We start from the raw sequence: 109,301 nt of genomic DNA on the forward strand, positions 1-109,301 counted from the left end.
ACGGTGGTGCTGGCGCGGTTCCTCCTGCCGCTGCTCATCCCGCGCTACCCGCTGCCCGCGATCGTCGCCTGCTTGTTGCTGGACGGCGTCGACCAGACCATCTTCCAGACCTTCGGCTTCGACCCGCCGAACTACCAGAGCTACGACAAGGCGATGGACGTGTTCTATCTGGCCGTCGCCTATCTGGCCAGCCTGCGCAACTGGACCAACCATGCGGCGGTCAAGGTCAGCCGGTTCCTGTTCTTCTACCGGCAGGTCGGCGTGGTGGCCTTTGAACTCAGCGGCGCCCGATTCCTGCTGATGGTGTTCCCGAACACGTTCGAGTACTTCTTCATCGCCTACGAGATGGTCCGCGCCCGGCGCAATCCGCTGCGCTACTCGTTCCGGTTCTGGGTGCTGGTGGCCGGTGGGATCTGGATCTTCATCAAGCTGCCGCAGGAGTACTGGATCCACATCGCCCAGCTGGACCTGACCGACACCATCCGGGACGTCCCATGGTTCCTGCCGGTCCTGGTGGTGGCGATCCTCGCCCTCGCCGCGGTCCTGTGGTTCGTGGTCCGGCCCCGGCTCAGTCCGGCCGACTGGCCACTGCGACTGGCGGCCGACCCGCTGCCGGTCGAGATCGACGAGGCCGGCGAGCGGGCCGCGTACCAGGCCGCGCACCGCAAGGTGTTCGACCTGGCGTCGGTCGAGAAGATCTTCCTGATCGGCCTGATCAGCGTCATCTACGGACGGGTCCTGCCGGGCGTCGAGACGAGCGATTTCCGGCTGTTCTCCGGCATCGCCGTCTTCGTCATCCTGAACTCCGCGATCGGGCTCTGGTCGGCCCAGCGGGGCTACGGGTGGGACTCCGCGGTGATCTCCTTCGCCGTCGTCTTCGCGGTCAACGTCGGACTGGTCGTCGTCGCCGAAGTGCTGCTGCGGCGCGGGAACGGCGATCTGCGGCTGAGCGACACCCTCTTCTTCGTCTTCCTGGTGAGCATCCTGACCATGCTCTACGACCGGTACCACCCGGTCGCCGACTACCGCGCCGCCCATCCGGAGGCCGTGGAGCCCCCACCACCACGAGTAGGAGGTCACGATGTCGGAGACTGATGCCAACCCCACCTCGGCGAGGCACCGGCAACCGCCGGCGCCGGGTGAGGTCGAGGTTCCGGAATGGCCGAGCCGGTGGGTCGGCTGGATCCTGTTCGCCGGCGTGATGATGATCGTGCTCGGCATGTTCCACGCGTTCCAGGGTTTCATCGCGCTGTTCGAGGACGACTACTTCCTGGTCGGTAGACGCGGTCTCACCATCCACCTCAACTACACGGGCTGGGGCTGGATCCACCTGTTCCTGGGGCTGGTCGTCATCGCAGCCGGGATCGGGCTGCTGAACGGCCGGTTGTGGGGACGTATCGTCGGCGTGGTCGTGGCGGTGGTCAGCGTCATGGTCAACGTGGCGTTCCTCGCGGCGTACCCGATCTGGTCGATGATCATGATCGCGGTCGACATCCTGGTCATCTGGGCGCTGACCGTCCACGGCGACGAGATGCGCGTCATCCGGGAGAGCGGGCCGGAGGTCAGCCCTTGAGCCCGGACATCGCGATGCTGTCGGTCAGGTAGCGCTGCAGCAGGCCGAACACGAGCAGGCTCGGTACGACGGTGATGGTCGCGCCGGCCATCACCTGGTTGATCGGCACCGCCTGCGTCTGCAGTGTCGCCAGGCCGACGGTGAGTGTCTGCATCTCCGCGGACTGACCGATCACCAGCGGCCAGAGGAAGTCGTTCCAGTGCCACAGGAACACGAAGATGCCGAGCGTCGCCAGCGCGGGCCGGATCAGCGGCAGCACGATCTGGGTGAAGATCCGCCACTCCGGCGCACCGTCGATCTCGGCCGCCTCGAACAGTTCGTCCGGCAACTGGCTGATGAACTGCCGCAGCAGGAACACCGCCTGCGAGTTCGCCAGCGTGGGCACGATCAGACCCCAGAAGCTGTCCACCCAGTCCAGTCGCGAGACCAGGATGTACGACGGGATCAGCGTCGCCTGGAACGGCACCATCAGGGTGGCCAGGAAGGCCCAGAACATGATGTCCCGGCCGGGGAACCGCTTCTTCGCGAAGGCGTAGCCGGCCATCGAGGCGAACAGCAGCACGCAGACCACCGACACCAGCGAGTACAGCAGCGAGTTGACCGTCCAGCGCGGGATGTCCGAGCTGGACAGCACCCGCTCGAAGTTCTCGAACGTGAAGTTGGCCGGGTTGAGCGCGTCCGGGAACGTCCGGCCGCTCGGCGGCGCGAACGCGACCAGGACCATGGCCGCGAACGGCACGACGGTGACGATCGCGGTCAGTGCCAGCAGGGTCGGCAGGGTGAGCCGGGCGACCGGGCGACGGTCGACCCGCGGCGACTCGGTCCGGTCCTGGACCTTGGGTCGTTCGAGCAGGTTCACCATCAGTCGTCCCTCCCGACGAGCCGTCGCTGTACGAGCGAGACGATGAGCACGATCAGGAACAGCACCAGTCCGATCGCACTGGCGTAGCCGAAGTCGAAGTACTTGAATCCGCTGTCGTAGAGCAGGTAGACGAGCGAGTAGCTGGAGCGGACCGGTCCACCGCCGGTCATCACGTACATCGCGTCGAAGACCTGGAACGCGCCGATGGTCTCGATCACCAGCACGAAGAACAGCACCGGGCGCAGCTGCGGCAGCGTGATGTAGCGGAACCGCTGCCAGCTGCCGGCGCCATCGATCATGGCTGCCTCGAGGTACGACTTCGGCACCGCCTGGAGCCCGGCCAGCAGGATCAGCATCGAGTAGCCGAAGCCCTTCCAGGCCGACGTCACCGCGATGGACGGCAGTACCGATCCGGACTGGCCGAGGAAGTCCACCGGCCCGACCGACACCAGCCCGAGGACCGCGTTCAGCAGGCCGTCCTGGGCGTCGTAGATCCACTTCCAGATCACCGCGGCCAGCACGATGCTGGTCACGTACGGCAGGAAGAACACGCTGCGGAAGAAGCCGCGGTTCCAGACCACCTGCTGCAACATGATCGCGGTGCCCAGCGACAGCAGCACGGTGAGCGGGACGAAGATCACCGTGTAGGTGAGTGTGACCACCAGGCTCTGCCGGAACAGGTCGTCCTGGAGCAGCCGCGTGTAGTTGTCCACGGCAACGAAAGTCCAGCGGCCGCTGAGCCGGTAGTCGGTGAGCGAGAGCAGGAAAGCGCCGACCACCGGCAGGAACCGGAACACCAGGAACAACGCCAGCATCGGGGCCACGAACAGCAGTCCGACCCAAGGGCGCCGCCCCGGTCCGCGCCGCCCTGCGGGCGGCCCGGACCGGGAGAAGACGGAGCGGCGGCGGGAGCCGTCCCGTACCTGCTGGGTGACGGTCAACGCTGTCTCGACAGGAGGTCGTTGGCCTGCTTGGCGGCGTCGTCGAGCGCCTGCTGCGGCTGCTTCTTGCCGGTCAGTACGGCCTGGATCTCGACGCCGAGCAGCGAGTTCACCTGCCGGGCGGCCGGGTTCGGTTCACCCGGGAAGGCGTACTGTAGCGCGTCGGCGAACTTCGCCGCGGTCGCGTCCGCGGCCGGCGCCTTCACATCGGTGCGCGGGGTGTAGAACCCGGACGCCTTGCTGAGCGCCTCCAGTTGCGGCGGCTGGATCATGAACGACATGAACTTCTTCGCGGCGTCCTTGTTCTCCGAGGCGGCGTTCAGTACGAGCCCGCCGGGCAGACCGAAGCCGACCTGCTTCTGACCGGTCAGCGGCGTACCGATCTCGATGTTCGCCGCACCCCACGTCTTCGCCACGGTGCCCGCGTCGGCCGGCGTGCTGGTGAAGGCCATCGCCACCTGGCCCTTGCCCAGCGGTGAGTCGGCGACGATGTTCCCGTTGCTCAGGGCGCTCTTCGGGATGCCGCCCTCGTCCCACAGGGACTTCAGGAAGGTCAGCGCCTCCAGGCCCGGAGCCTGGTTGAAGGCGACGGACTTGCCGTCGTCGGCGAACACCTTGCCGCCGGCCTGCCACAGCAGCGGGTAGAAGTTCAGGTTCAGCGACGCCTCCGGCGAGGCGGAGTAGTCCAGCGTGGAGAACCCGGCCGCCTTGATCTTCGGCGCCGCGGCCTTGATCTCGTCCCAGGTCTCCGGCGGCGTGGTGATCCCGGCCTTGGTCAGGATCGTCTTGTTGTACATCGTCGAGGTGACGGTGTGGTAGATCGGTGCGCCGTACACCTTGCCCTCGACGCTCAGGCCCGGGATCGCGGCCGGCAGGAACTTGTCCTTGTCCGGCGTCACCACGTCGTCGACCGGCTCGAGCGAGCCGTTGGTGACGTACTGCGGGATCTGGTCGGGGATCATCAGCAGGACGTCCGGGCCCTTCTTGCCGGAGAACGCCGCCGCGAGCTTCTCCTCCCGGTTCGCCCACGGCTGCATCTCCAGCTTCAGGTCGATGCCGGAGTTGGCGGCCTCGAAGTCCTTCTCGACCTTCTGCCAGTAGGCGTCGCTGGCCGCCTGGTCGCCGATCACCGGGTACATCCAGAGCGTGATGCTCTTGGTCTCGGTCGACGACGAGCCCGAGTCGCCGCCGCACGAGGAGAGTGCGGCGGCGAGTACGAGCGCCGTGAGTGGTGCCGCGATGCGGCGGACGGTCGTGTGAAGCATGGAAGACATCGCACCCCCAGGGTGTCCGGAAGTCAGGGCCGGAAAGTAGATCGCCGAATAACGGTCAGGACCGAAAGTAGCTGGGTCGAATTTCGGCTGTCAACGGCTGATATCAACTCGGAACAGCTCGGAGCCGCTGGTGAGCAGCAGCTGGTGATCTCCCCGGACCCCGAGCCGCCGGTGGGCGTGCTCGACGAACAGCGTCGGGGTCTGCTTGTTCCCCGGCGCGATCCGGTAGACCTTGTTGAGGTCGATGCTCACGTACACCGCCTCGTTGGTGGCGACGATGTCGCCGCTGGACGTGGTGGTCCCGAGCGTGAAGGACCTGACCAGCTTGCCGTCTCGGGGGTCCACCGCGAACGCGGTCTTGCCGGCCACGCCGTACAGCAGCCCGTCCGGGCCGATGGTGACCGACGAGACCGTGGCCGCACCGGGCACCGGCACGGTCTCCCACAGCTTGCGGGACCTGGCCGCGTCCCAGGCGAACACGGTGCCCGCGTCGCGGGTGGGCGGGGTGGTGGACAGTCCGCCGACGATCGACGTACCGCCGTAGACGATGCCGCGGCGGGCGGTCAGGCCGAAGATGCTCTCGTCCTGGACCACGTTGCGGAAGGACTGGGTGGTCCCGGTCTTCGGGTCGAAGATGGCCAGCACGCCACCGAGCCGGTCACCGTCGGGGACGGTGCCGACCGCGATCTTGCCGTTCACCTCGGCCAGGGCGCGGGCGCGAGTCTGCAGCTCGGAGTGCAGATTGACCGCCAACGTCGGGTTGTCCGGCGTACCGGGCGGTCCGGGGGAGTACTCCGGGCTGCTCCAGGGCTGCGTCTGGTCGTACGAGTACAGCCGGGCCTCCGGGTAGGCGCCGATCCACAGCTTGCCGTCGGAGCCCTCCATCAGCGCCTCGGTCTGGGAGAACCTGTTGTACGCCGCTTCGCCGGTGGCCGGGTCGACGACGGAGACGCCGCCGTTCAGGAACCCACCGGCGTACACCTTGGACTCGCCGCCGGCGACGGACAGGATCTCGATCGGCTCGCGGCGGACCTTGGTCTCGAAGATCTCCGACTTGCCGGTCTGCGGGTTGTACCGGAACTCCTCGCCGCGCCAGAGCGTGCCGACGACGCTCGTGCCCGGGTAGTCGGGCAGGTCGAGGTCGGCGTACCCGATCGCGCGGGCGTTCTGGATCCGGCCGGTGAAGGTCAGGCCGGTCCCGGTCAGTGTCTTGGTCGCCGGGTCGTACTTCTTCAGCTCACTGGCCTGGATCAGGTAGATCTCGCCGTTCGCGCCGACGGGGGAGATGTCCAGGCCGTGCGCGTTCGGGATCTCGTCCACCCAGGTGCGGGAGGCGATGTCCCAGACGTACAGCGGGCCGGGGAAGGCGGTACTGATCCGGGCGTACACGCGGCCCCCGCGGGCGTTCAGGTCGTACACGACCTTGTCGGCCGGGTCGCCGAGCCCCGGCGGCGACGGCAGTTCGGTGATCGCTCCGCTGGCGACGTCGAGCTCCATGATGTGCGCGTCGGGCAGCGAGCCGGTGTAGATCTTGCCGTCGGCGTAGTCGATGCTCTTGACGTACGGCTGGCCGGCCTTCAGCTGGCCGTAGTCGCGGACGGCGCCGGTCTGGTCGTCGTACCGGAACACCTTGCCGTTCGGGAACGTGCCGCCGTACACATTGCCCTGCTCGTCAGTGGTGATCCGCCAGATGAACGTCTCGGAGGCGATCGGGCGGCCGAGGTCCTCGACCGTGCTCCCGGAGCCGGGACGCAGACGATAGAGGTGGCCGTTGTTGTACGTGCCGACATAGATCGTCCCGTCCGGGGTCGCGGCGACCGCGTAGCTGCCGTCGGCGCCGGGCAGTGCCGCGGACAGCAGGCTCTCGCCGGTGGCCGGGTCGACGGCGTTCAGGTACGCCGGACTGCCGGTGGACACGTTCCAGATCGCGGTCTTGCCGTTCGGGCCGGGGGCGACGGTGCCCCCGATCAGGAGTACGTCGGACAGCGGGATACCGAGTGACACAAGCTTGCCTGTCGGTGGTGTGTGGTTCGCCTGGGCGGGAGTGGTCAGGGTCGTCACGAGTACGGCGGCAAGTGCCACCGCGATGAGCGAGCGGGCTGATCGCATGCGAGGGGCCTCCGGGGTGCCGTATTTACGGTCCTGTCCGAAAGTGAAGCCCTGGGAATGTGGCCAAGTCAACCGCTCGGGCCAAATGCGGACGGTCTGTTTACGGCCTCGGCCGTTAAGAGGCGGGCAGCCGGGTGAGCAGGGTCTCGAGCTTCTCCCGAGTGGCGGCGAAGTAGCTGTTCTCCCTGTGCAGGGCCCGATGGAAGGCGGCCAGTTCCTCGGACGAGATGCTGTTCGAGAACGTGCTGATCTCGGTGAGATCGAGCCGCCGGTTGAACAGGTTCACGGTGTCGCGCCACCGGTGCAGCAGGCCGACCAGCTCCGAGTCGCGGTGCAACCCGAGAGCTCCCGAGACGAGCGCGAGGTCCACGGCGGACACCACGAGCCGCGGGTACACCTGCCGGGTCGTCGGCGTCGCCGGCGAGAACCGCTCGTCGTTCAGGAGCCGCGTGTTCTCCTCCAGTTCGTCCGCGACAGCCCGGAGTACTTCGGTACGACGTTCAGCCTCGGCGGTCAGGCGCTCGACGAAGATACCGGTCAGCCCGGCGACCAGGGTCAGCGAGTTCACCGCCGGCTCCCACCGGGAGTTCTCCGGCCAGAAGAACCAGATCACCCCAAGGGAGAACGCGAGGCCCAGCAGTCCGTAGCTCAGTGCGGTGACCGCCGTCCGCCGCGCACTGGCAGAGATCATGTCGACCAGATGTCGTCGGCGAGGGTGGTGACGGCCGGGCCTTCGACGGTGCCCGGAGCGAGCAGCAGCAGATCGAGGCCGAACGGGCTCGGCCGGCGGGTGTGCCGGAAACCGGAGTGCGCGTGCTCCATCGGCGTCAGGTCACAGGCGGCGGTGAGTCGCTTCAGCCGCTCGGTGGAGAACTTGCGGGTGGTGTACAGCAGGATCGTGTCCTCGGGGTCCAGCACCACCTCGGTGTGGTCGGGCAGACCCATCACGATCGGTTCGCCGGTGTTGTTCTGCCAGACGATCTTCACCCGCAGGGCGTCGTCGGTCTCCACCTCACCGCGGAAGTCGATCCGGTCGTTGTCGATCTTCAGGTCGGTGTTGTACCGCAGGGCGCTGGTGACGAACTCGGCGAACGCCCGGGTCTGGTGGTACTCGTCGGCTGCCGCCTTGGCGGCGTCCTGATCCAGGCTGCTCGTGCTGGCCACCTCGAGCAGCAGCCGGTCCTGCGGGCGCAGGCCCCGGGTGATGGTGCGGAGCAGGTCCTCGTCGCTCTCGAAGTTCGCCAGCGTGTTGCCGGTCAGCGTGTACAGCAGCGGGTCCTTGCCGACCAGCCGCGCCAGCATCTGGGCCAGCTCGCTCATGTTGTCGTCGATCGAGAAGTCGAGCTGCACCGGCAGCACCTGCGACATCGGGAAGCGGACGCCGCGGACCGACTCCAGCGTGCCCATCCGGAGCATCTCCGAGCTCATGTCGACCGGGATGTAGTACATGCCCCGGTTCTGCCGGCGCATGTCGCCGAGGATCGTGCGGTCCTTCACACCGGTGCCGACGCCGAGGCTGACCAGATGGAAGCCGCCGTTCTCGACGTGCGGGCGGACCTTGCGCCAGTGCCGCAGGAACGACTCCGCGCCGGCCTTCATCACCAGGTAGAACGGGTCGTTGGTCGCGTTCGCCCACGCGATCGTCGGACCGATACCCCAGTAGGAGAAGCCCGAGGTGATCTGCTTGCCGTCGCCCGTCGTCGAGTACGGTCCGCGCAGGTCGCCGGTCAGCGTGGCCAGCTTGTCGGTCTGGTCCTCGCCGACCAGCAGCAGCGACCAGGCGAAGTCGTCGTCGGCCAGCGCCTGCTCGAGCCTGCGGATGACGGGTACCGGCTCTGTCACGTCTCTGACCCTCCCAAGGTGAGGTGGTCAGGTTATCGGTTGACGACTCCCGGTGCAGTCCGGAAACCGGGGAACGGCGTGGCCGGGGGCAACAGCTTTGCGCGGTCGGTCCTTCGCGTGGTCAGACCGGAGTGACCGTGTCGGCCTCGCGACCCTTCGGCCCGTCGACGATCTGGAAGTCGACCTGCTGACCGTCCTCCAGCGTCTTGTAGCCGTCGGAGACGATCTTGCTCCAGTGGACGAAGACGTCGTCCTGTCCGTCGACGGCAAGGAAGCCATAACCCTTGTCGGCGTTGAACCACTTCACGGTGCCGCGCACCATCGGAACTCCTTGACAACGGGGCCCGCTTCACCCAGGCCCCTCGGGTACTCGCCCCGGCCGAAGCCGATGAGCGGTCCACAAGCCTAACCGAGCCCCCGGCCCCGGGGGGGACGCGGTCAGGGCGAACACGCACCATCCGGCCAGCAAGATGCCACCGGCAACGAACACCATCCGGTTGCCGCGTCGGTCGGCGTACCGTCCCGCGGTGGGGGACCGTCGCGACGGCGGTCGATCGAATTCAGCCGCGGTGGGAGGCGGCGAGGCCGATGACGCCGGCGGCGACGAGCAGGAGGGCCGCGGTCAGGCCGAGGTCGTCGGTCTGCAGGACGCCGTTGTCGGTCAGCATCCAGACGGTGGCGCCGCCGGACAGAATGGTGCCCGCGATGACGCCCGGGACATCCGGCTTCGTCTTCCTCATCCGCGCTCCACTGTGATGCTGCCGACCTTGAGGTCGAGGTCGAGGGTGACCTGCTGCGGCCCGGCCTTGTCGTCGGGTCCCAGGTCCCTGATGTTCAGCTCCGCGTTCCGGCCGCCGTGGTGCTCGTTCAGCCAGGTCACGTCACCCATCTTGGCGGCCAGGTTGCCGTCGATGTCAACGGTCTCGGGCAGTTTCACCACAACCTCGCCGACGCCACCGTGCACCTCTACCTTCGCACCCGGTGCGAAGGTGGCCTTGGTCAGGTCCAGGTGCACCGATCCGGCGTCGAAGGTGTACGACTGCCCGGTCGCCCCGATCTTCTCACCGGTCGGCGCGACGTAGTTGGTGTCGGCGAAGTTGCGCGGCACCTCCGTGAACACGGTGCTGACGATCGCGCCGACGGCGAGCAGGATGCCCAGCGGCAGCAGCGCGACGGTCTTGCCGACGAAGCCACCGACCAGCATGCCGCCGCCCAGCGTGATCAGGCCGATGATCAGCATCGTGGCGGTCGAGGCACCGGCGGCCGCGGCGATCGCGATCGCGATACCGGTCAGCACGACGATGATCGACTTGACCCCGCGCATTCCCTTGGCGGGTGGCTCGGCCTTCGCGGACCGGGCCGGCTCCGACGGCGGTCCGGCCGGCGGCTCGTCGACGTACAGGCCGAGGGGGTCGTCCTCGGTCCACACAGCCTGGACCGGTTCGACGGTGCGGTCCTGGGGTCTCTGTGTGGCCGAGGACGACGGACCCGTCGGGGGAGCTGACGGGCCGTTCTGGGGTGCCATGTACGCCGAGGTGCCGGTCGGCTGCTGGTTCGCCGCAGTGGAGTCCTGCGGACGCGGTGCGGCGGGCTGGCCGCCCTGCCACTGCGTTCCGGGACCGGCCCAGCCTGCGCGCCGGCCACGCCGATCCCTCCGGCGGTGCCGCGCGACCAGCCAGATCACGGCGAGCACGATCAGCGGCCCGGGGACGAACCGGCCGATGTTGAACGACGACATCATCGCGATGGCGACGAACACACAGACGCCGATGATGACAGGCCACAGCCACGGGTGGTCCGGCCGGATCCGGTCGCCGAGCAGGCCCTGGGCCGCGGAGCGCTGGCTGCCCTCGTCGGGCATCAGCACCCAGGCGGCGATGTAGAAGATGATCCCCGGTCCGCTGATGATGAGCACCGCCATCACCACGCGGATCAGCACCGGGTCGATGTTCAGCGCGCGGCCGATCCCGCCGCAGACACCGGCCACCATCCGGTCCGACCGGCTACGCTGCCACGTCTGCACGTCCTGCAGGCGGCTGCGGTCGAACCCACCGGGCCCGCTCGAGTTCTGCTCCATGTCATCGATACTGGCTCGCTCGGCGGCGGTACAACATCGGGGATACCCCCTGAGCACCCCCGGAGTCGCCAGGAGTCGAGCACCGGTTCGGGGTTCTCCCCGAGCCGACCCTGAGCCTGGCGGACCGCCTCTGAGGAGCCGGCCCGGGACAAGCCTGCTGGTGCCGGCCCTTCCGGCGTGTGACGATCGTGGGGATGAGTCATCCAGCCGCAGCCGCGCCGTCGGGCGGGTCCTCCACTTCCGGGACCCCACCCGAGCCGACGCCTGCGCCGGGACAGGGACAGGGACCGGGACAGGGCCAGCAGAACGACGGCCAGTGGCAGTACAAGGGCTGGGGCCCGCAAGGACCTGGACAGTACCAAGGCCCGTACGCCGCCTACGCCGGACAGATCCCGCCGTACGCCGGCCCGCCGTACTCCGGCCAGGGCCCGTACTCCGGTCCCACGGGAGCCGCGTACGCCGGAGCAGGCCAGCAGACCCGCCCGACGCCGGATGCGCCACCGGTACGCCGGGCCTACCGCCGTACCGAGGGACGGATCATCGCCGGTGTGGCCGGTGGGATCGCGGACCACCTCGGCGTGTCGGACACCGTCGTACGCCTCGTGCTCATCGCCACCACTGTGTTCGGTGGGTTCGGCGTCCTGATCTACGCCGCGCTGTGGTTCCTGATGCCGCTGGCGCCCCCGGGGATGCCGGCGGCGCCGGGGCTGGCCGCGCACACCCGAAGCGGACTGCGGTCCGACGAGGCACCGCCCCCGGTCACCGAGGCCAAGGCGCGGCGGCGGGAGAAGAGCAAGAGCCAGGTGACGGCCCTGGTCGCGATCGGTGTCGGGCTGCTGCTGCTGTTGCAGGTGGCCGGGCTCGGAATCGCCGGGAAGATGTTCTGGCCGCTGGTGTTCGCCGTCACCGGTCTGGCGCTGATCTGGCGGCAGGCCGACGAGAGCCAGAAGGCCGCCTGGACCCGGGACTACGGGCGCTTCTCGTTCCTCGGCATCCTGCTCGGCAAGGGCGGCTGGAAGTCGCTGATCCGGATCGGCATCGGCGTCATCCTGCTCGGGACCGCGGTGACCGTGTTCCTGGTGCAGAACGGCCGGCTCTCGATGGTCGGCGACGTACTGATCGCGTTGCTGCTCGCGGTCGTCGGTATCGGCGTCATCGCCGGGCCGTGGGTGCACCGGCTGACCCGTGACCTGAACACCGAGCGGTCCGAGCGGATCCGCTCCCAGGAACGCGCCGACATGGCCGCGCACCTGCACGACTCGGTGCTGCAGACGCTGGCGCTGATCCAGAAGCAGGCGAACGACCCGCGCGCCGTCGCCACCCTGGCGCGGTCGCAGGAGCGTGAACTGCGGTCCTGGCTGTACGACGAGGACGACAAGACCGACCAGACGCTGGCGGGAGCCGCCAAGCGGGCCGCCGCCGAGGTCGAGGATTCGCACGGGGTTCCGGTCGAGGTGGTCACGGTCGGCGACTGCGACATGACCGAAGGGTTGTCGGCGATGGTCCGGGCCGCCCGGGAGTCGATGGTGAACGCGGCCAAGCACTCCGGTGCGGCCAAGATCGACGTGTTCGTCGAGGTGGACGGCGACCGGGCGGAGATGTTCGTCCGGGACCGCGGCAAAGGGTTCGACGTCGACGGCGTGCCGGACGACCGGCTCGGCCTGCGGCACAGTGTGATGGGCAGGATGGAACGGCACGGCGGCCGCGCAACGGTGCGGTCCGATCCGGAGACAGGCACCGAAGTGCGACTGGAGATGGACAGATGAGCAGCAGGCGCGTTGTCGTCGTCGACGATCACGACATGTTCAGGGCCGGGGTGCGCAGCGAGATCGGCACCTCGGTCGACATCGTCGGGGAGGGATCCGACGTCGACACCGCTGTGAAGGCGATCGTCGGGAACGAGCCGGACGTCGTGCTGCTCGACGTCCACCTGCCCGGTGGCGGTGGCACCGAGGTGATGAAGCAGGTGCACCAGCGGCATCCGGAGGTCAAGTTTCTCGCGCTGTCGGTGTCGGACGCGGCCGAGGACGTGATCGGCGTGATCCGGGCCGGCGCCCGCGGATACGTCACGAAGAACATCAGCGGGACCGAACTGGTCGACGCGATCAACCGGGTCGCCGACGGTGACGCGGTCTTCTCACCGCGGCTGGCCGGCTTCGTCCTGGACGCGTTCTCCGGAGCGATCGACATCGCCTCGGTCGACGAGGACCTGGACCGCCTGTCCCAGCGCGAGCGCGAGGTACTGCGCCTGATCGCCCGCGGCTACGCCTACAAGGAAGTCGCCAAGGAGCTCTTCATCTCGGTGAAGACGGTCGAGACGCACGTCTCCTCGGTCCTGCGCAAGCTGCAGTTGTCCAACCGCCATGAGCTGACCCGCTGGGCCACCGACCGCCGCCTGGTCTGATTGCCGCTGGCAACTGCCCTATCGGTTGGCCGACGTGTAGGGGAGGAGCGCCATCTCCCGGGCGTTCTTGATCGCGCGGGCGACCTGCTTCTGCTGCTGCACCGACAGGCCGGTGACGCGGCGGGAGCGGATCTTGCCGCGGTCGGAGATGAACTTGCGCAGCAGCGCCGTGTCCTTGTAGTCGATGTAGGTGATGCCGTCGCGGTCGAGCGGATTCTGCTTCGGCTTGCGCTTGCCGGTCGGGGCCGGACGTCGGGGCATCTGCTGTCCTCCTTTATTTGAATGTCGTTTTCATTTAGCATAACGCAAGGCCTCGCCGGTGGCGGGTTTTGGACAGGGCATTGATTCGCCACCCCGGCGGAGGCGCTACCGGCTTGGTCGCTGTTATACCGTCGACAACTATGGAGCGGAATCTCACAGCCGAACAGCTCGCGCTCTTCGAGAAGGAGTTCGCATCGAACCCGCAGTACCGGGTGATGCAGAACGCCGTCACGCAGACGCCGGTCAATACCATCGCCCTCGACCGCCAGGTCGTCACCTCGATCGACCATTCGGTGTCGAACCTGCTGGACGACTGGAAGGTGACCAACCAGAAGAAGAGCGGCCGTTGCTGGCTGTTCGCCGGACTCAACCTGCTCCGCGTCGGCGCGGCCGGCAAGCTGGGCGTCAAGGACTTCGAGTTCTCGCAGAACTACGTCCTGTTCTGGGACAAGTTCGAGCGCTCGAACTTCTTCCTCGAGGCGATCATCGAGACCGCCGGGCGGGACGCCGACGACCGGACCGTCGCGCACCTGCTGTCCGACCCGATCGGCGACGGCGGCCAGTGGAACATGTTCGTCGCGCTGGTCCGCAAGCACGGCCTGGTGCCGAAGACGGCGATGCCGGAGACCGAGAGCTCGTCGGCGACCGCGCAGATGAACGACATGCTCCGCAAGCTGCTGCGCCAGGGTGCGCGCGACCTGCGGGCGCTGGACGGCCAGGAGGCGCAGCGGGACCGCAAGCAGGAGATCCTGACCACCGTCCACCGGGTGCTGAGCATCCACCTCGGTACGCCGCCGCAGAAGTTCCTCTGGCAGTGGAAGGACAGCGACAAGGGCTTCCACCGTGACGGCTGGACCACGCCGGCCGAGTTCGCCGCGGCGTACGTGCAACTGCCGGTCGACGACTACGTCTGCCTGGTGCACGACCCGCGCGAGTCCAGCCCGGTCGGCAAGACCTTCACGGTCGACTACCTCGGCAACGTCATCGACGCGCCGCCGGTGGTGTACCTGAACGTCGACATCGACCTGATGAAGCAGCTCACCCAGGACGCGATCGTCGGCGGTGAGCCGGTCTGGTTCGGTTGCGACGTCGGCAAGCAGATGAGCGGCGACCTGGGCTTCTGGGACGCCAAGCTGTACGACTACGGCTCCGTCTACGACACCGAGTTCTCGCTCGACAAGGCCGAGCGGCTGGTGCACCACGAGACGCTGATGACGCACGCGATGCTGTTCACCGGTGTCGACGTGGTCGACGGCAAGCCGCGCCGCTGGCGGGTCGAGAACAGCTGGGGCGACGAGAAGGCCGACAGCGGCTTCTGGACCATGAACGACTCGTGGTACGCCGAGCACGTCTTCGAGATCGCGGTCCGCCGCTCCGCCCTGCCGGCCGAGCTGCAGGCGCGTCTCGACGACGAGCCGATCGTGCTCCCGGCCTGGGACCCGATGGGCGCCCTGGCCGACTGAGGTAGGCCGTCAGCTGATGAGCGCCCCCGGCCTCGCCGGGGCGCTCCAGCGTCGGCAGGTGCCCGGCCCACGGCAGGTCGATCCGCTCGACGTTCGGCAGCCGCTCGGCCAGGTACGTCGCGCAGTCCGCGAAGAACTGGAAGTCGTGCGCACCGGTGATCAACCGCACCGGCATGGCCAGCTTGTCCGGCTCGACGGCGTACTCCTCGTTCTCGACGTCACCCGCCGCGAGCTGAAGCTCGTACGCCCGCTTCTGCATCGCCCGGAGCAGTTCCCGCGCGTCGTCGTCCGCGTCCGGCCCGATCCAGCTCCGCACCATCAGGTCCGTGGCGCCGTCGACGTCGCCGGCCTCGATCAGCTCGTTCTCCTCGGCCCACACCGCGCGCAGGTCGTCCGTCGGCTGCACGTCATCCGTCGGTGCACAGAGCAGCACCAGCCGATTGAACCGCCCCGGCTGCCGGCTCGCCGCCTGCTGCACGACGTACCCGCCGTACGACGATCCGATCGCGGCCACCGACTCGGCGCCGACCTCGTCGAGCACCGCGAGCAGATCCCCGGCGTCGGAGTACTTCGCGCCCACCTCGAGCGGAGTCTCGCCGTACCCGCGCAGATCCACCGTGATCACCCGGTGGTCCTGGCGCAGCTCTTCGACCTGCCGCGCCCACATCCGCGCATCCGCCACGCCCGCGTGCACAAACAGCACCGCGGGCCCCTCTCCAACCACCCAATGATTGATCGTCATGCCCGCACCCTGTCTCCTCGCCGACGTGCCCGCAAAGCAATTAGGTCGTGTCGCCCTAGCGCAGCCGGATGACCGTGAAGTCCTCGGCGTAGTGGTTCGGTGGCATGCCCGCGCCGGTGGCGACCTGGGCGAAGTGCGCCCGGATTCCGGTGCGGAGGCCCTCGGGGTCGCGGTGCTGGCTGGTGTGTGACATCAACGCCGCCAGCTTCTGGTCGAAGGTGTCGGTGATGTCGACGTAGTGGTTGATCTCCGGGTGGTCCATCATCCAGAGCTCGTCGACGTCCCAGGCTTCCTCGGCCACGTCCGCGTACGCGTACGGGTTGCCGGCGGCCGGGTAGAACGCCCGGACCGTGGCCTCCGCCGCGGCCAGGTGGTCGGGGTGCGAGACCTGCAGGCGCGACCACACCCGCTCCGGTGACTGGGTGAGCAGGCGCTGTGGACGGACCTGGCGGATCACCCGGCTGATGTCGCGGACCAGCTCGAGTGTCGGCTCGACCGCGCCGTCGGTGTAGCCGAGGAAGTGCAGGTCCCGGACGCCGACGTGCTGCGCGGCGGCGGTCTGCTCGGCCCGTCGTACGGCGGGAATCTCGGCACGGTCCCGATCCGGTTCGAAGCCGCCCGCCTGGCCGTCGGTGACGATGCAGTACTGCACCTCGATGCCGGCCTTGGTCCACAGCGCCACCGTGCCGGCGCCGCCGAAGTCGATGTCGTCCGGATGGGCGACCACCACCAGCACCCGCTCGATCTCGTTGTCCGGACGCGGATTCCCCTCAGGCACGCTCACCTGATCGACCCTAACTTGTCCTGCGCGGCAAGCTGGTTGACAGGGGGAGGTGAAGGCGATGGATTTCGGCGGCGACTGCGAACCGCGCGACGCCGGTCTGGACGCCGATCGGCTGGGTGAGGCGATCCAGCTGGTCCGGAGCCGTCCCGGGGTCGCGCAGCTGTGTGTGGTCAGGGACGGCCGGGTGGCCGTCGACCTGTCGTTCGGCTGTCCACCCGACGCGCTGTTCTGGCTGTTCTCGGCCGGCAAGCCGTACATCGCCGTCGTGATCCACCAGCTGGTCGAGTCCCGGCGTCTCCACCTGGACGATGCGGTGGCGGCGTACTGGCCCGGGTTCGCGCACAACGGCAAGCGCGACATCACGGTCCGCCAGGTGCTGCAGCACCGCTCCGGCCTGACCGTGGGCAAGTCGTACCTCGGAGACGTGCGCTCGATGGCGGACTGGGACCGCTCGCTGGAGCGGATCGAGGAAGCCGGACCCCGCTGGCCGCTCGGCACCGTCGCCTACAGTCCGCTGGCCTTCGGCTTCATCCTCGGCGAGGTCGCACACCGGTGCAGCGGTCTCCCCATCGACGAGCTGGTACGGCGCTTCGTCCTCGAACCACTGGGCGTCACCGACACCTATTTCGGGCTGCCCGCCGACCAGTGGCACCGGCACGTCCCGGTCCGGGTGTCCGGACCGGCCGGTCCGTTCATCCAGTCGGTCCTGAACCGGCGCAGTACCCGTGAGGCCGTCGTACCGGCGGCGGGGATCTCCACCACCGCACGGGATCTGACTGTGTTCTACCGGGCCCTGTTGAACGGCGGAGTCGGTCCGGCCGGGCGGGTGCTGCGGCCCGAGTCACTGGCCGTGGCCGTGGAGCCGACCAGCGAGGGTGAGCTGGACCGGACCGTGCGGGCGCCGATCCGGTGGTCGCAGGGTTTCCAGCTCGGCGGTCCGCGGTTCCTGCCGGACGCCATCTCGTCGCTCGGCACGACGAGCAGCCCGCGTGCGTTCGGGCACAACGGCAGCAACTGCTGTGTCGGCTGGGCGGACCCGGACCGGCGGATCGCTTACGCGTACCTGACCGACCGGCTCGGGCGCCCGAAGGTCGACATGGCTCACCATGCCGCTGTCGCCGACGCGGTCCTCGCCGCCGCTGACCTCACCTCGCGCGGGACCGCAGCCTCAGGCGAAGGCGGCCAGTGACACCCGGTGCTGGATCACCTGGTCGACGATGCCGTACTCCTTGGCCTCCTGGGCCGTCAGCACGTGGTCCCGGTCGGTGTCGTGCCGCAGCCGCTCGATCGATTGACCGGTGTGCTCGGCCAGGATCGACTCCACCTGTCCGCGGACCCGGACCACCTCGTCAGCCTGCAGGATCAGGTCCGGGATGGTGCCCTGACCGCGGGCGGCCGGCTGATGCAGGACCACGCGGGCGTGCGGCAGGAGAGCCCGGCGCCCCTGCTCGCCGGCGGCCAGCAGGACCGCGCCGGCCGCGATCGCCTGCCCGACGCACAATGTCGAGATCGGCGCCTGGATGTACTGCATGGTGTCGTAGATCGCGAGCATCGCGGTCATGTCGCCACCCTCGCAGTTGATGTAGAGGTTGATCTCCTGGTCGGGCTTGTCCGCCTCGAGGTGCAGCAGTTGCGCGATCAGCGCGTTCGCCACGCCCGCGTCGATCGCTGTACCGAGATAGATGATGCGTTCGCTGAGCAGGTGCGAGTAGACGTCCATGATCCGCTCGCCCCGCGGATGCTGAGCGATGACATTGGGAATCGTGTAGGTGCTCATCCACGTCCTCGCTTCGCTCCGGGCGCGGATGAGACACGAGATGCGCTGTGCTTGATGATGAACTCACTCCGTTCGTTCATGCGGCGGCCGCCTTTGCTTGGGGCATGACTTGGTCGAAGGTCTCGACGATGTGGTCGATGAAGCCGTACGTGCGGGCCTGTTCGGCGGTGTACCAGTGGTCGTGCAGCGAGTCCTCGTGCACGGTGTCGAACGACTGCCCGGTGTCCTCGGCGATCAGTGCCAGGACCGTGTCGCGGATGTGCCGCAGGTCGTTGGCCTGGATCTCGATCTCCACCGCGGACCCGCCGATCCCGGCCGAGCCCTGGTGCATCAGGACCCGCGCGTGACGCAGTGCGTAGCGCTTGCCCGGCGTACCGGCCGACAGCAGGAACTGCCCGGCGCTGCAGGCCAGCCCGATCGCCAGCGTCGATACATCGCACGGCACCAGCCGCATCACGTCCCGGATCGCCAGCATCGACGGCACCGAGCCGCCGAGGGAGTGGATCCACAAGGCGATGTCGGTCTTCGGGTCCTCGGCCGCAAGCGTCAGCATCTGGGTCGCCAGCAGCGTCCCGTTGTCGTCGTCGAGCTGCCCGTCCAGGACGACGATCCGCTGCGCGAGCAGCCGTTGCCGCGTGGTCTCGTTGAACAGCGGAGGTTTGTTGTCTTCAGCCATGCCCTCAACACTGACCGGCCGAACCGGCCCACCCCAGTTTTTCTGCTGACGGCAAGTCTGCTCAGAGCAAAGCTGTTCCTGTGGCAGGCTCCTGCGGGTGAATCTGGGCGACAACGCGATCCTGGTGGCCGACGACCTGTCCGATCAGGAACGCCTCCTGCTGGAACTGATGGCCACCCCGTCCGCCACCTTGCTCGGCGCGGTCTCGGACATCCTGCGTACGACGCTGTTCGGCGAGGATCCGGCCGGTTGGGTCGACATGTGGCAGGCGCGCCACAACCTGGCCCGGGTCGAGTGGCTGGACGGCCCCGAGCTCGCCCACGTCGTCGCCCACCTCGCCGCCAAGGACTACGAGGGCACGATCGAAGGCGTCCCCGGCCTGCGCGTCACCTCGTGCGACGACCACACCGCCAAGATGCTGTGGCTGGGCGCTGCCATCCCGGTGGAACTCCACCTGACCCGCCAGCTGTCCTGACCGTCAGCTGAGAATCTTCTCCAACCGGCTCGAGAAGTCGATGGGGACGGTGTGAGCCAGGCCGGGTAAGCGCTCGATCGTGAAGCCGAACGAGGTCAGCCGCACGGCGGCCCCGTCGACCACCTCGAGCAGGTCGTCGTCGGTGCCGATCAGAATCGTTGCCGGAGACAACGTCCCGGCCGAAGTGGCCGGGAGCTCGCGAATGGCGGGAGCCACCAGGACCGCACCGGAGACCTTGACCGGGTGTGCGGTCAGCGCCCAGTCGAGGGCAGCGCGCCCGCCGGCGGAGAAGCCCGCCGCGATCACCGGTACGCCGTTCAGCTCGGCAGGCAACTGGTCGAGCGCTCGGGCGATGTCGTCGGCGGCATGCTCCCGATCGGGCCAGGTCCGGTACATCGGCGACATCCGCTGCGACGACTCCACGCACACCAGCCCGTAGCCGAGCTCGAGCACTCCAGCCCAGTCCTGCGCCGAGTGCGTCGCCCGCAGTCCCGCACCGTGCAACGCCACCACCACACCAACAGCCGGCCCGGCGGGCAGCACGACGAGAGGAGGTAGCGGGTCGTCCGCGACCCGCTCACTCGACACCGCGACCAACTCCTGGAACTCAGGTCGCTCCTGAAGCGCGGTCAGATCGTCGTCATCGGTCAGGATCGACGGCTGCCACCATGCCCCTGCGGCGCTCGCCGCCTGGAGAGTCCGCAGTGCCGAGTCCGCATCTCCGGAAGCGCCGTACAGACAGGCTTTGAGGTGGGCCAGCTCTGCGGTCCACTCGTCCAGTCCGCCGCTCTCGGCCTCCATCAGGCCGAGCGCCGTACTGAACTGCTCGTCGTTGTAGAGCACCTCGACCTGATCGACCAGTGCGGTGTACCGGGCTTCAGCGCTCTGCATCAGGAGTCCTCCGGGCGGACGGCGCGGCCGAGGATGTGCGGGGCGGCCGGGTTGGAACCTGTGGGCGGGAACTTGAAGTGGTCGAGCTCGGTGATGGTGAAGCCTGCGGTGGCGATGGCGGCAGCCGTGTCCCGATGCAGATGGCAGCCGCCCGACACCCGCGGATAGATGGTCGCGTCGAGGACCTTCTGGACGGTCTCCATCCGGCCGGGTGCGGCGGCGACGTGCTCGTAGAAGCGGAGTTCGCCGCCCGGACGCAGCGCGCGGAAGGCCTCCGCCAGCGCGACCGCCTGGTCCGGGACCGAGCACAACACCAGCGAAGTCACCACGGCGTCGACCGAACCGTCCGCGAGCGGCAGGCGTTCCGCCGTACCGTTCACGACCTCGACGCGGACGCGTGCGAGCGCGGCCTGCCGTTCGGCTTTCGAGCGCAGATACGGCTCCGGCTCGACGGCGATCACGCGCGTCACCTCGGCCGGGTAGTGGGCGAAGTTCCCGCCGTCGCCCGCACCGATCTCGACGATCTCGCCGGCCAGTCCGTCCAGCAGGCGCTTGCGGTGCCCCGCCACGCCGTGCTCGTCGAGGCCCGGACGGACGCGCGCGTAGATCCGCGCGAACACCGGATGCGACCCCCGCTCACTCATCGATGCCACCCAAGGCCCATCCGTGGGGTGCTGTCAACCACAACGCCGACACCCGATTCGAACCGGCGTTCGGTAACTGTCGGCGGGAGCGCCTAAGGTGTTGGTGATGACTACGCTGTTCTCGCCTGATGAGCTGCCGGTGCCGCTGGAGGAGCCCACGACGCACCGGACCGATCCGGAGGCGCTGCTCGAGGGGCTCAATCCGCAGCAGCGTGCCGCCGTCGTGCATGGCGGCAAGCCACTGCTGGTGGTCGCCGGTGCCGGCTCGGGCAAGACCCGGGTGCTGACCCGGCGGATCGCCTACCTGCTGGCGGCCCGCGACGCGCACCCCGGGTCCATCCTGGCGATCACGTTCACCAACAAGGCCGCCGCCGAGATGCGCGAGCGGGTGGTGGACCTGGTCGGTCCGCGGGCGAAGCTGATGTGGGTCTCGACGTTCCACTCGTCCTGCGTGCGGATCCTGCGCCGCGACATCAAGCGGTTCGGCATCAACTCGACGTTCTCGATCTACGACGACACCGACTCGCGCCGGCTGATGACGCTGGTCTGCCGCGAGCTCGACCTGGACGTGAAGCGGTACAACCCGCGCGCCGTGCTGAACTGGATCAGCACCCAGAAGAACGAGTTGATCGACCACGAGACCGCCGCGGCGAAGACCTCCAACCATCTGGAGGAGACCTACGCCGAGTGCTACCGGATCTACCAGGAGCGGCTGGCCCAGGCGAACGCGCTGGACTTCGACGACCTGCTGATGACCACGGTCAACCTCCTGCAGGCCTTCCCGGAGGTCCGGGAGTACTACCGCCGCCGGTTCCGCCACGTCCTCGTCGACGAGTACCAGGACACCAACCACGCGCAGTACACGCTGATCCGCGAGCTCTGTGGCGAGGACGAGCCGGGCCGGATGGGCCCGACCGCGCCGCCGGCGGAGCTGATGGTGGTCGGCGACGCGGACCAGTCGATCTACGCGTTCCGTGGCGCGACGATCCGCAACATCCTCGCCTTCGAGGAGGACTTCACCAACGCCGAGACGATCCTGCTGGAGCAGAACTACCGCTCCACCCAGACGATCCTGTCCGCGGCGAACGCGGTGATCAGCCGCAACGAGGGCCGCAAGGCGAAGAACCTGTGGTCCGACCAGGGCCAGGGCGAGCAGATCGCGGTGTACGTCGCCGACAACGAGCACGACGAGGCACAGTTCGTCGCCGACGAGATCGACCGGCTCACCGACGCCGACGGGGTGAAGCCGTCCGACGTGGCGGTGTTCTACCGGACCAACGCACAGTCCCGGGTCTTCGAAGAGGTCTTCATCCGCACCGGCCATCCGTACAAGGTGGTCGGCGGCGTCCGGTTCTACGAGCGCAAGGAGGTCCGCGACGCGCTCGCGTACCTGCGCGTGCTGGTGAACCCGGAGGACACCGTCTCGCTGCGCCGGATCATGAACGTGCCCAAGCGCGGCATCGGCGACCGGGCCGAGGCGGCGATCGAGTCGCTGGCGGCGCGGGACCGGACCTCGTTCGCGCAGGCGATGCGCCGGGCCCACGACGCGCCGGCGATGGCTTCCCGGTCCGTGAACGCTGTGCAGGCCTTCGTCGACATCCTCGATGAGCTGACCGCGATGGTCGACTCGGGCGCACCGCCGGACGACATCCTGGACGTCGCACTGCACCGCTCCGGGTACTACGAGGAGCTGCAGAAGTCGACGGATCCGCAGGACGAGACCCGGCTGGAGAACCTGGACGAGTTCATCTCGGTGGCCCGTGAGTTCGTCGAGGAGCGCACCGCTGCCGGCGAGGCGGCCGACCTGCAGGCGTTCCTGGAGCGGGTCGCCCTGGTCGCCGACGCGGACCAGATCCCGGACGCGGCCGACGACGGTGGCGTGGTCACGCTGATGACCCTGCACACCGCGAAGGGCCTGGAGTTCCCGGTGGTGTTCCTGACCGGCATGGAGGACGGCGTCTTCCCGCACTCCCGGTCGCTGACCGACATGAAAGAGCTTGAGGAGGAGCGCCGGCTCGCGTACGTCGGCATCACCCGGGCCCGCCAGCGACTGGCGATCTCCCGCGCCGCGGTCCGTTCGGCGTACGGCGCGCCGCAGCACAACCCGCCGTCGCGGTTCCTGGAGGAGATCCCGGCCGAACTGCTCGACTGGCGCCGGGACGAGTCGGCCATCACCCGCTGGTCCGGCACCGGTACGTCGACCGGCAGCGGCATCCCCAGCCGCTACGAGCCGGCCCGTCGTACCGCGTCCGACAAGCCCGTGATCAGCCTGAACCCGGGGGACCGGGTGGTTCACGACACCTTCGGGATGGGCACCGTCGTGGTGGTCCGCGGCGACGGCCAGCAGGCGCAGGCAGACATCGACTTCGGGTCCGAAGGTGTCAAGCGCCTCCTGCTGCGCTACGCGCCGGTAGAGAAGATCTAAAGACGCCCCGGGCATATCCCCGTCAAGCTTTTGGACGTTTACATTGCGTCCCAGCCGGAGATTGAGACAATCAAGGCTTCTTCGGCCCCCTCCCGGAAGCGTCCTCCCATGTCCAAGTCGTCGGCTGGCAGCAACCGCCGGATCATCCTGGCGGGGGCCAACCCTGGGCTGCGGCTGTTCGACGAGAACGGCAAGGTGACCGCGTACGCCTCGATCTGGATGGTCGACTGGTCCATCCGCGGTTCCGGTACGGCAGTCGTGCTCTGGTTCGACGGCATCGTCCGGGTGGTGTCGGAGGACGTCGATCTGGCCTCCTGGCTGGAGCGGTACTTCGTTCGCTCGTTCATCGAGGTGCAGGGCCTGCCGTGGCACGAGCCGGCGGTCGAGCGCGACCTGGTCCAGGTGTCGATGAACCTCGCCGACGGCCTCAGCGCCAAGGCGGCCGACATCCAGATCGAGATGGGCGGCGTACTGGACCGGCGGCTGTTCGCCACCGACGACTTCCCGCTCGCCGAGGGCAGCCACAGCCTGAGCCTGGTGATCGCCCCGGTCCGCTCGGCGACGGTCTCGATCGGCGGCGCGTCCGTTCCCGGCTTCGTCCAGGTCGACGGCTCGCCCGACAAGCCCGGCTCGTCCGCGTTCCTCACCACCGCCGAGGTCTGGCAGCGCTGAACCCTGCCTTACGCTGTACGAATCAAGCGTAGGAAGGGAATCCGCGTGGCAGTGCAGGCGAACTCCGAACCCCGGATCCCGTTGAGCCGGGACCGGGTACTGCGGGCCGCGGTCGCGATCGCCGACTCCGACGGGCTGGAGTCCGTCACGATGCGCCGGATCGGCGAGGCACTCGGAGCCGAGGCGATGTCGCTGTACTACCACGTCGCGAACAAGAACGACCTGCTCGACGGCATCGTCGACGTACTGATGGCCGAGCTCAACGAGACCGTCGACCGCGATGACGATGCGCCGGGCGACTGGAAGGCCGCGATCCGGCGACGGATCCTGACCGCCCGGCAGGTCATGCTGCGGCATACCTGGGCGCCGAGGCTGCTCGAGAGCCGTACGGCGATGCGCCCGGCAGTGGTGCTGTACCACGATCGCCTGGTCGGGCTGATGCGGTCCGGAGGATTCTCGTACGACCTTGCCCACCACGCCCTGCACGCGCTGGGCAGCCGTGCGCTGGGGTTCTCCCAGGAGCTGTTCGATCCGTCCGCCGGCGGTGCGGGCGACCAGTCCGAGCGGATGATCGTGGACTTGGCGGACCAACTGCCGAACCTGGTCGGCATGCTGTCCGAGATCGCCCACGACGACCCGGAGTCCACGCTGGGCTGGTGTGACGACCAGGCCGAGTTCGAGTTCTCCCTCGACCTGATCCTCGACGGTCTGGACCGGCTCAAGTAGATCGCCTCCCCGCGAGCCCTTGTATTTTCTTACGCCGTAAGGCAGCCTTACGACGTAAGAAATTTGGGGGTGGATGCGATGAAAGCCATCGTTCAACGCCGGTACGGATCGCCGGACGTTCTGGAGTTCACCGACGTCGAGCAGCCGGTGCCGGCCGATCGCGAAGTGCTGGTCAGGGTCCGTGCGGCGTCGGTCGATGCCCGCGACTGGCACGTGCTGCGCGGCGATCCGTACGTCGCCCGCCCGTCCGCCGATCTCGGCTGGCGCCGGCCCAACGTCCCGATCCGCGGCACCGACTTCGCCGGCACCGTCGAGGCGCTCGGCCCTGCGGTGACCGGGGTGCAGCTCGGCGACGAGGTGTACGGCGAAGCGCCCGGAGCCTTCGCCGAGTACGTCGCCGTCCGCGCGCAATCGTTCGAGACCAAACCCACCAACCTCAGCCACGAGCAGGCCGCGGCCATCCCGCTGGCCGCGAACACCGCCCTGATCGGCCTGCGCGACACGGCGAAGCTCCAGCCCGGCCAACGCCTGCTGATCAACGGCGCATCGGGCGGCGTGGGGACGTTCGCAGTCCAGATCGGCAAGGCGCTGGGCGCGGAGGTGACCGGCGTGTGCAGCACCGGGAACGTCGACCTGGTCAGGTCACTCGGCGCTGACGACGTCGTCGACTACCGGCAGACCGACTTCAGCCGGACCGGTCAGAAGTACGACGTCGTGCTCGACCTGGTGGGGAATCGGTCCCTGACGGCCCTCCGCCGGGCGCTGGTTCGCCGCGGCACCCTCCTCCTGTCCGGGGGCGGGCTGTTCACCGGTGGCAGCCTCTTCGGTCCGCTCGGGCTGATAGTCAGAGGGAAGTTGTCAGCCCCCTTCGTGCCGCAGCGAGTAGCGCTCTTCAACGCGGTCCCGAGCCGGGGCAATCTGGCGACGCTTCGCGACTTCGCCGAGGCCGGCAAGCTCACGCCGGTGGTCGACCGGACCTACCCGCTCGCAGCCGCCGCCGACGCGATGCGCCATATCGAGACCGGCCACGCCCGGGCCAAGGTGGTCATCACCGTCTGAGCGCCCACCAGTTGTCCATCCGCTCCACCGCGTCCTGACCGCCGCCCAGCACCCGCTCGATCCGGAACAGGTACGCCGCAATCCCGGCCGTACCCTGCATCCAGCCCACGCCCGGTGGCAGCAGCGGATCCTCGTTCTTGTGCTCCACGAACCGCCAGTACGCCGACCCGCCTTCATGGATCGCCCGATCCACCACGGCATCCGCGAGCCGTACGGCGAACTCCAGGTCCCGCGGGTCGCGATCGCGGTGCCACGCGTCCAGGAACGCGTCGCCGGCTCCCGCCGTACCGCAGCAGCGTCCGTCGTTGTCCCAGAAGCCTGGGTGGAGTCGCTCGGGGATCCCGGAGTACCGGACGCTGTCCAGACACCGTCGGCGCCAGATCGTCGGCGACTCACCGGCGACCTGGTCCACGCCGGCGTACTCGAATGCGCTGAACAGCAACGCCGTACCCGCCCCGCCGTGGCACCAGTTGTACGTGTACTCGTCGCCGTGGCGCTCTGCCCACGGGATCACCCGCGGCACCCGGAATCCCTTGCTGTCGTTGATCCCCAGTGTCACGAGATGCTCGGCACCACGCCGTCCCGCATCGATGAACTCCGACCGCTCCAGCTCAACCCCGGCGACTGTCAGCACCGCCGCGATCCCTGCCAGTCCGTGCGAGAAGTTCGGCATCTCGAGCGGTTCCTCGGTTTTGAATCGTCGCGACACGAACTGCCAGTTCGGACCGGTGGGCAACTCCTCCTTCTCGCCCAGCAGCAGGTCCGCGGCCCGGTCGGCCAGGGGGCGGGCGTTCTCGCCGCGGCGGAGGACCCACAGCGCGGCCATCAGTGCGGCTCCGGTCCCGAGCGTGACGTCGTTGGCCACCGCACCCGGGTAGTAGCTGTCCTCCGCCTCCAGGAAGCCTTCGGGCCAGCCGTCCTTCGTAGCGATCTCCAGGGCCCGCCTGACCGCGCCGCCGGAACCAGGCTCGCCGAGCGCGGCGAGGACGCCGATCGAGCTGGCCAGGCCGTCGAAGTACGTGATCGAGGTGTCCGACGGGATCGTCGTGCGGATGCGGTCGGCGAGGGCTGACGCGAGGCGTTGCTCGCCGGCGGTCCACGGTCGGGTGAGTTGGATCTCGGCCAGGGTGTGGGCGAGGCCGCCGATGCCGCTGTGCATGCCGTCGCGGTACTCGGTCGGCTTCTCACCACCGGCTGCCTCCGGAATCCACGGCCCGTCGTCGTCCCATTGGACCTGCTGGAGCACCCAGTTCCAGGCCGCTTCGCCCAGATCGCCGTACTGCGTCACGGGCGGGCGTTGCGGAGCCGGATGCCGCTCCACTCGAGGGTGCTGGTGGTGGTCTCCGCCCAGAAGTCGTGGAGGCGGGGCAGGACACGTAATTGAATGCCGGCTTCGTCGTGCAGCTCGAACAGGTCGCCGACGCGTTCGGGCGGACCGAGTGGCCGGACCTCCGCGGTCGCGACGAACGCCGCGTCGAACTCGTCGAACTGCTTGGCCGGCAGGCGATAGGCGTACAGCTCGACGGAGCGCATCGCATCCAGCCAGCCGTATTCGACCGCGTGCACGCGAGTCCCGGAGCCGACGCCGATGATGCGGTCACGGTCGTCAGGGGTGGTGCCGGGCCCGACCCACGCCATCGCGCGCGGGCACTGCCGGGGGAACCAGTAGTCGGGCGCGCGGTCGTAGCCGACGGCCCAGACATACGGAGTGGCCTCTCGCGTCGTCTTGGCGACGTGCGGCCGGAAGACCTCGATGGTCGGATCTTCGGAGAAGTGCAGGACCTCACCAGCTGCCGGGCGCATGCTCGGCAGCTTAGTCAGATCGCCGGGTGAGGGCCTGAGGATTTACGGGTTCAGGCCGCAGTGGTCGCGCAGCCACGGCATCGGGTCGATCGCCTCGCCGCCGTCCGGGTGGACCTCGAAATGCAGGTGTGGGCCGGTGGTGTTGCCGGTCGAGCCGACCGCGCCGACCTGGTCACCGGCGTACACGGTCTCGCCGACCGAGACGCTGAACTTCGACATGTGGTTGTACCAGGTGACCGTGCCGTCCTCGTGCCGGACCTGGACCTGGCGACCGTACGCGCCGGCCCAGTCGGCGAAGATCACCACGCCCTTCATCACGGAGTGGATCGGGGTGCCGGTGTCGGCGGCGAAGTCGGTGCCGGTGTGGTTGCGGGCCCAGCGGCTGCCGCCCTGACCGAAGGTCGCGGTGATGTGGTAGCCGGTCAGCATGATCTCGCAGCGGGTGGCGGACTCGCGGGCCTTCTTCTCCGCCGCGTCGGCCGCGGCCTTGGCCTTGGCGAGGGCGGAGGCACGCTTGCTGGTCAGCGCCTGGGTTGCGGTGAGCTTCGCGGCCCGGGCCTTGGCCAGCTGAGCGGCCGCGGCCTGCTTCTTGTTCGTGTCGTTGCCGGCCAACTGGACCCGGGAGGAGTCACGGGTGGCGAGCTGGCGGGCCTGGATGCGGGCCGTGGTGATGCCGGACATCGAACCGTTGTCCAGGCTGAGCGCGGCCAGGTTCACCGCCGAGTTGGCCTGCGTCGGCGAGGCAAGGGTGCTGTGGCTGAATCCCACAGCTCCTGCCGCCGCAGCCAGGGCTGCGGTCAGACCGACGATCTGGGTACTGCTGGGGGTGTTACGCCTGGCGACGCGATGCTTGGCACTGTGACGTCCTGCGCCGGGATTTCGCGCAGCGTTGCCGGGCGTGACGCGGTCTCCCGCGGCACGGTGCTGGGACACAACGTGGCCTTTCGGTCACAGGGGAGGGGCTTGAGGAGGAGGGCTAGGGGTGGGAGGGACTAGGAGGGGCTTGAATCTATGCACCCTCCGGAGGATTTATTCCCCCGGCGGGCTCATGCACCATAACGGATGGGTCACGAGGCCACAAACCCCGCCACCCCCTTTTGGCGCCGTCCTTCACGAAACCTTTGCATGAGCGGCTGCACGTGCATTCGCCGTCGGCGCTGGAGAGCTGCCCGGACAGCGGCTTGGAGAGCTGCTTGGTCAGGCGGTTCCCGCGGCGGCGTCCTGCTCGTCCAGGTGGGCCAGCATCTCGGTGATCTGATGCACGACCTCGCCGTGGAACGGCAGGGACAGGTGGCCCACGCCGCGGACCCGCAGGTTACTCGCGACCAGATCGGCGTGCCGGATCCGGGCCCGCCGCTGCGGCACGATCAGTTGGTCGACATCGCTGTAGAACGCGACGAACCTGGTCCGGCACCCGGGCGCCGGCTCGGCCAGTTCGGCCATCAGGTCGCTGTCCGGCCGCACCTGCTTCACCAACGGCCACGGCAGCAGCCGGGCCGCGACCGTGCCCTGGTGCGGCGTCCCGAGCGTGACGCAGGTGTGCACCCGCTGATCACCGCCGAGCCGCTGGACGTAGTACCGAGCGATCAGCCCGCCGAGGCTGTGCCCGATCACGTGGATCTGGTCCGACCCGGACGCCTCGCAGATCGCCTCGATCTCCTCGCCCATCCGTTCCGCGGTACGACGGACGTCCAGCGTCAGCGGTGAGTACGAGAACGTGTGGATGCTGCTGAACCCGCGACGCACCAGCTGGCGGCGCATCAGCGCGAAGATGGTGTGGTTGTCGATGATCCCGTGCGCCAGCAGGATCGGCGTACCGGCGGCTCTGACGTCGCTGACCAGCAGGCTGCGCTGGGCCGGAGTCAGACCGGTCAGGGTGAGCCGCTCGGTGCGGGAGCCCGAGCTGCCGACCAGGCCGAGTGGGTACATCGCCAGGTGGGTCGTGAGCCAGCCGATCTCGACGGCCGCGCCCTGGAGGACCCGCGGTGAGACTGCGGACCGGGCGCCGTACAGGAGTCCGTCCAGCGCGCCGCGTACGCCGTCCTGCCAGGCACTCATCGGCGCCTCCTCACGCAACCAGACCCCCCGATCGGTCCGATCCCTTCCACGGTAACCACTTCCCACCTGGCGTGTCGGGGAACACACGCGTTCGTGTCTTATCCGGGATGAAGGGACCGGATAGCCTGCGAGCATGCCTCCTACGAGTCCTCTCCGGGTCGTTGTCGCCAAGCCTGGCCTGGACGGCCACGACCGTGGCGCGAAGGTCGTCGCGCGGGCGCTGCGAGACGCCGGCATGGAGGTCATCTACACCGGCCTGCACCAGACCCCGGAGCAGATCGTCGAGACCGCAATCGCGGAGGACGCCGACGCGATCGGCCTGTCGGTGCTGTCCGGGGCGCACATGACGCTGTTCAAGCGCGTCCGCGAACTGCTCACCGAGCGGGATGCCGACGACATCGTGGTGTTCGGCGGCGGCATCATCCCGGACGCCGACCTGCAGCCGCTGGCCGAGCTCGGCGTCCACAAGATCTTCACCCCCGGCGCGACCACCACCGAGATCGTCGAGTGGGTCCGCGCGAACGTCGGCGACGCCTCCGCCTCGACGGCCTGACCCGGGCGATTCGCTCCGGAGCGTGATGACGACTGCCCGGAGTCGTTCTGAACAGTCACGGCCTGTTCAGCCAGGTTACTAACCGGTAATACCGAATCGTTAAGAAGCACCTGGTTGTGCGGGCTGTCGAATCGCGGTCGCATACAGCCATGCGGCTGTCCGTTTCACGGCTGATCAGCGGCGGGCTGTGTGGCATAGAACACATAGCCCTCGATGTCGGTTACTGTCCGGACAGGCGGGGACACGGTGCGGTGGGGGACGGTGACCCGTTCTACGCAGGACCAAGCGATATCCCATCGGGAGAGGGCAGGTAGACGATGAGGTTTGAACGATCACATACACGCAGGGCCGCGTTCGTGGCCGTCGCCAGCAGCCTGGTGCTGCTCGCGTCCGCGTGTGGTGGCGGTGACGACGAGAGCAGCGGTGGCAGCGGCTCGTCCGGGGGCGCAGCGCTCGAAGGCCGCGGTCCGATCACGTTTGCCACCGGCAAGGACACCTCCGGGAACCTGACGAACCAGGTCGCGGCGTGGAACTCGCAGCACCCGGACGAGAAGGTCACGGTGTCGGAGTTGCCCGAGTCCGCGGACCAGCAGCGCGCGCAGATGATCTCGAACGCCCAGAACAAGTCCGACGCGTTCAGCGTGCTGAACCTGGACGTGGTCTGGACCGCGGAGTTCGCGGCCAACCGCTGGGTCACCGAGCTGCAGCCGGACCAGTTCCCCGACCTGGGCAAGCTGCTGCCTTCGACGGTCGACACCGCGAAGTACCGCGACAAGCTGTACGCCGTACCGGTGACGTCCGACGGTGGTCTGCTGTACTACCGCAAGGATCTGCTGGACAAGGCCGGTGTGCAGCCGCCGAAGACCTGGGAAGAGATGGTCGCCGCCTGTGCCAAGGTGAAGGCACTGCCGGAGGCCAAGAACATCGGCTGTTACGCCGGGCAGTTCGAGAAGTACGAGGGCCTCACGGTGAACTTCTCCGAGGCCGTCAACGGTGCCGGTGGTGTCGTCGTCGGTGATGACGGCAAGCCGAACGTCGACACCCCGGAGGCGCTTGCGGGTCTGACCGCGCTGACCGAGGGCTTCAAGTCGGGCTTCATCCCGAAGGCCGCCATCACCTACCAGGAGGAGCCGGGCCGGCGGGCGTTCCAGGAGGGCAACCTGCTCTTCCACCGCAACTGGCCGTACGTGTACGCGCTGGCGGGCAAGACCGACGGCTCGTCGAAGATCGCCGGCAAGTTCGCGGTCGCGCCGCTGCCGGGTATGACCGGTCCGGGCGTGTCCACCCTGGGTGGTCACAACTACGCGATCTCGGAGTTCGCCAAGAACAAGGCGACCGCGGCGGACTTCATCAAGTTCATGTCCAGCGAGGAGCGGCAGAAGGCGAACATCGAGAAGACCTCGCAGGCGCCGACCTGGGCCTCGTTGTACGACGACGCGACGCTGAACAAGCAGTTCCCCTACCTGGCTCCGCTGAAGGCCTCCATCGAGGGCGCGAAGTCGCGGCCCAAGGTGGTCAAGTACGGCGACGTCACCACCGCGATCCAGGAAGCGGCGTACGGCGCACTGACCGGCACGATGACGCCGAAGGACGCGTTGTCGGGTCTGCAGACCAAGTTGAGCACGCTCATCACTCAATGACCGAAGCGGCGGGGCCGGTGCGCAGCTTCACAGCTTCGTGCCGGCCCCGACCTGTCGCTGCCCGCTCGAAGCGAGCAGAGAGAAGGAGGCAGAGGTGAGTACATCCGCCCCGGTCGCAAAGCGGCCGACACCGGAGACCACCAAGACGCCCAAGCGGCGGAGCTCGTTCAACGAGGGCACCGGCCGGCTGGCGGCGTTGCTGCTGTCGCCGACCATGATCGTGCTGATCCTTGTCGTCGGGTTGCCGATCCTCGCCGCGCTGCGCGAGTCGCTGTACCAGAGTGGTCAGCGGATCGACGCGTCAGGCTTCATCGTCCAGGGCTCCGAGTTCGTGGGTCTCGACAACTACACGGCGATCTTCTCCGGCGAGACCGGCCAACGATTCTGGAACGCCTTCTACAACACCACGTTCTTCACCGTCGCCTGTGTGGTCATCGAGACCATTCTGGGTGTCGCGATGGCCCTGGTGATGCACAAGGCGTTCAGGGGCCGCGCCATCGTGCGGGCCAGCATCCTGGTCCCGTGGGCGATCCCGACCGTCGTCTCGGCGCTGCTGTGGAAGTGGATCTTCCAGGCTGACGGTATCGCCAACGAGATGCTCGGCACTCAGATCCTGTGGTCCACCGAGGGCTGGCAGTCGGTGCTGTCGGTCATCGTCGCCGATACCTGGAAGACCGCGCCGTTCATCGGGTTGCTGGTTCTCGCAGGCCTGCAGACGATCCCGGACGAGGTCTACGAGGCCGCCAAGGTCGACGGGGCCAAGGCGTGGTCGGCGTTCGTCCACATCACGATGCCGTTGGTGAAGCCGGCGCTGCTGGTGGCAGTGCTGTTCCGCATCCTCGACACACTGCGGATCTTCGACCTGCCGTTCGTGCTGGTCGGCCCGAACAAGGAGTCGGTCGAGACACTGTCGATCCTGGCGTACCTCGAAGCCAACCAGACCCGGTACGGGCCGGCGGCGGCGTACGCGACCCTGCTGTTCATCTACGTCGCTGTGGTCGCGTACGTGTTCGTGAAGCTGCTGGGTGCCGACGTGTTCGGTGACGCGATCCAGCGCAAGTCGAAGAAGAAGAACGGCAGGAACGGGCGAGGCCGGGGCAAGCAGGCGGACCCGGGCGCCCCAGTGGCCGGACTGACCGCCGGTGGCGGATTGGGAGGTGAATGATGGCTGTTGTTGCTGAGAAGGCTCCCGCAAGGATCGACATCAAGGCTGCCGAGGCGCCGTGGTACCGGCGCTGGCTGCCGCTGATCGGTGTCGCGCTGATCGTGCTCTACTGCCTGGTGCCGTTCTTCTGGATGGTGGTGTCGTCGCTGCGGCGGCCGACCGACCAGTTCGAGAACTCGATCATTCCGTCGCCCATTTCGTTTACCAACTTCACCGACGTGTTCAAGCCCGGCACCGGGTTCCAGCGTGGTCTGCTGAACAGCCTGATCGTGGCGGGCACGGTGACGATCCTGACGCTGATCATCGGCATGGTCGCGGCGTACACCCTGGCCCGGCTGGAGTTCCGGGGCAAGAACTTCGTGCTGGCGATCATCATCGTCACCTCGATGTTCCCGGGGATCTCGCTGGTGATCCCGCTGAAGAAGCTGTTCGTCAACATCGACTGGATCAACACCTACCAGGCGATGATCGTGCCCAGCCTGTCGTTCGCACTGCCACTGGCGGTGTGGCTCCTGACCGCGTTCTTCCGGCAAATGCCACGAGAGCTCGAACAGGCCGCGATGGTGGACGGCTGTACGCCGGCCCAGGCGTTCCGCAAGGTGATCCTCCCGCTGGCCGCACCGGGTGTGTTCACCACCGCGATCATCACGTTCATCGCGGCCTGGAACGAGTTCCTGATCGCGCTGAGCATGGTGAACAAGAAGGAGTACCAGACCGCCAACGTGGTGATCTCGCAGTTCACCGGTACGTCGGGACGTGACCAACCGTTCGGCAGCCAGATGGCCGCCGGTGTGGTCGTCACGATCCCGCTCGTGGTCGCCGTCCTGATCTTCCAACGCCGAATCGTCGCCGGCCTGACCGCAGGCGGCGTCAAGTAAGGCCCTGAGAACGAAGGCCCGCTCACCCGAAACGGTGAGCGGGCCTTCGTCGTTCTCACGCTTCGAGCCAGGCGGTGGTGTCCGGGGGGAGTTGGTTGTTGGTGAGCGGCTGGCTGCTCAGGAGGAGCTGCTGGTGGGGCGGGAGCGGGATGGGGGCGTCGCTGAGGTTGACCAGGCAGCGGAAGCCGTCGCGGGTGAAGGACAGGACGCCGGCGGGGGGTTCGTCGTCCCAGGTGAGGCGGCCTTCGCCGAGGGCGGGGTGTGAGCGGCGAATGCGGAGAGCGGCTTTGTAGAGGTTGAGGTGGCTGTCGGGGTCGTTGGCCTGGGTCTCGGCGGTCAGAGCTGACCAGTCGGCAGGTTGGGGAAGCCAAGGCTGGTCGGTGCCTGGGCCGAAGCCGAAGGGCGGCGCCGAGCCGCTCCACGGGATCGGGACGCGGCAGCCGTCGCGGCCACGGACGGTGTGGCCGGAGCGTTCCCACGTCGGGTCGTCGAGAACGTCCTCGGGCAGATCCTCGACCTCAGGCAGCGCAAGCTCGTCACCCTGGTAGACGTACGCACCACCCGGCAGCGCGAGCTCGAGCAGCGCCGCGGCACGTGCCCGACGGCGGCCCAGCTCCAGATCGGTCGGTACGACGCCCGCACCCTCCAGCGCGTCCCGCTGATCCCGGCCGTACCGCGTGCGATGCCGGATCGTGTCGTGGTTGCTCAGCACCCAGGTCGCCGGTGCGCCGACGGCCCACAGGTTCTCCGTGGTGTGGTCGATGACCTCCCGCAGGTCCTTCGCGTCCCACGCACACTGCAGTACGTCGAAGTTGAACGCGGAGTGCAGTTCGTGCGGCCGCACGTACTGCGCCAGCCGCTCGGCCGGCGACAGCCACGCCTCGGCCACGAACACCCGCGGCCCTTGCGGCGTATCGGCGTACTCGTCGGCGATCGCCCGCCAGCGCTGGTGGATCGTGTGTACGCCGGGCTGGTCGTAGAACGGGTTGCCGACGTACTTCTCCCGCGTCGGTTCCCCGTTGTGCAGCGGTACGTCGGGCAACGTGGAGTCCTTGGCCATCGAGTCGGCCACGTCGATCCGGAAGCCGTCGATGCCACGGTCGAACCAGAACCGCAGGATCGCGTCGAACTCCTCGATCACCGTCGGGTTGTCCCAGTTCCAGTCCGGCTGGGAGATGTCGAACAGGTGCAGGTACCACTGCCCGTCGTCGATCTGCTGCCAGGCGCCGCCACCGAACGCGGCCGGCCAGTTGGTCGGCGGCAGGCCGCCGTCCTTTCCATCGCGGAACCAGAACAGGTCCCGCTCCGGAGAGCCCTTGCCGGCCGCCAGCGCGGCCTTGAACCACGGGTGTTCCCAGGAGCAGTGGTTCGGCACCAGGTCGATCAGGATCCGCAGGCCGAGCGCGTGCGCCTCGGTGATCAGCGCGTCCGCGTCCGCCAGCGTGCCGAACTCGGGGTTGATGTCGCGGTAGTCGGACACGTCGTACCCGCCGTCGAGGAGCGGGGACGGGTACCACGGGCTGATCCAGATCGCGTCGATGCCGAGGTCGGCCAGGTACGGCAGCCGGGCGCGGATGCCATTGACGTCACCCGTGCCGTCACCGTTGGCGTCGGCGAAGGATCGCGGGTACACCTGGTAGACGACGGCGCTACGCCACCAGTCGTCAGCTGGTCTGGTCCCAGAGTCGAACACTGGATCGGTCATGCGTCCCAGCCTGGCACGGCCTGGGAAGAATCCTGTGACGGTCGTCTCAGCGTGTACCCCGGCTGTTGCCGTGCCCGGCACGGTGGCTAGTCTCAGGCCGACGGAACGCGCCGGCGACCGTACCCCTCCATTGGGTTCAGCCCGCCTGCCGCGGCCTACTCGAACAGGTGCGAGAGAGGGACCACAGTCGTGGACTTGATGGAATACCAGGCGAAGACGGTCTTCGCCAAGCACGGGGTGCGGACGACCGTGGGTGCGGTCGTCACGACTCCCGAGGAAGCCCGCGCGGCGGCCGAGAAGATCGGTGGCCGAGTGGTCGTGAAGGCCCAGGTGAAGACCGGCGGCCGCGGGAAGGCCGGTGGCGTCAAGCTCGCCTCCTCGCCGGACGAGGCGGAGGAGAAGGCCCGCGAGATCCTCGGGCTGGACATCAAGGGCCACGTCGTCAAGATCCTGAACATCGTGCCGGCCGCGGCGATCGCCGAGGAGTACTACTTCTCCTTCCTGGTCGACCGGGCCAACCGCAACTACCTCTGCATCGCGTCGGCCGCCGGCGGCATGGAGATCGAGGAGGTCGCGCACACCAACCCCGACGCGGTGGCGCAGATCTCGATCGACCCGGCCGCCGGAGTGGACGAGGCGAAGGCGCGGGAGATCGCCACGGCGGCGAAGTACCCCGCCGACGTGATCGACGCCGTCGTACCGGAGATCGTCAAGCTGTACGACGTGTTCATCGCCGAGGACGCCTCGCTGGTCGAGGTGAACCCGCTGGTCAAGCTCGCCGACGGCAACGTCGAGGCGCTCGACGGCAAGGTCACCCTGGACGAGAACGCGGACTTCCGGCACCCGGACCACGCGGAGTTCGAGGACGTCTCGGCGACGGACCCGCTGGAGGCGGCGGCCAAGGCCAAGGGCCTGAACTACGTGAAGCTGGACGGTTCGGTCGGCATCATCGGCAACGGCGCCGGCCTGGTCATGTCCACGCTGGACGTCGTCGCGTACGCCGGTGAGGAGTTCGGTGGCCAGAAGCCGGCGAACTTCCTCGACATCGGTGGCGGCGCGAGCGCCGAGGTGATGGCGAACGGGCTGGAGATCATCATCTCCGACCCGCAGGTGGAGAGCGTGTTCGTCAACGTCTTCGGCGGCATCACCGCGTGTGACGAGGTCGCGAACGGCATCGTGCAGGCGTTCGAGCTGCTTGCGAGCCGCGGCGAGGCCGTCGGCAAGCCGCTGGTCGTCCGGCTGGACGGCAACAACGCCGAGGAGGGCCGCCGCATCCTCGACGAGGCCGGCCTGGCCGGTCTGGAGCGGGTCGACACCATGGACGGCGCCGCCAGGCGGGCCGCCGAGCTGGCTGCGAAGTAAGGGATCGCTGAACATGTCTATCTTCCTGACCAAGGACAGCAAGGTCATCGTCCAGGGCATGACCGGCTCGGAAGGCACCAAGCACACCACCCGGATGCTTGCCTCGGGCACCAACATCGTCGGCGGCGTGAACCCGCGCAAGGCGGGCCAGAGCCAGGACTTTGACGGCAAGTCGGTCCCGGTCTTCGGGACCGTTGCGGACGCCGTCAAGGAGACCGGCGCCGACGTGTCCGTCATCTTCGTGCCGCCGAAGTTCTCCAAGGACGCGGTGCTGGAGGCCGTCGAGGCCGCCGTACCGCTGGTCGTGGTGATCACCGAGGGCGTGCCGGTGCACGACACCGCCGCGTTCTTCGCCGCCGCGCAGGCGTCCGGCACCACCCGGATCATCGGCCCGAACTGCCCCGGCATCATCACGCCGGGCCAGGCGAACGCCGGCATCATCCCGGCCGACATCGCGGGTGCGGGCCGGATCGGTCTGGTGTCGAAGTCGGGCACGCTGACGTACCAGATGATGTACGAACTGCGGGACTTCGGGTTCTCCACCGCGATCGGTATCGGTGGTGACCCGATCATCGGGACGACGCACATCGACGCGCTGCAGGCGTTCCAGGAGGACCCGGACACCGACGCGATCGTGATGATCGGTGAGATCGGTGGTGACGCCGAGGAGCGGGCGGCCGCGTTCATCAAGGCGAACGTGACCAAGCCGGTGGTCGGCTACGTCGCGGGCTTCACCGCGCCGGAGGGCAAGACGATGGGCCATGCCGGTGCGATCGTGTCCGGATCCTCGGGTACGGCGGCCGCGAAGCAGGAGGCCCTCGAGGCCGTCGGCGTGAAGGTCGGCAAGACGCCGACCGAGACCGCCAACCTGATGCGCGAGATCATGCAGGGCCTGACCAAGTAGGCATCAGCAGTAGCAAGCGGGACCTGCGGCTTCGGCCGCGGGTCCCGTTGCTGTTGCAGGGTTACTTGTAGGCGGCGGAGCGCTCGGTCGCGCGGATCAGCGTGTCCCGGAAGCCGCTGTCGGTGACGTCGAGGCCCTTCAGGACCGGGAAGAGCAGGTAGACCACGCGATTTCCGGAGGCCGCGACACCGATCCGGTAGGTGAACTTCTTCCCGTCACCGGTGTCGAACGACGCTTCCCAGGTCTCGCCCTTCATCACGCTGGTCGCGATCTCGCCGGTCGAGTCCACCTTCGCGTTCGAGACGGTCTTCCCGCAGCCGTCGACGTTCTTGCGGATCTGGGCGGCGAAGGTGCTCGCAGCCTTCGCGGTCGCGAACTTGGCCACCGTGTCGTCCAGGCCGAACTCCGTCGGCACCTTCGCATCCGGCGTGAGGTACGTCTGGGAGCCGTACTTGGTCGCCTTCGCCTTCTTCGGATCGAAGTTCTCGCACTGGGTGCCGGGGCCGGTCTTCGCCGGGGTGCTCACCCACGGCTTGTCGATCTCGGACAGCACCGGCAGGTCGACCGGCGCCATGAACCCCGGGGCCTCGGTGCTCGGCAGCAGACTCGGCTTCGCCAGCGGTGCCGCCTTGCTGCAGCCGCCGGACTGCGCGCAGATCCGCTTCGCGGCCGCGGCCGCCGTGGCCAGTACGGCGTTCGGCGGTGGCGGCGTCCCGGCGATCGTGTCGTGCTCCAGCACCATGGTCGCCTGACCGGCCACCGAGACGGCGATGGTCTTGTACTTCGTCTTGGTGCCCGAAGGCTGCCCGAACACGGCGATCCAGCCGCGTTCACCGACGCCTGTGGTCAGGTAGCTGGCGGACAGCCGGGTCTGCTTCTCGGAGTTGCACTGGCCGAGCCAGCCGACGATCGAGTTGTACGCCTTGCCGGCCGCGGCCGCGTCGTTCGAGACCTCGACGTACTGGACCGCGGTCTGCTTGGTGGCCGCGTTCTGGAACGTGCGGACCCAGGTGCGCAGTCCTGCCGGGTCGGCGAACCGCTGGGACTGGCAGGCGAACGCCCGGTCCGGCGCGGTGCTGCCGTCGGCGGTCTTGGTGATCGTCCAGGCCCCGGTCGCGCCCAGGGGCTTCGCGGTGGCGCCGTCGAGCAGGGCCTTGTCGTCGGTCAGCACCTTCGAGTCGGCGGACTTGTCGTCGGAGGCGCCGCTGGCGTTCGCGCCGGGTGAGTTGTCGCCGCCGAACGCGTTCAGGGCGGCGACACCGCCGCCTCCGACCAGCAGAACGACCGCGATACCGGCCGCGATCGTCTGGTTCCGCTTACGCGCCTTCTGCCGGCGCGCCTCCCGGACAGCGGCACGACCGCCGCCGCGCGGTGCGCGGTGGGAACCGGCCAAAGCTCGACCTCCTGACTGATTCCACCCGACAGTACCGGGTGGATCCCGGTCGCCCACAGTCAGCTACCCGCCGGCCAGAGGGGGTGAACCGAGCGTGAGCAAGCGCGCCGAAGTCTTCCATATCCGGCGTGTCAGAACGAGTGGCGTCTCGCGGCAGGGTGACGATGGGAGTCAGATGACCGACATGTTGAGCCGCCCGGGCGCCCGTGACGGCGGACCACACCAGACGCCCGGGCCCGCCCCGTCCGACGTCGTCGCCCCGACCAAGCCGGTAGTCCTGTCGGCGGCGCTCTCGGCCGGAGCCTGCCTGCTGACCGGTCTGCTCACCTGTGCGGCGGTGGCCGTGATCGGCTGGCTGGCCGCGACCTTCGGCGGCGCCTCCGGGGCTCTCCGCGCCGGCGCATCCGCCTGGCTGGTCGCGCACAAGGCCGGTGTGACGCTCGGCAGTGGTTCCCTCACGATCGCACCGCTCGGTCTGACGTTGTTCTTCGCCTGGTGCCTGTACCGCGGTGGCAAGTCCGCCGCCAGGAACAGCGCGGCCGACCGGACCGGGGACCTGATCCTGCTGTCCGGAGTCTTCGCCGTCGTCTACGGCCTGGGCGGGCTCATCGTGGCGCTGCTCACAGCGGACGGGTCGCTGAAGGTGCACCCGCTGGCGGCGTTCCTCGGTGCCGGGACGATCGCGTTCGTCGCCGGGACCCTCGGCATACTGGTCGAGTCCGGTGCGGCGGCGGACATCGCCGACGCGACACCGATCGGTCTCCGCGACACCGTGCCGGCCGCGGCGGCCGCGGTCCTGACCGTGATCGCGATCGCATCGACGCTGTACGGCGTACTGCTCGCGATCCATTTCTCCCGCATCACCGGGATGCTCGAGCTGCTGGACGCCGGTGTGATCGGGTCGGTCGTGCTGTTCGCCATCTGCCTGATGCTGGTGCCGAACATGATCCTGTACGTCGTCTCGTTCCTGGCCGGACCCGGCTTCCAGCTGGGCGTGGGTACGACGATCGCCCCGACCGGGGTGGATGTCGGCAATCTGCCAGCGCTGCCGCTGCTGGCTGCAGTACCTGAAGATGGCGCAACACCGACGTACCTGCTCGCATTGACCGCTCTGGTCCCGCTGGTCGCTGGTGTGGTGGCAGGGCTGGTCGTGGTGCGGCGTGGTCTGGTCGATGAGGAGGCGGATGCACTCGGGTGGGACGCGTTCGCGCTCCGCGGTGGTATCGCGGCTCTGATCGCGGGCGTGATGCTCTACCTGCTGATGGCGTTGTCGGGCGGCTCGGCCGGCCCCGGGCGGATGTCGGCCGTGGGGATCCCAGCCGCGTTGCCGGCCGCTGGCGTACTGGCTGCCGGGATGGCGATCGGGGCGTCGATCACCGCCGCGGTGATCGCCTCCCGCCGACCGGCTGACGTTGCGGCGGACACCGCGGGATAAGGTTTGCGGCGTGACAGACCCGGTTGCGCCTACTCCTGAACCTGCACGCCTCGTCGTGCTGGTGTCCGGATCGGGATCGAATCTGCAGGCCCTGCTGGACGCCTGCGCCGACCCTGCGTACGGCGCTCGCGTCGTCGGCGTCGGCGCCGACCGGGACGGGATCGCCGGGCTGGACCGGGCCGCGACCGCCGGTGTGCCGACGTTCGTGCACAAGGTCAAGGACTACGCCGAGCGGGTCGAGTGGGACCGGGCGCTGACCACGTCGGTGTCCGAGCACAAGCCTGATCTGGTCGTGTCCGCCGGCTTCCTGAAGCTGGTCGGCGACGACTTCCTGGCCGCGTTCGGCGACCGGTACATCAACACCCACAACGCGCTGCTGCCCGCGTTCCCCGGCATCCACGGGCCGCGGGACGCGCTCGAGTACGGCGTGAAGGTGGCCGGCGCGACGCTGTTCTTCGTGGACGGCGGCGTCGACACCGGGCCGATCATCGCGCAGGTCGTCGTGCCGGTCGAGGACGACGACACCGAAGACACCCTGACCGAGCGGATCAAGGAGGTCGAGCGCCGCCAGTTGGTGGAGTGGGTCGGCCGGCTGGTCCGCGAGGGCTGGACCATCACCGGACGAAAGGTTCGACTGAAGTGAGCACCGACCGCAGGCCGATCCGCCGGGCGCTGATCAGCGTCTACGACAAGACCGGTCTGGAGGAGCTCGCGACAGCACTGTCCGCGGCCGGCGTCCAGCTGGTGTCGACCGGTTCCACCGCGGCCCGGATCGCGGCGGCCGGCGTACCGGTGACCAAGGTCGAGGAGCTGACCGGGTTCCCGGAGTGCCTGGACGGGCGGGTCAAGACGCTGCACCCGAAGGTGCACGCGGGGCTGCTCGCCGACGTACGCAAGAACGAGCACGTCGAGCAGTTGGCAGAGATGCGGGTCGAGCCGTTCGACCTGCTGGTGAGCAACCTGTACCCGTTCACCGAGACCGTTGCGTCCGGTGCGTCGACGGACGAGTGCATCGAGCAGATCGACATCGGCGGCCCGTCGATGGTCCGCGGTGCGGCCAAGAACCACGCCAACGTCGCCGTCGTCGTCTCGCCATCCCGCTACCCGGAGATCGTTGCGGCGTTGGCCGCCGGTGGATTCAGCCTGGAGGAGCGGCAGCGGCTGGCCGTGGACGCCTTTGTGCACACGGCGTCGTACGACGTGGCCGTCGCTTCCTGGATGGGCAGTGCGCTCACCGACACGTCCGACGGCAGCGGGTTCCCGGCCTGGGCCGGTGCGACCTGGGAGAAGGCGGCGGTACTGCGGTACGGCGAGAACCCGCATCAGCCCGCGGCGCTGTACACCAACGGTCGTGGCGGTCTCGCGTCTGCGGAGCAGTTGCACGGCAAGGAGATGTCGTACAACAACTACGTCGATGCCGACGCGGCCCGGCGTACCGCGTATGACTTCAGTGAGCCGGCCGTCGCGATCATCAAGCACGCGAACCCGTGCGGCATCGCGGTCGGCAAGGACATCGCCGAGGCACACCGTCGCGCCCACGAGTGCGACCCAGTCTCGGCGTACGGCGGTGTGATCGCGACCAACCGGCCCGTCTCGGTGGACCTGGCCAAGCAGGTCGCGGAGATCTTCACCGAGGTGCTGGTCGCGCCGGCCTATGAGGACGGCGCTGTCGAGATCCTTCAGGGTAAGAAGAACATCCGGCTGCTGGTCGCGGCCGCACCGACCGACGGCGATGCGGTTGAGATGCGCGGGGTCAGCGGTGGGTTGCTGATGCAGCATGTCGATCGCTTCCAGGCTCCTGGCGACGATCCGTCCGCGTGGACGCTGGCGGCCGGTTCCCCGGCCTCGCCCGAGGTGCTGGCCGACCTTGCGTTTGCGTGGAAGGCGTGCCGCGCGGTCAAGTCCAACGCGATCCTGCTCGCCTCCGACGGCGCCTCGGTCGGTGTCGGCATGGGCCAGGTCAACCGCGTCGACTCCTGCCGCCTCGCCGTCTCCCGCGCGGGTGAGCGCGCCGCCGGCTCCGTGGCTGCCTCCGACGCCTTCTTCCCCTTCCCTGACGGACTAGAGGTCCTGATCGAGGGTGGCGTCAAAGCCGTAGTCCAGCCCGGCGGCTCCATCCGCGACGAAGCCGCCATCGAAGCCGCGGAGAAGGCCGGCATCACCATGTACTTCACCGGAACCCGCCACTTCTTCCACTGAGCCCAGGCAGCTGACGGCTTCAGACCGCGGACACCAAGTGGGGTCCGGGGACAGGAAATAACCTGTCGCCGGACCCCACTTCCTGTCCGAGACACCCGCTGCTGGTGCGCTCTTGCCTTACCTGTTGAGGTCGTGGCGGAACATCACTTGGTGGCCGTCGGCGCGGGTGGTGCCGTCGGCGTACCAAACTGTTGATTCGTAGAAGCGTTGGCCCTGGGGGTAGTTGGCGAGAGTCCACAGGACGGCTTGCTGGTAGGCCGCGAGCGCGTCGAGTGCGGTGTGCATGAGGTTGGTGCCGAGGCCGGTGCGCCAGTGGGCCGGGTCGACGGCGATCGTGTCGAGCTCGCCCAGCTGGGGATCGACCGGATCGCGGCTGGGCCCGATGCCGACCAGCCCAGCGATGGAGCCGTCGGCTTCGGCGACCCACCAACTGGTGCGGTCGTTGGCCAGATCGGTTGCCCAGCGTTGGATCCTGGCGTCGTCGGCCTCGATCGGTGGCATCAGGCCGGTGAAGCCTGCGTTCCAGGAGTCGACATAGATCTCGACGACCCGCGGTGCGTCCTCGGCTGTGGCTGCACGGATCTGAACGGTCACGGCGTCAGTCTGCTACACCTGGAATGGCTGGGAGTCGACCAGGGCCAACCCAGGTTCGGGGCCCAGATACCTCAGGGTCGGGTGTTGACGGCTGTTCTGGTTGCTGACGCGTTTCGTTGCGGCCATGAACCACGAGCGGTACGTGGTTTCGGGTCGTGGGTCCCACGTTTGTTCCAGGGCACGGCTGAGCAAGCCGCGTCGTTGGTGTGCGGGACCGGTTTCCTGGGCCGTCTCCGCGCTCAGGGATGCGGAGACCGCCAGCCGGGACGGGCCGGCGCCGGTGAGCACCTGGTAGAACAGCGGCTCGGGGCGGGCCAATCCGAGGACCAGCGTGTCCGATCCACAGGTGTCCGCGACCGAGACGATGCGCGCACCGGTCGGGCATTTCGACCAGAGTTCCTGGAAGAAGTCGTCCAGCAGCGGGCCGTCCGAGCACGCGAAGACCTCGTCCTTCAGATCCTGTTCCGGGATCGGGTCGCGGTCACGGACCTGGAACCCGTGACCGCAGAGAACGAGGATCATCAAGTCGTCGGGTTGCAGTTGGCTGACGACGCTGGTGAGCCGGTCCTTGATGACGGCGACCCTGGTGTCGTACTCCGTCACCCATTCGCGAACGGTCAGGGACTGCGCAGGGATCACACCGGGCAGGAACCCCCTGTACCAGGCGATGTCGTTCAGCACACCCTGCAACGACGCGAAGGAATACCGGTCGCCGTCGTACCTGAAGGCCTGCGGCGCGGGTACGCCGATGAGGACCACGACCGCCTTCGGCATGACGACTCAGCCGGTCGGCGAGGCGGACGGGGTGGCGGGCGCCGACGGATTGACCTGCGGATCCGCGCCGGACTCGGCACCGGCCAGCCGGATCGCGATGCCCGAAGCGACGACGAGAATCGCGACACCCGCGGCCAGCACCGCGATCGTGCCGCGCAGGCCCTTGGCCTTGTCGAGGACCTCGGCGACGCCGTCGAGAGCGCCACGCTCGGCGATGGCCTGCTGTGCACGGAGACGTCCACGGGTCTCCAGCGCCGCCAGCCAGAGGCCGCCGAAGATGAGGATCGCGCCGATCACCACCAGGACGAGAGCCAGTATCCCGGAGAACCGCTGCGCCCAGGTGCCGGTGACCTGCTGGTTGTCCCCGACGATCGAGATCGTCCCCGGAAGGTCTATGTCGAGCAGCAGGTACACCAGCAGGCCGCCTGTCAGGACGGCGGCCAGACCTGCCGCGATGCCGCTGATCAGCGCGAACTTCGGGTCGTACTCACCGGGCGCGACCTCCGCCACCGTGTTGTCAGGTTTCGGCTGCTCCTCGGCGGCACGCTCCGTCAGACTGACCGCTGCCGAGGTGAGTGTGGAGCCGTTGACCGTGGCAATCACCTGATACTCGCCCCAGGAGTCTTCGGCCGCGCTGAAGACGTACGGGTTGGGTGTTCCGGCCGCCAGGGCCGCGCCGTCACGGTTCCACTCGAACCTCGCTGGATTGGCTGGATCGACAGGATCCACGCCGGCAGTCAGCGTGACCTCGGTCCCGGACGGGACCTGCAGGATCATCTGACCGGACTCTGTCGTCTCCGCGGCCGAACCGCCACCTTCAGCCGACAACTTCACCTGTGCAGTCATCGCGGCCCCCCGCCCCCTGATGAAATCGATCCCCCGAACGATGCCGTGATGGTGACACGCAGTTACGACATTGTCCACAGTCCGCCGCAGGGCGATATCTCTTTGCGACCTGCGAGGAGCTCGGAAGGCTGGCCGGGATGAGTCCTCCCGGACCCGACGACTTCAAGCAATTGCTCGGTGCGGCGTTGGCTGCGCCCGCGTCGCACTGGCGATTTCCGTTTCGGGCGGTTGTTGACGGCGGCAACTGAGTCTTATGCGCCCAAGGTGCCGGTGGCCGCCAGAACCCTTTGCACCGTTGGGGATTCGGGTAGTGCAGGTGGAAGGTGGCACCTCTGCTATGCGTGGGGCGCGCGCCGGCAAACCCTTCAGTTGGGGACGATGAGGCCCAGGGCGGCGATGGCGGCGCCGGCGGCGATCAGGAAGGCGGTGTCGAACATGCGGCCGCGGACGTGGAGGAGGCCGGCGGCCGTGTCGGAGAGGGTGGCGCGGAGCAGGCCGGCCAGGACGACGCTGCCGGCGAAGATCAGTACGCCGTTGCGCCAGTCGTAGAAGGTGAGGATGACCAGGCCGGTCGCGGCGACCAGGAGCGAGAGCACCAACGGCCATTCGCTGCTGCGCTGAGCCTCGCCTGCCATCAGCACGTCACGCTCTTCTCGTTCTGTCCCGGCCGGGTCACTGCGCCAGGCTCGCTTCGGCGGCCTCGACCACGTTGGTCAGCAGCATCGCCCGGGTCATCGGGCCGATCCCGCCCGGCATCGGCGCGATCCACGAAGCCTGCTCGCGGGCGGCGGCCTCGATGTCGCCGACGATCTTGCCCTCGGCGTTGCGGCTGGTGCCGACGTCCAGCAGGACGGCGCCCGGCTTCACCATGTCCGCGGTGATCAGCCCGGCCGACCCGGCGGCGGCGATCACGATGTCGCCGGTGCGTACGACGGACGCCAGGTCGGTGGTGCCGGTGTGACACTGGGTCACGGTGGCGTTCTCGCTCCGGCGGGTGAACAGCAGACCCATCGGGCGGCCGGCGGTCACGCCCCGGCCGATGACGACCACGTGCGCGCCCGCGATCGGAACGTCGTACCGGCGGAGGAGCTCGACACAGCCCTTCGGGGTGCACGGCAGCGGGCCATCCTGGCCGAGGACGAGCTTGCCGAGGCTGACCGGGTGCAGGCCGTCGGCGTCCTTGGCCGGGTCGATCAGGCCGAGGATCGTGTTCGTGTCGACGTGCTTGGGCAGCGGGAGCTGGACGATGAAGCCGGTGCAGTCCGGGTTCTCGTTCAGCTCGCGGACCTTCGCGGCGATCTCTTCCTGGGTCGCGGTGTCCGGCAGTTCGACCTGGATCGACGCGATCCCGACCGCCGCACAGTCGCGGTGCTTGCCGGCCACGTACGCCCGGCTGCCCGGGTCGTCCCCGACCAGGATCGTGCCGAGCCCGGGCACCACGCCCTGCTCGGCCAGCTTCGCGACCCGGACCTTCAGCTCGTCCTTGATCGCCGCCGCGGTGGCCTTGCCGTCCAGAATCTGCGCCGTCACAAAGCAGGAGTCTGCCATGCGGACCGCCAGGCCATCACAACTGCCACCCAGCGCCGAGCTCACGTGCGCGCCCCGCCGCGCCACGTGATTGTGATGGCGTGGCGGTCCGGGAATCCACCAGGCCTTGCCGCGGTTCAGCCAGATAGTTTATTCTTGAACTACTGAGCAGCGAGGAGACCACCATGCCCGCCGTGACCGTCAGCGACATCACTGTGCTGCCCCGCGTCCACCAGCCGGATCCGGCCGTCGCGCACGAGCGGGCGGTGAAGTCGGTGACGTCCGCGCCGAGCGGCTTCGAGGGGGAGGGATTCCCGGTACGGCGTGCGTTCGCCGGCGTGGACCTCCGCGACCTGGACCCGTTCATCCACATGGACCAGATGGGTGAGGTCGAGTACGCGCCGGGCGAGCCGAAGGGTACGCCGTGGCACCCGCACCGAGGCTTCGAAACCGTCACCTACATGCTCGACGGGATCATGGAGCACCAGGACTCCAACGGCGGCGGCGGTGTCATCTCGAACGGCGACACCCAGTGGATGACCGCGGGCAGCGGGCTGCTGCACATCGAGACGCCGCCGGAGCATCTGGTGCTGAGCGGCGGCTTGTTCCATGGCATCCAGCTGTGGGTGAACCTGCCGAAGGTGCAGAAGTGGGCGCCCCCGCGCTACCAGGACATCCGCGGCGGTGACGCTGCCCTGCTGTCCACGGAGGACGGCGGCGCGCTGATCCGGGTGATCGCGGGCTCGGTCGACGGCCATGACGGTCCTGGCTCGACCCACACACCGATCACGTTGGTCCACGCGACCGTGAGCCCGGGCGCCGAACTGGTGCTGCCGTGGCAGCCGGACTACAACGCGCTCGTCTACGTGCTGGCCGGTCAAGGAACGGTCGGCGCCGAGCACCGCCCGTTCCGCAAGGGCCAGTTGGCGGTCTTCGGCCCAGGTGACACGATCCGCACCGCGGCGAGTACGACGCAGCCGCAGGCGGAGCCGAACCTGGACGTCCTGATCATCGGCGGCCGCCCGATCCGCGAGCCGATCGCGATGGCCGGGCCGTTCGTGATGAACACCCGCGCCGAGGTCGTCCAGGCCTTCGAGGACTTCCAGGCCGGCAAGCTCGGCTCGATCCCCGCCGTGCACGGCGCTCCGACCGAACTGCGCAGTACCGAGTAGCGTTGCCCTGGACAACCTGAAACCCCGGTTCTACCTTCAAATGAAGGGGAAACGGGGATTTCAGGGGGCATCATGTCGCGTTTCCGGAAACTTGCGCTGATTGTGTCCGCGGTGGCACTGACCGTCGCCGCCGGCGCACCCTTCCCGGCCTCGATCCCGTTGCCGAAGGACTTCCAGCCGGAGGGCATCGCCACCGGGCCCGGGGCAACGTTCTACGCCGGATCGCTCACCACGGGTGACATCTTCCGGGGCAGCCTGCGGACCGGCAAGGGTGCGATCTTCGTTGACGCGCCGCCGGGCCGCTCGGCCTCCGGGATGAAGGTCGAACGAGACGCGAAACGGCTGTGGGTGGCCGGCGGCGCGACCGGACATGCGTACGTGTACAGCACCCGCAGCGGCTCGACGGTCAAGGATCTGGTGCTCGCCACCGGCGACAGCCTGATCAACGACGTCACGGTGACCGAGCACGCGGCATACTTCACCGACACGTTCGCTCCAGTGATCTACAAGGTGCCGATCGGCCACCACGGCCGGATCGGCACGCCGCAGACGATTCCGCTCAGTGGGCCTGCCGCCGTGATGGGGGTGTTCCCCAATCTGAACGGGATCGACGCGCCCCGGAGCGGGAAGTGGCTGATCCTCGGGCACTCGTCCCGCGGCGAGCTGTACCTGGTGAACCCGCGGACCGGTGCCAGCCGGACGATCGCGATCACCGGCGGCACCATCACCCCCGGTACACCAGACGGGATCCTGCTCGACGGCCGGACGCTGTGGGTGGTGGAGAACTTCGCTGAGCGGCTGGTCAAGATCAGGCTCAGTGGGGACCTGACCAGTGGCCGGATCACCGAGACCTTCACCAGCAAGCTGTTCCGCATCCCCACCACCGTGGCCAAGTCCGGCGACCGGCTCGCGCTCGTGAACGCCCGCTTCGATCTCGGCTTCCCACCGCCGTTCGGGCCGGGAGCACCAGCAGGCACCGACTTCGACGTGGTGCAGATCAACAAGCCCTGAGGTCAGCCCTCCGGGTAGAACAGGAACAGGGTGCAGCCCTTTTCCGACTGCGGCACATGGGACGACCCGGCCGGGGCGTGGATGAACGAACCGGCTGGGTAGTCGCGGGTCCCGTCGTTGAACACACCATCGACGACGTAGACCTCCTCCGGTCCCGGGTCGTGTACGTCGATGCCCTCCCAGCAGGAGCCTGGGTCCATCCGGAGCACGTGCGCCGAGGCGACGCCGTTGGTCCACAACGATCGCAGGGTGATTCCGGGGAACAGTTCACGGACCGGCGCGTCGTCGGCCGACGCCCACTCGTAGTTCTGCATACCTACGATCCTGAGATATCCACAGAGATATCCCCAGTGTCTGGATAGTCTCGTTCAGGTACTTTTCTGTCATGAGTCCGCATCGGGTCGTCGCGCTGGTGTCCGCACCGCAGGGGAGCTTCGAGCTGGGCTGCGCGGCCGTGGTGTTCGGCAACGACCGGTACCGGTTCAGCGTGTGTGCCGAGCGGCCTGGCGCGGTCCGGACGCTGGGAGGGTTCGACCTGCTGGTGACGTCCGGGTTGCGGGCGCTGGACCGGGCCGACACGATCGTCGTTCCGGGCTGGCTGCCGGTCGGCCGGATGCCGTCCGACGCGGTGCTGCGCGCCTTGCGGCGGGCCCATCGACGTGGTGCCAGGCTGGTGAGCATCTGCTCGGGTGCGTTCGCGTTGGCGGCGACCGGTCTGCTCGACGGTCGCCGCATCACCACGCATTGGCGGCAATGCGACGTACTGCAGCAGCAGTTCCCTGCGGTCCAGGTGGATCCGGACGTGCTCTACATCGACCACGGTGACATCGCGACGAGCGCCGGCTCCGGCACCGGGATCGATCTGTGTCTTCATCTCGTCCGCAACGACCACGGCGCCGCGTACGCCGCTCAGATCGCGCGGACGATGGTGATGCCGCCGCACCGGGAGGGCGGCCAGGTCCAGTACCGGACCGACGACCGCCCACAGTCTCCCGATGCGTTGGGTGCCCTGCTGGACTGGGCGACCGAGCGACTCGCCGAGCCGATCACCGTGGACGACCTGGCCGCGCAGTTGAACGTGTCACCGCGGACACTCGCCCGACGCTTCGCGGTCGAGCTCGGAGTCGCTCCGGGGCAGTGGCTACTGGCGCAACGGATCGCCCGGACCCGTGCCTTGCTGGAGGAAACCGACCTCCCGATCGAGACGATCGCGACCCGCGTCGGCCTTTCGTCGGCAACCAACCTGCGCCGCCGCTTCCACACGGCCGTCCGCACGACGCCCAGTGCCTACCGCCGGGCCTTCCGAGCTCAGAAGTCCCCGGAGTTGTCGAGATCGATGTAGTAGCGGATCCGTGGGTCGTCCGGTTCGCCGCCGTACGCCTCGACGAAACGCCGAGCCGCGGGAGGACCGCCATACTGCGGATTGAGCTCGCCGGACAGACTCTTGTACATCAACGCCAGGTCGACGTAGCGGTCACCGGAGCCGAGCCGGCTGAGGTCGAGGATGCCGGTGAAGCGCAGCGTCTCAGGGTCGATGAAGACGTTCGGCGCCGCGTAGTCGCCGTGGGTGACCACCTCCCGCTCACCCGGGAACGGCGACAGGAACGGGCAGTCGGTCAGCTCATGCAGCGCACGAAGGCCGTCCGCGATCGCGGTAAGGACGGCCGGCCGGTCGCGGGCCGGCCACGGCTGGGACGCGTCCCGACCGGGCAGCTCGCTGGTCAGCAGCCAGTTGTTGCCTCGGTCAACGACTGTCGGACAGGGGAAGCCGGTCGTGCCGAGCCAGGCCAACCGGTCGGCCTCGTCGTCGCTGCCCGGACCTGCCTTGTAGAACAGGCGTTCCCGGCCTCGGTCGAGTCGTACGACCGTAGCCTCGGAGTTGCCGAGGTGGATCGGTTCGGCGCCGACCGCGCCGAACCGATCCACGAGGGAGTTCAGATCCACTCAGCGAAGATTACGGTGCAACGCCGAGATCAGCTCCCCATTTCCGGTGTCGCCGTCGAGCGACCAGATCATCGCGCCACCCAGATCGCGCTTCGAGATGTACTGCGCCTTGCGCTTCATCTCCACCGGGTCGTCCCAGGTCCAGAACGTCGTACCGTCGAAGATCCAGGCGAAACCGGCCTTGTTGTCGCGGTAGACGGTGTAGTTGGACAGCTGTGCCTTGAGATAGCGGTAGTCGTCCGTACCGGGCTCGAACGTGCCCGGTGCGGCGCCCGTCGAGGGCTGGAAGAGACCGTGGTTCTGATCGGTCACGCCGGTCCAGCCGTGGGAGTAGAACGGCACGCCCATGACCAGTTGGCTCCGGGGTGCGCCCCGGGCCAGATAGGCGTCGATCGTCACCTGCGAGCTGAACTCCGGTGTCGTCGGGTCACCCGTCGGTCCGTCGATCGCGGACTGCTGGTTCGTCAGCTGCTCCCACGGGCCGTGGTAGTCGTACCCCTGCGTCGTACCGAAGGTCAGGTCCTTGAACAGCTTGCGGACCTCGAACCCGTTGTCGATCATCGCCGGATTCGCCGGCAGGAACGCGGTCAGGTTGTAGCGGCCCTTGAACGGCCAGGACAACTGGTCGAGTTGCGTGCGGTACTCGTGGACCAGGGCGGTGAAGTTCTGCTTGTCCTCGGGCCGGATCACGTTGCCCGGGTTGCCTTCGCTGCCGGGCCACTCCCAGTCGAGATCGATCCCGTCGAAGACACCCTTGGCGGCACCCGCGGGCAGGCCGGGCAGGTTGCCCTTCAGCCACATGTCCACACAGGACTTCACATGCGCGGCCCGCGAGGCCGGCGTGAGTGCGGCGTCGGAGAAGTACTTCGAGCCGGTCCAGCCGCCGAGCGAGATGCTGATCCGCAGCTTCGGGTACTGCTTCTTGAGTTTCCTGAACTGGTTGAGGTTGCCGTTGAGCACCTGCCCCGGCTCGTCGGCCTTGCCGTCGACGCTCTGCTCGGCGCTGAACGGCCGCTGGTAGTCGGCCCACGCGTCGCTGCTCAGGCAGTTCCCGGCAGCGTCGACGAACCCGAACGCGTAGTTGATCTGGGTCAGCCGCGCGGCCGACCCGTTCTTGACCAGATCGCTGACCAGGAAGTTCCGGTCGTACCCGCTCCAGTTGGTGTAGTAGCCCACCACCCGCTTGCTGTCGTGCGCCTCGGCCGGTACGGCGGCAATGCCCGCCATCCCGACCCCGGCCGCGACCAGCAACGCCACACTCCGACGTCTCATTCGACTCCCCACCTGGCGGTTCGAGGGACAAAGTGCGCTCACAGTAGGACTGTTCCGACGATTTACACAATGTCTCTACCAAAAAATCTCTGACCTAGAATTCGCGGATGATCAGACCCGCGACGGACGGCGACGCGGACGCGGTCACGACGATTGTGAAGACCGCGTTCGAGGGCTACATCCCGCGGATGGGCGTGGCCCCGATCCCGATGGTGATGGACTACCGCGCGGCCATCGCGGCCGGGAAGGTCTGGGTGGCCGGAGAGCCGATCGCGGGCCTCGTGGTGCTGGAGGACGAACCGGACTCGCTGCTGCTGGACGTGCTCGCCGTCTCGCCCGACGCCCAGGGCCGCGGCATCGGCGCCGCCCTGCTGGCCTTCACCGAGTCCGAGGCGAGGGCTCGCGGCTTCGACCGGATCACCCTCTACACCAACGCCGCGATGACCGAGAACCTCGCCTACTACCCGCGCCACGGGTACGTCGAAACCGGCCGCGAGACCGTCGAGGACCGGCACCGCGTCTTCTTCCGCAAGGACCTCACGTAGGGTCGCCGGCATGACGGACGTGCGTGTGGATCTGGCGCCTACGGGTGCGTTGCGGGCTTCGATCAACCTGGGCAACCCGGTGCTGGCACAGGGGACTCCCGAGCAGCCGGGTGGGGTCACGGTGGACATCGCCCGGGAGATCGGGCGGCGGCTCGAGGTACCAGTGGAGCTCGTGTGTTTCGACGCCGCGCGGAAGTCGTTCGAGGCGATGGCGACCGGCCAGGCGGACATCTGCTTTCTCGCCGTCGATCCCGCGCGGGCCACGGAGGTCGCGTTCACCGCGCCGTACGTCGTCATCGACGGCGTCTTCGCCGTACCGCGAGACTCTGCCCTCACGACCGTCGACGAGGTGGACAGCCCGGGGGTCCGCATCGGCGTGAAGCAGGGGTCGGCGTACGACCTCTACCTCACCCGGGAGTTGCGGAACGCAACCGTCGTCCGCGGCAACGAAGGTGTTGACGTGTTCCTCGCCGAAGGCCTCGAGGCCGCGGCCGGGATCCGGCAGCCGATCGCCAGGTTCGTTGCCGCCACCCCCGAGGTGCGGCTGATCGACCACCGATTCATGGAGATCCGGCAGGCCGTCGGTACCACGAAGGACCGCCGTCCGGAGACCGTTGCCTTCCTCCACGACCTGGTCGAGGAGCTCAAGGCGAACGGATTCGTTGCCGACTCCCTCCTTCGGTCCGGGCAGCCCGACGCCTCGGTCGCTCCGCCCGCCTGACGCTCGGTGCCCGATGACGCACGAAGGCCCCCGGGAAAACCCGGGGGCCTTCGTCCGTGCGGAGGATCAGCCCAGCAGGTTGAGTGCCTGGACCGCGTCGCGCTCTTCGGCCAGCTCGGCGGTGCTGGCGTCGATCCGGGCGCGGGAGAAGTCGTTGATCTCCAGGCCCTGGACGATCTCCCAGTTGCCGTCCTTGGTGGTCACCGGGAACGAGGAGATCAGGCCCTCGGGGACGCCGTACGAACCGTCGGACACGACCGCCATCGACAACCAGTCGCCGTCGGCCGAGCCGCGCAGCCAGTCGCGGGTGTGGTCGATGGTGGCGGCCGCCGCCGACGCCGCCGAGGACGCGCCCCGGGCCTCGATGATCGCCGCGCCGCGCTTCTGCACGGTCGGGATGAAGTCGCTCTCCAGCCAGGTCTGGTCGTTGACCACCTCGGCCGCGTTCTTGCCGGCCACCTCCGCGTGGAAGATGTCCGGGTACTGGGTCGCCGAGTGGTTGCCCCAGATCGTCATCTTCTTCAGGTCGGTGACGTGGACGCCGGCCTTCTTCGCCAGCTGGGCCAGCGCGCGGTTGTGGTCCAGCCGGGTCAGCGCCGAGAACCGCTCGGCCGGGATGTCCGGCGCGTTGCTCTTCGCGATCAGCGCGTTGGTGTTGGCCGGGTTGCCGGTCACGCTGATCCGGATGTCGTCCGCGGCGTGGTCGTTCAGGGCCTTGCCCTGGACCGTGAAGATCGCGCCGTTGGCCTCCAGCAGGTCACCGCGCTCCATCCCCTTGGTCCGCGGTCGCGCGCCCACCAGCAGCGCGACGTTGACACCGTCGAAGACGACGTTCGGGTCGTCGCCGATCTCGATGCCGGCCAGGGTCGGGAACGCCGAGTCGTCGAGCTCCATCACCACACCCTCGAGCGCCTTCAGCGCCGGAGTGATCTCCAGCAGCCGCAGCTCGACCGGAGTGTCCGGCCCGAGCAGCGCGCCGCTCGCGATCCGGAACAGCAGGCTGTAGCCGATATTCCCGGCGGCTCCGGTAACGGCCACCTTCACCGGTGTAGTGCTCACGACACGCTCCTCGAACTGATTTGACTGTGTGCTTCGGACGCTAGCAAGCCGTGCGCCCCACTCCAACGCTGGGGCGTCGCCGACTTCCTCACATCTGTCTTCACCACCCCGACACCTGGCGTCCTCGGTGCGGCCCCCGCGATGTAGCTCCCCGACCTGAAGGTGTGTCCAATTCCTGACGTGTAAGGAGAAGCACATGAAGCGAACGGTGCTGCCCCGCCGATTCGTCCCTGTCGCCGCCTCGGCGCTCGCGGTGACCGCCGCGGTCCTGGTGCCCCAAGCGGTCCCGCAGTCGGCTCCGGCGGCCGACACCGCGGCTCAGTCGGCCGCCCACCACCACGACGATTTCGTCATCGTCGGGCACCGGGGTGCGTCCGGCTACCGCCCTGAGCACACGCTGGCGTCGTACGAGCTGGCCGCCCGGATGGGCGCCGACTACATCGAGCCCGACCTCGTCACGACCAAGGATCGCGTCCTCGTCGCCCGGCACGAGCCGGAGATCGGCGGTACGACGGACGTCGCGGCGCACCCGGAGTTCGTCGGCCGGAAGAAGACCAAGTTGCTCGACGGCGTCGCGGTGACCGGCTGGTTCACCGAGGACTTCACCCTCGCCGAGCTGCGGACGTTGCGGGCCAAGGAGCGGATTGCGGACGTCCGCCAGCACAACACGGTGTTCAACGGGCACTACCAGATCCCGACCTTCCAGGAGGTCATCGACCTGAGTCGCCGGCTGTCCAAGGAGCTCGGCCGCCCGGTCGGCATCTACCCCGAGACCAAGCACCCGACGTACTTCCAGCAGCAGGGCCTCCCGCTCGAGCCGGAGTTGGTCAAGATGCTGAACCGCAACGGCCTGAACCGCAAGGACGCCAAGGTGTTCGTGCAGTCCTTCGAGGTGTCCAACCTCCAGGCCTTGCACAAGCAGTTGCGGGTCCCGCTGGTCCAGCTCACCAGTTCGTCCGGGGCGCCGTACGACTTCGTCGCCGCGGGAGACAAACGCACGTACGCCGACGTCGTCAGCCGGGACGGCCTGCGTGAGGTGGCGACGTACGCCGACGGGCTCGGTCCGTCGAAGGACCAGTTGATCCCGCTGGGCGCGGCCGGCAAGCTCGGCAAACCGACCAGCCTGGTCGCGGACGCGCACCGCGCCGGTCTCGTCGTCCACCCGTACACCTTCCGGGTCGAGAACACCTTCCTGCCGGCCGAGTTCGACAGCTCCACAGTGGCCACCGACTCGGGCAATCTGTTCGGCGAGATCGCGGCGTACCGCCAGGCCGGGATCGACGGGCTGTTCACCGACAACACCGACATCGCGGTGGCGCAGGAGAAGGAAGCCCGGTAACTGAAAAGATGGGTGGGTGGAACGCAAGGTCGGATCCGGGACCGCGACCGTCGAGGCGGACGCCGATGGGACGTTCGTGCTGCGGGTCGACGGGTCGCTGCAGTCCCAGGTCGACCTTGCGGACCCCACCCACCTGTCGTTCGAGTACATGCGCCGGATCGGCGACGTGATCGACGCCGTCGCGCCACGGCGCCAGCCGGTCGCGGTCGTCCACATCGGTGGGGCGGCGCTGAGCCTGCCGAGGTACGTCGCGAGCACCCGGGCACGGTCGCGGCAGATCGTCCTCGAACCCGACGAGGACCTGACCGAGTTCGTCCGGGAGGCGCTGCCGCTGCCGAAGCGCTCCGGCATCAAGGTGCGCGCCGTCACCGGCCGGGCCGGGATCACCCAGTTGTACGACGATTCGATGGACCTGCTGATCCTGGACGCGTTCGAACGCGAGGCGGTGCCGGCGAACCTTGTCACCAGCGAGTTCTTCACCGAGTGTGCGCGGGTGCTGCGGCCGACCGGCGTACTGGTCGCGAACCTGATCGACGGCTCGGCCGGCCTGCCGTTCATCCGCCGGGTCGTGGCGACCGTCCGCGGGGTGCTCGGCGACGGCGTCGTCCTCGCCGAGCGGAAAGTCCTGCGTGGCAAGGGGTTCGGCAACGTCATCCTGGTCGCGTCACCACAGTCCGTGCCCGAGCTGACCGCGGCCGGCCGACGGGCTCAGCCGCCGTACGACGTGATGCCGCTGAGCGAACTGGCCGGGAAGGCGGCGCCGCTTGTCGACGCGGAAGGGTTCGTCACGCCGCCGGCACCGCCGGGGACCTTCCGGAGCTGATCCGGTCGACGGCCTGCGCGACCGCCGCCCGCTCGGCGGGCGTCGCGCCGATCGCCCGCACGAGGTGGTCGAGTCGATCGCGACCGGCCAGACGCGTGCCCTGCAGCCACCCCTGAATGGTGGTGCGCGGGATGCCGGTCAATCGAGCCAGAGTCCGCAGCGATCGTGGCCGGGCCAGCGTGGCGAGAGCGCCGCCCAGGTCTTCGAGCGTGGTGGCGAGCTGCAGCAGCCCGAGGACGTCCTGCGGATCGCGGCCCGCGGTCTCCCAGTGACGCCGCCACACGGGCATGAGGTCGGGTGGGACGCCACAGCCGGTCAGGAACGCGGCCGTCACCTCCCAGGTCGGCAGCTGCTTGCCGCCGGCCGCGCGAACCAGGTGCGCGTGTGAGTAGTGCGCTCGCTCGGCCAGTTCGCGGTACGTCAGCCCGGCATGTCGTCGTACCCGCTGCAGTGCCGCGGCGAAGGCTTCCACATCCTGCATTGCGACCTCCTCGCGATCAAACATAATCCAACATGAATGAACAGATCAAGTGACAGGAGTCAAGGTAGGCTTGGCCAATGTCCGTTGCGAAGGTCGCCGCTCTGGCCTACTACCCGGTGAAGGGTCTGTCCGGTGTGCCGGTGGAGCACGCCGAGGTGGGGCCGACCGGGCTCCGGCACGACCGGAACTTCATGCTGGTCGAGCCCGACGGCACGTTCCTGAGCCAGCGCAGCCTGCCCGCGATGGCGTCGCTGCGCGCCGAGATCCTCAGCGACGGTGACGCGCTCAGGTTGTCCGGCCCCGGCGTACCGGACGTGGAGGTCCAGGTCCGGTACGACGGCAAGCGGCGCGACGTCAGCCTGTTCGGCAAGTGGTTTGGGCAGGGCGTCGTCCAGGACCCGGCCGCGGACAGCTGGTTCACCGAACGGCTCGGCAGGCCGGCGGCGCTGGTCCGGGTCACGCCCGAGCACGAGCGGCCGGGCTGGGGTGTGCATCTGGGACAGACCGGGTTCGGCGACGCGCACGCGCTGATGATCACCTCGCTGTCGTCGCTCGACGGCCTGAACGAGCGGATCGTCGAGCGCGGCGGCGACGCGATCCCGATGAACCGCTTCCGCCCGAACGTCGTCGTGGCCGGCTGGCCCGAACCGCACACCGAGGACAAGGTGCTGCGGATGTCGGCCGGCTCGGTCGAGATCGGATACTCGGCCCGCTCGATCCGGTGCGCGGTTCCGACCGTGGACCAGGCGACCGGCGAGAAGCGCGGGCCGGAGCCGACCCGGACGCTGGCGACGTACCGGCGTCAGCCCGACTACGGCGGCGGCGTCAGCTTCGGCATGAAGGCCGCAGTACTTGCCGAGGGCACCCTTCACGTGGGTGATGAGATCTTGGTACACGAATGGATCCCGGCCGGGGCGGACCCGGCGCGGACCGAGCGGTAGCGTCCGAGACTCCACCCGACAGCGAGGGGGAGTCGTGCACCGGATCCTGTTGTTGCTGTTGGCACCTGCATGGTTGCTCGTCCCGGCGACTGCCGAGGTTCCGCGGACGCCGTCGTACCAGGTGGAGCTGACCAGCAACGCCGATGGCAGGACGTGGTCCGGGCGGGAGAGCGTCACCTTCACGAACACGTAGACGGATCCGATGGCCGAGATCTACCTGCGGCTGTGGGGCAACACCGGCGGGTGGGGCGCCGGCGATGGCGCGGCTGCTGACGACCTACGCGCGCGACCATTGGTTCGGGGTGTCCACTCCGGCCGATTTCAAGGCTGCCGCGCAGGCCGTCAGTTCGACCGACCTGACGTCGTTCTGGAGATCACACGCCGTCGGTTAGCGCCGTCGCGACGCCGTGATCCAGGACGCGCAGACGGTCGCTCAGTCCCGCGGCCGTGAACGCCGCCGTCACCTTGTCGGGGCCTTCGGAGAAGTGCGCCCAGCCCTCGGTGTGGACCGGGACGATGACCGCAGGGTCGAGGAGGTGCGCGGCCTCGACCGCGGCCTCCGTCGTCAGTGTCAGGGGTGCTCCGTCCAGGAGCGCCGTACGTGCTGCGCCGGCGAAGAGGACGGCGACGTCGAACGGGCCGAAGCGGTCGGCGATCTGCTTCACCAGATGCACCGAGGCGTTGTCGCCTGACACGTAGACGGTCGGCAGACCTTCGCCGCTGAGCACGAAGCCGGTGACGACTCCCATGACCGCCTCCGCGCCCTCAGGGCCGTGCAAGGCGGGTACGCCGGTCACCGTCAGCACGCCGCCGTCCGGTCGCTGCAGGTCGTACGAATCCCAGTTCGCCAGACCGTGGACGCCGGGGATCCGGGTGGCCGCACCCGGAGTCGACAGGACCGCGGGGATCGACGGCAGCAGCGCGCGGCCGGCGTTGTCCAGGTTGTCCTTGTGCTGGTCGTGCGACAGGAGGACGGCATCGATCGTCCCGAGCTCCGCGGCCGGCACCGCCGGACCGGTCAGCTTGGTCATCACCCGCCCGCCCGGCAGTTCGTAATCCTGGGGTTCGTCGAAGGCGGGATCGGTCAGCAGGTTCAACCCACCAAGGCTGATCAGGGCGGTCGGGCCGCCGATGTGCGTGATCTTCATACCTCGATCTTCCGGCGCGGCGGCGCCGTCCACCATTGGCCCGCGAGCCACAGTTCCTGAAGATCGGGCCATACTGGTTCCATGCGTACAGTCGCCGTCCTCGCGTACAACGGGATGAGCCCGTTCCATCTGTCCGTGCCCTGCCTGGTCCTCGGCGACCGCCAGGGTGCGCAGGGTCAGTACGACGTACTGGTCTGCGCCGAGGAGCCGGGGCAGCTGCGGACCAACGCGGGCTTCGGGATCACGGTCGAGTGCGGGCTCGAGGTGATGGATCGGGCGGATGTGGTGATCCTGCCGAGTTGGGATCCGGACCGCGATCCGTCCGCCGTACTGCTCGACTCCATCCGGCGGGCGCATGCGCGCGGTGCCACTGTGGTCGGGCTGTGCATCGGGGCGTTCCTGGTCGCCGCCAGCGGGATCGCGGACGGCCGGGAGATCGTGACGCATTGGCGATGGGCGGATCGACTGCAGGAGCGATACCCGGGCATCACGGTGCGCGCCGACGTGCTGTGGTCGGATCTGGGAGATCTGCTGACGTCCGCTGGGACGGCCGCGTCGCTCGATTGCTGCCTGCACCTGGTGCGCACCCACCACGGTGTCGAGTTGGCCGAGCGGTTGGCCCGGAGCATCGTGGTGGCGCCGCATCGCAGTGGTTCGCAGGCGCAGTACATCCCGGTCCCGGTGCCGCCGGATCCCGGCGATGACGTGATCGAGAGGGCGATGCTGTGGGCTCGCGCTCGGCTGGATCAGCCTTTGTCGCTGGATGAATGGGCGGGTGCGGTTGCGCTGTCGCGGCGTACCTTCACGCGGCAGTTCCGCGCGCGGACCGGTAGCTCGGGGCAGGCCTGGCTACTGCGGCAGCGGCTGGACCGGGCCAGGTTGTTGCTCGAGACCACCGATCACCCGGTCGAACGGATCGCGACCGACAGCGGCTTCGGCAGCAGCGCGGCCCTCCGCCACCACTTCCACACCATCCTCGGCACAACCCCCCAACGCCACCGCCAGGACTTCGCCGTCTGACCCCGCTCTTGGTGGGGAGGGTCAGAGGATGAGGAGGAGCATGTAGAGGGCGGGGGCGGCGAAGGTGATGAGGAGGATCCAGGCGATCATCCGGTGCCGGGGCTTGTCGCGATCCAGCGACGAGGCGAAGTAGAGGACGGCGCCTTCCTCGGTGTGCCGGCTCAGGCCCATCCGCCGTGCTTCCTCGGGCCGCGGATCCGGGCGCTCGTCCGCGAGCGCGTCCGGCGGGATTCCGAAGTGCGCGGGCCGGGCTGGGTCCAGATCATCACGTTCCCCGTACATCCGGCCTCCCGCAGGGTTGGTGGACCATGAGTCGTTCCTACATGGTCGCACCAACAACCTACGAAATCCGCGTGCGTCTTACGAGAAGTCAGCCACCCAGGCGTTCAGGGGGGTCTTGCCGGTGAGGCACAGGAAGCTGGTGCAGTGCGACGATGAGCCGTAGCCGACGCCCAGCGTCTTGTGACCGCAGTTCAGGATCGTCTTCGAGCTCTGCGACATCATCTGGTTGTAGGCGTCCTGGACGCTCCACCGATCGCCGCCTGCCGCGCTCATCGAGCCGTTGCTGTCGTTGACCGAACCCGACGCGGCGTTGTTCTCCGCGTCGTCCCGAGCGCCGCTGGTGATGTTGCTGTCGCGCTCGAGTGGCGCACAACCGTTGTTCTGGCGGGCGTTGTCGATCATGGTGAACAGCGCCAGTTCGTCCGAGGTCATGCTGCCGTCATCCGCCGGTGGTGGGGGCGGGTTCTGCGTTGCCGGGGGCTTGGACGGGGACGTGGTGGTCGGGCGGTCGTCGGGGGTGGCGCTGGGGTCCGTCGTCGTACGACCCTCGGTTGGGCTCGCGGTCGGGCGATCGGTGGTCGACGGCGTGGTGCTGGGAGTCGCCGATTCCGAGGGCGTGGGAGTCGCCGACGGCGGGACCGTCGGCGTTGCCGTCGGGGTCGGTGGTGCGACGACCGGCTTGGTCGTCGGCGTGATGTAGGTGTCGTCGGTCCGGGTGACGATCGGGATCGACGCGTCGGCCTGGTCGTTCTGCGGCTGGTGCAGCAGGATCCAGGAGATCGGGGTGATCACCAGGATCACGGACGCGACCGCGATCAACGAACGCCGTCCTCGGGCAGCCTTCCCGGCCGCCGCCGCACGAGCCGCACTCCGCGACCCGCCACCGGAACCACCGGCGCCGCCGAGACGACGCCCAGCGCCGGAACCACTCGCGTCGCGGTCCGCGGTCCGCTTGTTCCCCGCTCCGCTCCGAGCGCCGAGCTCAGCCCCCGTCGTACCAGCGCCAGACCCAGCGCCCACAGACTCGCCGGCCCCAAGCCGGCTCGTTGGGTCCGCAGTACCAGTAGCGCCACCAAGTCCGGTAGCCCCGGTCCGCGACCCACCGAGTCCGGTGGAGCCGGTCCGCGGGCTGGTTCCCAGGTGAGCGGTCCCGGTCGCGGTCAGCGTCCCGAACTCGTTCCCGATCCCGGTAGGACCCGCGGTCCGAGCCTCGTACTCCGACCCGCTCGTGCCGCCGCTCGGAGCGCTGTACTCCGACCCGCTCGTGCCGCTCCGGGCGCCGTACTCCGTCTCCGTCGGGCTGCCGGTTCGGCCGTACTCCGTCCCGGTCGTGCTGCTGCCCCAGGCGGTGGAGTCAGTGCCAGTTGTGTCGCTGGAACCGGTGGGCTTCGTGCCGGCCGAGTCCGCTCGGGAGGTGAAGTCCCAGGCAGATGCCGGGGTTCCGCCCGAGCGTCCTTCGTCGGGGTTGGTGAAGTCCCAGGCGGAGGCGGCCGTGCCGGCGGGTGGTTCCGAGGTGCGGGCGCCGGCTTGGGATGCGAAGTCCCACGCCGAGGCCGGAGTACCCGAGGCTTGTCCGCGGTCGCGGGACTCCGCCTGCGCGGCGAAGTCCCAGGCGGATGCGGCGGTCCCGGCCGTGCGTCCGCCGGACTCGGACGAGGTCCTGGGGGCTGCGACCCGGCGCGCGTTGTACTGCGGGGTGTCCGAGGACGCCGGCCGGCGGGCGCTACGTCGCGCTCCGCTCTCGGTCGATACCTCGTCCTCCGGCGCACCGGCCGTCGACTGGGTGACCCACGAAGGAGAGCCGCCGGCCGCGCGCGTGCCCGAGCCACTGAACCCCGGCTGTGACGACCCGAAGCCCGGCTCGGACGACCCGCCGAAGCCCGACTCGGGCGAGTTGAAGCCTGAGGAGCGCGGGGCGTACTGCGGGGTGGTGTCGGGGCCGGACCAGAGGGGTGCGTCGTCGGTCGGGCGTGGTGCGTACCGCGGTGGTTCTGGAGGGGCCGGCGGGTTGGTGTTCTCCGCCGGGGTGGACCGGTTGGGCCGGGCTGCTCGCGAGGAGGCGCGGGTCGCCTTCCTGCGTGGCTTGTACCGGCCGCTGCCGCCGGACTCGGACATTATGTCGTTGTTCCCTTCACTGTCGCCCCAAGACGTGCCTCGTCAGTCGTATCACCGGAGCCCCCCAGGACGGACCGGCGACCTGACAAGAACGGACCTACCCGCAGTGACCGGCCGTCAACCGGCCGGACATTGTGACCGTGAGACAACGTCTCCGCCACACTCTGTGTTTTCCGCACAATGACAGCCCTCAGCTCCGGCCGAAGTCCTGGACCCAGCTGCCCGGGCCCCAGTCGGACCGGACCTGACCGGAGTCGTAGCCGATGCCGATCGAGGTGAACCGGCAGTTCAGGATGTTCTTGCGGTGCCCGTCGCTCTGCATCCAGGCGGCGACCACCTTCTGTGCGGTGGAGTAGCCGGCGGCGATGTTCTCGCCCCAGCTGGAACCGCGGTACCCGGCGGCCGCCATCCGGTCGCCCGGATCCTGGCCGTCGGGGTTGGTGTGGTCCATGTAGTGCCGGCGGACCATGTCGGATGCGTGCCGACCGGCCGCCTTGACCAGTGCGCTGTCCAGCCGGAGCGGACCGCAGCCTTGCTGCTGCCGGATCTGGTTGGTCAGGTTCAGCACCTCACGCTCCTGCGAGCTGGGGCCGCCATCTCCGGACGGCGGCGGGTCGCCCGGGTCCGTGGTGACCGTGCTGGTCGGCGTACTGTGGCTGGGCCGCGGCTTCGGCCGGTCGCTGCCGTTCGTGGTCCGCGGTGGTGCCGGGGTCACCGTCACCGTCGTGACCGGGTCGGTCGGCGTGGTGAGACCGTCCGTGGGGGTGGCGCTCGGGGTGCCGCTGGTCTGCGGCGTGTCCGACGACGTCGTGGTCGACGCGGCCGCACCGAGGGTCGGCGGGAGAATGGTGGTCGCGCCGTTCGGCAGGGTCTTGGTCACGGTGATGCCCGGCGTCCCCGGCCGGGTGTCGTCGCCCGTGGAGTCCTGCCGGGTGTCCTCGGAGACGTTCAGAACCTTGGTCGCGTCCTCGACCGTGGAGGGGTCGCGTGACATCAGCCAGACCACCGGGCCGATCGCGAGCAGAACCGACAGGGCACTGACGGTCGGGCCGATCAGGCCGCGACTACGCCGGGGCGCACGTCGGGTTCCGCGGTGTCGCCGGGGGGGAGGCGAATCCGTCATGGGTGGGCGAGTCCTCTTCGTCTTTCGTCGTACCGAGTACTTCGTCGTTCCCCTCGGGGTCCAGCCAGGTCCCCCCTGGTGTCAGGCAGTGACCCTAACCGATCAGATAGGTCACCGTTACAGATCCGCGATCCCTCTTAACGATCCCTGAAGGTTGGCGGAAACCGATCTACCACCGGCTCGCCCACGGGCCGGTGGCAGCGATGTGAACGGCGCGGATCAGCCGCCGAAATCCTGTACCCAGGAGCCGTTCGACCAGTCCGGTTTGACCTGGCCGGAGTCGTATCCGACGCCGAGCCACTTGTAGGTGCAGTTGAGGATGTTCTCCTTGTGGCCGGGGCTGTTCATCCAGCCCTTCACCACGGCCGCGGCACTGGAGTAGCCGACGGCAATGTTCTCGGCCATCGCGCCGCCGCTGTAGCCGGCCGCCTTCATCCGGTCGAACGGACTACGGCCGTCCAGGCTGTCGTGCGCGAAGTAGTGCTTGTCGACCATGTCGGACGCATGCGCCTCGGCGGCCCGGGACAGCGCACTGTTCATCCGCAGCGGCCCGCAGCCGGCCTTCGCCCGCTCGTCGTTGGTGAGCGACAGCACCTGTGCCTCGGCAGTGCCCGATCCACCGGACGGCTTGGTCGTCGTCCTGGTTGGCCTCGGAGTAGAGGTGTGGCTCGGCTCCGGCGCCGGCTTCCGGGTGGCGTCGCGGCTGGGCTCCGTACTCCTCCGGGTCGGTGTCGGGCTCTTGGTCTTCGGCCGCGTCGGCGTCGCTTTCGGGGGTGTCGGCGTCGGACTCGGTGTGTACGCCGGAGTGCTCGGGCTGATCGGCGTCGACGAGGCGTCGTCGGTGATCGAGGGGATCGGCTGCTCCTGGCTGGTCGGCCTGCCCGAACCGGTGTCCCGCAGCACGAACCACCCGATGCCCGTCAGCAGGACCAGGGCGGAGAGAGACGCGAGGATGGGACCGGCCACTCCGCGACCAAGCGACCGTTTGTGGTTCGTCATGGTGTGCAGCCTTGCCCGCGGCAGTACGGCGTCACTCCCGCCCGAGCCGCACTTCACGAAGCTTTGACAAACTCATGCGTTTGAACGCCGGGTCAGCGAGAGCGGGCGATGATGATGTCCGCCACGACCTTCCACCCCAGGCTGCGGTACAGCCGCAGGCCGTCGATGGACGCGATCAGGATGCCGCGCTTGGCGCCCTGGGCCGCGGCCGTCTCGACCAGCGAAGCCATCACCGCACTACCGAGACCGCGCCGCCGATGCGCCGGATCGGTCTCGATCCGGTCCGCCACGGCGTCCGCGCCGACCACCGCCATCCGGCCGCTCGACACCACGCCGCCGTGCAGGGTGGCGCGAGTAATGATCAGGTCGGACTCGAGCTCGGTGTGCAGGGCATAGCGTTCGTGCAGCTTCAGCGCCGGCTGCTCCGACAACTGGATCGTCATCAGCCAGTCCTGGTCCTGCTGGACCTCGAGGCCGAGATCCTCGAGCTGCTCGATCCGGGCCTCTTTGTCGTCGGTGGCCAGCGTGATCCAGCCCGCCCCGCGACCACCGCCCTCGGCCAGAGCCAGCTCGGCCGCGCGTTCGACGCGTTCCGGTTTGTCGTCGGCATCCAGGACGACGTACTCCATCGCGCGGTTGTCCTCACCCGCACGGACGGTCAAGATGCCGTCGTTGTCGTCCTCCACAGTGGTCCAGCCCCGCGAGACTGACCACCCGGCCTGCCAGCGGCGGACCAGCTCCTCACGATCTCTCACCCGTCGATTCAAGCAGCCAGATGCCGAGACGGCGAGGGGAAACGGTGTGGTCTGGCACCAACTGGCCGTACTCCGCCGATTCCGGGGGGTGACCACTACCGCCCGGACCGGTGAGTCCGCAAGTCCTGGGTCCGTCCGATTCCGGCCGTACGGCGGTCAGCCCGGCACCCGCTCCGATGCGAGCAGGTCGAAGCAGAAGTGGTCGACGTACGTCCCGTCCCGGCGTGCCGCCGCCTGCCGCATCCGGCCGAACTGGGTGAAGCCGTTGACCTCGGCAACGTGCGCCGACGCGCTGTTGCCCTCGGCAGCCAACAGGACCAGGCGGCGCCGGCCGAGACCGCCTTCGGCCACAGGCTTGAAGGCGTGGTCGACCAGCAGTCCGACCGCGGTCGACATCACCTTCCGTCCGCGCGCGTCCGGGTGCATCCAGTACCCGATCTCGCCCACGGTCTTGTCCATCCGGGTACTCATCCCGAACATGCTGACGCAACCCAGCAGTTCGTCGGTCTCCTGGTCGGCGACCGCCCACGAGATCCCGTTGCCGGACGCCAGGTTGTCCTGCCGGTTCCGCATGAAGCCGTGCGCGTCCCCGAGCGTGTACGGCGACGGCAGATCGGCCAGCCAGTACTGCGTCCGCTCGTCGCTGCACGCCTCGACGATCCGCTCGGCATCCGTCGACCGGAACGGGCGCAGCCGCAGACCGTTGCCTTCGAGCACTGCCACATCCCACCAGATGCCGTGCGGTCCCAGTTCGTCGTCCCGCCCGACCGAGGCGATCCACTCGTCCTGCCGCACGCCACGCGACCGCCCACCCCCTGGTACGACGACCACGCCGTGGAAGCCGGCCTTCCAGGCGACCCGGCGCGACGCCCAGTTGCCGGTGAAGGCCCGCCAGATCACGCGATCCCAGCCGAGGACGTCGAACGCGTGCCGGACGGTCAGCTTCAGCGCGCGGGTCATCACCCCGGCGCCGCGGACCTCCGGTGTCACGCCGAAGCCGACCTCGCCGACCCCGCCCTCTCCGTCGCGCAGGTCGATGGTCCCGGCGTACCGGCCGTCGTACTCGATCGCCCAGGCCCACATGGTGCCGTCACGCCAGCCGTCCGGGATGAGTTCGGTCAGGTAGTTGACCGCGTGCTCGCGCAGATAGGGGACCGGAATCGTGGTCCACCGCTGCATCACCGGGTCCTGGCACATCTGGTAGACGGACTCGATGTCGTCGGCCGTGTGCGCGCGCAGGGTCACCACGCCATCGGTCAGGACCGGAACATCCTCGGGAAATCGCATACTTCAGGGTGACAAGGTGGCATCGTCGCGGCAATGCCATTTCCCTGACAGCAGCACGTTCTCCGTCTAGTCTGTGGGGGTGAACGCAGCTGGAACAGAGGCCCCGAAGGGCCGGGGAGGGCAGCTGGCCGCCCAGCGGCAGGCCACGATCGTTGCCGAGGTCAACAGTCGTGGCGCGATCACCGTGGCCGAACTGGTCGACCGGTTCGGCGTGTCGGACATGACGATCCGGCGCGATCTGGACGCGCTCGACTCGAGCGGTCTGCTGCACAAGGTGCATGGCGGTGCCACTTCGGTGGGGCTGCGGAGTGCGCACGAGCCCGGGTTCGACGCCAAGCTGACGCAGGAGTCCGCGGCCAAGCAGGCGATCGCGGCCGAGGCGGCCGGACGGGTGCAGCCGGACAGCGCGATCGGCATCGGTGCCGGTACGACGACGTACGCGCTGGCACGTCAGCTGCTCCGGGTGGAGAACTTGACGGTCGTGACGAACTCCGCGCGGATCGCGGATGTCTTCCACGGCAACAGCCGCTCCGACCGCACCGTCGTACTGATCGGTGGCATTCGTACGCCGTCCGATGCGCTGGTCGGACCGATCGCGACAGCGGCGCTGGCGTCGCTGCACCTCGACCTGCTGTTCCTCGGTGCGCACGGCGTCGACGCGGAGCACGGTCTGAGTACGCCGAACCTGATGGAGGCCGAGACCAACCGCTCCTTCATCGGCGCGAGTCGCGAGGTGGTCGTGGTCGCGGACCACACCAAGTGGGGCACGGTCGGCCTGAGCACGTTCGCCACCTGGTCGGACCTGGACGTCATCGTCACCGACTCCGGCCTGTCCACCGCGGCCCGCAAAGCCATGCGCGACACAGGGTGCGATCTGGTCATAGCGTCATGAGGGGATGAGGAGCCGGGAGGCTCCGGTTGCCGTGGCCGCGGTGGCCCTCGGCTTCGGCAGCACCTGGTGGAACGTCGTCTCGATCACTTTGCGGCAGCGCGTCGTACCGGCCGAACTGCTCGGCCGGGTGACCGCGGTCGATCGGATGGTCGCGTTCTGCGCGGCACCGCTGGGTGCGGTCGGTGCGGGGTTCCTCGCCCACCGCACCGATCTGCGCACTCCTTACCTGGTGATCCAGTTGGCGGCCACCGGCGTCTCCGCGCCGTCGATCCGGCGCGAGGTGCGAGCGGCGACGGCTACGCCTTAATGGTGTACTTCAGTCGGCGCGTGATGCTCCGGCCGACGGAGTCGCTGCCAGCGCGCTGGGAGAGTTGAAACCGTGTTCCGCAAAGGCTTTCTCGATCGCGGCGAGGACAGAGTCGGCCGCGCTCGCCTCGGTCAGCGCGATGATGCAGCCACCGAAACCGCCGCCGGTCATCCGCGCACCGAGCGCACCGGTCGCGAGAGCAGTGTCGACCGCGACGTCCAACTCGGGCACGGTGATCTCGAAGTCGTCCCGCAGCGACGCGTGCGACGCGGTGAACAACGGCCCGACGTCGCGCAACCGGCCGGCGTGCATCAACGCCACCGCGTCCTCGACCCGGCGGATCTCCGTGACCACGTGCCGCACCCGGCGCCGTACGACGTCGTCAGGCAAACGATCGAGTGCCGCATCGAGATCTTCGAACGCGATCGATCGCAACGCCGGTAGGCCGAGCTCCGCCGCGGCCTGCTCGCAGCTCTTCCGGCGGGCGGCGTACTCACCGTCGACGTGCCGATGCGGTGCCTTCACGTCCACGACCAGCAACGCGAGGTCGTCGGCGGCCGGGTCGAACGGGATCTGCTCCGTCGACATCGCGCGGATGTCGAAGTACAAGGCATGACCGGCGGTGCAGCACATCGACGCCATCTGGTCCATCAGTCCGACCGGCGCACCGACGTACTGGTTCTCGGCGCGTTGTGCGAGCCGCGCGACCTCAGCCGGGTCGACTTCGATGTCGCGCAGCCCGAGCAGCGCGACGGACGTTGCGCACAGCAGGGCCGCGGATGAGGACAGGCCGGCGCCCGAAGGGAGATCGGAGTCGACCAGCAGGTTCGCGCCGCCGATCGGGTAGCCGGACTCCCGCAGGATCCAGGCCGCACCCGCCGGGTACGCCGCCCAGTCGCCGACCGAACCCGGTGTCAGCTCGTCGATGGCGAACTCGATCACACCCCGATGCCCGGTGGAGGCGACCGCGATCCGGCCGTCGTCGCGTTGCGACGCGGTCACCAGGATCCGGTTCGGCAGGGCGATCGGCAGCACCAGGCCGTCGTTGTAGTCGGTGTGCTCGCCGATCAGATTGACCCGGCCCGGCGCCCGCCACCTTCCGTCCGGCGTGGTGCCGAAGACGTCCTCGAACGAGCTCACGAACCAACCTTCCGCAGGGTCTCGGCCACGTCCTCGGGCCGGGTGTCGCTGATGAACGCGCCCATCCCGGACTCCGACCCGGCCAGGTACTTGATCTTGTCCGCGGCCCGGCGGATGGACAACAGCTCGAGGTGAAGGTAGCCGAGCTCGCGGTCGATCCGGACCGGGGCCTGGTGCCACGCGGCGATGTAGGGCAGCGGGTCGCCGTACAGGCCGTCGAGGCGGCTCAGTACGTCGAGGTACAGCTCGGCGAAGTCGTCGCGCTCGCCGACCGACAGCTCGTCGATCCCGGCCACCTGGCGGTGCGGGTACAGGTGCACCTCGACCGGCCAGCGGGCGGCCTCGGGCACGAACGCGGTCCAGTTGCCGTTGTCGGCGATGACCCGGGTGCCTTCCTTGCGCTCGGCCGCCAGCACGTCGGCGAACAGGTTGCTGCCGGCAACTTCCTGGTGCCGGCGGGCCTGGGTCATCAGGGTGCGCATCCGCGGCGGCAGGAACGGGTAGGCGTAGATCTGGCCGTGCGGGTGGCTCAGCGTCACGCCGATCTCGCGGCCGCGGTTCTCGAACGGGAAGACCAGCTCGACGTCGTCGCGGGCGCCGAGCTCGGCGGTCCGGTCGGCCCAGGTGTCGACCACCAGCCGGGCCTGGCCCTGGGACAGGTTGGTGAAGGACTGGTTGTGGTCGCTGGTGAAGCAGACCACCTCGGTCCGGCCCGGGCCGGCGAAGGACGGGAACCGGTTCTCGAACACCGCGACGTTGTAGTCGTGGTCGGGGATCTCGGTCGGGTTGCCCGGCTTGCTCGCGCACAACGGGCACTGGTCGGCCGGCGGCAGATAGGTCCGGGTGTTGCGGTGGGTCGCGTACGTGATCACATCGCCGGTCAGCGGGTCCGTCCGCAGCTCGACCTGGGGCTGTGGTGCCGGCAGCCCGCGGGTGTCCTCCAGCGGAACCCGCACCGGGGCATCGGCCGGGTCGTAGTAGATGAGCTCACGCCCGTCGGACAGCTTGGTGTCCGTCCGGCGCGCGCCACGCGGTGTGTTCATCGATTGACCCTCCCGGCCGGCCCGTCACTGGTCAGCCAGGAATCATCGTAAACCAACAAACTCGAACATGCATGCTGGGGTGCCCCACCGGTAGGGTAGGTAAATGGACGACTACGCCCAACGAACGCCCTCTCGGCATCCGACGAGAGGGCGTGAGCACCCTGCCTCGGCCGTTCTGCGGCGCTTGCGACGCCCAGGCACGCACCTCGCGGCAGCGGAGTGAAGGCCACGATGAACCGCATCGAGGCCTCCCCTCCGCCACCGCGATGCACGCACCTGGACGCCGCAATCACTCGAAGCCCGACCAAGGCAGGGCGCTAGGAACTCCCACCCATGAAAGCCACGCTGCTCAATATCGTCCTGATCCTTGTCTTCGTGCTGATCGGTGGGGTCTTCGCCGCAGCCGAGATGGCCCTGGTCTCCCTGCGCGAGAGCCAGCTCAAGTCCCTGTCGCACCGCGGCCGGCGCGGCGAGATCGTGGCCAAGGTCGCCGCCAACCCGAACCGGTTCCTGTCCGCGGTCCAGATCGGCGTGACCCTGATGGGCTTCCTGTCCGCCGCCTTCGGTGGCGCGACGCTGGCCGACTCACTCTCCCCGCACCTGCAGAAGCTGGGCCTGCCCGAGTCGGTCGCGAACACGGCCGCCCTGGTGCTGATCACCATCGCCATCTCCTACGTCTCGATCGTGCTCGGCGAGCTCGCGGCCAAGCGGCTCGCGCTCCAGCGGGCGGAGACGTTCGCCCTCGGCCTCGCCCCACTGGTCGACCGGATCGCCTCGATCGCCCGCCCGGTCATCTGGCTGCTGTCCAGGTCCACCGACCTGGTGGTCCGCGCGCTCGGCGGCGACCCGAACGCGAACCGTGAGGTGATGTCCGACGAGGAGTTGCGCGATCTGGTCTCCGGGCACGAGTCACTCGGCGAGGAGGAACGCCGGATCGTCGACGACGTCTTCGAGGCCGGCGGCCGGCAGTTGCGCGAGCTGATGCTCCCGCGCACCGAGGTGGACTTCGTCGACGCGGAGATGCCGGCGTACAAGGCGGTGAAGTTCGCGGCCGAGCGGCCGCACTCGCGCTACCCGGTGATGAACGGTTCCGCCGACGACATCGTCGGGTTCGTCCACGTCCGGGACCTGTTCGACCCGGCGGTCGCGTCCCGCTCGGTCCGGGTCGGCGACCTGGCCCGCGAGGTGCTGATGCTGCCGGACACCGCGAAGCTGCTGCCCACGCTGACCGAGATGCGCCGCCGCAGTACTCACCTGGCGATCGTGCTGGACGAGTACGGCGGTACGGCGGGCATCGTCACGCTGGAGGACCTGGTCGAGGAGTTGATCGGCGACATCCGGGACGAGTACGACGAGGAGTCCGTCGAGACCACCCGGCTGCGCAGCGGCGACATCGAGGTCGACGGCCTGCTCAACCTGGACGACTTCGCCGAGGAGACCGGTGTCGAGCTCCCGGACGGCCCGTACGAGACCGTCGGTGGGTTCCTCGCCGCCCGGCTCGGCAAGGTCCCGGCCGCGGGCGAGGAGGTCCAGGTCGCCGACCACAACCTCATCGTGATGGCGATGGACGGCCGCCGGGTCGCCCGCGTCCGGGTGCACCTGATCAAGCCGACAGACGGTGAGCCGGTTCCGGATGCGGAGCCAGCGTCCGCCGCCGACTGACGATCACCAGACCGCCGACGACGTACCCGAGTCCCTGGAAGACGAGGACCGGGATGATGCCGACCGCGTCGCCGAGGACACCGGCGGTCACGATGCCGGCCAGCACCGCGACGCCTTCGGCGGCAGCGATCGCGCCGAAGACCCGGCCGCGGATGCGATCCTCGGTGAGGCGTTGCAGCACGGTCATCAGGCCGGCGATCGTGAACGCGCCGGGTACGCCGACGACGATCATGCAGACGAACGCCGGGATCAGACTGTCCGAGACGAGCGGGTAGCAGAACAGCGTCAGGTCGACCAGGCCGAACAGCAGTGACCCGACGCCGAGCATTGTTGCTGCAGGCAACCGTGAGCCGATCGACGCCGCCACCAGGCCGCCGACGATGCCGCCGATCGCCTGCGACGAGACGATCAGGCCGTACGCCTTGCCGTCGCCGCCCAGCTCGGAACTGACGAACGGTGCGAACAGCGTGCTCATCACGCCTTCCCCGACACTGGTGACGATGCAGAAGCCGAACAGCAGCCGCATCGCCGCACTGCCGACACACAGCCGGAGTCCTTCGGTCCATTCCGCTTTCAGCCGCTTGATCGCCCCTTCGGCCGCCTGTTCCGCGGACTGTTCTTCCTGATGGCGCGCGGCGCGGTGGCGGATGCCGGCGACGAGAGCGACCGCGACCAGGAAGGTCGCCGCGTCCGCGATGGCCAGCAGGGACAGGCCGCCGACGGCCGCGAGCACACCGCCGAGTGCGGCACCGACGAGCCGGGCGATGTCGCGGATCTGACTGTTCAGGGCGTTGGCTGTGACAAGTTGCTCTGACTCGACCAGGGCCGGGACGAGGGACTGCTCGGCGGGGGTGAAGAACTGTTGCAGACAACTCTGTGCGAGCACGACGCAGTACACGATCCAGATCGCGCTCTCGTCCCGGACCGCCAGGAGCGGAAGCAGGACCACGGCGTTCAGGACGTTCGTCACGATCATCGTCGTACGCCGGTCCCAGCGGTCGACGAAGACGCCGGCCAGCGAGCCGAGCAGGACCGGTGGCACGAACGATGCCAGCAGCAGGCCGCCGGACGCGAGCGTGGATCCGGTCAGGACGTACACCTGGAACGCCAGGCCGGTGCGCAGCAGCCAGTCGCCGGTCAGAGAGATCAGCCCGGCGCTCAGCATCAGCCGGTAGTCGCGTTGCCGCGCGAGGACGCCCCACAGGTCCTTCATCGCTACTCCTCCTCTTCCGGGGTGATCGTGACGATCTGGGTGATGGCGACGTGCCGGCTCCCGGCCGGACGGGTGGACTTGTCGTCGATCGGACGCTCGTCGATGTACCGCTGCACGAGAGCGTTGATCTGCTCGACGAGCTCGGCCAGCTCCTCGCCGGTCAGGTAGACACCGCTCTGCCCGATGCCGGAGTGGTCGCGCCAGATCGGGTCCTCGGCCGGCCGCTGCTGCTGCCACTTGCTGAGTGACTCCAGCGCGCGCTCGGCCAGCAGTTGCTCGAGTACGTCGGCCGCCGCGGCGCCTTCCGGGGTCTGGGCGGCCTCGCGCCACGACTGCGACGTCGACACCAACCGCCAAGGCCGCTCACGGTTGTCCTTGCCGGGAGCGGGCTCGACGAAGTCGTACTTCGCCAGCTGCCGCAGGTGGTGTGAGGCGAGTGCCTGGCTGATCCCGAGCCGCCGCGCCGCGTCGGCCGCGGTCATCGGCCCCTCCCGCCCCAGCAACCCCTGCAGATCCAGCCGCACCGGGTGAGCCATCGCCCGGATCGCGAGCGGATCGTCGAGCAGCCGCGTCCGCCGCGGCTCATTCTCCAAAGACATGCTTGGAATATGCACCGGGCCGAATGGGATGTCAAGCCATTGCTTGGAATGTTGTGACGTACCGCGGTCAGCCGGTCTGGTCGCGGATCCACTCGAGGCCGGTCTCGGCCTGGTCCAGGACGGAGATGTGACCGTCACCGGGGAGGAGGCGAAGGGCCGCCGGGCGGATGTGCCGGGCCAGCCAGGCGCCGTGCGAGCTGGGGATGATGCCGTCGGTCTGACCGTGGAAGAGCAGAGTGGGCGCGGTGATGGTGGTCGGATCGCAGCCCCAGGGCACTACATAAGAACAGTCGTCGTCGATCAGGCCGTCGGGACCGTTGGGCATCGACTTGTCGCCGGCGACCGAACCCAGCCAGCCCCACGGACCCTCGAACATCGCCAGGTCCGTGGCGGTGAACTCCGGGTCGTACTCGACCCCCGAGGCCTCGTGCCGCACCTTCGCGTCCCGGCCGGCTGCCGCGGACTTGAGTGATGCCAGTCCCGACGGGATCATCCCGTCGTACCAGTCGAGACCGTCGGCGTCGTACGGCGCGATGGCGGCAAATGTGGTGACCGCCTCTACCCGATCGCCGAGGATCGCGGCGGCGCCGAGGGCGTACGAGCCGCCGCCCGAGTAGCCCATCAGCGCGAAGGTGCCGATCCCAAGGGAGTCCGCGACCGTGGTCAGGTCGGCGGTGACCGACGCCATCGTCCGCCCCGGCGCCGCGGTCGAACCGCCGTACCCGGGCCGGTCGAACGAGATCCACCGGATCCCGAGCCACTCGCCCGCCTCGGCCAGCGGCGCCGGCGGGGCACCCAGATTCGGCGTGCCGTGGTGCCAGAACACTGCCAGCCGCGCATCGTCGCCGGGCGCGCTGTCATACACATGCAGCGTGCGTCCGTCCGCCAGCCGGAAGTCCATCTCGTACATGTCGCTCACCTTAGGTCGGTTGAGGGTTGGCGAGCGGTACGTCGGAGGGCCGCGGGAGGACTCGACATTCCGGGGCAGCAACCCTGCCCGGACGCGAAATGTCGAGTCCTCCGGGCTGCCTCCGACCTCTGCTGCGAAGATCCACCCAGACTCCGAAAGGAACCGTCATGAAGTACCTGCTGCTGATTCACAGCAACCCGATCACCTGGGCGCACCCGTCCTTCCTGCACACCGAGGAAGGCCGGGCGCTGCCGAAGAAGGCCCGCGACGCACTGGCCGCGCAACTCGAGAACCTCCTGAACGAGCTGCACGAATCCGGCGAGCTGATCAACGCCGTACCGCTCGAGCCGCCGGCCAGCACGAAGGTGGTCCGGGTCCGCAAGGGCGTCCGCGCCACCACCGACGGCCCCTACTCCGAGGCCAAGGAACAGCTCGCCGGCGTCTTCCTCGTCGACGTGGCCACCCCCGAACGCGCCGAGGAGATCGCCGCGACCATCCCGGAGGCCGAGTTCTACGCGGTCGAGGTCCGCCCGGCCTCCGTTTTCGACTAGGTACGTCTCTCACTTCCCTGCGGCACGCGGGGAAGTGAGAGGTATGGCCTAGCTGACCAGCCGGGTGTGGTTCTCCCGGGTCGCGAGGGCGGGGTCGAGGGCGCCGAGGGCCAGCCAGGTAGCGCCGCCGACCCCGTCCCGGGCGGTCAGGACCTCGCCGGAGAACCGCCGATGAATGTTTTCCCGGATCAATGTGCCGACCGGTGACGATTCACCCGCGACACTTCCCGCGAGGACCATCGGGCCTTTGTCCGACGTTGTCGTGAGCCGGCTCACTGTTTCTATGAGCAATTCGGCTGCGCGTTTCACCAGAGCCCGTGCGGTCTCGTCATTCTGTTCGTACGCCGTCACGACCGTCCGTGCCAACTCGGCGAGTAGGACGGGCGGTCGGCTGTTCACTGTCCTGATCAAATCGTCACGCAGTACGTCGTACCCCTCACGCAAGGCGATCGTCTGCTCCTCGCGGTCCGGCAGGATCGCCTGGACGACGGCCTCGCCGAGGAGGCCGATCGGCTCGCCGAGATCGAGAGCGAGCAACACACTGCGCACAGCCTCCCGCCCCAGCCAGAATCCGGAGCCCTCGTCGCCCAGCAACCAGCCGTGGCCGCCCGCGGTGCGGACCAGTTGGTGATCGCGGACCAGACCGGCGTTGCTGCCGGTGCCGACGATCAGCACGGTGCCGTCAGGCTCGGCCGTGCCGGAGGCGAACGCGACCTCCAGGTCGCCGATGAAGTCCGGCTCCACGACGAGCCCCACACCGGACCAGGCGGCGTCGAACTGCGCCTTCACATCCGGGCGTCCTAACGCCGATCCACCCGCCGCACCGACCACAGCGGCCTTGACCGCGGTCGGATCCAGGCCGGTCAGCGCCGCGTGAAGCGCCTGGCCGAAGTTGGCCGCCGCACTTGCAGGGTGGCTGGTCGGATTCCCGCCGGCCGCGGCCCCTCTTCCCACTACGTTGCCTTCATGGTCAGCGATCACGATCCGGGTGGAGGTGCCGCCGAGGTCGCCGCCCAGGACCAGTGCCGAAGCTGGCATCAAGACCACCGAGTCCGCAGGTTCTGACAGCGGGCGTTCGACCGACATACGCAATGCTCCAAACTGCTCAAAAGAGCCCTTTAACAAGCACAAGAGAACAAGGTCACGCAACGGTCCCGATCTGGCGAGAAGAGTGAGATGAGCCTTGACTTTAGCTGCCAGTTGAGAAAAGTTCTGTCCAGCAAACCGCAAACTTGCGCACTTGTCGGCATCCGGAGTGTCGCAGCGAACACATTAGTGGAGGGTGGGGCCGCTGATGGCCAGCAGTAACCCGGGGGAGACCGGCGGAGTGAGCGCGCAGGACTATGTTCACGCGCTGACGCCGATCATGGCCGCGGTCACCGAGCAGATCGACGGTCCGATCCAGCAGGCCGCGGACCTGATGACCAAGGCTCTGCGCGCAGACGGGGTGATCCAGGCCTTCGGGTCCGGCCACTCCGAGGCGCTCGCGATGGAGATCGCCGGCCGTGCCGGCGGCCTGATCGCGACCAACCGGATCGCTCTGCGCGATCTGGTGCTGCTCGGCGGCGAATCGATCGAGGTCCTGCGCGGCGGCGAACTGGAGCGCGATCCGTCGATCGCGCGCCGGCTCTACGACCTGGCCGAGCCGCAGCCCGAGGACCTGTTCGTGATCGCCTCCAACTCCGGGGTGAACGGCTCGATCGTCGAGTTCGCAGGAGTGGTGAAGGAGAACGGCCACCCACTGATCGCGATCACCTCGCTGCAACACACCGGTGGGATGGACTCACGCCATCCGTCCGGCAAGAAACTGATCGACCTCGCGGACGTGGTGCTCGACAACCACGCGCCGTACGGCGACTCCGTGCTCGACCTTCCCGCCGGTGGGGGCAAGGTCTGCGCCGTGTCGTCCATCACAGCCGCCCTGATTGCGCAGATGCTGGTGGCCGAGGTGCTGCGTAGGCTCACCGACACCGGTGAGACTCCACCGGTGTACCTGTCTGCGAACATCCCGGGCGGCGACGAACACAACCACGCCCTTGAAGCAAGGTACGCCGGTCGCATCCGGCGTACTGCGTGAAACACTCCTTGGAAGGCGGGACCAATGACCACTCCCAACAACCTGTCGCGGCGCCTGTTCCTGCAGCGCGCAGCGGTCGGCACCTTGCTGGCGACCGGCGGCAGCACGCTGCTTGCCGCCTGTGCCGCCAGCGGCAGCGACGACAGCGGTTCCGGCAGTGGGAGCGCCGACAAGACCGCTGACAATCCGTTCGGTATGGCGGACAAGTCGAGCATTGAGGCGGTGATCTTCAACGGTGGGTACGGCTACGACTACGTGACGTTCGCGGCCAACCTCGTTCAGGAAAAGCAGGCGGGTTCGACGGTCAAGGTCAGCCCGTCCACCGAGATCGCCCAGCAGCTGCAGCCGCGCTTCGTCGGTGGCAACCCGCCGGACCTGATCGACAACTCCGGCAAGGCCCAGATCGGCTTCGGCACGATCCTGGACCAGCTCACGCCGCTGGACGACGTCTTCGAGGCCAACAACTACGAGGGCACGAAGATCGCCGACACCCTGTACCCCGGCGCCAAGCTCCCCGGTACTTACGACGGCAAGTTCGTCGCGATGAACTACGTGCTCACCCTCTACGGCCTGTGGTACTCCGACAGCCTGTTCAAGGAGAACGGCTGGGAGCTGCCGAAGACCTACGACGCGCTGCTCGACCTCGGCGCCAAGGCCAAGGCGAAGGGCAAGTACCTGTTCGTCTGGGGCAAGGAAGCCGCGACCTACTACCACACTCTGGCCGTCGACTCCGCGATCAAGGAGGGTGGCGACGAGGTCCGGCTGGCGCTGGAGAACCTCAAGGAGAACTGCTGGTCGCAGCCGCAGCTCCAGAGCGTCTTCAAGGCCATGGAGACCATGGTGAAGAACGGGTACTTCGTGCCCGGCGGCGCCGGAACCCAGTTCACCGCCGCGCAGGCGAAGTGGAGCAACGACCAGCAGGCGATCCTGTACCCCTCGGGCTCGTGGATCGAGAACGAGATGAAGAAGGCCACCAAGTCCGGGTTCCAGATGAAGGGGATGCCGGAGCCGACGGTCACCGACAGCCCGAAGCTGCCGTACGAGTCGCTGCGCAGCGCGGCCGGTGAGCCGTTCATCGTGCCGTCCAAGGGCAAGAACGTCGCGGGCGGCAAGGAGCTCCTGCGGGCCATGCTGTCCAAGGAGGCGGCCACCAACTTCGCCAAGACGCGGCTGGCGCCGACCATCGTCAAGGGTCTTGTTCCCGCGGACGGTTTCGGTTCGACCGCCCTGCAGTCGCAGACCGCGATGCTGGACGCGGCCGGCACGAACATCTTCGACTACCAGTTCGTCGGCCTGTACGGCATGAACACCGACAACCTCGTGGTCTGGAACTCGTTCCTGTCCGGGCAGATCGACGCGGCCGGTCTGACGAAGGGCCTGCAGCAGATCACCGACAAGGTGCGCAACGACAGCTCCGTCAAGAAGATCCCGGTCACGAAGTGACCGTGTCACCCAACGTCGTGCCGGGGGGCGGGCCCAAGCGGTCCGCTCCCCGGCGGCGCCGGCCGCTGACCTTCGACCGGGTCAGCTTCATGGTCGTCTTCCTCGGCCTGCCGCTGGCGGTCTTCGTGATCTTCGTGGTCTCACCGTTCGTTCAGGCGCTGTGGTACTCGCTGACCGACTGGTCCGGGTTCACCTCGGGGATGAACTTCGTCGGCTTCGACAACTACGTCAAGCTGTTCCACGACGACATCTTCCTGAAGGCCGTCCGCAACAACGTCGAGCTCGCGATCGTCGTGCCGTTGGTGACGATCGTGCTGGCGCTGACGCTGGCCACGCTGGTGACAGTCGGCGGCTCCGGCACCGGGACCGTCCGCGGCCTGCGCAACTCCGGCTTCTACCGGATCGTCTCGTTCTTCCCGTACGTGATCCCCGCGATCGTGATCGGCCTGATCTGGGCCCAGGTGTTCACGCCGGGCTCGGGCATCCTGGACGCCGTGCTGTCGAAGATCGGGCTGCACCAGTTCGAGAACTACGCGTGGCTCGGTGATGCGCGGACCGCGATGCCGGCCTCGATGTTCGTGATGATCTGGGGATTCGTCGGTTTCTACATGGTGTTGTTCATCGCCGCCATCCGCGGCATCGACCCCGAGGTGTTCGAGGCGGCCCGGATCGACGGCGCCGGCCGGTTCCGTACGGCGGTGTCCCTGATCCTGCCGCTGATCCGGGACAACGTGCAGACGGCGTACATCTATCTCGGTATCGCCGCCCTCGACGCCTTCGTCTACATGCAGGCGCTGAACCCCGGCGGCGGCCCGCAGAACTCGACGCTGGTCATGCCCCAGCAACTGTTCACCACGGCCTTCACCAAGGGGCAGTTCGGTTACTCGACAGCGATGGGCGTGGTCCTGGCCGCGGTGACGATGCTGTTCGCGTTCCTGGTCTTCCTGGTGAACACTCTGACCGGCGGACGTGAGCGGAAGGTACGCCGATGACAACCACTACGGCCGATCGGGCCGGACTCGTCGCCGAGTCCCGCGTACCCAGGAAGGGGTCACGAGAAGGCAAGGGCGTGGCCACGACCGCGCACATCGCGCTGATCCTGTGGTCGCTGCTGGTGATCCTGCCGCTGGTCTGGACGCTGCTGTCCTCGTTCAAGACGACGCAAGAGGTGCTGGGTAACCCACTGGCGCTGCCGAGCAAGCTGCGAGTCGGCAACTACGCCAACGCCTGGACGACTGCCGGTATCGGTCGCTACTTCCTGAACACGGTGGTCGTCGTCGGCTGCGCGCTGGTGCTGGTGATGATCCTCGGCGCCATGTGTGCGTACGTGCTGGCGAGGTTCTCGTTCCCCGGCAACCGGCTGATCTACTACTCCATGCTGGCCGGGCTCACCTTCCCGGTCTTCCTGGCGATCGTGCCGCTGTTCTTCGTGCTGAAGAATCTCGCGCTGCTCAACACCCTGCCTGGCTTGATCATCACCTACGTCGCGTTCGCGCTGCCGTTCACCGTCTTCTTCCTGCACAGCTTCTTCAAAGCGCTGCCGGGTGAGATCTACGAGGCGGCGCAGATCGACGGGGCAGGTGAGTGGCGCACCTTCTTCTCGGTGATGTTGCCGATGGCGCGGCCGGGGATGGCGTCGGTCGCGATCTTCAACTTCCTGGGGCTGTGGAACCAGTTCCTGCTCCCCGTTGCCCTGAACACCGACTCGGACCACTACGTGCTCTCGCAGGGCATGGCCTCGTTCGCATCGCAAGCCGGTTACGCGGTGGACTTCGGCGCGTTGTTCGCGGCCGTGGTGATCACGGTGGCGCCGGTTCTGGTGGTCTACATCATCTTCCAGCGTCAACTACAGGTCTCCGTCACCGCCGGAGGCGTGAAGTAGCAATAGCTTCCCGCGAGTGCCGACACGTCGGACGTCGTTGGACGCTGCGCCCGGCGGCGCGGTCCCGAGCGGGTGCTCCTCGGTACGACGAGCACCCGCCCGAGTCGGCAAGGTCTTCTACCGCCAGGTCCAGCCCGGCCTGACCGAAGCCACGCTGAAGTAGGCGTCCTACCCTGCGAACCGCCATCCCCAGAGCCACCGGGGATGGCGGCTTCTCGTGTCAACCGAGGACCAGCCGCTCGTCACCGAAGTCGGCGACGATCTCGATCCTGCCGCCCAGAGCTTCGACGTACTTGCGGATGGTGCCGAGCTCGGACCGGCCTAGCACGCCGCGCTCGATCGAGGAGACCGCCGCCTGGCTGATGTTCAGGGTCTCAGCCAGCTGGACCTGCGTCAGGCCGTGCTGCTGGCGAACCTCGGCGAGACGGTAGGCGCGCTGTTCCGCACGAACCTCGTTCTTGACGGCGGCGACTCGCGCTTCAGCCTCAGGTGTCGTGATCCGCTCGGCACGGATCTGCTTCCAGTTCTTGTGTGCCATCGTCGTCATGCCTCCTTCACCACATTCATCGGTCGGGTCCGACTGCTCAACTGTCCGGATCATCAGCCCAGCCACAATACAAGCTTTCACTTGTAGAACCTAAGACTTGTATCAGCAGGCGCTGGTTTGGTTTCCGGCCAAGGGCGGTAGCGCGAAGCTGAAGGCCGATCCGCTGTACAAGAACCTCAGGGTCCGCACCGAGGGCCGTGATGTCTTCGTCGAGGAGAACTACGACCATCAGCTGTACGGCGCCACCAGCTTCGTCTCGGTGCTGAGCCTGCCGATCGTGCTCGACCAGCTGGTCCCGAAGCTCGCCGCCGCTGTCGACGGCAACCCCCCGACCAGCGCCTAGGGCGAGCGGCCCGGCGGCCCGGCTCTGCGGGAATGGTCACCTTGTGCACGAGATCCGTATGGCGACGGTGTCGGCGTACGGATCTGGTGCACGAAGTCGGGTCCTGGCCACGGGGCGTGACTAGCGGGTAGGGGCAAGGACCGGTTGCCTACAGAAGCGACACAGAGGAGGAAAAGCTCTCGCCCAATGTCGGTGGCTCGCCGTAGCCTCGAAGTGGGAGTGAGGGTGATGGAGTGGTTGGCTGTTCTGTTCTTGTTCTTGTTTCTGTGTGCGTTGCTCGACGCCGTGCTGCCGCACTCGAAGCCGTCGCACCTGCGTCGGTGGCTGCAGCCTTCGATCGATCGTTTGATCCTACGTCGTCGCCGTCGCGCGGGTGTTGAGGCCGACCCGTTCGCGACGTTGTGGGTGCAGACCCGGCTCGGGCATCTGGCCGGCGAGATCCGGCGGATCGAGACCACGCCCCGGATCTACGCGCGAGCACACCGGTTGATGGCCGTCGAGGCAGCGTACGACGACCTGCTCGACGAGGCCTGCCGGTTGGCCGGCGTGCCGGGGGAGGCAGACCTGGAACGCAGTGAGGAGAAGCGCTGGCTCGAGGAGCGGGAGCTGGCCTCCCGCGGCTGGTCCTGGTGACGCGCTAAGGCCAGACGACCTGGTCCAGGAAGTCCTCCACCGCCGTTGCCACCTGGCCGAGGACGGCGGCCGATGCGGCGAGCCGGCCCGGGACGTACATCCCGTGGTCCGCGTCCGGCACCTCCAGCAGGTACGGCGTGAGTTCGCGAGCGAGAACGGGATCCCACAACTTGTCCGCCGTACCGCCGACCAGCAGGAACGGCGCGGTGGACCGGCGCAGCCCGTCGACCACCCAGGGGCTGGCCAGGTTCGGAGTCAGCCAGACCGCCGCAAGAGCACGCTCGGCGGCGAGGGGGCACGCATAACTGCCGAGTGACTTCCCGACCAGCAGGACCTCACCCTCGGTGCCTTCCAGCGCCCGCGTCGCCTGCGGCAGGACCCACGGCCCCCGCTCGTCGTCAGTCAGCGTCAACGGCCGATCCGGCTCGTCCCACCACACGCGGATCACCTCCGCTCCCCGCTGCTCGGCGGCATCGCCGGCGTACATGGGAAGGGGTGAGGCGGGACCGAACTGGCCACCGGGCAGGACGACCACTGTGCGCGAAGTCATAGTCGCGAGTCTATGAGTCGGCAGACCCGCCCCGGTGCCGGGTGGACTGAGGGCGCTGGCAGAATCGGGTGTATGTCTGTTGCTGCGTCTGACCCCTCCGCAGCCGGTTCCCAGCGTCGCCCTCGGGTGCTGTCCGGGATCCAGCCGACGGCGGACTCCTTCCATTTCGGCAACTACCTCGGGGCGTTGCGGCAGTGGGTGGCCCTGCAGGACGACCACGACGCGTTCTACTGCGTGGTGGACCTGCACGCGATCACGGTGGAGTACGACCCGAAGCAACTGAGGGAGCGGACCCGTCGCTCGGTCGCCCAGTTGCTCGCGGCCGGGATCGACCCGGAGCGATCGACGCTGTTCGTCCAGTCGCACGTGCCCGAGCACTCCCAGCTGAGCTGGGTGCTGGGCTGCATCACCGGATTCGGTGAGGCCAGCCGGATGACGCAGTTCAAGGACAAGTCCGCCAAGGGCGGCGCCGACCGCGCGACCGTCGGCCTGTTCACGTACCCGATCCTGCAGGCCGCGGACATCCTGATCTACCAGGCCGACCGAGTCCCGGTCGGTGAGGACCAGCGCCAGCACCTGGAGCTGACCCGCGACCTGGCACAGCGGTTCAACCACCGGTTCGGCAAGACGTTCCGGCTGCCCGAGCCGCACATCGTCAAGGAGACCGCGAAGATCGCGGACCTGCAGGACCCGAGCGCGAAGATGAGCAAGTCGAGCTCGTCGGCGGCCGGCATCATCGACCTCCTGGACGACCCGAAGGTGAGCGCGAAGAAGATCCGCTCCGCGGTCACCGACTCCGGCCGGGACGTGGTCTTCGACCCGGAGAACAAGGCCGGTGTGGCCAACCTGCTGACCATCTACTCCGCACTCACCGGCCGCAAGATCAGCGAGCTCGAGGACGAGTACGCGGGCCGCGGGTACGGCGACTTCAAGAAGGACCTGGCCGAGGTGGTGGTCGAGTTCGTCACGCCGTTCCGGGAGAAGACGCTCGGCTATCTCGACGACAAGGCGCAGCTGGACGCGATCCTGGCCGCCGGGGCGGAGCGGGCGCGCGCCGTCACCGAGCCGACCCTGCAGCGGGTGTACGACCGGCTGGGCTTCGTGCCCGGACCGGCAGTCCGCGAGTCGGGCCGGTAGGGCCGAGGATGGCGACGATCGGTGTCGCGATCCCGATCGCGGAGCCGTACGGCTCGGAGCTGCAGAAGTTCCGTGCCGAGTTCGGTGATCCGATGGCCGCGTCGATCCCCACCCATGTGACCCTGCTGCCGCCGACCGAGGTGGAAGCGGCCGATCTCGCCCTGATCGACGACCATCTGCTCGAGGTCGCGGCCCGGTTCCCGAGCTTCGGGATCCGGCTCCGCGGTACGGCGACGTTCCGGCCGATCTCCCCGGTCGTGTTCGTCCCGCTGGCTGAGGGCATCTCGTCCTGCGAGGTGCTGCAGTCGCAGGTCCGGTCCGGACCGCTGCAGGTGGACCTGCGGTTCCCCTACCACCCGCACGTCACGGTTGCGCACGACCTGGACAAGAACGCGCTGGACCGCGCGTACGACGCCCTGGCGGAGTACGACTGTGCCTTCGACGTGGACGCCTTCAGCCGGTACGAACACGGTGCCGACGGCGTGTGGCGCCCGCAACGGTCGTTCCCCCTGGCAGGCTGAGACTCCGTTACCGGGGTACAGGAGAAGCATGGGGATCAAGAGGGCCTGGCGCTGGTTCAGCCGGACGCAGGTCTGGCGGGCCTGGCAGCGGTACGGCGACCGCCGGGGCAACCGCTTGGCGGGGGCAACGAGTTTCTTCGCGTTCCTGTCGCTGTTCCCACTGATCGTGCTGGCCGGGGCGATCGTCGGCTCGCTCCTCGGCCCGAACGCGATCGAGACGCTGAAGAACACCCTCGAGCACAACCTGCCCGGGATCGCCGACCGGATCGACGTCGACGCCCTGGTCTCGCACGCCGGCACCATCGGCCTCATCTCCGCCGTCGGCCTGCTGTTCACCGGGCTCGGCTGGATCGACTCGCTGCGCGCCTCGATCCGCTCGATGCACGAGCTGGACGACCAGCCCGGCAACTTCGTCAAGCTGAAGCTCGCGGACCTCGGCGCGCTCGTCGGCCTCGGCCTGATCGGACTGATCAGCACCGGCGCGTCCTCGATCCTGACCGGGCTGTCGACGCGGATCGTGGACGCCGCCGACCTGGAGGAGACCTGGCTGGCGAGCTGGGGCATCGACGGGGTCAGCATCGTGGTCGGCATCGGGGCCGGTGCGATCCTGTTCCTCTACCTGCAGACCGCGCTGCCGCGGATCCTCCTGCCGCGCAAGGTCGCCCTGATCGCGGCGCTGGCCGGCGGCATCCTGTACTACCTCGCACAGAAGCTCGGCGGCCTCTACGTCACCCATGTCATCGGCACCAACGCGGCGTACGGCGCTCTGGCCTTGCCGCTGGCGCTGCTGGTGTGGATCTACCTGATGACCCGGGCCCTGATGGTCGTCGCGGCCTGGGCGAAGGAAGCGACCCTCGACGCCGCTGCCAGGGAGGTGTCCGACGAGGGCCGTCTGAGGATCGCGGAGGAGCCGCTGCCGCCTGAGCTGTCCGTGGAGGAGCCTCTGCTGCCCGGACCGCCTGGGAAGCGCTACAAGGTGGTGCCAGTGCCGCAGCGCAAGGCGGACACGGTCGCTGTCGCCGCGGGGGCCGTGCTGGGTATTACCGCGATGACTCTGGTGAGTCAGCTCGCCAAGGCGGCCCGTACGCTTCGCCGCTAGTGGCGGCGTCTGCGGAGTGCTTTGGGGCGTCTGAGGAACAGACCGAGCAGTAGAACGGGTGGACCGGCGTACACCCAAGCCGGGATGCGGAAGGCGAGCGACTGCACCGCCTGGCCGGGGTTGAGCACGGTCCGGCTGCGCGGCGGGTGCGCCGTACTGGTCCTTGTGGTGATCTTGCCCTCGGTGGTGCCGGTCTCAGCCTTCGGAGGCACCGCCGCGGCCGGTTTGACCAGCGTGCCGACCGGGTTGAGCTTGGTGTAGTTCTTGAAGGTCCAGGTGAGCAGGTTGCTGGCGTCCTCGGTCACGCCGTGCGGTGCGTTCATCAGCGTCACCACCAGCGTGTGGCCATTGCGGCGCGCCGCGCCGATGAACGTGTTGCGGGCGAGCGTCGTGTAACCGGTCTTGACGCCCAAAGCGCCGTCGTAGCCGAACAGCAGTTTGTTCTGGTTCGCGACCTGGTACGTGCCGGCCTTGCCGGCGTTCGGGAAGGCCGTGTACTTCGTTGCCGCGTACTTCGCGAAGTCCGGCCGGGCCAAGCCGGCCCGCGCGAACAGGGCCAGGTCGTAGGCGCTGGAGAACTGCCCGTCCGCGTCCAGACCGGTCGGGTCGGTCACGTGGGTGTCGTGCGCGCCGATCTCCTTGGCCTTCTCGTTCATCCGCTGGATCGTCGCCGGGATGCCGCCCTGGTCGTGGGCGGCGAGCGCGTGCACGGCGTCGTTCCCGGAGGCCAGGAACATGCCCTGGAAGAGCAGGTCGACCGTGTAGCGGAGTCCCGGGTAGACGCCGACCTTGCTGCCGATGATGCCCGCGTCGGCATCCGTACCGACGACCGGATCGGACTTCTTCAGCCGCGGCAGCAGGACCAGCGCGGTGAGCGTCTTGAGCGTGCTGGCGGGCCGCAGCTTCGCGTGCGGCGCCTTCGCGACCAGTACGTCGCCGGTGTCGATGTCGGCCACCACGTACGCCGACGCCTGGACGGCCGGCGGTGCCGCCCCGTCGGCGACGACCGTCGGCTTCGCGGTCAGCAGGTCGCCGCCGACCGGGCCTTGTGGGCCCTGGCCGGCGGCGGTCGCTGTCAGAGGTCCGGCGACCACCAGTGCGGTGGTTGCGCAGGCCGTCAGAAGCAAACGCATCGGCGGCACTCTAGACGGCTTGGGGTGCCTGCGTCACGCCCGGTAGGCCGTCCACATGGTGCTGATGCGGGTGCTCTGGCCGGGAGTGAACTGGTTGTAGCAGGAGTCGTAGGAGTAATCCATGTAGTTGTGGATGGGGTCCAGTCCGGACAGTGAGCAGGAGTCCCGGCCGGTCGGGCAGCCGCTGCTGGGGCTGCTCTGGGCCGGCGTGTCGGAGACGGAGTCGTTCGTGCTCGTGCAGCCGCCCTGGAACGTGTGATACAGCCCGAACCAGTGGCCGGCCTCGTGCGAGGCAGTCTTGCCGAGGTTGAAGTTCGTCGCCGAGCCGCCGGGCAGGGAGCTGTACTGCACCCGGATGCCGTCGATCGACGGGCTGCTCGCGTAGTCCCACGGGAACGTCGCGATCCCTAGGTAGGAGAAGTCGACCAGCCAGATGTTCAGGGCGTTCTTGCCACCCTTGCGCGTTTGTGATCGGTACGTCGTGCTCTGGCCGTCGCGGTGCCAGGTGTTGTTGTTGAACCGGTCCGTGCCGGCCAGGTAGAACGTGAAGCCGGTGTTCGCGGCCTGCGACGACTCGCCACCGGCGAAGTCCTGGTTCAGCTCGGCGATCTGCTGGTTGATCTGGGTCGCGGTGACGTCGCCGGCGCCGCTGCTGCTGCGCATCACGTGGATGTAGACCGGAACGCTCGCCGCGGCGAGCGTTCCGGCCTGGGGCGTCAGTCCGCGGGCAGCCTTGGCCTTCAGGATCTGCGCCGTCTTGGCCTCGATCGACTGCTGCTCGGCCGCGGACAGGTCGCGGTGGTCGGCGCCGAACCCACCACGGGCGGCGGGACCGTCGGCCGGGGTGAGACACGGGTTGCCGACCTGGTCGACCGGCAGCTTGGCGGTCGCCTGACCTCCGAGTGGACTGAACGCGAGCGCCGTACCGGCCAGCAAGACGGCCAGGGCGCGGGGGCGGGTGACGAAAGATCGCATAGCGGTCCTCCAGAATCGGGCCGCTTGGGCGGTGCGGCCGAATCCCCCGATTTTCCGCGCCACCCCGGTCCCTGCCCAGGCCCCGCAGTGTCACGGCACCACCACGCCGCAGCATTGACAGGACCGGCTGGGCTTGAGTCAATGGACTGGGGGCAGACCAATAGATCCGAGGAGTGGACGTGGCTGCTGGCAGGATTCGGGTGCAGGAGTTGCGGGATCTGGTCGGGTCCGGGCGGGTCGACACGGTGCTGGTGGCGATCACGGACATGCAGGGGCGGTTGCAGGGGAAGCGCTGTGGCGCGCGGTACTTCCTGGAGGAGGTGCTGAGGCACGGGACCGAGGGGTGCAACTACCTGCTGGCGGTCGACGTCGACATGAACACCGTGGACGGGTACGCGATGTCGTCCTGGGAGCGTGGGTACGGCGACCTGGTGATGGCGCCCGATCTGAACACCCTGAGGCTCGTCCCGTGGCTGGAAGCGACCGCGATGGTCCTCTGCGACGTGCAATGGCTCGACGGCACCCCCGTGGTCGCGTCACCACGCCAGGTCCTCCGCGCGCAACTCGATCGCCTCGCCGCCAGAGGCCTCAGGGCGTACGTCGGCACCGAGCTCGAGTTCATGGTCTTCGACGACACCTTCGAGTCGGCCTGGGACAAGCGCTACCGCGACCTGGTCCCGGGCAACCAGTACAACGTCGACTACTCCCTCCTCGGCACCTCCCGGGTCGAGCCGCTCCTGCGCGACATCCGCAACGGCATGACCGGCGCCGGCCTGTACGTCGAGTCCGCCAAGGGCGAATGCAACTTCGGCCAGCACGAGATCGCCTTCCGGTACGACGAGGCCCTCGTCACCTGCGACAACCACTCGATCTACAAGACGGGTGCGAAGGAGATCGCCGCGAAACACGGCAAGAGCCTCACGTTCATGGCGAAGTACGACGAACGCGAGGGAAACTCGTGCCACATCCACCTGAGCTTCCGGTCCACCGCGGGAGACGCCGTACTGGCCGGTGATCGCGAGCACGGGTTCTCCGAGCTGATGGAGCGGTTCATCGCCGGTCAGCTCGCCTGCCTGTCCGAGTTCACCTACCTGCTCGCGCCGAACATCAACTCCTACAAGCGGTTCGTCCGCGGCAGCTTCGCGCCGACGGCGGTCGCCTGGGGCCTGGACAACCGGACCTGCTCGCTCCGCGTGGTCGGCCACGGCGACTCGCTCCGGGTCGAGAACCGTCTCCCCGGTGGCGATGTGAACCCGTACCTGGCCGTCGCCGCGATCGTCGCCGCCGGCCTGTACGGCATCGAGAACGAACTGGAGCTCGAGCCCCTGCTGAAGGGCAACGCGTACGACTCCGACCGGCAACACGTACCGGTCACGTTGCGCGAGGCGGCCGCGCTGTTCACCGGCTCGAAGATCGCCCGCGACGCGTTCGGCGAGGAGATGGTCGACCACTACGCCAACGCGGCCCGCGTCGAGCTCGACGCGTACGACGCCGCCGTCACCGACTGGGAGCGCATCCGTGGCTTCGAACGCCTCTAGACCCCGCATCGGCATCACGACGTACCTCGAGCCGGTGGTTTGGGGCGTGTGGGAACGCGAGGCCGCGATCCTGCCGCGGGTCTATCTGGACGCCGTGGCGAACGCCGGCGGCGTACCGCTGCTGCTGCCGCCGGTAGGCACCGATCCCACGGTCCTCGAGGCGCTCGACGCTCTGATCATCTCGGGTGGGTGCGACGTCGATCCGGCCGGGTACGACGCCGCACGGCACCCCGAGACGGTCGACACCCGTCCCGGCCGGGACGAACACGAGGCGGTCCTGATCCGGGCTGCGCTCGACCGGGACCTGCCGTTGCTCGCGGTCTGCCGCGGTCTGCAGATGCTGAATGTGACGCTCGGCGGCACGCTGCACCAGCACCTGCCTGACCTCGGCGCGCACGACGAGCACCGCCCGTCACCGGGGATCTTCGGTCGCACCGACGTGAAGATCGAGCCGGACAGCCTGACGGCGCGACTCCTCGGTGACCGCAGCAGCGTGCGCTGCCACCACCACCAGGGCCTCGACCTCGTCGCACCCGGCCTCACCGTGACGGCCCGCGCGGACGACGGGATCGTCGAGGCGGCGGAGGTCGACGGCCACGACTTCGCCCTCGGTGTGCAGTGGCACCCGGAGGAGGACGCAGAGGACGCGCGGCTGTTCGCCGCCCTGATCGCAGCCGCGAGGAGCCGTTCATGACGTACGACGTGATCAACCCGGCCACCGAGAAGGTGGTCCGCACGATCGCCCTGGCCACCGAGCGGGAGGCGGACGCGGCGATCGGCAGAGCCGCGGAGGCCTTCCATACGTGGCGAAACGTCGCTCCGGCGGATCGCGGCCGGTTGCTGCGCCGCTTCGCCGACGCGGTGGACGCGGACCTGGAGAGCCTTGCCGCGCTGGAGGTCGAGAACGCTGGCCACACCATCGGCAACGCCCGCTGGGAGGCCGGCAACGTCCGCGATGTGCTGACCTATTACTCGGCGGCCCCGGAACGCCTGTTCGGCAAGCAGATTCCGGTTGCCGGTGGCATCGACATCACCTTCCAGGAACCGCTCGGCGTGGTCGGCCTGATCGTGCCGTGGAACTTCCCGATGCCGATCGCCGGCTGGGGTTTCGCTCCCGCGCTGGCGGCCGGCAACACCGTCGTACTGAAGCCGGCCGAGCTGACGCCGCTGACCGCTCTGAGGCTCGGCGAGTTGGCGCTCGAGGCGGGACTGCCGCCGGGTGTGTTCGAGGTCGTGCCGGGCAAGGGAACGGTCGTCGGGCAACGGTTCGTCACGCATCCGGCCGTCCGCAAGGTCGTCTTCACCGGGTCGACCGTGGTCGGCAAGCAGATCATGGCCGGCTGCGCCGACCAGGTGAAGCGCGTGACGCTGGAGCTCGGCGGGAAGTCGGCCAACATCGTCTTCGCGGACGCGGATCTGGACAAGGCCGCGGCTCAGGCGCCGTACGGCGTGTTCGACAACGCCGGCCAGGACTGCTGCGCGCGATCGCGGATCCTGGTGGAGCGGTCGGCGTACGACCGGTTCCTGGAGTTGCTGGAGCCCGCGGTGAAGAACTTCACGGTGGGCGACCCGTCGGATCCGGCGACCGAGATGGGTCCGTTGATCTCCAAGGCTCAGCTGGAGCGGGTTGCGTCGTACGTCGAGAATCCGGCCTTTCAGGGCACAGCGCCACAAGGTCCGGGATTCTGGTTCCCGCCCACTGTTCTCGCGCCCGCCAGTGATCGGGCGGTGCGGGAGGAGATCTTCGGGCCGGTGGTGGCGGTGATCCCGTTCGAGGACGAGGCGGACGCGGTGCGGATCGCGAACGATTCGCAGTACGGCCTGTCCGGCTCGATCTGGACGCGCGACACCGGCCGCGCGCTGCGAGTCGGCCGGGGTGTCGAGGCGGGCAATCTGTCGATCAACTCGAACTCGTCGGTGCGGTACTCCACGCCGTTCGGCGGCTACAAGCAGTCCGGGCTCGGCCGTGAGCTCGGCCCGGACGCGCTGGACGCGTTCACCGAGACCAAGAACATCTTCATCAGCACGGAGGACTGAATGGACTCACAGGCACACCGGCTGGAAGGCCGGGTCGCGGTGGTCACCGGCGGCGCGAGCGGGATCGGCCTGGCCACGGTACGACGCCTTGCTGCCGAAGGGGCCAAGGTCGTGATCGGCGACATCGACCCGGCCGCCGGAAAGGCCGCCGCGGACGAGGCCGCCGGGCTGTTCGTGGCCACCGACGTGACCGACCAGGCCGCGGTCGAGAACCTCTTCCGCCAGGCGTACGACACGTACGGCAGCGTGGACATCGCGTTCAACAACGCGGGCATCTCGCCGCCCGAGGACGCGTCGATCCTGGACACCGGACTGGAGGCGTGGCGGAAGGTGCAGGAGGTCAACCTGACCTCGGTGTACCTGTGCTGCAAGGCCGCGATCCCTTACATGCAACGCCAGGGCCGCGGCTCGATCATCAACACCGCATCGTTCGTCGCCGTCATGGGCGCGGCCACATCGCAGATCTCGTACTCCGCGTCGAAGGGCGGCGTACTCGCGATGAGCCGCGAGCTCGGCGTCGAGTTCGCGCGGCAGGGGATCCGGGTCAACGCGCTCTGCCCGGGTCCGGTGAACACGCCGCTGCTGACCGAGTTGTTCGCGAAGGATCCGGAGCGGGCGCAGCGGCGGCTGGTGCATGTGCCGATGGGCCGGTTCGGTGAGCCGGAGGAGATCGCGGCCGCGGTCGCCTTCCTGGCCAGTGACGACTCGTCGTTCATCACCGCCAACACGTTCCTCGTCGACGGCGGAATCTCAGGCGCCTACGTCACCCCGATCTAGTGCCCTGCGTCGGAGATCCCTTGGCGCTTGCGGCGCCCAGGCACGCACCTCGCGGCGTTGGAGAAGCATCCACGATGCTCCGCATCGAGGACGCTTCTCCGCCTTGCGATGCACGCACCTGGACACCGCAATCGCTCAAGGGATCTCCGACGCAGGGCACTAGTCTGTGCTCATGGTCGCCCAGGCAGACGACGCGGTGTTCCGGCCGGTCCGGACGGGCAACCCGTTCGAGGAGACGGTCGAGAGGTTGCTGCAGGCAATCAAGCTCGGCGTCGTCGTCCCTGGCGACCGGCTCCCGTCCGAACGCGACCTCGCGGCCCGGCTGAACGTCAGCCGGGTCACCCTGCGGGAGGCGATCCATGCGCTGACCGAGGCCGGGTACGTCGAGTCCCGGCGCGGGCGGTACGGCGGCACGTTCGTCAACACGCAGCTGCCGAAACCCCGTCGTACGCCGGCCAAACGGCTCGCCCGCGAACTGGGCGACGGGCTGGAGGACGCCCTGGTACTGCGCTCTGCCTTGGAGACCGGGGCAGCGGAAGCGTCGGCGTCCCGCGCGTTGAGCGACGCCGAGCAGGAGCATCTCCGGCGTTGTCTCGCGGAGACGTCGGCCGCCAGGTTGTCCGACTACCGCCGCTTCGACTCGCGGCTGCATCTCGCGATCGCCGAGGTCTCCGGGTCGCCGTCGCTGACATCGGCGACCGCGGACGTCAGGATGCGGCTGAACGAGTTGCTTGACGCGATCCCCTTGCTGGAACGCAATCTGCGGCACTCCAACGAACAGCACGAGGCGATCGTCGAGGCCATCCTGGCCGGCGACGCCCCGGCCGCCCGGCAGGCCATGCAGGAGCACCTGTCCGGCACCGCCACCTTGCTGCGCGCGTTTCTCGCCTGACCCGTGAGCCAGTGCCCGCGAATTCATCCGATCACCGGCTGGACACACCTCTGGCTGGGTACCGGGCCAGGTGTGTCCTTTGTCTACAACGTCGGGGTGGGCGATCCGTGCCCCGGCACCATCGTGCCGCCTGACTGCTCGGATCTGGGCAGCGTCGGGTGACAGGATGGTGACGGGATGGTTTCCTCATGTGACACTCGCCGTGTCGTCCGGTCATTGACTGTGATAATCGACGAGGGTAATCCTTCGAGGAGTATGTGGGATCGATGACTGACGACGAGCTGGTCGGGCGCGCCGGACTGGTCGAGCGTGCGAAGAAGCAGCTCGAGACCAGCGGCAGCGTGCTGCTCTATGGCCCGACCGGGATCGGCAAGTCGGCCATGGGCCGCGCGCTGGTCGCCGACCGCACCCGCGCCGGGTGCCGCGTCCTCAGCGCCGCCCCGTCCCAGAGCGAAGCCGGTCTCCCGTATGTCACCCTCCTCGACCTGCTGTCCAATCAGCTCGAGCTCGCCTGGACGGTCCTGCCCGACCACCTCCGTCAGCCGCTCGAGGTCGCCCTGCTGAAGGCCAGTGCGCCCGACACGGTTCGGGACGAGCTGGCCGTGCGCCTCGCCGTACTGCATGTGCTGCGTCGGCTCGCGGCCAACGGGCCCGTGCTGCTGGTCGTCGACGACATCCAGTGGGTGGACCCGTCCAGCCTGGAGGTGCTGACGTTCTGCGCCCGCCGGCTGTCCGAGGGCGTGCACATGCTGGCCACCGAGCAGGTAGCTGACGGCGATCTGCCGGTCATGGCCGAGGCGTGCCCGGAGCCGGTGCTGCAACTGGAGGTCCCGCCGCTGACAGAGCCGGACGTGCTCGGTTTACTGCGTCAGCGGCTCTCCAGCCCGCTGCCCGTGCGTACGGCTCGCCGCATCTTCACTGCCAGCGCCGGCAACCCGTTCATGGCCCTGGAGCTCGGCCGGGCGGTGCTGCGGCATCCGCAAGGCGTCTCGCCGAACGATCCGCTCCCGGTGTCGAGCCGGCTCAAGACGCTGCTCGGCGACCGGCTGTCCGACCTCACTTCCTCCGCGCACGAGCTCCTGCTGCACGCAGCCTCGTCGCCGCGGCCGACCACGGCCCAGCTGGCGCAGTCGCTCGGACGGCCGATCGACACTGAGCTGGCCGAGGCCGAGTCGCTCGGGCTGATCGACGTGTCCTCCGAGCGGCTCCGGTTCGCGCACCCGCTGCTGCGGGAGTTCGTGTACGCCGAAGCCACCTCGGCGGCCCGTCGCCAGGCGCACGCACAGTTGGCGGCCGTGGTCGGCGAACCGGTCGAGAACGCGACCCATCGTGCCCTGGCCACCCAGGAGGCCGACGCCGAGCTGGCCTGCGCGATCGAGGAGGCCGCAGCCGTCGCGGCCGGCCGGGGTGCGCCAGGTGCCGCTGCCACCCTGTGGCGACTGGCCGCCGAGCGTACGCCGTCCAGCCTGCCGGACGAACGGGCCCGGCGCCTGACGCGAGCTGCCGACGATGCCGCGGCCGCCGGTCATCTCGCGGAGTCCGCCGACATGGCGCGGCTCGCCGTACGCGCCGCGACCGAGCCGCAGACCAGGGTGCCCGCGCTGTTGCTGCTGGTGGACGCCGCCTGGCCGGATCACGACCGCCGGGTCGAGATCCTGTCCGAGGCGTTCGAGGCCGCCGCCGGTGACCAGCTGCTCGAGGCGCGGGTGCGGATCATGCGCAGCCACAGCGAGTACTTCGATCGCCGGTTCGACGCCGCCCAGGAGGACGCGCGGGTCGCAGAGGCGCTGGCGCGGAAGAGCGGTGACACCGAGGCTCTGGTGGACGCGCTGAGCGCGGCCAGCTCGGTGCTGATGTCACGGGACGCGGAGGAGACCGCGGACGCTCTGCTGCAGCAGGCGGCCGAGCTGTCGCTCGGGCTGCCGCTGACCAAGGCCGTGGTGAACGCCCGGCAGATGGCGGCCATGCGGGAGCTGTTCCGCGGCCGGACCGACGCGGCGATCGCGGCGATCAGCTCGCTGGTCGACGAGGTGCGCGACGGCGGTGCGATGCGGTGGCTGGCGTCGGTGCTGATCTCGGCGACCGCGATCTACGAGCGCAGCGGGCGCGGAGCGGATGCGCTCGCGGCCGGGCACGAGTGCTACCAGCTGATGCAGGACATCGGCGAGGAGGCCGAGGTCGGCATGGTCATCGCCAGCCGGGCCGAGTGGGCCGGCGGTACGGCGGCGATGGGCCGGCAGCTCGCGGAGGCGGCGCTGGAAGGAGTCCGCCTGGTCGGCAACGACGAGTGGACCGGTCCGGCGCTGGCCAGTCTCGGGCTGATCGGCGTACTGACGGGTGATCCGCAGCGGGCGGTGGAGGCGTTCGACGCGATCGCGGACTCCGGCGAGGCGGCGATGCCGTTCGACCCGGCGGTGATCCCTTGGCATGCGGACTATGCCGAGGCGCTGGTCGCGGCCGGGCGACTGCAGGACGCCGCGGAGTTGATCGCGGAGATCCGGGGCCGGGCGGAGACGCTGGACCGTGCGGTGGTGCGGGTCGGGCTGGCCCGGTCGGAGGCGTTGCTGATCGCCAAGCAGGGCGATCCGGCCGCGGCGCTGGATCTGCTGGAGGAGACGATCGCCACGGCGGGGGACCGCGTGTACCCGCTGGACCTGGCCCGGTGTGAGCTCACCCGCGGCAGGGTGGCCCGGCAGGCGCGCCGACGGTCGGTGGCGCGGACGGCGTTCCTGGACGCGATCGAGCAGTTCGAGGCGTACGGCGCCCCCGCGTGGCGCGAGGTCGCCGAGACCGAACTGGCCCGCCTCGACGTCCCGAGCCGCAGCCGCCAGCCCTCGGAGCTCACCGACAACGAGCAGCAGATCGTCGCGATGGTCCGCGACGGTTCCACCAACCGCGAGATCGCCGCCGCCCTCTACCTCTCGGTCAAGGCCGTGGAGTCCCAACTGACCCGGCTCTACCGCCGCTTCGGCGTCGCCAACCGCACCCAGCTCCTCCGGATGGTCGACCGCCCCCACGGGTGAGCCGGACGCCCCGCACTCACCAACGCCCGCGGCGTCGATCGCTCCACGCTCAGCGCGGTGCGCTCTGCATCCTTGTGAGTGGGTTGATGAGTGGCACAGGTCCGCCTCCCGCAGGGAAACCCTTGAGGTGACCCGTGGGTAGGTTGGATCGCTTGCCGCCGCGCCGACCATGAACCAAGGTCGATGACAGGAGCTCGCCCCTCGGGCGGGGCGGCCGAGTGAGGCGCGGCCGCCCCGTTTTTCAACGCCGGGGACAATGGCCGGGTGAAACTCGAACGCAAGCACGCGCTGGTGCTGCTCGGCATCGCGGTCTGGAACGTCGTCACCTATGTGACTTTCATCAAGAACCTGGCCGCCACTGAGGGCCGACCGACCGGGTACTACGTCGCCCACACCATCCTGATCGTGGTCAACCTGCTGATCGCGGTCCTGCTCGGCACTTGGGGCGTCCGCGCCTACAAGGCTGCGCAGAAGGTCAACGCCTGACGAAGCTCGCCGGCGTCACCCCGAGCATCTTGCGGAAGTGCCGGTTCAGGTGGGACTGGTCGTAGAACCCGGCCAGCGTCGCCACGTCCGCGGGCGGATGCCCGTCGAGCAGGTAGCGCCGGGCCAGGTCGACCCGGCGCCCGGTCAGATACCGATGCGGCGGCATCCCGAACTCGCGGCTGAACGCCCGCACCAGATGCGCCGGATGCGCAGGCACCAGCTTCGACGCGTCGTCCAGTGTGATCCCGGCCGGCACGTTCGCGTCCAGTACGTCGCGGAGCCGCGCAGCGATCCCGGGATCGCGCCGATCGGGCGGGTCGAGCACGTTCCGCCGCAGATGTTGCCGCAGCCGCACCTCGATCAGCGTCAGCCGGCTCTGCGCCTCCAGGTCCTCCCGCCCGTCCAGCAGTACGCCGTGCAACTGGTGCAGACGGTGCCGCAGCAGCGGATCGACGTACTCGGGCTGGTCCACGGCCGCACCGATCAGGTCGAGCCCGAGCCGCTCGGGCTTCAGGTACAGCACGCGCTTGCGGAAGCCCTCGGGCCGGACCGACCGCCCGTCGTGCGGGACGTTCGGCGGCAGCAGTGAGACCTGTGCCTGGGCCAGTCCGTGCTCGCGGTGGTCCAGGTCGTACCGCACCACGCCCTCGTCCACGATCAGCACGGTCCACGCGTCGTGCGTGTGGCTCGGGTACGCGTGGGACGGAAAGTGCGCGTGCAGGACCTCGACGACCCCGCTCAGCTCGGGCCGCCACGCCTTGACCTCGGCGCCACCGCTCACAGTCAAGAACATACGCTTGCGTCCCGTGAAGGCTTACATCAGCGCGGACATGGAGGGCATCACCGGACTGGTCGACGCGGAGGACGTCCAGCCGCCGGGCCGGGACTACGAGCGTGGCCGGGTGATGATGACCGAAGACGTGAACGCCGCTGTCCGCGGTGCGTACGCCGCCGGTGCGACCGCCGTACTGGTCAACGACGCCCACGGCCCGATGCGCAACCTGCTGCCGGACCTGCTCGACCCACGCGCCACGCTGATCAAGGGGCGCCCGAAGCCGATGGGGATGATGGAAGGCCTCACCAGCGAGTACGACGCTGTCCTCTGCGTCGGTTACCACGCGCGGGCCGGGGTGCTCGGCGTACTCAGCCACAGCTTCATGGGCCACGAGATCGAGGACATCTGGCTGGACGATCAGGTCACCGGTGAGATCGGCCTCTTCCACGCCGGGGCCGCGGCGTACGGCGTACCGGTCGCGGTGCTGACCGGCGACGACACGGCCTGTGCCGAGATGAGGGCGTGGGACGCCGGCGTACGCACGGTCGCCGTCAAGCAGGCCAAGGACCGCTTCGCCGCCCAACTCGTCCCGGTCCTCGAGGCCCGCGCCGCCATCGAATCCACCACCACCGAGGCCCTGCGCTCCCTCCCCTTCATCACCGCGTCGTCCACCACCCGCCGCCTGACCGTCCGCTGGCAGTCCGCCTCCGTCGTCTCCCACCTCACCGCGATCCCTGGCGTCACCCGCCAGGACGACCGCACCGTCACCGTGGAGGCCGACATGCTCACCCTCTACCGCCTGTTCAACCTCTTCCTCCGCGTCGCCACCGCAGTAACCACCAACCCTCCGTACTGCTAAGAGGTGAAGAACGTACAAGACCGGAGTCTGGGTGGGCGGGACTCTGGGGGTGTGGACAGTGCGAATGAGCCGATCAGGTTCGAGACGAAGATTGCTGTGGTGCTGCGGGAGGATTTGGCGGTTTGGCAGCGGTTGAATGTGGCGGCGTTCTTGGTGAGTGGGATCGCGGGGACGCGGTCTGAGGTGGTGGGGGAGCCTTATGAGGATGCGGATGGGGTGACCTACCTGCCGATGTTCCGGCAGCCGGTGCTGGTGTTCGAGGGGTCCAAGGAGTTCATGGCGATCGCGCACCAGCGGGCGTTGCAGCGTGGGATCGAGCATTCGGTGTTCACCCAGGACCTGTTTGCCACTGGCAACGACCGGGACAATCGGGCGGCCGTGAAGGCGGTCGCCACCGAGGAACTGGACCTGGTCGGGATCGCCCTCTACGGCCCGAAGAACGCCGTCGACAAGACCCTCAAGGGCGCCCACATGCACCCGTAGCTGTAGCGGACGGCCAGGCCATCACAACGGCCGAGCCGTGGGCATCCGGCGACTGCTGAGACCCGGTATGCGCCCATTGTGATGGCCTGCAGCTCCGCAGATCCCGGGCCGTCGAGCTGGACTGGGTTGACGGTCCCCGCGCCGGGCTCGTCGCCGTCGAAGGTGCGACGCACTATTTCCAGTGCTACGACGTCGACGGTGATCTGGACGAGTACGTCGTCTGGCCGGCGAGCGAGGCCGTGGTTGCGCTGGAGCGGGACCAGTGGGAGATCTTCGTGCGCTGGAACCAGCGCTACGAGGCCGGCTCCGCTGGGATTGAGAGCCATCCGGCGCATGGAGGGATCGACGCCCGGTTCGACGAACTCGCCGGATTGCTCGCGCAATACCGCCAGCCGCCGCCAGGCGCGCGGCACCTCGTCGCCGACTGGCGATTCGACGCCGGCGCCCGTTACCGGGCTGACGGGACTGACTACTGGGTCTGCTGGAGTCTGGTCTCGCCTAGCGGGGAGTGAAGCGGGTCCAGGTGTGGCCGTGGTCGGTGCTGGGTCCGTCGAGACGACGGCGGCGATCGTGCGGCGGTCCGGGCTGACCGCGAGCGCAGTGGCAGTGTGGTCCGGGTCGAGGTCCTGCCGGTGCCACGTCGTGCCGTCGTCGGTCCAGGCCAGGACGGACTTGCTCGAGGCGGTGTCGCCGAGCACCCACCGCCGCCCGGTGCCGTCCTCCGCCTTGACCGTGCCTTCCGGGATGCCGAGCTGGGCGGCGATCTCGCAAACCGGCAGGTCCACGAGGTGATGGAGCGCGATGACCTCGCGTTGCTCCCACGGCAGCCGGCGGAGTGCGTCGAGGCTGGCGACGTGGTCCGGAGACAGGCCGGGTACGACGTCGGCCGGGGGACCGGTGCGGCTGATCAGGCCGTGGAAGACGGTGGCCCGGCGGAAGCAGCTGCGAGACACGTTCACCGCGACAGTGCGCAGCCAGGCTTCCGGGTTGTCGACCTTTGGCGAAGCGATGCGGCTTCTCGACCGCGCGGACGAACGCCTCCTGCACGGCGTCCTCGGTCTCGCCGAGGCTGCCGCACAACGCGTAGAGCTGGGTGACCAGCCGACGGTAGCAACCGTCGTACAGCTCACGCAGGCCTTCCTGACACCTCCCCCAGACAGGAACCAACCTCTGCCCCCACGACTGATGGGGGACAGAGGTTGGTTGGTGAATGTGAGCTAGCTCACACCCGGCGGAAGATCAGTGCGCGCTTGACCTCCTGGATCGCCTTGGTGACCTCGATGCCGCGCGGGCAGGCGTCGGTGCAGTTGAACGTGGTCCGGCAGCGCCAGACGCCTTCCTTGTCGTTCAGGATCTCCAGCCGCTGCTCGGTGCCCTCGTCGCGGCTGTCGAAGATGAACCGGTGCGCGCCGACGATCGCCTGCGGGCCGAAATACTGGCCGTCGGACCAGAACACCGGGCAGGACGTCGTACAGGCGGCGCAGAGGATGCACTTGGTGGTGTCGTCGAAGCGGTCCCGGTCGGCCTGCGACTGGATCCGCTCCCGGGTCGGCTCGTGGCCGCTGGTGACCAGGAACGGCATCACCGCGCGGTACGCGTCGAAGAACGGCTCCATGTCAACGACCAGGTCCTTGAGTACCGGCAGGCCCTTGATCGGCTCGACGGTGATCTCCTTCTCCGGGTTCAGGTCCTTGATCAGCGTCTTGCAGGCCAGCCGGTTGCGGCCGTTGATCCGCATCGCGTCCGAGCCGCAGACGCCGTGCGCGCAGGACCGCCGGAACGTCAGCGTGCCGTCCTGCTCCCACTTGATCTTGTGCAGCGCGTCCAGCACCCGGTCGGTCGGCTGCAGGCTGACGGAGTACGTCTTCCACTCCGCCTCGTCGAGGACCTCGGGGTTGTACCGGAGGATCTTGACCTTGACGTCCATCAGTACTTGCGCTCCATCGGCTTGTACCGGGTCTGGATGACCGGTTTGTAGTCGAGCCTGATGTTGATGTTGCCTTCGGCATCGAGCTCGCGGTAGGCCATCGTGTGCCGCATGAAGTTGACGTCGTCGCGGGTGGCGTAGTCCTCCCGGAAGTGACCGCCGCGCGACTCCGTGCGGGCCAGCGCGGACACCACCAGCACCTCGGCCAGGTCGAGCAGGAAGCCGAGCTCGACGGCCTCTAGCAGGTCGGTGTTGAACCGCTTGCCCTTGTCCTGCACGCCGACGGATGCGAACCGCAGCTTGAGCGCCTCGATGTCGGCCAGCGCCTGTTTCAGCGAGCCCTCGGTCCGGTACACCTGCGCGTTCAGGTCCATCGTCGCCTGCAGGTCGGACCGGATCGCCGCGATCCGCTCCTCGCCGGTGGAGTTGCGCAGCCCTTCGACCAGTTCGACGACGTACGCCGAGGGGTCGTCCGGCAACTCCTCGAAGACGGCCGTGGCGGCGTACTCCGCGGCGGCGATGCCCGCGCGCCGGCCGAACACGTTGATGTCGAGCAGCGAGTTCGTGCCCAGGCGGTTCGCGCCGTGGACGGACACGCAGGCGACCTCGCCCGCGGCGTACAGGCCCGGGATCACGTCGTCGTTGGTGGCCAGCGCCTCACCCTTGATGTTGGTCGGGATGCCGCCCATCGCGTAGTGCGCGGTCGGGAACACCGGGATCTGCTCGGTGTACGGCTCGACGCCCAGGTACGTCCGGGCGAACTCCGTGATGTCGGGCAGCTTCGCGTCGATGTGCGCGGGCTCCAGGTGGGTCAGGTCGAGCATCACGTACGCGCCGTCCGGGCCGCAGCCGCGGCCCTCGCGGACCTCGTTGGCCATCGCCCGGGCGACCATGTCCCGCGGCGCCAGGTCCTTCACGGTCGGGGCGTACCGCTCCATGAACCGCTCGTTGTCCTTGTTCCGCAGGATGCCACCCTCGCCGCGGGCCGCCTCGGACAGGAGTACGCCGAGACCGGCCAGGCCGGTCGGGTGGAACTGGAAGAACTCCATGTCCTCCAGCGGCAGGCCCTTGCGCCAGACGATGCCCATCCCGTCGCCGGTCAGCGTGTGCGCGTTCGACGTGGTCCGGAACACCTTGCCGAAGCCGCCGGAGGCGAAGATCACCGACTTGGCCGAGAACACGTGCAGCTCCCCGGTGGCCAGTTCGTAGGCGACCACACCGCTGGCCTTGCCGTCGGTCATTAGCAGGTCGAGAACGTAGTACTCGTTGAAGAACTCGACGTTCTGCTTGATGCACTGCTGGTACAGCGTCTGCAGGATCATGTGGCCGGTGCGGTCGGCCGCGAAGCAGGACCGCCGGACGACGGCCTCGCCGTGGTTGCGGGTGTGGCCGCCGAAGAACCGCTGGTCGATCTTGCCCTCGGCGGTCCGGTTGAACGGCAGGCCCATCTTCTCCAGGTCGAGGACGGCGTCGACCGCCTCGCGGCACATCACCTCTGCCGCGTCCTGGTCGACCAGGAAGTCGCCACCCTTGACCGTGTCGAAGGTGTGCCACTCCCAGTTGTCCTCCTCGACGTTGGCCAGCGCGGCGCACATGCCGCCCTGGGCCGCGCCGGTGTGGGACCGGGTCGGATAGAGCTTGGTGAGCACCGCGGTCCGGGTCCGTTTGCTGGACTCGAGGGCGGCGCGCATCCCCGCTCCACCCGCGCCGACGATGATCACGTCGTACTGATGCTGTTGCATAACGTCCTTACTTACAGACCGTCAGCGTGCTGCTGGGGTCGAGGCAGGGGTCGAACGTGAAGATCACCAAGGTGCCCAGTACGACGATGACGAGCGCCGCCATGATCAGCAAGGCCTTGAGCCAGAACCGGGTCTGGTCCTTCTCGGCGTAGTCGTTGATGATCGTGCGCAGCCCGTTGGTGCCGTGCAGCATGGCCAGCCACAGCATCAGCAGGTCCCAGACCTGCCACAGCGGGTTGGCCCACTTGCCGGCCACGAAACCGAAGTCCAGCGCGGTGATGCCGCCGCCGAGCATCAGGTTCACGAACAGGTGGCCGAGCACGAGGACGACCAGGGCCAGGCCGGACAGCCGCATGAACAGCCAGCTGTACAGCTCGAAGTTGGTCTGCCCGGAGCGGTTCCGGCCGCCGCCCTTCAGCGAGCGGGAGCGGGAGCTCGAGCGAGGAGCCGCGATCCCTGGGGTTTCCGGCATCTCAGCCCCCGAACACGTGGGTCAGGTGCCGGATCACGAACGGCACGAACAGCACCACCCAGATCACCCCGACGCCGATCATCAGCTGCCGCTGGTAGCGCGGGCCCTTGGCCCAGAAGTCCACCAGGATGAGCCGGATGCCGTTGAAGGCGTGGAACAGGATCGCCGCCACCAGACCGACCTCGAGCAGGCCGACGATCGGGTTCTTGTAGGTGCCGATGACCTCGTTGTAGGCCTCCGGGGACACCCGCACCAGCGCGGTGTCGAGCACGTGCACCAGCAGGAAGAAGAAGATCCCCACGCCGGTGATCCGGTGCGCGACCCATGACCACATGCCCTCCCGGCCGCGATACAGCGTGCCGGCTGGTTTGCTGGGCACCAGATCCTCCTTGTCGCGAACACCAGGTCGTCTTGATGCTAGACCCGCTGCTTGCGGTGAAATGTACTGACAGATGTGACATCGATCGCGATGCGTGTGAGATCGGTCGCGTCGGCCGACTGAGGGGAGAACACGGTGAGTTTCTGGATCTGCGCGACCTGTGCGGTGGAGCACTCCGAACAAGTGGAGGTCTGCGCGATCTGCGCCGACGAGCGGCAGTGGGTGCCGGCCGACGGCCAGCACTGGACCACGCTGGAGGAGTTGGCCGCGGCCGGCACCGAGGTGACCATCGACGAGGTCGAGCCGAACCTGTACGGCGTCCGGTCGAAGCCGCCGGCCGGGATCGGCCAGCAGTCGATGCTGCTGGTGACCCCGGACGGCAGCCTGCTCTGGGACCCGATCGGGTACGTCGACGACGACGCGGTCCGGCGGATCCGCGAACGGGGCGAGGTGGCCGGGATCATCGCGAGCCACCCGCACATGTACGGCGTCCAGGTCGAGTGGAGCCACCGGCTCGGTGACGTGCCGGTGTACGTGTCCGAGCCGGACGCGGAGTGGGTGGCCCGGCAGGACCCGGTGATCCGGACCTGGTCGGGCAAGCTGAACCCGTTGCCCGGAGTGACGGTGATCCAGCCGGGTGGGCATTTCCCGGGCAGTGCGGTGGTGCACTGGGCGGAAGGTGCCGAGGGCAAGGGTGTGATCCTGTCCGGGGACACGATCTTCGCCAATCCGGACCGTACGTCGGTCAGCTTCATGCGCAGCTATCCGAACCGGATTCCGCTGTCGGGCGCGGTCGTGGACCGGGTCGCCCGTGCACTCGACCCGTTCGAGTACGACCGGCTCTACAACAACTTCGGTGCGTCGATCCCGGTCGACGCGAAGGCCGTCGTACGCCGGTCGGCCGATCGCCACGCAGCGTGGGTCCGCGGCGACTACGACCACCTGACCTAAGCCTCGATCCGTGGATCGAGCCTAAGCCGCAAGACGCGCCTGGCCCAGCCGGGTGTGGAGGGCGAGCATGTGGCGGATGCAGGAGTCCCAGTCGTAGAGCTCGGCCCGGCGACGGGCTGCTGCTCTGCGGCCGGGCAGCTTCGCCAGTTCGAGTACGGCGTCCGCCAGCGCGACCGGGTTCGCCGAGGCCCAGCGGCCGCAGGTCTCGTCGACCAGTTCGCGCGCACCGCCGGTGTTCGCCGTGACGACCGGCGTACCGGCGGCGAGCGCCTCCAGGACGGCCAGGCCGAAGGTCTCGCCGGGGCAGACGGACAACGCGATATCCGCCTCGGCCAGGTGGGTCGCCAGTCGCCGGCGGCCGTCGACGTACCCGTGGAAGATGACCGGGGCGTCACCGGCGATCGCGACCAGTTCGTCCAGGTGAGGGCCCGAGCCGTAGACGTCCATGCGCAGGTTCACCCCGCGGCGATGCAGCTCGGCCGCGGTGGCGACCGCCAGGTGCGGGCTCTTCTCACGGGACAGCCGCCCGGCGTGGACCAGCTTGAGTACTCCGTCGTCCACCGGCTCGGCCAGTGACGGATGGAACGTGTCCAGGTCGACCCCGAGCGGGATCCGGACCAGTGGCGTCGTCACCTCATCGAACTCGGCCGCGGCGTACCGCGACGTCACCACGACCGCGTCGTACGTGCGGCTCAGGATCTTGTACAGCGCGCCCACGCCGGCGATGACGCCCTGGCGGTACTGCGCTCCTTCACCGCCGAGCCGCCGCGGCCGGGCGGTGTACAACGACAGCATCGCGTCCAGGCGTTCGTGGCTGAACAACACCGAGCCGATGTCGTTCTTGCGGGCCCAGCGCGCGACCGGCAGCAACGTGGACTTGTCCGAGATCTCCACGGTGGTCGGCCGGAACCGCTCGAGCGTCTCGATCACCTTCCAGGGATCGGTGATGAGGCGGTACCCGCCGGCGATCTTCAGGGCCTTCGTCCGGACCACCGTGCCGAACTCGGTGTCGATCGCGACGTCCCTCTCGCCCGGGGTGATCACGATCCGCTCGGCGCCGGCCTCGACGTACCCCTGGCCGAGGTGCTCGATCGCGGTCCGCATCCCACCGGACGTCGGCCCGACGAAGTTGGCCAGCTGGGCGATCCTCAGCGAGCTCATCGGCGTCCTCGCTTCGCTCCGGGCGCCGATGAGGCGCGAATCCGACTGTGCTTTCTGATGAGCTCGCTCCGCTCGCTCATGCGACCCGCCGTACGGCCGCCGCCTCGCGCAGGACCTCGGCGTAGTGCCGGTCGACCAGATCGTCGACCACCGCCGGCCAGGTCCGGGACTGCACGCGTTCGAGGCCGCTGGCGGCCATCCGGTCGCGAGCCGTGGGGTGATCGAGCAGCGTCCTGACCGCCTGGCGCAGCGATCCGGGCCGGCCGGGCTGGAAGAGCAGGCCGTTCTCGCCCGGGTGGATCAGGTCGAGCGGGCCTCCCGCGGCCGGGCCGACGGTGGCCACGCCGGAGGCCTGCGCCTCCTGGATCGTCTGGCAGAACGTCTCGTGTTCGCCCGTGTGCACGAAGACGTCCAGCCCGGCGAAGATCGAGGCCAGGTCGGCACCCCGGCGCATCCCCAGGAAGGTTGCGCTGGGCAAGGAGTGTTCCAGCGACGCGCGGTCCGGCCCGTCGCCGACGACGACGATCCGGCAGTCCAGGCCGGTCAGCTCGGCGAGCCGGCGGACCTTCTTCTCCGCGGCCAGCCGGCCGACGTATCCGACGATCGGCTTGCCGTCCGGGGAGATCTCCCGGCGCCAGTTCTCGTCGCGGTGACCGGGGTCGAAGAGGTCCAGGTTCACGCCGCGGCCCCACAGATGGACCCGCGGTACGCCGCCCTGCACCAGCGCCTCCACCGACGCGGTGGAGGGTGCCAGGGTGCGATCGGCCCGCGAGTGGGTACGCCGTACCCAGCGCCAGATCCCGCGGTCTGCGGCGGCGAACCAGGGGTACTGGCGGGCGAACCCGGCGATGTCGGTCTGGAAGATCGCCACCGTCGGCAGCCCCAGCCGGCGCGCCGCGCGCAGCCCGTAGGCGCCGATGATGAACGGCGACGCGACGTGGACCAGATCGGGGCTGAAGTCGGCCATCGCCCGTTCGATCGACGGATCGGGCAGGCCGACCGGGAACTCCTTGTACCCAGGGGTCCGGAAGCTGCGGGCCCGGATCACCGGCACGTCGGCGTAGCTGTCCGGACCGGGGCCGGGGGCAATGATCAGCAGCTCGTGCCCGCGGGCACGCAGCCGATCGGCGACGTGGCGAGCCGTGTTCGCCACGCCATTGATCTGCGGCAGGAAGGTCTCAGCCACCATCACGATCCTCACAGCTGTGAGGTTCCCCACCGCGCATGAACCCTCGGCGACAGCTTCGTAACACCGTGTGGATGCCCTGTCGACGGCTGCAGGGCCGCCGGGTGACGGCTACGTGACCACGGGGCTGCATTTGGTGAGTGCCCCGTGAACAACGGGGCACCACCGCGGTCAGCGGGTGATCGTGGTGGTGACAGTGGCCTCCGGGTACCAGTTCTCGAAGTCCTTGTAGTGGGCGGTGAACGTGGTGGTTCCGCGCGGGAGGGCGTAGGTGGCGGTGAAGCTGCCCGCCGACGTCAGCTCGGGGTTGCCGATGAGGCGGGCGGTCGAGCCGGCCGGGGTGGCGTAGAGCTGCAGGAACTGCTGGTTGGTGGAGCTTCCGGGACGCGAGTACGGCGACGTCCACGTGACGGTGACGGACGCGGTGGACTTGTCCTTGCCGGAGCCGGTGCGTGCCGTGACATGGATGTCGGTGATCGGCGCCTTCGGCGGGTGAGCCGGGCCGAAGGAGTGCAGGAGCTGCACGTTCTGATACGTGTCGTCGTACGTGACCGCCCAGGCCCGGGTGCCGGTGGAGTTGAGCAGCAGGGTGCCCTTCCAGAGTTCGTCGCTGCTGCGGAAATCGACGGCGTACGTCGGGGTTGTGCTGCCTTTGGCGTAGAACAGCACGTCGGCGTCGTTGGAGGCGGTGCTGGAGCGACCGACGGCGACCGTCGAGCTGTCGCGGGACCAGGCAGCGTCGGCCGGGTAGGCGCCGCTCGGGTACACCGTGGCGTCGGACAGGTCGGGGAGCTTGTACGAGTGGTGCTCGTACGGGTAGCCGACGGTCTCGACGACCTCGGTGCCGTCGGGGCTGACGGCGTAGTCGACCAGGTTCTCGCCGGTGTTCTCGCGCCGGCTGACGATGGTCGGTGTGGCGCCGGAGACGTCGATGACGTACGTCGTGACCGGCGAGTATCCGGTGTCGCCGGCGACGAGCAGTCCGTTGGCCGCCCCGGCGATGATCGGGTGGTAGTTCGGGCCTTCGGTGTACACCGTCGCGGTGGTCCCGGGCGCGGACCAGATCAGCAGGCCGGACGTGCCGAGACCGCAGTCCAGGAAGGCGGCGACGATCTTGTCCCCGGCCGGTTCGGCGCTGTAGACGCAGGCGCCCTTCGGTGCGTCGTACGTTGCCGAAGGCTCCAATGTGTCGGCGTCCAGCGCGGTCACGCGGTCGTAGTCCTGGGTCACGAGGACCTGCTGGTGGTCGTTGCTGAGAACCACGTCGGAGGCGCCGGTCACCGCGGTCAGCTTCTTCTGCAGCGCGCCGTCCAGGTCGGTGACCACGAGTGGGAGGGTGCTGCCGGCGCCTTGCGCGAAGTACAGGCGGCCACGCGCTTCGTCGAGCTCCATCGCGCGGAGGTCCTGCACCGGTAGCTGGGTCCCGACACTCTTCACCAGCACCGGCTCGTCCGCCGAGCTCGGTCCGGCGACGACCACGCCGACCGACGTCGAGATGATCAGAGCCAGGCCCCCGAGGGCCAGTCCACGCGCGCGCATCAAAACTCCGGGTAGGTAGGCGGAAACCTCTTCCCCCGAAGCCGCCACAGCCTAGAACCAATCCCGCCACGCGGCAAACGGTCTCCGGTGCTGATCGAGCGCCAGCCTCGTCGTTGCTCAGGACATGACGAGCCAGATCTCCTCATTGAAGAGGGTCAGGCGGATCTGCCGGCCGGGGGTTACTTCGAGGTCGACCCGCCAGCCGGCCACGTAGGCGATGTGCGAGCGTCCGTCGAGATGCCGCGAAACCCAGTCCTGCACGGGTGCGACGGCGTCACCTTGGAGGTGCCCGAAGGCGGTGGTCCGTAGTTGCTCGAAGGCCTTGCCGGTTGTCGCGCCGGTCGCGGCGGTGGCGACGAGATACGTGATGCCGGTGTCCGGTCCGGAGAACTTGAGCGCGAGGCCGGGCCGTCCGGCGTACTTGCCCTGACAGGTCTCGTTGTCGGCAGTGCAGGTGTACCCATCGGCGGTGAGGGCCTTCGCGAGATCGGGCTCGGTGGTGTCGAGGTGCAGGACCGGAACCTCGAGCTGGCTGCTGCCGAGCTTCGCCCCGTTGACCTGCGTCTTCGGACCCCGGCTGATGATCTCGTACTTGCCCCATGTCCCTTCGGGCGCGCCGCCCCAGTTCTGCAGTACGACGCCCACATTCGTCAGATCCGCGGGGAAGACGACGTCTCCAACGGCGGCGGCCAGAGACCGCAGCGCCGACGCAGTGTCGCCGGTCGCCCTGACCTTGAGGGCGAACGCTGTGACGGTGCCGTCCGGCTCGTACTGGAAGGCGACCGAGGACGTCGTCCGGCTTGCCGATCGATACGCGAAGCAGCCGGAGTGTCCGCCTTCCGCGCTGGTGAAGCGCGCGCTGCACTCGAGGCCGCGCTCGGTCAGCGCGTCCGCAAGGGTGCGCGCCTGGCCGGTGATCGAGCCCCCCGCGGTCACCCCGTCGGCCAGCAGGAGCTGGGAGTCGGCCGCGCCGGTGGTTGCCGTGTCGCCGCTGCGCCATACCAGGATCACCGCGACGACAGCGACCACGAGCACTGCGGCCAGGACTCCGGAGAGGACGGCAGGCCGGCGCCGCCGGCGGGCCGGGCGGTGGATCGTGGGTGGGGGAGCCGGTGCAGGACGGTGCAGCGACATCTGTGGATCCTTCCAGGGGAGGCGCGCGACTGTAGCGCACCTCTGTGCTTCACCCCACATCCGTGGCGTGCGCTGGTGCATACCAGTGGGAGCGTGGTTCGGCCTACCGTGGGGAGATGAGTCATCGGAGTGAGTCGGGGTTCGAGTTCGCGCCGGTGTACGGGCCGGAGGTGCTGGACGGGTTCGAGCCGGGTAGCAAGCTGGGGGAGCCGGGGAAGTTCCCATTCACCCGGGGTGTGTACCCGACGATGTACACCGAGCGGCCGTGGACCATGCGCCAGTACGCCGGGTTCGGTACCGCGGCGGAGTCGAACCAGCGGTACCACCAGCTGATCGACCACGGCACCATGGGCCTGTCGGTCGCGTTCGACCTGCCCACCCAGATGGGCTACGACTCCGATGCCCCGATCGCGCACGGCGAGGTCGGCAAGGTCGGCGTGGCGATCGACTCGATCGACGACATGCGGGTGCTGTTCGACCGGATCCCGCTGGACCAGGTGTCCACCTCGATGACCATCAACGCTCCCGGCTCGGTGCTCCTGCTGCTGTACCAACTCGTCGCCGAGGAGCAGGGCGTCGCCGGTGACAAGCTCACCGGAACGATCCAGAACGACGTACTGAAGGAGTACATCGCCCGCGGCACCTACATCTATCCGCCGAAGGAGTCGCTGCGGCTGATCAGCGACATCTTCGCCTACTGCAAGGCGGAACTGCCGCGCTGGAACACGATCTC

114 protein-coding genes and 2 pseudogenes (2 of these 116 running past the window's edge) are annotated in these 109,301 nt (G+C 68.6%); 56 read left to right on the plus strand and 60 right to left on the minus strand.

The features are described from left to right. On the plus strand, positions 1 to 1,095 hold the 3' portion of the coding sequence (locus ACIBG5_RS12725; protein WP_396391687.1) for a hypothetical protein. The gene continues 24 nt to the left of window position 1, outside the view; only the last 1,095 of its 1,119 coding nucleotides appear in the window; its start codon lies off the left edge, out of view; it ends in the stop codon at positions 1,093 to 1,095. Then, positions 1,082 to 1,573, plus strand: a complete 492-nt coding sequence (locus ACIBG5_RS12730; RefSeq protein WP_396391688.1) for a hypothetical protein — start codon at positions 1,082 to 1,084, stop codon at positions 1,571 to 1,573. Before ACIBG5_RS12725 ends, ACIBG5_RS12730 begins: the two co-directional genes overlap by 14 nt. On the opposite strand, the gene ACIBG5_RS12735 is transcribed toward ACIBG5_RS12730, so the two are convergent. From ACIBG5_RS12735 to ACIBG5_RS12775, 9 genes are all read right to left on the minus strand, one after another. Beyond that, positions 1,563 to 2,435 (minus strand): carbohydrate ABC transporter permease, encoded by an 873-nt coding sequence (locus ACIBG5_RS12735; protein WP_131352946.1) that lies wholly within the window; start codon positions 2,433 to 2,435, stop codon positions 1,563 to 1,565. The genes ACIBG5_RS12730 and ACIBG5_RS12735 overlap by 11 nt on opposite strands. Then, complete coding sequence (locus ACIBG5_RS12740; RefSeq protein WP_396391689.1) at positions 2,435 to 3,376, minus strand: carbohydrate ABC transporter permease; 942 nt, start codon at positions 3,374 to 3,376, stop codon at positions 2,435 to 2,437. Before ACIBG5_RS12740 ends, ACIBG5_RS12735 begins: the two co-directional genes overlap by 1 nt. Further along, complete coding sequence (locus ACIBG5_RS12745) at positions 3,373 to 4,641, minus strand: ABC transporter substrate-binding protein (protein ID WP_396391690.1); 1,269 nt, start codon at positions 4,639 to 4,641, stop codon at positions 3,373 to 3,375. Before ACIBG5_RS12745 ends, ACIBG5_RS12740 begins: the two co-directional genes overlap by 4 nt. Before the next feature lie 99 nt (positions 4,642 to 4,740). Beyond that, positions 4,741 to 6,759 (minus strand): hypothetical protein, encoded by a 2,019-nt coding sequence (locus tag ACIBG5_RS12750; RefSeq protein ID WP_396391691.1) that lies wholly within the window; start codon positions 6,757 to 6,759, stop codon positions 4,741 to 4,743. A 115-nt stretch (positions 6,760 to 6,874) separates the two neighbouring features. Then, positions 6,875 to 7,450: a hypothetical protein gene (locus ACIBG5_RS12755; protein ID WP_396391692.1), complete on the minus strand. Its 576-nt coding sequence runs from the start codon at positions 7,448 to 7,450 to the stop codon at positions 6,875 to 6,877. Continuing rightward, positions 7,447 to 8,601: an L-histidine N(alpha)-methyltransferase gene (locus ACIBG5_RS12760; RefSeq protein WP_396391693.1), complete on the minus strand. Its 1,155-nt coding sequence runs from the start codon at positions 8,599 to 8,601 to the stop codon at positions 7,447 to 7,449. Before ACIBG5_RS12760 ends, ACIBG5_RS12755 begins: the two co-directional genes overlap by 4 nt. Before the next feature lie 121 nt (positions 8,602 to 8,722). After that, positions 8,723 to 8,923 (minus strand): cold-shock protein, encoded by a 201-nt coding sequence (locus ACIBG5_RS12765; protein WP_131352941.1) that lies wholly within the window; start codon positions 8,921 to 8,923, stop codon positions 8,723 to 8,725. Positions 8,924 to 9,161: 238 nt separating this feature from the next. Continuing rightward, positions 9,162 to 9,341: a hypothetical protein gene (locus ACIBG5_RS12770; protein WP_131352940.1), complete on the minus strand. Its 180-nt coding sequence runs from the start codon at positions 9,339 to 9,341 to the stop codon at positions 9,162 to 9,164. Further along, a complete protein-coding gene (locus ACIBG5_RS12775) occupies positions 9,338 to 10,678 on the minus strand; it encodes a PspC domain-containing protein (RefSeq protein ID WP_396391694.1) in 1,341 nt (446 codons plus the stop codon). Before ACIBG5_RS12775 ends, ACIBG5_RS12770 begins: the two co-directional genes overlap by 4 nt. Positions 10,679 to 10,872: 194 nt before the next feature. Between ACIBG5_RS12775 and ACIBG5_RS12780 the strand changes: the two genes are divergently transcribed. Next, the gene (locus tag ACIBG5_RS12780; protein ID WP_396391695.1) at positions 10,873 to 12,444 is read left to right on the plus strand and encodes a PspC domain-containing protein; all 1,572 of its coding nucleotides are present in this window, start codon (positions 10,873 to 10,875) and stop codon (positions 12,442 to 12,444) included. Then, a complete protein-coding gene (locus ACIBG5_RS12785; protein WP_396391696.1) occupies positions 12,441 to 13,082 on the plus strand; it encodes a response regulator in 642 nt (213 codons plus the stop codon). Before ACIBG5_RS12780 ends, ACIBG5_RS12785 begins: the two co-directional genes overlap by 4 nt. A gap of 18 nt (positions 13,083 to 13,100) precedes the next feature. On the opposite strand, the gene rpsR is transcribed toward ACIBG5_RS12785, so the two are convergent. Beyond that, entirely contained in the window at positions 13,101 to 13,343 is a 243-nt protein-coding gene (gene rpsR / locus ACIBG5_RS12790) for a 30S ribosomal protein S18 (protein WP_131352936.1), read from the minus strand. A gap of 140 nt (positions 13,344 to 13,483) precedes the next feature. Between rpsR and ACIBG5_RS12795 the strand changes: the two genes are divergently transcribed. After that, positions 13,484 to 14,806, plus strand: a complete 1,323-nt coding sequence (locus tag ACIBG5_RS12795) for an aminopeptidase C (protein WP_396391697.1) — start codon at positions 13,484 to 13,486, stop codon at positions 14,804 to 14,806. Between the two features lie 43 nt (positions 14,807 to 14,849). Here ACIBG5_RS12795 and ACIBG5_RS12800 read toward each other — a convergent pair. Then, positions 14,850 to 15,548: pseudogene (locus ACIBG5_RS12800) on the minus strand (alpha/beta fold hydrolase); the annotation flags it as partial. A 55-nt stretch (positions 15,549 to 15,603) separates the two neighbouring features. After that, positions 15,604 to 16,332, minus strand: coding sequence for a PIG-L deacetylase family protein (locus ACIBG5_RS12805; protein ID WP_396391698.1), 729 nt, complete (start codon positions 16,330 to 16,332; stop codon positions 15,604 to 15,606). Between the two features lie 58 nt (positions 16,333 to 16,390). On the opposite strand from ACIBG5_RS12805, the gene ACIBG5_RS12810 reads away from it, so the two are divergent. Continuing rightward, positions 16,391 to 17,521 carry a serine hydrolase domain-containing protein gene (locus ACIBG5_RS12810; protein WP_396391699.1) on the plus strand — a complete coding sequence of 377 codons (1,131 nt, stop codon included), beginning with the start codon at positions 16,391 to 16,393 and terminating at the stop codon, positions 17,519 to 17,521. Here ACIBG5_RS12810 and ACIBG5_RS12815 read toward each other — a convergent pair. After that, the gene (locus ACIBG5_RS12815; protein ID WP_393392748.1) at positions 17,501 to 18,109 is read right to left on the minus strand and encodes a ClpP family protease; all 609 of its coding nucleotides are present in this window, start codon (positions 18,107 to 18,109) and stop codon (positions 17,501 to 17,503) included. The genes ACIBG5_RS12810 and ACIBG5_RS12815 overlap by 21 nt on opposite strands. 76 nt (positions 18,110 to 18,185) lie before the next feature. After that, positions 18,186 to 18,785, minus strand: a complete 600-nt coding sequence (locus ACIBG5_RS12820; protein WP_396391700.1) for a ClpP family protease — start codon at positions 18,783 to 18,785, stop codon at positions 18,186 to 18,188. A gap of 97 nt (positions 18,786 to 18,882) precedes the next feature. On the opposite strand from ACIBG5_RS12820, the gene ACIBG5_RS12825 reads away from it, so the two are divergent. Beyond that, positions 18,883 to 19,260, plus strand: a complete 378-nt coding sequence (locus tag ACIBG5_RS12825) for a hypothetical protein (protein WP_396391701.1) — start codon at positions 18,883 to 18,885, stop codon at positions 19,258 to 19,260. A gap of 3 nt (positions 19,261 to 19,263) precedes the next feature. On the opposite strand, the gene ACIBG5_RS12830 is transcribed toward ACIBG5_RS12825, so the two are convergent. Together ACIBG5_RS12830 and ACIBG5_RS12835 are read right to left on the minus strand one after the other, a co-directional pair. After that, complete coding sequence (locus tag ACIBG5_RS12830) at positions 19,264 to 20,151, minus strand: alpha/beta hydrolase (RefSeq protein WP_396391702.1); 888 nt, start codon at positions 20,149 to 20,151, stop codon at positions 19,264 to 19,266. Next, positions 20,151 to 20,795, minus strand: a complete 645-nt coding sequence (locus ACIBG5_RS12835; RefSeq protein ID WP_396391703.1) for a class I SAM-dependent methyltransferase — start codon at positions 20,793 to 20,795, stop codon at positions 20,151 to 20,153. Before ACIBG5_RS12835 ends, ACIBG5_RS12830 begins: the two co-directional genes overlap by 1 nt. A 106-nt stretch (positions 20,796 to 20,901) precedes the next feature. Here ACIBG5_RS12835 and pcrA point away from each other — a divergent pair, with 106 nt between their 5' ends. The 4 genes from pcrA (at position 20,902) to ACIBG5_RS12855 (ending at position 25,677) form a co-directional block, all read left to right on the plus strand. Then, entirely contained in the window at positions 20,902 to 23,220 is a 2,319-nt protein-coding gene (gene pcrA, locus ACIBG5_RS12840) for a DNA helicase PcrA (RefSeq protein WP_396391704.1), read from the plus strand. Positions 23,221 to 23,328: 108 nt separating this feature from the next. Beyond that, positions 23,329 to 23,892, plus strand: coding sequence for a hypothetical protein (locus ACIBG5_RS12845; protein WP_360451303.1), 564 nt, complete (start codon positions 23,329 to 23,331; stop codon positions 23,890 to 23,892). Between the two features lie 45 nt (positions 23,893 to 23,937). After that, on the plus strand, positions 23,938 to 24,618 hold the full coding sequence (locus ACIBG5_RS12850; RefSeq protein ID WP_396391705.1) for a TetR/AcrR family transcriptional regulator: 681 nt from the start codon (positions 23,938 to 23,940) through the stop codon (positions 24,616 to 24,618). A gap of 78 nt (positions 24,619 to 24,696) precedes the next feature. Beyond that, complete coding sequence (locus ACIBG5_RS12855) at positions 24,697 to 25,677, plus strand: NAD(P)-dependent alcohol dehydrogenase (RefSeq protein WP_396391706.1); 981 nt, start codon at positions 24,697 to 24,699, stop codon at positions 25,675 to 25,677. On the opposite strand, the gene ACIBG5_RS12860 is transcribed toward ACIBG5_RS12855, so the two are convergent. The 4 genes from ACIBG5_RS12860 to ACIBG5_RS12875 all read right to left on the minus strand — a co-directional run bounded on the left by ACIBG5_RS12860 (position 25,667) and on the right by ACIBG5_RS12875 (position 29,538). Then, on the minus strand, positions 25,667 to 26,965 hold the full coding sequence (locus ACIBG5_RS12860; RefSeq protein ID WP_396391707.1) for a lanthionine synthetase LanC family protein: 1,299 nt from the start codon (positions 26,963 to 26,965) through the stop codon (positions 25,667 to 25,669). The genes ACIBG5_RS12855 and ACIBG5_RS12860 overlap by 11 nt on opposite strands. Then, complete coding sequence (locus tag ACIBG5_RS12865) at positions 26,962 to 27,480, minus strand: DUF6886 family protein (RefSeq protein ID WP_396391708.1); 519 nt, start codon at positions 27,478 to 27,480, stop codon at positions 26,962 to 26,964. The genes ACIBG5_RS12860 and ACIBG5_RS12865 overlap by 4 nt, the downstream gene beginning before the upstream one ends. A gap of 42 nt (positions 27,481 to 27,522) precedes the next feature. Beyond that, on the minus strand, positions 27,523 to 28,248 hold the full coding sequence (locus tag ACIBG5_RS12870) for a M23 family metallopeptidase (RefSeq protein WP_396391709.1): 726 nt from the start codon (positions 28,246 to 28,248) through the stop codon (positions 27,523 to 27,525). 429 nt (positions 28,249 to 28,677) lie between these two features. Next, the gene (locus ACIBG5_RS12875) at positions 28,678 to 29,538 is read right to left on the minus strand and encodes an esterase/lipase family protein (protein WP_396391710.1); all 861 of its coding nucleotides are present in this window, start codon (positions 29,536 to 29,538) and stop codon (positions 28,678 to 28,680) included. A 133-nt stretch (positions 29,539 to 29,671) separates the two neighbouring features. On the opposite strand from ACIBG5_RS12875, the gene ACIBG5_RS12880 reads away from it, so the two are divergent. The 4 genes from ACIBG5_RS12880 to ACIBG5_RS12895 all read left to right on the plus strand — a co-directional run bounded on the left by ACIBG5_RS12880 (position 29,672) and on the right by ACIBG5_RS12895 (position 33,774). Continuing rightward, the gene (locus ACIBG5_RS12880) at positions 29,672 to 30,091 is read left to right on the plus strand and encodes a cobalamin B12-binding domain-containing protein (RefSeq protein ID WP_393392781.1); all 420 of its coding nucleotides are present in this window, start codon (positions 29,672 to 29,674) and stop codon (positions 30,089 to 30,091) included. A gap of 356 nt (positions 30,092 to 30,447) precedes the next feature. Next, positions 30,448 to 31,731 (plus strand): ABC transporter substrate-binding protein, encoded by a 1,284-nt coding sequence (locus ACIBG5_RS12885; RefSeq protein ID WP_360451328.1) that lies wholly within the window; start codon positions 30,448 to 30,450, stop codon positions 31,729 to 31,731. Between the two features lie 94 nt (positions 31,732 to 31,825). Then, the gene (locus ACIBG5_RS12890) at positions 31,826 to 32,896 is read left to right on the plus strand and encodes a carbohydrate ABC transporter permease (RefSeq protein WP_396391711.1); all 1,071 of its coding nucleotides are present in this window, start codon (positions 31,826 to 31,828) and stop codon (positions 32,894 to 32,896) included. After that, positions 32,896 to 33,774: a carbohydrate ABC transporter permease gene (locus ACIBG5_RS12895; protein WP_396391712.1), complete on the plus strand. Its 879-nt coding sequence runs from the start codon at positions 32,896 to 32,898 to the stop codon at positions 33,772 to 33,774. Before ACIBG5_RS12890 ends, ACIBG5_RS12895 begins: the two co-directional genes overlap by 1 nt. A 55-nt stretch (positions 33,775 to 33,829) precedes the next feature. Here the strand turns inward: ACIBG5_RS12895 and ACIBG5_RS12900 are convergent, their stop codons facing one another. Then, the gene (locus ACIBG5_RS12900) at positions 33,830 to 35,479 is read right to left on the minus strand and encodes a glycoside hydrolase family 13 protein (RefSeq protein ID WP_396391713.1); all 1,650 of its coding nucleotides are present in this window, start codon (positions 35,477 to 35,479) and stop codon (positions 33,830 to 33,832) included. A gap of 189 nt (positions 35,480 to 35,668) precedes the next feature. On the opposite strand from ACIBG5_RS12900, the gene sucC reads away from it, so the two are divergent. Next, positions 35,669 to 36,841 carry an ADP-forming succinate--CoA ligase subunit beta gene (gene sucC / locus ACIBG5_RS12905; protein WP_396391714.1) on the plus strand — a complete coding sequence of 391 codons (1,173 nt, stop codon included), beginning with the start codon at positions 35,669 to 35,671 and terminating at the stop codon, positions 36,839 to 36,841. 13 nt (positions 36,842 to 36,854) lie between these two features. Further along, positions 36,855 to 37,745 (plus strand): succinate--CoA ligase subunit alpha, encoded by an 891-nt coding sequence (gene sucD, locus ACIBG5_RS12910; RefSeq protein WP_396391716.1) that lies wholly within the window; start codon positions 36,855 to 36,857, stop codon positions 37,743 to 37,745. Positions 37,746 to 37,806: 61 nt separating this feature from the next. Here the strand turns inward: sucD and ACIBG5_RS12915 are convergent, their stop codons facing one another. Next, complete coding sequence (locus ACIBG5_RS12915) at positions 37,807 to 39,138, minus strand: hypothetical protein (RefSeq protein WP_396391717.1); 1,332 nt, start codon at positions 39,136 to 39,138, stop codon at positions 37,807 to 37,809. A gap of 175 nt (positions 39,139 to 39,313) precedes the next feature. On the opposite strand from ACIBG5_RS12915, the gene ACIBG5_RS12920 reads away from it, so the two are divergent. From ACIBG5_RS12920 to purH, 3 genes are read left to right on the plus strand one after another with little or no spacing between them, the layout of a single operon-like run. Next, positions 39,314 to 40,573: a DUF6350 family protein gene (locus ACIBG5_RS12920; protein ID WP_396391718.1), complete on the plus strand. Its 1,260-nt coding sequence runs from the start codon at positions 39,314 to 39,316 to the stop codon at positions 40,571 to 40,573. 10 nt (positions 40,574 to 40,583) lie between these two features. Further along, complete coding sequence (gene purN / locus ACIBG5_RS12925) at positions 40,584 to 41,216, plus strand: phosphoribosylglycinamide formyltransferase (RefSeq protein ID WP_396391720.1); 633 nt, start codon at positions 40,584 to 40,586, stop codon at positions 41,214 to 41,216. Continuing rightward, entirely contained in the window at positions 41,213 to 42,772 is a 1,560-nt protein-coding gene (purH, locus tag ACIBG5_RS12930; protein ID WP_396391722.1) for a bifunctional phosphoribosylaminoimidazolecarboxamide formyltransferase/IMP cyclohydrolase, read from the plus strand. Before purN ends, purH begins: the two co-directional genes overlap by 4 nt. Before the next feature lie 117 nt (positions 42,773 to 42,889). Here the strand turns inward: purH and ACIBG5_RS12935 are convergent, their stop codons facing one another. From ACIBG5_RS12935 to ACIBG5_RS12955, 5 genes are all read right to left on the minus strand, one after another. Next, positions 42,890 to 43,366 carry a GNAT family N-acetyltransferase gene (locus tag ACIBG5_RS12935; protein ID WP_396391723.1) on the minus strand — a complete coding sequence of 159 codons (477 nt, stop codon included), beginning with the start codon at positions 43,364 to 43,366 and terminating at the stop codon, positions 42,890 to 42,892. Positions 43,367 to 43,378: 12 nt separating this feature from the next. Then, positions 43,379 to 44,140, minus strand: a complete 762-nt coding sequence (locus ACIBG5_RS12940; protein ID WP_396391724.1) for a hypothetical protein — start codon at positions 44,138 to 44,140, stop codon at positions 43,379 to 43,381. 6 nt (positions 44,141 to 44,146) lie between these two features. Then, complete coding sequence (locus ACIBG5_RS12945) at positions 44,147 to 44,986, minus strand: hypothetical protein (RefSeq protein ID WP_396391725.1); 840 nt, start codon at positions 44,984 to 44,986, stop codon at positions 44,147 to 44,149. 365 nt (positions 44,987 to 45,351) lie between these two features. After that, a complete protein-coding gene (locus tag ACIBG5_RS12950; protein WP_396392040.1) occupies positions 45,352 to 45,621 on the minus strand; it encodes a DUF3017 domain-containing protein in 270 nt (89 codons plus the stop codon). Between the two features lie 37 nt (positions 45,622 to 45,658). Further along, entirely contained in the window at positions 45,659 to 46,516 is an 858-nt protein-coding gene (locus tag ACIBG5_RS12955) for a bifunctional methylenetetrahydrofolate dehydrogenase/methenyltetrahydrofolate cyclohydrolase (protein WP_396391726.1), read from the minus strand. A gap of 182 nt (positions 46,517 to 46,698) precedes the next feature. Between ACIBG5_RS12955 and ACIBG5_RS12960 the strand changes: the two genes are divergently transcribed. Together ACIBG5_RS12960 and ACIBG5_RS12965 are read left to right on the plus strand one after the other, a co-directional pair. Then, on the plus strand, positions 46,699 to 47,685 hold the full coding sequence (locus tag ACIBG5_RS12960; protein WP_360451363.1) for a pirin family protein: 987 nt from the start codon (positions 46,699 to 46,701) through the stop codon (positions 47,683 to 47,685). Positions 47,686 to 47,796: 111 nt separating this feature from the next. Continuing rightward, positions 47,797 to 48,696, plus strand: coding sequence for a hypothetical protein (locus ACIBG5_RS12965; protein WP_396391727.1), 900 nt, complete (start codon positions 47,797 to 47,799; stop codon positions 48,694 to 48,696). A 2-nt stretch (positions 48,697 to 48,698) separates the two neighbouring features. On the opposite strand, the gene ACIBG5_RS12970 is transcribed toward ACIBG5_RS12965, so the two are convergent. After that, positions 48,699 to 49,010 (minus strand): cupin domain-containing protein, encoded by a 312-nt coding sequence (locus ACIBG5_RS12970; protein ID WP_396391728.1) that lies wholly within the window; start codon positions 49,008 to 49,010, stop codon positions 48,699 to 48,701. A gap of 71 nt (positions 49,011 to 49,081) precedes the next feature. On the opposite strand from ACIBG5_RS12970, the gene ACIBG5_RS12975 reads away from it, so the two are divergent. Next, on the plus strand, positions 49,082 to 50,038 hold the full coding sequence (locus ACIBG5_RS12975; protein WP_396391730.1) for a helix-turn-helix domain-containing protein: 957 nt from the start codon (positions 49,082 to 49,084) through the stop codon (positions 50,036 to 50,038). On the opposite strand, the gene ACIBG5_RS12980 is transcribed toward ACIBG5_RS12975, so the two are convergent. Both ACIBG5_RS12980 and ACIBG5_RS12985 read right to left on the minus strand, forming a co-directional pair. After that, complete coding sequence (locus ACIBG5_RS12980; protein WP_396391731.1) at positions 50,005 to 50,640, minus strand: phosphotransferase; 636 nt, start codon at positions 50,638 to 50,640, stop codon at positions 50,005 to 50,007. The genes ACIBG5_RS12975 and ACIBG5_RS12980 overlap by 34 nt on opposite strands. Beyond that, positions 50,641 to 51,912: a glycoside hydrolase family 18 protein gene (locus ACIBG5_RS12985; protein WP_396391732.1), complete on the minus strand. Its 1,272-nt coding sequence runs from the start codon at positions 51,910 to 51,912 to the stop codon at positions 50,641 to 50,643. It abuts the gene before it with no gap. A gap of 107 nt (positions 51,913 to 52,019) precedes the next feature. Here ACIBG5_RS12985 and ACIBG5_RS12990 point away from each other — a divergent pair, with 107 nt between their 5' ends. Then, positions 52,020 to 52,457 (plus strand): GNAT family N-acetyltransferase, encoded by a 438-nt coding sequence (locus tag ACIBG5_RS12990; RefSeq protein WP_396391733.1) that lies wholly within the window; start codon positions 52,020 to 52,022, stop codon positions 52,455 to 52,457. Between the two features lie 10 nt (positions 52,458 to 52,467). Continuing rightward, positions 52,468 to 53,178: a transporter substrate-binding domain-containing protein gene (locus ACIBG5_RS12995; RefSeq protein WP_396391734.1), complete on the plus strand. Its 711-nt coding sequence runs from the start codon at positions 52,468 to 52,470 to the stop codon at positions 53,176 to 53,178. Between the two features lie 66 nt (positions 53,179 to 53,244). Here the strand turns inward: ACIBG5_RS12995 and ACIBG5_RS13000 are convergent, their stop codons facing one another. After that, positions 53,245 to 54,237, minus strand: coding sequence for a malate dehydrogenase (locus tag ACIBG5_RS13000; protein ID WP_396391735.1), 993 nt, complete (start codon positions 54,235 to 54,237; stop codon positions 53,245 to 53,247). Between the two features lie 196 nt (positions 54,238 to 54,433). Between ACIBG5_RS13000 and ACIBG5_RS13005 the strand changes: the two genes are divergently transcribed. Both ACIBG5_RS13005 and ACIBG5_RS13010 read left to right on the plus strand, forming a co-directional pair. Beyond that, positions 54,434 to 55,576, plus strand: a complete 1,143-nt coding sequence (locus ACIBG5_RS13005) for a glycerophosphodiester phosphodiesterase (RefSeq protein ID WP_396391736.1) — start codon at positions 54,434 to 54,436, stop codon at positions 55,574 to 55,576. Positions 55,577 to 55,592: 16 nt separating this feature from the next. Further along, a complete protein-coding gene (locus ACIBG5_RS13010) occupies positions 55,593 to 56,399 on the plus strand; it encodes a spermidine synthase (protein ID WP_396391737.1) in 807 nt (268 codons plus the stop codon). Here the strand turns inward: ACIBG5_RS13010 and ACIBG5_RS13015 are convergent. Then, positions 56,362 to 56,880 (minus strand): helix-turn-helix transcriptional regulator, encoded by a 519-nt coding sequence (locus ACIBG5_RS13015; RefSeq protein ID WP_396391738.1) that lies wholly within the window; start codon positions 56,878 to 56,880, stop codon positions 56,362 to 56,364. The two genes, ACIBG5_RS13010 and ACIBG5_RS13015, sit on opposite strands and share 38 nt — an antisense overlap. 77 nt (positions 56,881 to 56,957) lie before the next feature. Between ACIBG5_RS13015 and ACIBG5_RS13020 the strand changes: the two genes are divergently transcribed. Together ACIBG5_RS13020 and ACIBG5_RS13025 are read left to right on the plus strand one after the other, a co-directional pair. Then, entirely contained in the window at positions 56,958 to 57,821 is an 864-nt protein-coding gene (locus tag ACIBG5_RS13020; protein ID WP_360451397.1) for an MOSC N-terminal beta barrel domain-containing protein, read from the plus strand. Positions 57,822 to 57,855: 34 nt separating this feature from the next. Beyond that, positions 57,856 to 58,014, plus strand: coding sequence for a hypothetical protein (locus ACIBG5_RS13025; protein ID WP_396391739.1), 159 nt, complete (start codon positions 57,856 to 57,858; stop codon positions 58,012 to 58,014). 181 nt (positions 58,015 to 58,195) lie between these two features. On the opposite strand, the gene ACIBG5_RS13030 is transcribed toward ACIBG5_RS13025, so the two are convergent. After that, on the minus strand, positions 58,196 to 58,969 hold the full coding sequence (locus ACIBG5_RS13030) for an MBL fold metallo-hydrolase (protein ID WP_396391740.1): 774 nt from the start codon (positions 58,967 to 58,969) through the stop codon (positions 58,196 to 58,198). An 81-nt stretch (positions 58,970 to 59,050) separates the two neighbouring features. Here ACIBG5_RS13030 and ACIBG5_RS13035 point away from each other — a divergent pair, with 81 nt between their 5' ends. Continuing rightward, positions 59,051 to 59,989 carry a GlxA family transcriptional regulator gene (locus ACIBG5_RS13035; protein WP_396391741.1) on the plus strand — a complete coding sequence of 313 codons (939 nt, stop codon included), beginning with the start codon at positions 59,051 to 59,053 and terminating at the stop codon, positions 59,987 to 59,989. A 21-nt stretch (positions 59,990 to 60,010) separates the two neighbouring features. Here ACIBG5_RS13035 and ACIBG5_RS13040 read toward each other — a convergent pair whose 3' ends face one another. From ACIBG5_RS13040 to ACIBG5_RS13055, 4 genes are all read right to left on the minus strand, one after another. After that, positions 60,011 to 60,271: a hypothetical protein gene (locus ACIBG5_RS13040; RefSeq protein ID WP_131352892.1), complete on the minus strand. Its 261-nt coding sequence runs from the start codon at positions 60,269 to 60,271 to the stop codon at positions 60,011 to 60,013. A gap of 78 nt (positions 60,272 to 60,349) precedes the next feature. Then, the gene (locus ACIBG5_RS13045; protein ID WP_396391742.1) at positions 60,350 to 62,386 is read right to left on the minus strand and encodes a hypothetical protein; all 2,037 of its coding nucleotides are present in this window, start codon (positions 62,384 to 62,386) and stop codon (positions 60,350 to 60,352) included. A gap of 190 nt (positions 62,387 to 62,576) precedes the next feature. After that, complete coding sequence (locus ACIBG5_RS13050; protein ID WP_396391743.1) at positions 62,577 to 63,380, minus strand: CAP domain-containing protein; 804 nt, start codon at positions 63,378 to 63,380, stop codon at positions 62,577 to 62,579. Between the two features lie 348 nt (positions 63,381 to 63,728). Continuing rightward, positions 63,729 to 64,103: a CAP domain-containing protein gene (locus ACIBG5_RS13055; protein WP_396391744.1), complete on the minus strand. Its 375-nt coding sequence runs from the start codon at positions 64,101 to 64,103 to the stop codon at positions 63,729 to 63,731. A 13-nt stretch (positions 64,104 to 64,116) separates the two neighbouring features. Here ACIBG5_RS13055 and ACIBG5_RS13060 point away from each other — a divergent pair, with 13 nt between their 5' ends. Beyond that, positions 64,117 to 64,575 carry a hypothetical protein gene (locus ACIBG5_RS13060; protein ID WP_396391745.1) on the plus strand — a complete coding sequence of 153 codons (459 nt, stop codon included), beginning with the start codon at positions 64,117 to 64,119 and terminating at the stop codon, positions 64,573 to 64,575. 25 nt (positions 64,576 to 64,600) lie between these two features. Here ACIBG5_RS13060 and ACIBG5_RS13065 read toward each other — a convergent pair whose 3' ends face one another. Together ACIBG5_RS13065 and ACIBG5_RS13070 are read right to left on the minus strand one after the other, a co-directional pair. Next, on the minus strand, positions 64,601 to 65,263 hold the full coding sequence (locus ACIBG5_RS13065) for a GNAT family N-acetyltransferase (protein WP_396391746.1): 663 nt from the start codon (positions 65,261 to 65,263) through the stop codon (positions 64,601 to 64,603). 156 nt (positions 65,264 to 65,419) lie between these two features. Then, complete coding sequence (locus ACIBG5_RS13070) at positions 65,420 to 66,550, minus strand: GNAT family N-acetyltransferase (protein ID WP_396391747.1); 1,131 nt, start codon at positions 66,548 to 66,550, stop codon at positions 65,420 to 65,422. A 79-nt stretch (positions 66,551 to 66,629) separates the two neighbouring features. On the opposite strand from ACIBG5_RS13070, the gene ACIBG5_RS13075 reads away from it, so the two are divergent. Further along, the gene (locus ACIBG5_RS13075) at positions 66,630 to 67,442 is read left to right on the plus strand and encodes a DeoR/GlpR family DNA-binding transcription regulator (RefSeq protein WP_131352887.1); all 813 of its coding nucleotides are present in this window, start codon (positions 66,630 to 66,632) and stop codon (positions 67,440 to 67,442) included. A gap of 4 nt (positions 67,443 to 67,446) precedes the next feature. After that, the gene (locus ACIBG5_RS13080) at positions 67,447 to 67,749 is read left to right on the plus strand and encodes a hypothetical protein (RefSeq protein ID WP_396391748.1); all 303 of its coding nucleotides are present in this window, start codon (positions 67,447 to 67,449) and stop codon (positions 67,747 to 67,749) included. 9 nt (positions 67,750 to 67,758) lie between these two features. Here the strand turns inward: ACIBG5_RS13080 and galK are convergent, their stop codons facing one another. Both galK and galT read right to left on the minus strand, forming a co-directional pair. Further along, positions 67,759 to 68,889, minus strand: a complete 1,131-nt coding sequence (gene galK, locus ACIBG5_RS13085) for a galactokinase (RefSeq protein WP_396391749.1) — start codon at positions 68,887 to 68,889, stop codon at positions 67,759 to 67,761. Further along, positions 68,886 to 69,932 (minus strand): galactose-1-phosphate uridylyltransferase, encoded by a 1,047-nt coding sequence (galT, locus tag ACIBG5_RS13090; protein ID WP_360451430.1) that lies wholly within the window; start codon positions 69,930 to 69,932, stop codon positions 68,886 to 68,888. The genes galK and galT overlap by 4 nt, the downstream gene beginning before the upstream one ends. Positions 69,933 to 70,265: 333 nt before the next feature. Here galT and ACIBG5_RS13095 point away from each other — a divergent pair, with 333 nt between their 5' ends. Further along, positions 70,266 to 71,594 carry a hemolysin family protein gene (locus ACIBG5_RS13095; RefSeq protein WP_396391750.1) on the plus strand — a complete coding sequence of 443 codons (1,329 nt, stop codon included), beginning with the start codon at positions 70,266 to 70,268 and terminating at the stop codon, positions 71,592 to 71,594. On the opposite strand, the gene ACIBG5_RS13100 is transcribed toward ACIBG5_RS13095, so the two are convergent. The 3 genes from ACIBG5_RS13100 to ACIBG5_RS13110 all read right to left on the minus strand — a co-directional run bounded on the left by ACIBG5_RS13100 (position 71,536) and on the right by ACIBG5_RS13110 (position 74,316). Beyond that, positions 71,536 to 72,807 carry an MFS transporter gene (locus ACIBG5_RS13100; RefSeq protein ID WP_396391751.1) on the minus strand — a complete coding sequence of 424 codons (1,272 nt, stop codon included), beginning with the start codon at positions 72,805 to 72,807 and terminating at the stop codon, positions 71,536 to 71,538. The genes ACIBG5_RS13095 and ACIBG5_RS13100 overlap by 59 nt on opposite strands. A gap of 2 nt (positions 72,808 to 72,809) precedes the next feature. Continuing rightward, positions 72,810 to 73,406 carry a helix-turn-helix domain-containing protein gene (locus ACIBG5_RS13105; protein WP_360451439.1) on the minus strand — a complete coding sequence of 199 codons (597 nt, stop codon included), beginning with the start codon at positions 73,404 to 73,406 and terminating at the stop codon, positions 72,810 to 72,812. 67 nt (positions 73,407 to 73,473) lie between these two features. Beyond that, the gene (locus ACIBG5_RS13110; RefSeq protein ID WP_396391752.1) at positions 73,474 to 74,316 is read right to left on the minus strand and encodes an alpha/beta fold hydrolase; all 843 of its coding nucleotides are present in this window, start codon (positions 74,314 to 74,316) and stop codon (positions 73,474 to 73,476) included. A 167-nt stretch (positions 74,317 to 74,483) separates the two neighbouring features. On the opposite strand from ACIBG5_RS13110, the gene ACIBG5_RS13115 reads away from it, so the two are divergent. Continuing rightward, positions 74,484 to 74,867, plus strand: coding sequence for a YciI family protein (locus ACIBG5_RS13115; RefSeq protein ID WP_396391753.1), 384 nt, complete (start codon positions 74,484 to 74,486; stop codon positions 74,865 to 74,867). Positions 74,868 to 74,915: 48 nt separating this feature from the next. Here the strand turns inward: ACIBG5_RS13115 and ACIBG5_RS13120 are convergent, their stop codons facing one another. Continuing rightward, positions 74,916 to 75,905 carry an N-acetylglucosamine kinase gene (locus tag ACIBG5_RS13120; RefSeq protein ID WP_396391754.1) on the minus strand — a complete coding sequence of 330 codons (990 nt, stop codon included), beginning with the start codon at positions 75,903 to 75,905 and terminating at the stop codon, positions 74,916 to 74,918. A gap of 256 nt (positions 75,906 to 76,161) precedes the next feature. Here ACIBG5_RS13120 and ACIBG5_RS13125 point away from each other — a divergent pair, with 256 nt between their 5' ends. The 5 genes from ACIBG5_RS13125 to ACIBG5_RS13145 are packed head-to-tail and all read left to right on the plus strand — an operon-like array spanning position 76,162 to position 80,432. Then, positions 76,162 to 76,944, plus strand: coding sequence for a sugar isomerase domain-containing protein (locus ACIBG5_RS13125; RefSeq protein WP_396391755.1), 783 nt, complete (start codon positions 76,162 to 76,164; stop codon positions 76,942 to 76,944). Positions 76,945 to 76,968: 24 nt separating this feature from the next. Further along, positions 76,969 to 78,387, plus strand: a complete 1,419-nt coding sequence (ngcE, locus tag ACIBG5_RS13130; protein ID WP_396391756.1) for an N-acetylglucosamine/diacetylchitobiose ABC transporter substrate-binding protein — start codon at positions 76,969 to 76,971, stop codon at positions 78,385 to 78,387. Further along, a complete protein-coding gene (locus ACIBG5_RS13135; protein WP_396391757.1) occupies positions 78,384 to 79,379 on the plus strand; it encodes a carbohydrate ABC transporter permease in 996 nt (331 codons plus the stop codon). Before ngcE ends, ACIBG5_RS13135 begins: the two co-directional genes overlap by 4 nt. Then, positions 79,376 to 80,269 carry a carbohydrate ABC transporter permease gene (locus ACIBG5_RS13140; protein ID WP_396391758.1) on the plus strand — a complete coding sequence of 298 codons (894 nt, stop codon included), beginning with the start codon at positions 79,376 to 79,378 and terminating at the stop codon, positions 80,267 to 80,269. Before ACIBG5_RS13135 ends, ACIBG5_RS13140 begins: the two co-directional genes overlap by 4 nt. A gap of 16 nt (positions 80,270 to 80,285) precedes the next feature. Continuing rightward, entirely contained in the window at positions 80,286 to 80,432 is a 147-nt protein-coding gene (locus ACIBG5_RS13145) for a hypothetical protein (protein WP_396391759.1), read from the plus strand. Between the two features lie 57 nt (positions 80,433 to 80,489). Here ACIBG5_RS13145 and ACIBG5_RS13150 read toward each other — a convergent pair whose 3' ends face one another. After that, positions 80,490 to 80,816: a helix-turn-helix domain-containing protein gene (locus tag ACIBG5_RS13150; RefSeq protein WP_396391760.1), complete on the minus strand. Its 327-nt coding sequence runs from the start codon at positions 80,814 to 80,816 to the stop codon at positions 80,490 to 80,492. A 97-nt stretch (positions 80,817 to 80,913) separates the two neighbouring features. Here ACIBG5_RS13150 and ACIBG5_RS13155 point away from each other — a divergent pair, with 97 nt between their 5' ends. Then, complete coding sequence (locus ACIBG5_RS13155; protein WP_396391761.1) at positions 80,914 to 81,159, plus strand: hypothetical protein; 246 nt, start codon at positions 80,914 to 80,916, stop codon at positions 81,157 to 81,159. A gap of 228 nt (positions 81,160 to 81,387) precedes the next feature. Continuing rightward, the gene (locus tag ACIBG5_RS13160; protein ID WP_396391762.1) at positions 81,388 to 81,792 is read left to right on the plus strand and encodes a hypothetical protein; all 405 of its coding nucleotides are present in this window, start codon (positions 81,388 to 81,390) and stop codon (positions 81,790 to 81,792) included. Between the two features lie 4 nt (positions 81,793 to 81,796). Here the strand turns inward: ACIBG5_RS13160 and ACIBG5_RS13165 are convergent, their stop codons facing one another. Further along, positions 81,797 to 82,342, minus strand: coding sequence for an alpha/beta hydrolase (locus tag ACIBG5_RS13165; protein WP_396391763.1), 546 nt, complete (start codon positions 82,340 to 82,342; stop codon positions 81,797 to 81,799). Positions 82,343 to 82,414: 72 nt separating this feature from the next. Here ACIBG5_RS13165 and trpS point away from each other — a divergent pair, with 72 nt between their 5' ends. The 3 genes from trpS to ACIBG5_RS13180 are packed head-to-tail and all read left to right on the plus strand — an operon-like array spanning position 82,415 to position 85,099. Continuing rightward, positions 82,415 to 83,479 carry a tryptophan--tRNA ligase gene (trpS, locus tag ACIBG5_RS13170; protein ID WP_396391764.1) on the plus strand — a complete coding sequence of 355 codons (1,065 nt, stop codon included), beginning with the start codon at positions 82,415 to 82,417 and terminating at the stop codon, positions 83,477 to 83,479. A gap of 8 nt (positions 83,480 to 83,487) precedes the next feature. Continuing rightward, the gene (locus ACIBG5_RS13175) at positions 83,488 to 84,000 is read left to right on the plus strand and encodes a 2'-5' RNA ligase family protein (RefSeq protein ID WP_396391765.1); all 513 of its coding nucleotides are present in this window, start codon (positions 83,488 to 83,490) and stop codon (positions 83,998 to 84,000) included. Between the two features lie 28 nt (positions 84,001 to 84,028). Beyond that, the gene (locus ACIBG5_RS13180; protein WP_396391766.1) at positions 84,029 to 85,099 is read left to right on the plus strand and encodes a YihY/virulence factor BrkB family protein; all 1,071 of its coding nucleotides are present in this window, start codon (positions 84,029 to 84,031) and stop codon (positions 85,097 to 85,099) included. On the opposite strand, the gene ACIBG5_RS13185 is transcribed toward ACIBG5_RS13180, so the two are convergent. Together ACIBG5_RS13185 and ACIBG5_RS13190 are read right to left on the minus strand one after the other, a co-directional pair. After that, positions 85,096 to 86,232 carry a D-alanyl-D-alanine carboxypeptidase family protein gene (locus tag ACIBG5_RS13185; protein WP_396391767.1) on the minus strand — a complete coding sequence of 379 codons (1,137 nt, stop codon included), beginning with the start codon at positions 86,230 to 86,232 and terminating at the stop codon, positions 85,096 to 85,098. The two genes, ACIBG5_RS13180 and ACIBG5_RS13185, sit on opposite strands and share 4 nt — an antisense overlap. Positions 86,233 to 86,265: 33 nt before the next feature. Further along, entirely contained in the window at positions 86,266 to 87,207 is a 942-nt protein-coding gene (locus tag ACIBG5_RS13190; protein ID WP_396391768.1) for a zinc metalloprotease, read from the minus strand. Between the two features lie 179 nt (positions 87,208 to 87,386). Here ACIBG5_RS13190 and ACIBG5_RS13195 point away from each other — a divergent pair, with 179 nt between their 5' ends. The 7 genes from ACIBG5_RS13195 to ACIBG5_RS13225 all read left to right on the plus strand — a co-directional run bounded on the left by ACIBG5_RS13195 (position 87,387) and on the right by ACIBG5_RS13225 (position 95,960). Then, entirely contained in the window at positions 87,387 to 88,745 is a 1,359-nt protein-coding gene (locus ACIBG5_RS13195) for a glutamine synthetase family protein (protein ID WP_396391769.1), read from the plus strand. After that, positions 88,726 to 89,439 (plus strand): gamma-glutamyl-gamma-aminobutyrate hydrolase family protein, encoded by a 714-nt coding sequence (locus tag ACIBG5_RS13200; protein WP_396391770.1) that lies wholly within the window; start codon positions 88,726 to 88,728, stop codon positions 89,437 to 89,439. The genes ACIBG5_RS13195 and ACIBG5_RS13200 overlap by 20 nt, the downstream gene beginning before the upstream one ends. Beyond that, the gene (locus ACIBG5_RS13205) at positions 89,436 to 90,782 is read left to right on the plus strand and encodes an aldehyde dehydrogenase family protein (protein ID WP_396391771.1); all 1,347 of its coding nucleotides are present in this window, start codon (positions 89,436 to 89,438) and stop codon (positions 90,780 to 90,782) included. The genes ACIBG5_RS13200 and ACIBG5_RS13205 overlap by 4 nt, the downstream gene beginning before the upstream one ends. Beyond that, entirely contained in the window at positions 90,783 to 91,559 is a 777-nt protein-coding gene (locus tag ACIBG5_RS13210; RefSeq protein ID WP_396391772.1) for a 3-oxoacyl-ACP reductase, read from the plus strand. It begins immediately after the preceding gene. Positions 91,560 to 91,731: 172 nt separating this feature from the next. Then, a complete protein-coding gene (locus ACIBG5_RS13215; RefSeq protein WP_396391773.1) occupies positions 91,732 to 92,451 on the plus strand; it encodes a FadR/GntR family transcriptional regulator in 720 nt (239 codons plus the stop codon). 266 nt (positions 92,452 to 92,717) lie between these two features. Next, positions 92,718 to 95,474: an AAA family ATPase gene (locus ACIBG5_RS13220; protein ID WP_396391774.1), complete on the plus strand. Its 2,757-nt coding sequence runs from the start codon at positions 92,718 to 92,720 to the stop codon at positions 95,472 to 95,474. A 264-nt stretch (positions 95,475 to 95,738) separates the two neighbouring features. Further along, positions 95,739 to 95,960 carry an SCO4848 family membrane protein gene (locus ACIBG5_RS13225; RefSeq protein ID WP_360438868.1) on the plus strand — a complete coding sequence of 74 codons (222 nt, stop codon included), beginning with the start codon at positions 95,739 to 95,741 and terminating at the stop codon, positions 95,958 to 95,960. Here the strand turns inward: ACIBG5_RS13225 and ACIBG5_RS13230 are convergent. After that, a complete protein-coding gene (locus tag ACIBG5_RS13230; RefSeq protein WP_396391775.1) occupies positions 95,950 to 96,753 on the minus strand; it encodes an AraC family transcriptional regulator in 804 nt (267 codons plus the stop codon). The two genes, ACIBG5_RS13225 and ACIBG5_RS13230, sit on opposite strands and share 11 nt — an antisense overlap. Before the next feature lie 13 nt (positions 96,754 to 96,766). On the opposite strand from ACIBG5_RS13230, the gene ACIBG5_RS13235 reads away from it, so the two are divergent. Continuing rightward, a complete protein-coding gene (locus ACIBG5_RS13235) occupies positions 96,767 to 97,594 on the plus strand; it encodes a M55 family metallopeptidase (RefSeq protein WP_396391776.1) in 828 nt (275 codons plus the stop codon). A 51-nt stretch (positions 97,595 to 97,645) separates the two neighbouring features. Continuing rightward, on the plus strand, positions 97,646 to 98,077 hold the full coding sequence (locus tag ACIBG5_RS13240) for a DUF2000 family protein (RefSeq protein WP_396391777.1): 432 nt from the start codon (positions 97,646 to 97,648) through the stop codon (positions 98,075 to 98,077). Here ACIBG5_RS13240 and ACIBG5_RS13245 read toward each other — a convergent pair. From ACIBG5_RS13245 to sdhC, 6 genes and pseudogenes are all read right to left on the minus strand, one after another. Further along, positions 98,020 to 99,036 (minus strand): sigma factor-like helix-turn-helix DNA-binding protein, encoded by a 1,017-nt coding sequence (locus tag ACIBG5_RS13245; RefSeq protein WP_396391778.1) that lies wholly within the window; start codon positions 99,034 to 99,036, stop codon positions 98,020 to 98,022. The two genes, ACIBG5_RS13240 and ACIBG5_RS13245, sit on opposite strands and share 58 nt — an antisense overlap. Before the next feature lie 43 nt (positions 99,037 to 99,079). Then, positions 99,080 to 99,244, minus strand: a pseudogene (locus ACIBG5_RS13250) (RNA polymerase sigma factor); the annotation flags it as partial. A gap of 55 nt (positions 99,245 to 99,299) precedes the next feature. Then, positions 99,300 to 100,004: a succinate dehydrogenase iron-sulfur subunit gene (locus ACIBG5_RS13255; RefSeq protein ID WP_360438850.1), complete on the minus strand. Its 705-nt coding sequence runs from the start codon at positions 100,002 to 100,004 to the stop codon at positions 99,300 to 99,302. Next, positions 100,004 to 101,746 (minus strand): succinate dehydrogenase flavoprotein subunit, encoded by a 1,743-nt coding sequence (gene sdhA / locus ACIBG5_RS13260; RefSeq protein ID WP_396391779.1) that lies wholly within the window; start codon positions 101,744 to 101,746, stop codon positions 100,004 to 100,006. The genes ACIBG5_RS13255 and sdhA overlap by 1 nt, the downstream gene beginning before the upstream one ends. Before the next feature lie 7 nt (positions 101,747 to 101,753). Continuing rightward, positions 101,754 to 102,218: a succinate dehydrogenase hydrophobic membrane anchor subunit gene (locus ACIBG5_RS13265; protein WP_396391780.1), complete on the minus strand. Its 465-nt coding sequence runs from the start codon at positions 102,216 to 102,218 to the stop codon at positions 101,754 to 101,756. 1 nt (position 102,219) lies between these two features. Next, a complete protein-coding gene (sdhC, locus tag ACIBG5_RS13270) occupies positions 102,220 to 102,552 on the minus strand; it encodes a succinate dehydrogenase, cytochrome b556 subunit (protein WP_328526863.1) in 333 nt (110 codons plus the stop codon). Positions 102,553 to 102,732: 180 nt separating this feature from the next. On the opposite strand from sdhC, the gene ACIBG5_RS13275 reads away from it, so the two are divergent. Next, positions 102,733 to 103,548, plus strand: a complete 816-nt coding sequence (locus ACIBG5_RS13275) for an MBL fold metallo-hydrolase (protein ID WP_396391781.1) — start codon at positions 102,733 to 102,735, stop codon at positions 103,546 to 103,548. Between the two features lie 21 nt (positions 103,549 to 103,569). On the opposite strand, the gene ACIBG5_RS13280 is transcribed toward ACIBG5_RS13275, so the two are convergent. The 4 genes from ACIBG5_RS13280 to ACIBG5_RS13295 all read right to left on the minus strand — a co-directional run bounded on the left by ACIBG5_RS13280 (position 103,570) and on the right by ACIBG5_RS13295 (position 108,568). After that, complete coding sequence (locus ACIBG5_RS13280; protein ID WP_396391782.1) at positions 103,570 to 104,709, minus strand: glycosyltransferase; 1,140 nt, start codon at positions 104,707 to 104,709, stop codon at positions 103,570 to 103,572. Between the two features lie 76 nt (positions 104,710 to 104,785). Beyond that, entirely contained in the window at positions 104,786 to 105,898 is a 1,113-nt protein-coding gene (locus ACIBG5_RS13285) for a glycosyltransferase family 4 protein (RefSeq protein ID WP_396391783.1), read from the minus strand. Positions 105,899 to 106,066: 168 nt separating this feature from the next. Further along, the gene (locus tag ACIBG5_RS13290; RefSeq protein WP_396391784.1) at positions 106,067 to 107,434 is read right to left on the minus strand and encodes a hypothetical protein; all 1,368 of its coding nucleotides are present in this window, start codon (positions 107,432 to 107,434) and stop codon (positions 106,067 to 106,069) included. 117 nt (positions 107,435 to 107,551) lie between these two features. After that, positions 107,552 to 108,568: a hypothetical protein gene (locus ACIBG5_RS13295; RefSeq protein WP_396391785.1), complete on the minus strand. Its 1,017-nt coding sequence runs from the start codon at positions 108,566 to 108,568 to the stop codon at positions 107,552 to 107,554. Between the two features lie 116 nt (positions 108,569 to 108,684). Here ACIBG5_RS13295 and ACIBG5_RS13300 point away from each other — a divergent pair, with 116 nt between their 5' ends. Continuing rightward, positions 108,685 to 109,301, plus strand: the 5' portion of a protein-coding gene (locus ACIBG5_RS13300) for a methylmalonyl-CoA mutase (RefSeq protein WP_396391786.1). Its footprint extends 964 nt past the window's final position; only the first 617 of its 1,581 coding nucleotides appear in the window; the start codon lies at positions 108,685 to 108,687; its stop codon lies off the right edge, out of view.

It is taken from the genome of Kribbella sp. NPDC050241 (genome assembly GCF_044459685.1).
In the GTDB taxonomy this organism is placed as follows: Bacteria; Actinomycetota; Actinomycetes; order Propionibacteriales; family Kribbellaceae; genus Kribbella.

Excerpts from the sequence above, each read along its gene's own strand:
- ACIBG5_RS13080 (WP_396391748.1), top strand. The coding sequence starts at position 67,447 with ATGAGGAGCCGGGAGGCTCCGGTTGCCGTGGCCGCGGTGGCCCTCGGC.
- ACIBG5_RS12895 (WP_396391712.1), top strand. The coding sequence starts at position 32,896 with ATGGCTGTTGTTGCTGAGAAGGCTCCCGCAAGGATCGACATCAAGGCT.
- ACIBG5_RS13125 (WP_396391755.1), top strand. The coding sequence starts at position 76,162 with ATGGCCAGCAGTAACCCGGGGGAGACCGGCGGAGTGAGCGCGCAGGAC.
- ACIBG5_RS13095 (WP_396391750.1), top strand. The coding sequence starts at position 70,266 with ATGAAAGCCACGCTGCTCAATATCGTCCTGATCCTTGTCTTCGTGCTG.
- ACIBG5_RS12970 (WP_396391728.1), bottom strand. The coding sequence starts at position 49,010 with ATGCAGAACTACGAGTGGGCGTCGGCCGACGACGCGCCGGTCCGTGAA.
- ACIBG5_RS12755 (WP_396391692.1), bottom strand. The coding sequence starts at position 7,450 with ATGATCTCTGCCAGTGCGCGGCGGACGGCGGTCACCGCACTGAGCTAC.
- ACIBG5_RS12820 (WP_396391700.1), bottom strand. The coding sequence starts at position 18,785 with ATGGCTGAAGACAACAAACCTCCGCTGTTCAACGAGACCACGCGGCAA.
- rpsR (WP_131352936.1), bottom strand. The coding sequence starts at position 13,343 with ATGCCCCGACGTCCGGCCCCGACCGGCAAGCGCAAGCCGAAGCAGAAT.
- ACIBG5_RS13150 (WP_396391760.1), bottom strand. The coding sequence starts at position 80,816 with ATGACGACGATGGCACACAAGAACTGGAAGCAGATCCGTGCCGAGCGG.
- sdhA (WP_396391779.1), bottom strand. The coding sequence starts at position 101,746 with ATGCAACAGCATCAGTACGACGTGATCATCGTCGGCGCGGGTGGAGCG.
- ACIBG5_RS12880 (WP_393392781.1), top strand. The coding sequence starts at position 29,672 with ATGCCTCCTACGAGTCCTCTCCGGGTCGTTGTCGCCAAGCCTGGCCTG.
- ACIBG5_RS13175 (WP_396391765.1), top strand. The coding sequence starts at position 83,488 with ATGGCGACGATCGGTGTCGCGATCCCGATCGCGGAGCCGTACGGCTCG.
- ACIBG5_RS13015 (WP_396391738.1), bottom strand. The coding sequence starts at position 56,880 with ATGCAGGATGTGGAAGCCTTCGCCGCGGCACTGCAGCGGGTACGACGA.
- ngcE (WP_396391756.1), top strand. The coding sequence starts at position 76,969 with ATGACCACTCCCAACAACCTGTCGCGGCGCCTGTTCCTGCAGCGCGCA.
- ACIBG5_RS13230 (WP_396391775.1), bottom strand. The coding sequence starts at position 96,753 with ATGTTCTTGACTGTGAGCGGTGGCGCCGAGGTCAAGGCGTGGCGGCCC.
- ACIBG5_RS12770 (WP_131352940.1), bottom strand. The coding sequence starts at position 9,341 with ATGAGGAAGACGAAGCCGGATGTCCCGGGCGTCATCGCGGGCACCATT.
- ACIBG5_RS13140 (WP_396391758.1), top strand. The coding sequence starts at position 79,376 with ATGACAACCACTACGGCCGATCGGGCCGGACTCGTCGCCGAGTCCCGC.
- ACIBG5_RS12900 (WP_396391713.1), bottom strand. The coding sequence starts at position 35,479 with ATGACCGATCCAGTGTTCGACTCTGGGACCAGACCAGCTGACGACTGG.
- ACIBG5_RS13020 (WP_360451397.1), top strand. The coding sequence starts at position 56,958 with ATGTCCGTTGCGAAGGTCGCCGCTCTGGCCTACTACCCGGTGAAGGGT.
- ACIBG5_RS12745 (WP_396391690.1), bottom strand. The coding sequence starts at position 4,641 with ATGCTTCACACGACCGTCCGCCGCATCGCGGCACCACTCACGGCGCTC.
- ACIBG5_RS13120 (WP_396391754.1), bottom strand. The coding sequence starts at position 75,905 with ATGCCAGCTTCGGCACTGGTCCTGGGCGGCGACCTCGGCGGCACCTCC.
- ACIBG5_RS12975 (WP_396391730.1), top strand. The coding sequence starts at position 49,082 with ATGAGTCCGCATCGGGTCGTCGCGCTGGTGTCCGCACCGCAGGGGAGC.
- ACIBG5_RS12735 (WP_131352946.1), bottom strand. The coding sequence starts at position 2,435 with ATGGTGAACCTGCTCGAACGACCCAAGGTCCAGGACCGGACCGAGTCG.
- ACIBG5_RS13190 (WP_396391768.1), bottom strand. The coding sequence starts at position 87,207 with ATGCGATCTTTCGTCACCCGCCCCCGCGCCCTGGCCGTCTTGCTGGCC.
- ACIBG5_RS13290 (WP_396391784.1), bottom strand. The coding sequence starts at position 107,434 with ATGCGCGCGCGTGGACTGGCCCTCGGGGGCCTGGCTCTGATCATCTCG.
- ACIBG5_RS12845 (WP_360451303.1), top strand. The coding sequence starts at position 23,329 with ATGTCCAAGTCGTCGGCTGGCAGCAACCGCCGGATCATCCTGGCGGGG.
- ACIBG5_RS13160 (WP_396391762.1), top strand. The coding sequence starts at position 81,388 with ATGGAGTGGTTGGCTGTTCTGTTCTTGTTCTTGTTTCTGTGTGCGTTG.
- ACIBG5_RS13220 (WP_396391774.1), top strand. The coding sequence starts at position 92,718 with ATGACTGACGACGAGCTGGTCGGGCGCGCCGGACTGGTCGAGCGTGCG.
- ACIBG5_RS13265 (WP_396391780.1), bottom strand. The coding sequence starts at position 102,218 with ATGCCGGAAACCCCAGGGATCGCGGCTCCTCGCTCGAGCTCCCGCTCC.
- ACIBG5_RS12865 (WP_396391708.1), bottom strand. The coding sequence starts at position 27,480 with ATGCGCCCGGCAGCTGGTGAGGTCCTGCACTTCTCCGAAGATCCGACC.
- ACIBG5_RS12795 (WP_396391697.1), top strand. The coding sequence starts at position 13,484 with ATGGAGCGGAATCTCACAGCCGAACAGCTCGCGCTCTTCGAGAAGGAG.
- ACIBG5_RS12950 (WP_396392040.1), bottom strand. The coding sequence starts at position 45,621 with ATGGCAGGCGAGGCTCAGCGCAGCAGCGAATGGCCGTTGGTGCTCTCG.
- ACIBG5_RS13180 (WP_396391766.1), top strand. The coding sequence starts at position 84,029 with ATGGGGATCAAGAGGGCCTGGCGCTGGTTCAGCCGGACGCAGGTCTGG.
- ACIBG5_RS13105 (WP_360451439.1), bottom strand. The coding sequence starts at position 73,406 with ATGTCTTTGGAGAATGAGCCGCGGCGGACGCGGCTGCTCGACGATCCG.
- ACIBG5_RS13295 (WP_396391785.1), bottom strand. The coding sequence starts at position 108,568 with ATGTCGCTGCACCGTCCTGCACCGGCTCCCCCACCCACGATCCACCGC.
- ACIBG5_RS13070 (WP_396391747.1), bottom strand. The coding sequence starts at position 66,550 with ATGCGATTTCCCGAGGATGTTCCGGTCCTGACCGATGGCGTGGTGACC.
- ACIBG5_RS13215 (WP_396391773.1), top strand. The coding sequence starts at position 91,732 with ATGGTCGCCCAGGCAGACGACGCGGTGTTCCGGCCGGTCCGGACGGGC.
- ACIBG5_RS13185 (WP_396391767.1), bottom strand. The coding sequence starts at position 86,232 with ATGCGTTTGCTTCTGACGGCCTGCGCAACCACCGCACTGGTGGTCGCC.
- ACIBG5_RS13045 (WP_396391742.1), bottom strand. The coding sequence starts at position 62,386 with ATGTCCGAGTCCGGCGGCAGCGGCCGGTACAAGCCACGCAGGAAGGCG.
- ACIBG5_RS12855 (WP_396391706.1), top strand. The coding sequence starts at position 24,697 with ATGAAAGCCATCGTTCAACGCCGGTACGGATCGCCGGACGTTCTGGAG.
- ACIBG5_RS13210 (WP_396391772.1), top strand. The coding sequence starts at position 90,783 with ATGGACTCACAGGCACACCGGCTGGAAGGCCGGGTCGCGGTGGTCACC.
- ACIBG5_RS13040 (WP_131352892.1), bottom strand. The coding sequence starts at position 60,271 with ATGTACGGGGAACGTGATGATCTGGACCCAGCCCGGCCCGCGCACTTC.
- ACIBG5_RS12940 (WP_396391724.1), bottom strand. The coding sequence starts at position 44,140 with ATGCCGAAGGCGGTCGTGGTCCTCATCGGCGTACCCGCGCCGCAGGCC.
- ACIBG5_RS12830 (WP_396391702.1), bottom strand. The coding sequence starts at position 20,151 with ATGCAGAGCGCTGAAGCCCGGTACACCGCACTGGTCGATCAGGTCGAG.
- ACIBG5_RS12835 (WP_396391703.1), bottom strand. The coding sequence starts at position 20,795 with ATGAGTGAGCGGGGGTCGCATCCGGTGTTCGCGCGGATCTACGCGCGC.
- ACIBG5_RS12995 (WP_396391734.1), top strand. The coding sequence starts at position 52,468 with ATGACGGACGTGCGTGTGGATCTGGCGCCTACGGGTGCGTTGCGGGCT.
- ACIBG5_RS12875 (WP_396391710.1), bottom strand. The coding sequence starts at position 29,538 with ATGAGTGCCTGGCAGGACGGCGTACGCGGCGCGCTGGACGGACTCCTG.
- ACIBG5_RS13050 (WP_396391743.1), bottom strand. The coding sequence starts at position 63,380 with ATGTCACGCGACCCCTCCACGGTCGAGGACGCGACCAAGGTTCTGAAC.
- ACIBG5_RS12750 (WP_396391691.1), bottom strand. The coding sequence starts at position 6,759 with ATGCGATCAGCCCGCTCGCTCATCGCGGTGGCACTTGCCGCCGTACTC.
- ACIBG5_RS12810 (WP_396391699.1), top strand. The coding sequence starts at position 16,391 with ATGGATTTCGGCGGCGACTGCGAACCGCGCGACGCCGGTCTGGACGCC.
- ACIBG5_RS12990 (WP_396391733.1), top strand. The coding sequence starts at position 52,020 with ATGATCAGACCCGCGACGGACGGCGACGCGGACGCGGTCACGACGATT.
- sdhC (WP_328526863.1), bottom strand. The coding sequence starts at position 102,552 with ATGTGGTCATGGGTCGCGCACCGGATCACCGGCGTGGGGATCTTCTTC.
- ACIBG5_RS12920 (WP_396391718.1), top strand. The coding sequence starts at position 39,314 with ATGACCGACATGTTGAGCCGCCCGGGCGCCCGTGACGGCGGACCACAC.
- ACIBG5_RS12780 (WP_396391695.1), top strand. The coding sequence starts at position 10,873 with ATGAGTCATCCAGCCGCAGCCGCGCCGTCGGGCGGGTCCTCCACTTCC.
- ACIBG5_RS12960 (WP_360451363.1), top strand. The coding sequence starts at position 46,699 with ATGCCCGCCGTGACCGTCAGCGACATCACTGTGCTGCCCCGCGTCCAC.
- ACIBG5_RS12775 (WP_396391694.1), bottom strand. The coding sequence starts at position 10,678 with ATGGAGCAGAACTCGAGCGGGCCCGGTGGGTTCGACCGCAGCCGCCTG.
- ACIBG5_RS13005 (WP_396391736.1), top strand. The coding sequence starts at position 54,434 with ATGAAGCGAACGGTGCTGCCCCGCCGATTCGTCCCTGTCGCCGCCTCG.
- galT (WP_360451430.1), bottom strand. The coding sequence starts at position 69,932 with ATGAACACACCGCGTGGCGCGCGCCGGACGGACACCAAGCTGTCCGAC.
- ACIBG5_RS13110 (WP_396391752.1), bottom strand. The coding sequence starts at position 74,316 with ATGTACGAGATGGACTTCCGGCTGGCGGACGGACGCACGCTGCATGTG.
- sucD (WP_396391716.1), top strand. The coding sequence starts at position 36,855 with ATGTCTATCTTCCTGACCAAGGACAGCAAGGTCATCGTCCAGGGCATG.
- ACIBG5_RS12815 (WP_393392748.1), bottom strand. The coding sequence starts at position 18,109 with ATGAGCACCTACACGATTCCCAATGTCATCGCTCAGCATCCGCGGGGC.
- ACIBG5_RS12765 (WP_131352941.1), bottom strand. The coding sequence starts at position 8,923 with ATGGTGCGCGGCACCGTGAAGTGGTTCAACGCCGACAAGGGTTATGGC.
- pcrA (WP_396391704.1), top strand. The coding sequence starts at position 20,902 with ATGACTACGCTGTTCTCGCCTGATGAGCTGCCGGTGCCGCTGGAGGAG.
- ACIBG5_RS12785 (WP_396391696.1), top strand. The coding sequence starts at position 12,441 with ATGAGCAGCAGGCGCGTTGTCGTCGTCGACGATCACGACATGTTCAGG.
- trpS (WP_396391764.1), top strand. The coding sequence starts at position 82,415 with ATGTCTGTTGCTGCGTCTGACCCCTCCGCAGCCGGTTCCCAGCGTCGC.
- ACIBG5_RS13205 (WP_396391771.1), top strand. The coding sequence starts at position 89,436 with ATGACGTACGACGTGATCAACCCGGCCACCGAGAAGGTGGTCCGCACG.
- ACIBG5_RS12985 (WP_396391732.1), bottom strand. The coding sequence starts at position 51,912 with ATGAGACGTCGGAGTGTGGCGTTGCTGGTCGCGGCCGGGGTCGGGATG.
- ACIBG5_RS13255 (WP_360438850.1), bottom strand. The coding sequence starts at position 100,004 with ATGGACGTCAAGGTCAAGATCCTCCGGTACAACCCCGAGGTCCTCGAC.
- ACIBG5_RS12945 (WP_396391725.1), bottom strand. The coding sequence starts at position 44,986 with ATGACTGCACAGGTGAAGTTGTCGGCTGAAGGTGGCGGTTCGGCCGCG.
- ACIBG5_RS13115 (WP_396391753.1), top strand. The coding sequence starts at position 74,484 with ATGAAGTACCTGCTGCTGATTCACAGCAACCCGATCACCTGGGCGCAC.
- ACIBG5_RS13100 (WP_396391751.1), bottom strand. The coding sequence starts at position 72,807 with ATGAAGGACCTGTGGGGCGTCCTCGCGCGGCAACGCGACTACCGGCTG.
- ACIBG5_RS13165 (WP_396391763.1), bottom strand. The coding sequence starts at position 82,342 with ATGACTTCGCGCACAGTGGTCGTCCTGCCCGGTGGCCAGTTCGGTCCC.
- ACIBG5_RS13030 (WP_396391740.1), bottom strand. The coding sequence starts at position 58,969 with ATGAAGATCACGCACATCGGCGGCCCGACCGCCCTGATCAGCCTTGGT.
- ACIBG5_RS13035 (WP_396391741.1), top strand. The coding sequence starts at position 59,051 with ATGCGTACAGTCGCCGTCCTCGCGTACAACGGGATGAGCCCGTTCCAT.
- ACIBG5_RS12730 (WP_396391688.1), top strand. The coding sequence starts at position 1,082 with ATGTCGGAGACTGATGCCAACCCCACCTCGGCGAGGCACCGGCAACCG.
- ACIBG5_RS13280 (WP_396391782.1), bottom strand. The coding sequence starts at position 104,709 with ATGAGCTCGCTGAGGATCGCCCAGCTGGCCAACTTCGTCGGGCCGACG.
- ACIBG5_RS13285 (WP_396391783.1), bottom strand. The coding sequence starts at position 105,898 with ATGGTGGCTGAGACCTTCCTGCCGCAGATCAATGGCGTGGCGAACACG.